The organism is Blastococcus sp. TF02-8 (assembly GCF_003319175.1).
Lineage (GTDB): Bacteria > Actinomycetota > Actinomycetes > Mycobacteriales > Geodermatophilaceae > Blastococcus.
Map to the genome: position 1 here is coordinate 283262 of NZ_QOHK01000002.1, position 111484 is coordinate 394745.

Below are 111484 nucleotides of genomic sequence, written 5' to 3' on the forward strand. Positions count from 1 at the left end.
GCGTGAGTTCGACGCCGAGATCACCGAGCAGCACCCCGAGGAGCGGGTGGCCTGGACCAGCACGAGCGGTGAGGCCAAGCACGCCGGTGTCGTGACCTTCCACCGGCTCGACGACACCAAGACCCGCGTGATGATCCAGATCGACTGGGAGCCCGAGGGGCTGGTCGAGAAGGCCGGGGCCGCGCTCGGCTTCGACGACCGCCAGGTCAAGGCGGACGCGAAGAAGTTCAAGGAGTTCATCGAGAGCCGTGGCACCGAGACCGGTGCCTGGCGCGGCGACGTCTCCCGCCCCGACCAGCAGTAGAAGGACCCCCTCGCCCCCACCCGCCTCGCAGGCCCGGCGGGTGGGGCCCTGCGAGGCGGCCGTTCCAGCACGTCACCCGGCGCCCGTCCCCCGAGTGGGGGCGGGCGCCGTCGTCGTTGGCGGACGTGACCACTCTCACCCGGAGGGGTGAGAAAGCTTCGGCGTGGACTCAAGTCGACAGACGTTTCGTCGGATTAGAGTGGTGAATGCCTACGTTCCTACGGCGTAGCACCCGACTTCGATGAAAGAGGCAGTAGCGATGAGCAGCGTGACGACGATCTGGCGGGAGCGCCGGCAGGTGGCGCGCACCCGGCGGGCGATCGACAAGGCACTCTCGCGCACCAGCAGCCCGGCGATGCGTGACGAGCTCCTGACCATGGCCAGCAACAGCCACTTCCTCGGCCGCTGAGCCCGGGCCGCTGCTCGCGGCCGTGAACACCCCGACCACGGTCTCCTGGCGAGGCCGGGGTCGCGTGCACTCGGGGCCCTGGAGGCCGGTCAGTCCCGCAGCCGCGCGCGCAGCGCCGCCTGCTCGTCGGGACCGAAACCGTGGGCGGTCAGCCAGCCCAGCGGCCCCCCGAAGCGCTCGTCGAGCAGGGTGAGCACCCGGTCCATCGTCTCCGCGCGCGGCGTGTGGCTGGCGACGTCGCGGCTGACCATGTCGTCGGCGTACGTCGGGGAGGCGGCGAGCCGGGCGACGACACCGTCGATCACCTCGGCGGTCAGCGCGTAGTCGGCGACGATCTCCTCGTGCGGGACGCCGGCCACCGCCAGGGACAGCGCGCACACCACGCCGGTGCGGTCCTTCCCGGCCGCGCAGTGCACCACCGAGGCGCCGGGGCCGGCCTGAGCGATCGCCCGGAGCGCGGCCACCACGTTGTCGCCGCGCTGGCCCAGGTACCCGAGGTAGGACCGGACGGCAGGCGGCTCGCCCTCGTCGTGAGCGGCCACCTGGCGGGGGAGGAGGGACTCCATCCACCCGCTGGGGAGGTCGAGCTCCGGGTCGTCCTCCTCGACGGCGAAGACGTCGGTGTGGTGACCGCGCTCGGGGAGCAGCGTGAAGTGCCGGTGCGAGACCTCCGGGACCTCGCGCAGCGGTCCCCGCCCCTCGAGCAGGATCTCCGCCGAGGTGCGCAGGTCGATCACCTGCCGCAGCCCGATCTCGCCCACCAGCCGGCGCACGTCGTCCGGACTCAGGGTCTGCAGGTTGTCGCTGCGCAGGATCCGGCCCGGCAGCGTCCGGCCGCCGTCGGTGGTGGGCAGGCCGCCGAGGTCGCGGGTGTTCGCGGTGCCGTCGAGCCTGATCCAGCGGTCCTCGCTCGGGGAACTCACGGAGTCACCCTAGTGAGCGGGCGCGACGAGCTCTGCCCGCGGGCAGCGGGACGTCGACGTCGCGCCGGGAGGTCACGCCCTCCCGGCCCGCTCTGCGCCCGACCCTCAGCCCAGCAGGACGTCGCAGACGTCGACCAGGCGCTGTCGCAGCACCGCGCCGCGCTCGGTGAACGCGCGCTGGGCGGCCACGTACGCGGCCTTCCCCTCGGGGGTCTCGATCGCGACCGGCTCGTATCCCGCGTCGCGCAGGTCGTAGGGGGAGGCCCGCATGTCCAGCTCGCGGATCTCCGCGGCCAGGTCGAGGCAGTCGACGAGCAGCTCCCCGGGTACAGCCGGACCCAGCTTGCAGGCCCACTTGTAGAGGTCCATCCCGGCGTGCAGGCATCCCGGCTGCTCCAGCGCCGGCTGGCTCTCCCGGGTGGGCTGCAGCCGGTTGCGGGGCACCGCCGCCGGGGTGAAGAAGCGGAAGGCGTCGAAGTGGCTGCAGCGGATGGGGTGGGCCTCGACGACGGCGTCGGTCCCCGCTTGGCCCAGCCGGAGCGGCACCGGGTGCCGCGTGTCGGCGTCGCGGTAGACCATGGCCCACTCGTGCAGCCCGAAGCAGCCGGTGAAGGCCGGGCGGGAGGCGGTGGCGACCAGCAGATCGCGCACGAAGCGGACGGTGTCGCCGCGATCGGCCAGGAAGCCGGCGGTGTCGAGCCGGACCGTGTCACCGTCCGCCGTGTACCAGCGCCAGCCGGCATGCGGCGCGGGGCCGGCCAGCGCGACGCCCACCCCCGGGTGCCATCGGCGCAGCCGGCCGGGGCTCTCGCTGTAGTACGTGAACAGGAAGTCCAGTACCGGGTGCTTCTCGCCGCGGCGCCGACGCTCGCGGTGCGGCCCGACCCAGCGGTCCACGCGCTGCTCGTGCGTGGCCGTCCGGATCGACCACTCCCCGACGTCGAGGACGGTCGCGGTCGAGACGGGTGGCACGGGCCCAGGGTAGGGCCCTGCCGTCCGCGTTCCCCCGTCCGTCAGTCCGGAGCGTTGCCCGGGCGGACGACGCCGTCGTCGGCCTGCGCGTCCTCGTCCGTCGTCAGCGTCGCGCTGCCCTCGGGTCCCTCGGAGTTCTGGTCCGCGCCGACGGGACCGTCCTCGGTGTCGGGGGACTCGCCGTAGCCGGTGGGGTCGCTCATCGTTCTCCTCGGGGTGCGGGGTGCGGGGTGCGGGGTGCTCGGTCACGGAGGCTCATACCTCCCCCGGGCTCGCCGCACGCGTGGCGCGAGCGACATCACCCAGGGAACGGCCGACGGCCGCCTCCCCCGGGGGGAGACGGCCGTCGGCGGCTGGGGTCGAGGCTCAGAAGGCGGCCTCGTCCACCTCCATGAGCGCGTTGTCGGTGTTCTCGACGATGGCCCGCTCGGAGGTCAGCCGGGGCAGCACCTGCGTGGCGAAGAAGCGGGTGGCCGCGAGCTTGCCCTCGTAGAAGTGCTTGTCCTTGTCGCTGACGTCGCCGGCCAGGGCGGCGAGCGCCACCTCGGACTGGCGGATCAGCAGCCACGCGGTGATCAGGTCACCGGTGGCCAGCAGCAGCCGGCTGGTGTTCTGCGCGACCTTGTACAGCGAGGTCATGTCCTCCTGTGCACCGGTCAGGTGGTTGAACATCGCGGCGAGCATGCCCTGGACGTCCTGCAGCGCGGCGCCGAGCAGCGCCCGCTCCTCCTTGAGGCGGCCGTTGCCGGCCTCGCCGTCCACCGTGGCCTGGATCTGCTCGGCCAGCCAGGTCAGCGCGACGCCGCCGTCCTTGACGATCTTCCGGAAGAAGAAGTCCTGGCCCTGGATCGCCGTCGTGCCCTCGTAGAGGGTGTCGATCTTGGAGTCGCGGATGTACTGCTCGATCGGGTAGTCCTGGAGGAAGCCCGAGCCGCCCAGGGTCTGCAGCGACTCGGAGGTGAGCAGCTCGGTGGCGCGCTCGGAGCCGAAGCCCTTCACGATCGGCAGGAGCAGGTCGTTGATCCGCTCGGCGAGCTTGGCCGCCTCGTGGTCACCGGTGGCCTCGGCCTCGACGACCCGGTCGCGGAAGCCCGCGGTGTAGAGGTACAGCGCACGCATGCCCTCGGCGTAGGCCTTCTGCCGCATCAGCGACCGGCGGACGTCGGGGTGGTGGGTGATGGTGACCCGCGGGGCGTCCTTCGACGTCGCCGTCAGGTCCGCGCCCTGGACGCGGGTCTTGGCGTAGTCCAGCGCGACCTGGTAGCCGGCCGACAGGGTGGCGATCGCCTTGGCACCGACGAACATGCGGGCGTGCTCGATGACCTTGAACATCTGGGCGATGCCGTCGTGCACCTCGCCGACGAGCCATCCCTGGGCCGGCACCGGGCCGTCGCCGAAGGTGAGCTCGCAGGTCGTGGAGACCTTGAGGCCCATCTTCTTCTCGACGTTGGTGACGTAGGCGCCGTTGCGCTCGCCCAGCTCGCCGGTCGCCAGGTCCACGTGGAACTTGGGGACGACGAAGAGCGACAGCCCCTTGGTACCGGCCTTCGCGCCCTCCGGGCGGGCCAGCACCAGGTGGATGATGTTCTCGCTCATGTCGTGCTCGGCGGAGGTGATGAACCGCTTCACGCCGGTGATGTGCCACGAGCCGTCGGCCTGCTGCACGGCCTTGGTGGTGCCGGCGCCGACGTCGGAGCCCGCGTCGGGCTCGGTCAGCACCATGGTGGCGCCCCACTTGCGCTCGAGCATCAGCTCGGCCATGCGCTTCTGGTCCGGGGTGCCCAGCTCGTCGAGGATCGCGGCGAAGGCCGCACCCGAGCCGTACATGAAGACCGCGGGGTTGGCGCCCAGGATCATCTCGAAGGCGCCCCAGGTCAGGGCGTGCGGTGCGCCGAAGCCGCCCAGGTGCTCGGGCAGGTCGAGGCGGGACCACTCGCCGTCCTCGACGGCCTTGTAGGACTTCTTGAACGACTCCGGGATCGTCACGGAGTTCGTGGCCGGGTCGAAGACCGGCGGGTTGCGGTCGGCGTCGACGAAGGAGGCCGCGACCGGGCCCTCCGCGAGCTTGCGGATCTCGGCGAGGATCCCGCGCGCGGTGTCGGCGTCCATCTGCTCGAACGGACCGGTGCCGAACTTGTCCTTGGTGTCGAGGAACTCGAAGAGGTTGAACTCGAGGTCCCGCAGGTTCGCGGTGTAGTGGCTCATGTGCGCTGGGCTCCCGTGCTCCATGCCGATGGACGGCGAATTCCTACTCGCCGGTAACAAACGCTATTACCCATCGGTAACAACGGCAAGGGTGGGGTGCTCCGACACGCCACGAGAGGGCCGTCTGCCCCAGGAGGAGGAGACGGCCCTCTCGGGCGGGTGGAGCGAGCGGCGGGCGTCAGCGGTTGCGGCGGCGGGCCCTCCGCACCAGGCCGGCGAGCCAGACCAGCAGGCCACCGAGCGCGGCGGCGATGAGCAGGGCCAGCACGAGCGGGGCGTCGACGTTGCCGAAGACCAGGCTGATGTCGACGGTCTGGGTGTTGAACACGACGAAGAGCACCAGCACCACGGTCGCGAAGACCAGCAGCGCGAGGGCGAGCGAGCGGCCGATCGTGCGACCCGCGTGCCGCTCGCGTGCCGGCGCCGTGGTCGTCGGGGTGGGAGTGGTCGGGGCCGTGGTGGCCGGCGCAGGTGTGGTCGGCCCGGTGGCGCCGGGACCGGTCGTGGACGGCGCAGTCAGGCCGACGCTCAGCGGATCCCCCGCCGGCGGGGGAGTCGGGGCGCTCACTGCGCGTCCGGCTCGGTGCCGGCCGGGGGATAGGCGGGACCGGCGATGCCGTCGGCGGGACCCTCGGTGGCGCCCAGGGACTCGCGGTCCCCGCCGGGGGCCTTCTCGGCGCCCAGCGGTGCCGCCTCGCGGTCGGAGCCGCGGCCGTTCTCGTCAGGCATGGTCATGACCGGGGTCTGCCCGTGGCGGCGCTCTCGGAAACGGCGGTGATCACCCCGGGGCGGGCGGGGTCGCAGCGGGCCGTGAGGGCCCGGCGGACCCGCGGTGATCTCCGCGCCGTCAGTCTGACAGCGCGGGGCCGGCCTCGTGGTTCGGGTGGCCCTTGGTGCGCTCGCCCTGCTTCATCCGCGCCTCGTAGACGTGCCGGTCGCCGTCGGCGAGCTCGTCACGGGCCCGCGCGTCGTAGGCGCGGAAGGTGCCCCAGTAGTTCTCGTCGAAGTCCTCGACGATCTGGAAGGTCCACCGGTCGGCGATGACGTTGCGGCCGACCAGGTCGCGGTCGAGGTCCGCGGCCAGCTCGCCGGCACCGGCCTTCTCGAACAGCGCGACGGACTCCTGCAGCAGGCGGTCGGCCTTGCCGGTCAGCTGGTGGAACGCATACAGGAAGCCCCGGGCCTGGTCGACGGTCTCCAGGGCCTCGGAGAGCTTGCCCAGCGCCTCGACGGTGGTGTCGTCGAGGTCGGGGCGGGTGCGGTCGTTCGTCACCCGCCCACGGTGCTCCGGCAGATGGTGCACTAAACGCCCGGGCGATCAGTGCACTGAACGCCCCGGAGCGGGAGGTCAGGCGCGGGTGATCGCCGCGTCGATGAGCTTCTCGGCGAGCTGCCGGCCGTGCGCGGCCGGGCCGTCGGGGCCGAGCAGGCCTCCGGAGAGGTACATGCCGTCGATGATCAGGTGCAGCTGGGCCGCGAGGTCCTCGCCGCCTCCGGGGACGACCTCCTCCGCGAGCCGCTCCAGCCGGCCGTACAGCTCGAACTTGTAGTCCGCCGCGGCGCTGCGGGCCGGGTGCTGCGGGTCGTCGTACTCGCTGCTCACGTTGTTGAACGGGCAGCCGCGGAAGCCGGTGCGCGTCACGTCCCGCTCGACGGCGTCGACGACGGAGAGCAGCGCCGCGCGCGGGTCGCCCTCGAGCCGGTCGAGCTCGGCGTCGATGAAGGCCAGCACCGTGGCGGCCTTGCGCGAGAGGTAGGCGCCGACGAGGTCGTCCTTGCTCTTGAAGAGCCGGTAGACCGTCATCTTGCCCAGGCCGGTCTCGCGGACGAGCTCGTCCATGCCGACGCTGCGGGAACTGCGGCTGGCGAAGAGGCGCTCGGCGGTGTCGAGCACGATCGTCTGACGCTCGGCGCGGCTCCGGCGGACCGGGGCCGCGGTGTCGTCGTCGGCGGCGGCGGCGCGGTGCAGTACGGCGGTCACGCAGGGAGCATGCACCGGTGCCGTGACGGAGCAGTTCGCGGCACGCCGACGTGGTTGCTCTGGGTGACGAGGGGCGTTCGGGCTGGTCGGGACGCCGGGGATCGGTGGTGTCTTTGTGGTCACCGACCGTGACGAGTCGCTGTTGCGGGCCCTCAGGTGCGGCGGGTGCGACGGGGGTTGGCGAGCATCCGGGCGACGGCGCGGGCTGCCGCCTCGGCGCGCGGCTCCTCGCTCTGCCCGTGCGAGGGGTCCTGGGTGTTCCGGTGCTGCTCGGCGGTGTCCTCCATGTGTCGCAGCGTGCCCGACAGGTGACCCGGTGAAACCGCCGAACCGGCTGATCACCCCCTGGGAGAGGGAGATCCCGCTCACCCGTCGCGCCGGCGACGGCGGCCGGGGTGCCCGCGGGCGCCCCGGCCGGACTGGTCAGGCGTCCGGGGTGTCCGCCCCGCCGTCGCCCGCCTCGGTGCGCCCCTCGGCGGGCTCCTCCGGGTGCGGCGTGCGCCCGCTGCCGGCCTCCTCGCCCGCGGGATCGCCCTCGGCGCGGTCGGCGCTGCGGGGAGTTCGGTGGGACTCGGTCATGTCGGCTCCTCCTCGTCGGTTCGGGTCGCTGGGCCTGTGCCCGCGCCCTCGCGCGGCGAACCCCGGCGCCCGGGACGCGCGAGGGGCCGGGCGGCGTGAGACTGGGCCGGTGACCCGCGCATTCCGGCCCGGAGCGGCCGCCGGATGACCCGCACCGGCCTGCGCCGCAACGACCCGGCGCAGTACGAGGAGCTCGCCGACCAGTGGTGGGAGCCCGGGGGCGGCTTCGCCGCCCTGCACTGGCTGGCGGCCTCGCGCGCCGAGCACATCCCTCCGGCCGTCGCGCCCGGTGCCCTGTTGGTCGACCTCGCCTGCGGGGGCGGGCTCATGGCGCCGCACGCCGCTCGGCTCGGCTACCGGCACGTGGGCGTCGACCTCGGCACGGCCGGACTGCGCCTGGCCCGCGCGCACGGCGTGCTCCCCGTGCGCGGGTCGGTGCTCGCCGTACCGCTGGCCGACGGATGTGCCGACGTCGTGGTCGCGGGGGAGGTGCTCGAGCACGTGGCCGACGACGTCGCGGTGCTCACCGAGTGCGCCCGCCTCCTGCGCCCCGGCGGCACGCTGGTCCTCGACGCGCTGGCCGACACCCGCATCGGGCGGTTCCTCATGGTCACCGTCGCCGAGCGCCTGCCCGGCGGCCCGCCCCCGGGCATCCACGACCCGGCCCTGTTCGTCGACCGTGCGCGGCTCCTGGCCGCCGCCGAGCGGCTGGGGCTCGACCTGCGCCTGGTCGGGTTGCGCCCCTCGCTGCGCGACGCCGTGGCCTGGTGGCTGGGACGCCGGGGCACCGTCCGCATGGCGCCGGTGCGCTCGACCGCCGTCGTCTTCGCCGGCTACGGGCGGAAGCGGTGAGCGAGCGTCGGCCGAGGGCCACACGTACCGTCTGGACCATGATCCGGAGCAGGTCCGTCGTGGAGCGGCGAGCGTGACCGCGGCCGTCGTCACCGGCGCGGGGTCGGCGCTGCCGACCACGCTGGACCAGCGGACCGCGTGGGACGGTTTCTTCGCGAAGCACTACGAGGGCGTGCGCGCCGCCGAGCGCATCTTCATGGGCGCCGGCGTCCGCAGCCGGCACGCGGTCGCCAACCCCCTGGACGAGGACCTCAGCGGCTGGGGCACCGGCGCGCGGATGGCCCGTTACATCCAGGAGGCCCTGCCGCTGGGCAAGCAGGCCGTGGCCGGTGCGCTCGACGCCGCCGGGCTCGCCCCCGGTGACGTCGGGCTGTTCGCCGTCGCGACCTGCACGGGGTACGCCACCCCGGGGCTGGACATCCGGTTGGCCGCCGACCTCGGCATGCCCCCGGGACTGCAGCGCCTGCTGGTCGGGCACATGGGCTGCTACGCGGCGATCCCGGGGCTGGCCGCCGTCGGCGACTTCGTCACCGCGCGCTCCCGCCCCGCCGTGCTGCTCTGCTGCGAGCTGACCAGCCTGCACGTCCAGCCGGCCCAGCGGGATCTCGAGCAGGTGGTGGCCCACGCGCTCTTCTCCGACGCCGCAGCCGCCGTGGTGCTCGAGCCGGGGGCCGGTCGTGGGCGCCGGTTGGCCGGTGTCGTCGCCCGCACCGATGCCTCCACGGCGGACCACATGACGTGGGACGTCACCGACCTCGGGTTCCGCATGGGGCTGTCGCCCAAGGTGCCCGACGTGCTCTCCCGGCACGTCGGTGACGTCGTGGACGAGCTCCTCGGTGGGGCCGGGCTGACCGTGGAGGACGTCGCGGGCTGGGCCGTGCACCCGGGGGGCCCGCGGATCATCGACGTCGTCCGCGACGAGCTCGGGCTGCGGGAGGAGCAGGTTGCCGCCTCGCGGCGGGTGCTGGCCGAGCACGGCAACTGCTCGTCGGCCACCGTGCTGCTGGTGCTGCAGGAGATGGCCGACGTCGACGGCCCCGTGGTGGCCATGGCCTTCGGTCCGGGGCTCACCCTCTACGCGGCCCTGCTGCTGCCCGCCTGACGACGGGCCCTCCGTCCGCGCGGGCCCGAGGCGGTGCCGTGCGGGGCGGCCACGGGATACCGTGTGTGCCGTGGATCACGTCGGAGGCCCGGTCCGCGTCTTCCTGGTCGACGACCACGAGGTGGTCCGCCGCGGTGTGGCCGAGGTGCTGGAGGACGACCCGGGGATCGCCGTCGCGGGCGAGGCCGGGTCCGTGGCCGAGGCGCTCGCCCGCGTGCCGGCCGTGCGCCCCGACGTCGTCGTCGTGGACATGCGTCTTCCCGACGGGGACGGGGCGGAGCTCTGCCGGGACCTCCGGGCACGGGTTCCGGGACTGCGGTGCCTGGTGCTCACCAGCTACGGCGAGCAGGACGCCCGCGACGCGGCGCAGGCCGCCGGCGCGGCCGGGTTCCTCCTCAAGCAGGTCCGCGGGTCGGCGCTGGTGACGGCGGTGCGCACCGTCGCCGCGGGCGGAACGGTCGCCGTCGACGGGGCGCGGACACCCGCGGCGCGCGTGGGCGAGGACCGGCTGGCGCGGCTCACCGACCAGGAACGCAGCGTGCTCCGGTTGATCGGCGAGGGGCTGACCAACCGGCAGATCGGCGAGCGCATGGGCCTGGCCGAGAAGACGGTGAAGAACTACACGAGCCACCTGTTGGCCAAGCTCGGGCTGGAGCGGCGGACGCAGGCGGCGATCCTCGCCACCGAGCTGCGCGACCACCGGACGCCGGGCCGCTGACGGTCAGCCGGGCAGCGGGACCGCCCACACGATCTCGGTGCCCGAGGTCGCGGCCGACACAGTCAGCCGTCCGCCCCGCCGCTCGGCCCGGTCGGCGAGGTTGGCCAGCCCGCTGCGCACCGTCACCGACGGGAGCCCCCGTCCGTCGTCGGTGACGACGACGCGCAGGTCGTCGGTGATCGTCACGCTCACGGTCACCCGAGCCGCGGCTGCGTGCCGGACGACGTTGGTGACCAGCTCCCGCACCACCGCCACCAGATCAGGCACCAGCTCCGCGGGGAGGTCCTCGATCGCGCCGGAGACGCGCAGGGCCGGCCGGACGCCGTGGCCCTCGGTCACCGAGCGCACGACCTCGGTCAGCCGGTGCCGCACGGCGTCGGGGGAGCTGTCCGCTGCCCCGTGCAGCTCGAAGATCGACGTCCGGATGCGGGCGATCGTCCCGTCGAGCTCGTCGACCCGCTCGGCGATGCGCGCCGCCGCTTCGGGCACGCTGTCCTCCAGTGACCGGCCGAGCCGGTCCAGTGCCAGGGCCGTGGCGAAGATGCGCTGGACCACGTGGTCGTGGAGATCGCGGGCGATGCGGTCCCGGTCGGCCTGCAGCTGGAGACGTCGCTCCCGCTCCTGGCTGCGCGCCAGCTCCATCGACACCGTGGCCTGCGTCGCGAAGGCCGACGCCAGGTCCAGGATCCCGGGCTCGAACGCGGCGCGGCCACGCCTCCGCAGCACTGCGAGCGTGCTCAGCGCCGTCGGGGCGCCGAGGGGGATGTAGAGCGCGGGGCCGTACCAGCGGGCGATCCGCCCGATGACCTCGGGCCGTCGGGTGCCCGGCACCGGCGTCGCGGCGTCCGCGACCAGCTCCGGGACGCCCGAGCGGTGCACGGCCTGCAGCCGGGTGTTGCCCAGCGGCAGGCGCACGCCCTCCATCTCCGCGGCCATCGGCCCCACGGCGGCGGTGATCCGCAGGGATTCGTCGTCCCCGGCCTCCGCGACCAGGACGCCGACCGCGTCGGCGTCGGCCAGTTCGGCGATCCTCGCCGCGGCGTCGCGGAGGACCTGGTCGGTCGGGGCGCCCGAGAGCAGGGCGCTGGCGATCTCGGTGCCCGCCAGTGCCCAGCGCCGGCGCCGGCCGGCGTGCTCGAGCAGGCGGGCGTTCTCGATGGCAAGACCGGCGCCGACGGCCAGTGCGCGAGCGGCGGCGCGGTCCGTGGCGGTGAAGGGGGTGTCCCGCGTGAGCGTCAGGGTGGCGAACGGCGCTCCGTCGGCATCGATCTGCAGGGCGAGCACCGTCGGGGAGGTCCCGCCGGGCGCGGGTGCGGACCGGTCCGCCCCGCGGTCCCTCGCGTGCACCGTGAGGGTGGCGTGGCCCGCGCCGACGTGTGCCGCCGCCGCGTCGGCCACCCGGCGCAGCGCGACCGCGAGCGGGCCGTCCGGGGACGACGGCGGGCTGGCGGAGGCGGCGCTCGTCGGAGACCCGGAGGGATCGGGCGGGGGCACGGCCCGAACCGTAGGAGCGCCGGTACCGGCGCGGAAGCACTCCGCTCATGGTGGTGCGCGATCCGGTCGCCTCCCAGGGACCAAGGACCCGGCGGGCGGCAGTGGTCAGGAGGCGGGTGAGCCGACGGGGGCGCGGCGGGGAGCGCGCAGGTACCGGGCACGCAGACGTGGTGGCCGGGGGCCGCGGAGCGGCCGGGTACGCCGGGATCCGGCGAGTGGAGCGGGTGACGAGAATCGAACTCGCACTGTCAGCTTGGGAAGCTGATGTTCTACCATTGAACTACACCCGCGAACGGCGACGAGACTACCTCGTGGCCCCGCCGCCGCGGCATCCGGCCCCGTTCAGCGGCGCATCTCCGCCAGGAAGCCGGTGGCCTCCGAGCGCAGCTTCTCCGCCATCTGCGACAGGCCCGTGACGTCGTCGTAGCCGGTGTTCAGCGATGCCGATCCGTCCACGGCGGCGGCGATGCCGTCGACCAGGCCGTTCATCTCGTCGACGGTGCCACCGACACTGCTCATCACCTCGGCCACGTCCTCCGACGCCTGCCGGATCTGCTCCACCTGCGCGGTGACCCGCTCGGTGGCCCGCCCGGTCTGGTCGGCGAGGTCCTTGACCTCCGAGGCGACGACGGCGAACCCCTTGCCGGCCTCGCCGGCTCGGGCTGCCTCGATGGTCGCGTTGAGCGCCAGCAGGCGGGTCTGCGCTGCGACCGAGTCGATCAGCGCGATGATCTCCTTGATCTCGCTCGAGGACCGGGTGAGGGAGGAGATCGTGTCGCGCGCGGTGCCCACCTCCGTGCTGGCCGCGGTCGCCGCCGCGGTGAGCCCCGACGCCGAGGCGCTCAGCTCGGTGGCCGCCGTCGCGACCTGCTCGGACATGGACAGCACGACCGACTCGAACTCGTCGGCCAGGCGGAGCCGGCTGGTCTGTGCCTCCGCGACCCGCCCGTCGGTCTCCTGCATGGCGTGCCGCGCGGCGTTGATGTCGCTCGCGCTGCGGCGGAACGCGCCGAGCAACCCGGTGGTCAGCAGCTTCCGGTGGAAGCGGCCCTCGGCAGCAGAGCTCAGCGCGGCCGAGGACTCCCGCACGAAGGCGTCGGAGACGTCGAGCACCCGGTTGAGGGCGTGGTGCAGCGCCACGAGCTCGGGAACGCTCTCGGTGGTGGGCGTCAGCCGGCTGCGGATCTCGAGGTCGCCCTTGGCGACCGCCTCGCACGCCCCGGTCAGCTGGCGGACGAACTCGCGATGGACGGCGAGCTCCTCGGCATCGGTCCGGCGAGCGGCGTCGCGCCCGGATCGCTTGGCCATCTCAGCTCTCCTCGCGATTGATGATCGTCCAGACGAACTCCTCGTAGGTCTGCTGCTGCTCGGCGAGCACGTCGGCGAGCAGCCGCGAGGAGGCGTCGACCGCGGCGCGGGCGTTCGGGTGCCGCCGCTCCTCGGCCAGCAACCGCGTGTAGAGCGGCTGGACCCGGGTGATCGCCGCGGCCGAGGGCTTGCGGCGGTTCGAGTGGTAGCCGACGACGCGGCCGTCGGCCCCCCGAGAGGGCGTCACGTGCGCGAGGACCCAGTAGTGGCCGCCGTCGGCAGCGAGGTTGTTGATGTAGGCGAAGATCTCCTGCCCGGTGCCCAGGGTGTCCCAGAGCAGCTTGAAGACCGCCCGGGGCATCTCGGGGTGCCGGATCATGTTGTGCGGCTGCCCCAGCACCTCGTCGAGCTGGTAGCCGCTCACCCGCAGGAAGACGTCGTTGGCGTAGGTGATGATCCCGCGGGGATCGGTCTTGGAGACGATCAGCTCGTCGGGGGAGAAGCTGCGTTCGCGCCCCGTCGGGCGCACGGCGGCACGGCTGCCGCGGGGTGCCGGGGGTGCCGGCCGGGTGTCGAGCACGAACGTCTCCCTGGGAGTCGGGTTGTGCCCTTCTCATCGGCGGGCGGCGAGCCCGGTGGAACCGTGTCGTGGACGACACCGCGCCCCGTCCGCACGGGGAAGTCGGACGGGGCGCGGTGGTTCGGGGGCGCCGTTCGGGCGCGGGAGGTGGGCGTCAGATGGCGACGCCGGTGCAGGCGACCGTGCAGTCCACCGACCAGATCGAGGACAGTGCGCGGAAGCGCTCGGAGCGGACCAGCCGCTCGCCCGAGGGCCCCGTCCGGACCACCTGCACGGCCGGTGGGGTCGCTCCCGCTCCCGGGGAGGCGCCGGGGGACGTGCCGCCGGGCGGCGTGCCCGGCGCCGTGGTGCCGGGGGCGGTGGTGCCGGGGGTGGTGGTGCCGGGGGTGGTGGTGCCGGGCGTGGTGGTCCCCGGGGTCGTGCCGCCCGGTCCGGTCCCGACGACCTCGGCGTAGGTGAGCGCGTTGGTCAGCACGGCGGACCGGCCGTCGGCGGCGTGCACCGACACGTCGTAGCTCCCGGCCACGCGGGCGGGGACCCGGAACACCAGGCGCGTCGTGCTGCTCTGGACGACGGTCGCCGTCGCGCTGGCGCCGATCCGCACCGTCGGGTCCGCGGGGAGCGCCAGCCCGGTGATGGTGACGAGCGTGCCACCCGCAGTCGAGACCACGTCGGGGCTCAGCGAGGTGATGCGGAAGACGCCGGCCTCCGGATAGGTGGTCGTCCCGGGGGTGACCGGAGAGCTCCCGCCGGTCCCGGGCGAGGTCGTCCCCGGGGTGGTGGTGCCGGGGGTGGTGGTGCCCGGCGTCGTGCCGGGAGTGGTGGTCCCCGGGGTGGTGGTGCCGGGGGTGGTGGTCCCCGGCGTCGCGCCGGGAGTGGTCGTCCCCGGGGTGGTGGTGCCCGGCGTGGTGGTGCCCGGCGTCGTCCCCGGAGTGGTCCCGGGCGTCGTCGTCCCCGGGGTGGTCCCGGGCGTGGTCGTCCCCGGAGTGGTCCCGGGCGTCGTCGTCCCCGGGGAGGTGCCGGGCGTGGTGGTCCCCGGGGTCGCGCCGGGGAAGCTGGGCGACGTGCCGCCCGGCGGGGTCGGGGCGGCCCCGGGCGCCGGCACGGTCGTGCCGGGCGTGGTCGTCCCCGGCGACGTCGAGCCGGGCGGGGTCGTGCCCGGTGAGGAGCCGCCCGGCGCCGGCGTGCCCGGGGAGCTGACCAGCAGCGGTGCGGCGTGCATCCGGCCCAGCGGCTCCCCGTCGCGGTAGAGCTGCACGGTGAGCACGTAGCGGCCCTCGGCCAGCTCCATCGACGGCGTCAGCCCGACGCCGTCCAGGTCGGCCGTGCCCAGGTCGAACCGTGCGTCACCGGCGTCGTCGGTGGGCACGGTCGTCCCGTCGAGCGTCACGGCCTTCTCCGCCAGGGCCCAGATCTCGCCCTGGTACTCCATGCCGAGGCCGAGATCGACCGCGTAGGCGCCGGTGCCACCGGGGGTGCTGATGCCGATCGTGGGGCTCACGGTGCCCGGCCGGGCCGTCATCGAGGTGAAGGCGTACTGCACCGCCGCGCCGTCGGCGTCCGCGAGGTGGGCCAGCGAGAGCCGGCCACCGCTGACCGACCGCCCGGTGAAGGCGGGGACGGGGTCGACGTCGGCCAGCAGGGCGGCCTTCAGGTCTGCGGCCGTCGCGGTGGGCATCGCGGCGCGGTAGAGGGCGACCGCGGCGGTCACGTGCGGCGCGGCGATGGACGTGCCGTCGACCAGCCGCATCCCGCCGTCGTTCCAGGTGGTCGCCACCTTGTACCCGGGGGCGAAGAGGTCGACCGAGGCCGCGCCGAAGGCGGAGTGGCCGGCCATGCCGTCGGCGGCCGTGGAGCTGCCCACCGTGACGATGTTGGGGTCGGTCAGGCTGGCCGGGTAGAGCGGGGCGGCGTCGCGGTCGGCCGAGTCGTTGCCCGCGGCGGCCACGACCAGCACGCCGTGCGCGTCGGCGTAGGCGATCGCCGAGCGGAGCGCCGACAGGGCCGAGCCGGTGAACTGGCCGCCCCACGAGGCGTTGACGACGTCGGCGCCGTGGTCGACGGCGTAGCGGATGGCCGTGGCGCAGAGGTAGGCGTCCACGGTGCCGCCACCGCCGGCGACCAGGGGCATGATCTGCACGTCGGGGGCGACGCCGGCCGAGAAGCGGCCGTTGCCCGCCCGTGCCCCGATCACCCCGGCGACGCTGGTGCCGTGCTCGCCCAGCGTGCCGTTGTCGACGTCGGCGCTGTTCGCGTAGAAGTTCCAGCCGTGGCAGTCGCCGGCCAGGCCGTTGCCGTCGGTGTCGACGGAACCGCAGGGCTGATCGGGGTTGGTCCACAGCGAACCGGCCAGGTCGGGGTGGTCGGAGTCGAACCCGGTGTCCACGACGGCGACGACCCGGCCGGTGCCGGTGCCGGTGTCCCAGCCGGTGGTGGCGTCGACGTCGGCGTCGGGCACCGCGCTCTGCAGGTAGGCGTTGCTGCCGGTGTTCTCCAGGTTCCAGCCGTAGGACGCGAAGTAGGGGTCGGTGACGGTGCCGAGCACCGGCAGCGAGGTCGACGTCGCGACGTCGGCGACGCCGGGCACGGCGCGCAGCCGGTCGGCGCCGACGCCGTCGACCGCGACGAGCACCTGGCCGCCCTCCACCCGCTGGGCGCTGTCCACGCCGGGGACGGCGTCGAGCGACGAGAGCAGGGCGTCCGTGGCGGTGCCCGGGTGCGCGGTGAGCACCAGCCGGGTCAGCCCGTCACCGGGACCGAAGCCGGTCGCCTGCTCGATCGGGGGCTGCGCCCAGGCCGAGACGACGGCGGCACCGGCGTAGCCGGCCACCACGGCGGTCGCCAGGACCGCACCCACGACCCGCGTGCTCGTCATCCGTCCGCAGCCCTCCGCACCCGTCCGTCCGGCCGGTCCGGGGACGTTCTGGGTGGCAACGGCGCCGGTGACGAGCGGCTTGAGGGAGCCCGGCCGCATTCACCCGGAGGGAGGGGCCGGCGCGTTCCCTAGACTCCGCGCCATGCTGCTGAGCGACCGCGACATCACGGCCGCGATCGCCGAGGGACGCCTCGGCATCGACCCCTACGACCCGGCCCTGGTGCAGCCCTCGAGCATCGACGTCCGGCTGGACCGCTACTTCCGCGTGTTCAACAACAGCCGGTACACCCACATCGACCCGGCCGAGCAGCAGGACGACCTGACCACGCTGGTCGAGCCCGACGGCGACGAGCCGTTCGTGCTGCACCCGGGTGAGTTCGTGCTGGGCTCGACGCTGGAGGTCATCACCCTCCCCGACGACCTCGCCGCGCGGCTGGAGGGGAAGTCCTCGCTCGGGCGCCTCGGGCTGCTCACCCACTCGACCGCCGGCTTCGTCGACCCCGGGTTCTCCGGCCACATCACCCTGGAGCTGTCGAACGTGGCCAACCTGCCGATCACGCTGTGGCCCGGCATGAAGATCGGCCAGCTGTGCATGTTCCGGCTCACCAGCGCCGCGGAGCACCCGTACGGCTCGGCGGTCTACGGCTCCCGGTACCAGGACCAGCGCGGCCCGACGCCGTCGCGGTCCTACCGGAACTTCACCCGCGCGGAGACCCGCCGTCCCGGCTGACCGGTGAGCTGACCGGTGCCTCGGCGCCGGCCACCTCGATCTGGTCCTCCCGGGGCCCGGTAGCACCCACCGGCAGCAGGCCGGCGATCTCGTCGTCGACGAAGCGGTCCCGGGTGACCACCCGGCCCAGCACCCACAGCGCGGCGACGCCGGCGAGCAGCATCACGAACATGCCGTCGTACCCGCCGGTGGCCCCGCGCAGCACGCCCACGAGCAGCGGCCCGGCGCCGGCGATGAGGTACCCCCAGCCCTGGGTGACGGTGGAGAGCGCCGCCGTCGTCACCGGCGTGCGGGCCCGCAGCCCCAGGAGCGCCAGCACCATCGCGAAGGTCCCCAGCCCCAGGCCCAGCATCGTCATCCAGAGCCACGGCGCGGCCAGGGGCGCCGTCCAGAGGCCCACCCAGCCGATCACGTAGCAGCTCATGAAGAAGCAGAGCAGGGGCCACTGCAGGCGCGCCCGCCCGGTGAGCACCGGGACGACCCCGTTCACCGGGATGGCCACGACGGCGTTGACCCCGAGCAGCAGGCCGGCGGTGGCCGCGCTCAGCCCGGTGTCGCGCAGGTACTGCGCCGACCAGCCCACGATCACGTAGGCCTGCATCGCCTGCAGGCCGAAGAAGACGGTGAGGGCCAGCGCGAGCCTGCTGCGCAGCAGGGTGCGGAGCCGGACGGCGGTGTGCGTGGCACGGGACGCGCCGGGCGAGGGGCGCACCAGCAGCCAGGGGAGAGCCGCGACCAGGGCCAGCGCGGCCCAGACGCCGAGCGCCCAGCGCCACCCGCCCTCGCCGACGGCGTCGGCGATCGGCTGGGTGGCCACCGACGAGACGGCGGCGCCCACGCTCAACGCGGTGCTGTACGCCCCGACGAGCAGGCCGGTCCGGCCGGGGAAGTAGCGCTTCACGATGCCCGGGAGCAGCACGTTGCCCAGGGCGCCGCCGGTCATCGCCATGACGGTGCCGACGACGAACAGCGCGAACGAGCCGGCCACGCTGCGCAGCACCAGCCCGGCGGCCATCGCGAGCAGCGCACCGGCCAGCACGTGCGAGTCGCGGAAGCGAGCCGACAGCGGCGGCCCGGCGAACCCGAGGGCGGCGAAGCAGAGGACGGGGAGCGACGTGAGGAGCCCGGCGAGGCCGCTGGAGAGCCCGAGCCCCTGCTCGATCTCCTCGAGCACGGGGCCGATGCTGTTGACTGCCGTCCGGAGGTTCAGGCCCGTGAGCACGATCGCGACGGCGACGAGCGCCAGACCGCGGCCGGCGGTCCCGGCCGGTGCGGGAACGGAGGGGGCGCTGGAGCTCACCGGTCGATCGTCCTCCATGACCGGCGGCACACCGGCGGCGCCCCGGACCCTCAGGCGCGCACCCGCCGCAGCCGCTCGACCTTCGGGACGGTGCCCGGGATGCGGTGCCACACGGCCCGCTGCACGGCGAGGGTGGCCAGCGCCGCCACGAGGATGCCCGCCAGGTTGATGCCCAGCTGGGTGGCGGCCCGCAGCAGCTCCGGTCCGCCGCCGAGGGCCAGGGAGAGCGCCATGTCCGCCGCGGCGGGAACCGTGGTGACGGAGATGAACACCCCGACCAGGGCGCCGCTCTTGGCCGAGGTCAGGGAGAGCACGCCCGCGATCCCGGCCAGGACGGCCACGACCAACGACCACCGGTCCGGCGCGGTGATGAAGCCGGTCGCCGGCCGCTCGGCGTCGAGCAGCTCGGTGCCGAACCATCCCAGCCCGCGTCCGACCAGCACGACCAGCGTGGTCACGGCGATCGCCACGACGAAGCCGAGGACCAGCGAGATCGCGGCCTGGCGGGCGATGGAGGGGCGTCGGTGCAGGACGGACACCGCGAGCGCGGCCAGCGGCCCGAACTCGGGCCCGAGCACCATTGCGCCGATCACCAGGATCGCCGAGTCGTTGATGATCGCGATGGCGCCCAGCAGGGTGGCGATGGTGAGGAATGCCAGGTAGGACACCGACAGCGCGGAGTCGGCGTCGGTGGTGCGCACCACCTGCTCCCAGACGACGGCATCGGAGCCGTCGCCGGGCGCGCGGTCCTCGGCTCGGCGCGCGGCGGAGGAGACGGCGGCGTCGACGGTGACGAGCGCGATGCCGCCGTCGCGGTCGATGCCGAGGTCCCGCAGCGCGGCCACCAGGCCGTCGGCGGACTCGCGGGCGACGTCGGCCAGGACCAGGTCCCCGGCGGGGGAGAGCGCGGCGCCCGGCAGGACGGCGAGGTGGGCGGTGCCGGGGTCGTCGGTGAACAGGCTGCGCACCTGGGCGGTCCGGTCGGCGGGGACGGTGACCCGCAGCTGCATCAGCACGCGGCTGTTGTATCGCGGAACGACGACGGCGCGCGTCCCCGGGCCGGGGACGCGCGCCGTCGTGGTGCGGTGTATCAGGCGGTGGGGCCGTGCTCCGTGGCCGCGGAGCCCTCGCCGACCGGGTCGGCGTCGGGGGAGGTGCCGACGTCCGGGCCCTGCTCGGCGCCCTGGGCCGAGACCGCCACCGGCTGCATGGAGCGCAGCAGGATCTGGCTGACGTCGAGGACCTCGACGTGCTCGCCGGCCTCGCCGTTCTGCTTCTTGCTGGTGAGGGCGTCGCTCAGCATCGTGATGCAGAACGGGCAGGCGGTGGAGATCACGTCGGGATCGAGCTCGAGGGCCTCCTCGGTGCGCTCCATGTTGATCCGCTTGCCGATCTTCTCCTCCATCCACATGCGGGCACCGCCGGCGCCGCAGCAGAAGCCACGGTCCTTGCAGCGGTGCATCTCCTGCGTGGACAGGCCCTGGACGGAGTCGAGGATCTCCCGCGGGGGCGTGTAGACCTTGTTGTGCCGGCCCAGGAAGCACGGGTCGTGGTAGGTGACCTTGCGGTCGACCGGGGTGACCGGCACGAGCCGGCCCTCCTCCACGAGCTGGCCGAGCAGCTGGGTGTGGTGCACGACCTCGTACTCGCCGCCGACCTGCGGGTACTCCCGGCCGAGCGAGTTGAAGCAGTGCGGGCAGGTCGCCACGATCTTGCGGGTGCCGGGCACGCGGCCCTCGAAGACGCCGTTGAGGGTCTCGACGTTCTCCATGGCCAGCTGCTGGAACAGGAACTCGTTGCCCATGCGGCGGGCCGGGTCGCCGGAGCAGGTCTCGCCGTTGCCGAGGACGGCGAACTCGACGCCCGCGGTGTGCAGCAGCTCGGCGACGGCCTTGGTGACCTTCTTGGCGCGGTCGTCGACGGCGCCGGCGCAGCCGACCCAGAACAGGTACTCGACCTCGGCCGGCAGCGGGCCGTCGGCCATGCGGACCTCGAAGTCGAGCTCCTTGATCCAGTCCTCGCGGACGTTGCCGCCCATGCCCCACGGGTTCCCGCGCTTCTCGAGGTTGGTCATCATGACGCCGGCCTCGGACGGGAAGTTCGACTCGATGAGCACCTGGTAGCGGCGCATGTCGTCGATGTGGTCGATGTGCTCGATGTCCACCGGGCACTGCTCGACGCAGGCACCGCAGTTGGTGCAGCTCCAGAGGACGTCGGGGTCGATGACGCCGCCCTCCTCGAGGGTGCCGACCAGCGGGCGGTGGGCCTGCGCGTCGTTGGTGCCCTCGATGCGCGCGTAGCCGCTGGCCCACACCTGCTCGTCCGACGGCTTGAGCACGTCGTAGTCCGGCATCGTCTCCGAGGCCGTCTTCTCACCGAGGAGGTAGGGAGCCTTCGCGTAGAGGTGATCGCGAAGATCCATGATCACCATCTTCGGGCTGAGCGGCTTGCCCGTGTTCCACGCCGGGCACTGGCTCTGGCACCGACCGCGCTCCGTGCAGGTGGTGAAGTCGAGCATGCCCTTCCAGGTGAAGTCCTCGATCTTGCCGCGACCGAAGACGTCGTCCTCGCCCGGGTCCTCGAAGTCGATCGGCTTGCCGCCGGAGGTCATCGGCAGCAGCGGGCCGAGCGCCGGGGCACCGTCGGCGTTCCGCTTGGCGTAGATGTTCAGGAACGCGCTGAACCGGTGCCAGGCCACACCCATGTTCAGGATCCGGCTGATCACCACGAGCCAGGTGAGGCTGACGACGATCTTCACGAAGGCGACGACGGTCAGCAGGTCGGGGCTGTCGGGGAGCACGGTGGCCAGGGCCCCGGAGATCGGGTGCGACCAGGCCGGCGCGTCGGTGAGGTCCGAGGAGACCTTGAGCGCGCGGATCAGCAGGATGCAGATGCCGACGGTGGCGACGACGAACTCGACGAAGTAGCCGCGGCCCTCGTTCGACCCGGCGAAGCGGCTCTTGCGGCCCTGCCGGCGCGGGTGGTCCTTCTGGCGCCGGTAGATCAGGTACAGGATCCCGAGGATCGTGCCGGTGCCGATGATGTCGGCGAACAGGTTCCACAGGAACCACTCGCCGATCAGCGGCAGGTGGAACGCCGGGTTCCAGACCTCGCCGAAGGCCTCGACCAGCGTGAGGAACAGGCCGTAGAAGCCCATGAAGACGAACCAGTGGGCCGCGCCGATGCTCGACCACTTGAGCATCCGGGTGTGGCCCAGCGACTCGACGAGCGTCGTCTTCAACCGGGTCTTGACCGGTCCCCAACGGGTCCCGTCGGGCTGGCCGGTCCGGATGATGCGGACCATCGCGCGGACGGCCCGGTAGGCCATCACCGAGGCCACGATCAGGAACAGGACGCTGATCGTCCCGAGGACGATCTGCAGCGGGCCCGTCATGTTTTCCCCTCCCGTACGCCAGACGGCGTCGGCTGACTCCCGTCGGCCACGTGGGGCGACGAGGCTGTGTGTGGTGCGCGGGCCGATCGCGCGGCTCGGGAGCCGGGCGTGCGGATCGCGTGCGGGCACCGCTGCCCGCACTGGTGCGCACGATAGCGGGCGCGCCAGGAGGCTACTCGCGGGTAACCACTGCGCGCCGCCGCCGTGCCGCCCGTCCCCGCCGGGCGCCCCGCCGCCGCGGCGCTCAGGCCCTCCTGGTGCGACCTCGCGCACGGGGAGTCGCGGTGGACCGGCGGCCGACGGCGCCGGGGTGGGCCGGACGCGCGCAGCAGTGCCGCCTCGACGGTCGGCCGGCGGCTGCCGAGGTCGGCGTCGGCGATCCGCAGCACGCCGATGCCGAGCGCGCGCAGCTCGTCCTCCCGGCGCTTCTCCTCCCGGAGGCACCCGGCCGGGGTCACGCCACGGATCGGTGTGCTCCACCTCGCCGTCGAGCTCCACCTCGCCGTCGAGCTCCGCGGCGACGGCGGCGTCGCCGAACCACGCGTCGACGACGGCGGCCGGGCGGGCCCCGGTGGAGATCCCCACCCAGGGCGGGAGGAGAAAGTTGAGTCGACCTTGCGCACCCCGGGAACATCGTCGCGGGAGCGGCCGTTACGGTGGACAGGAAAGTTGAGCGAACCCCGCGCAAGGTGGATCCCGAGCGCGGCGGCCGCCCAGCTGCCACGAACCAGCACCACCCCCGCACACGGAAGAGAGGCCACCTCCATGGCTCGAGCGGTCGGTATCGACCTCGGCACCACGAACTCCGTCGTCACCGTCCTCGAGGGCGGTGAGCCGACGGTCATCGCGAACTCCGAGGGCTCGCGCACCACGCCGTCGGTCGTCGCCTTCGCCAAGAACGGCGAGGTCCTCGTCGGCCAGTCGGCCAAGAACCAGGCGGTCACCAACGTCGACCGCACCATCCGGTCGGTGAAGCGCCACATGGGCACGACGTGGACCACCGACGAGATCGACGGCAAGAAGTACACCGCGCAGGAGATCTCCGCCCGCATCCTGCAGAAGCTGAAGCGGGACGCCGAGACCTACCTGGGCGAGCCGGTCACCGACGCCGTCATCACCGTGCCGGCCTACTTCGAGGACGCGCAGCGCCAGGCCACCAAGGAGGCCGGTGAGATCGCGGGCCTCAACGTCCTGCGCATCGTCAACGAGCCGACCGCGGCCGCGCTGGCCTACGGCCTGGACAAGGGCGAGACCGAGCAGACGATCCTCGTGTTCGACCTCGGTGGCGGCACCTTCGACGTCTCCCTGCTGGAGATCGGGGACGGCGTCATCGAGGTGAAGGCCACCGCCGGTGACAACCACCTCGGTGGTGACGACTGGGACCAGAAGGTCATGGACCACCTGGTCAAGACCTTCAACGCATCCAACGGCATCGACCTGTCCAAGGACAAGCTGGCCATGCAGCGCCTCCGCGAGGCCGCCGAGAAGGCCAAGATCGAGCTGTCCGGCGCCCAGTCGACCAACATCAACCTGCCCTACATCACCGCCGGTGCCGAGGGCCCGCTGCACCTCGACGTCACGATCACCCGCGCCGAGTTCCAGCGGATGACGCAGGACCTGCTCGACCGCACCCGCGCACCGTTCAACCAGGCGATCCGCGACGCCGGCATCTCCGTCGGCCAGATCGACCACGTCGTGCTCGTCGGTGGCTCGACCCGCATGCCGGCCGTGTCCGACCTGGTGCGCGAGCTCACCGGGGGCAAGGAGCCCAACAAGGGCGTCAACCCCGACGAGGTCGTGGCCATCGGTGCCGCGCTGCAGGCTGGTGTGCTCCGCGGTGAGGTCAAGGACGTCCTGCTCCTCGACGTCACCCCGCTGTCCCTGGGCATCGAGACCAAGGGCGGGATCATGACCAAGCTCATCGAGCGCAACACCACGATCCCGACCAAGCGCAGCGAGATCTTCACGACGGCCGACGACAACCAGCCGTCCGTGCAGATCCAGGTGTTCCAGGGCGAGCGCGAGATGGCCGCCTACAACAAGAAGCTCGGCATGTTCGAGCTGACCGGTCTGCCCCCGGCGCCCCGCGGCGTCCCGCAGATCGAGGTCGCCTTCGACATCGACGCCAACGGCATCGTGCACGTGTCGGCCAAGGACCTCGGCACGGGCAAGGAGCAGTCGATGACCATCACCGGCGGCTCGGCCCTCCCGAAGGACGACATCGAGCGGATGATGAAGGACGCCGAGGCGCACGCCGAGGAGGACAAGAAGCGTCGCGACGAGGCGGAGACCCGCAACCTGGCGGAGTCGCTGCAGTACCAGACCGAGAAGTTCCTGGCCGAGAACGGCGACAAGATCCCGGCCGAGAAGAAGGACGAGCTCGGCGAGGCGCTGACCGAGCTGCGCAGCGCTCTGGGCGGTTCCGACATCGCCGCCATCAAGGCCGCGCAGGAGAAGGTGGCCCGCGTGTCCCAGGAGGTCGGCGGGGCGCTCTACGCGCAGCAGGCCGAGGCCGCCGGCGCGGGTGCGCCGGGAGCCGAGGGCGGCGACCAGGGTGCGGCGCCGGCCGGTGACGACGACGTCGTCGACGCCGAGATCGTCGACGAGGACACCGACCGCCGATGACGGACCGGGACGAGCAGCCGCGGGTCGTCATCCGCGACAAGCGGCGGATCGACCCGACCAGTGGTGAGGTCCGTGCGCCGGCCGGCGAGCAGCCGGCCGGCGCACGGCCCGGTCCCGACCTCCCAGGGGAGCACATGAGCGAGAACGAGACGCCGGTCGACGAGATGCCGGCGGCCCAGCCCACCAGCGGTGACGGCGGCGACCTGAGCCAGCAGCTGGCCGAGCGCACCGAGGACCTGCAGCGGGTCACCGCCGAGTACGCCAACTACCGGCGGCGGGTCGACCGCGACCGGTCGCTGGTGGTCGACCAGGCGGCCGAGCGGTTCGCCGCGCAGCTGTTCCCGATCGTCGACGACATCGAGCGGGCGCGGGACCACGGCGACCTGACCGGTGCCTTCAAGACCGTGGGCGACCGGATCCTCGGTCTGCTCGACGGGCTCGGCGTGGAGGCCTTCGGCGCGGCGGGTGACGAGTTCGACCCGTCGCTGCACGAGGCGGTCATGCACGACACCTCCGCGGACGTGTCGGTCCCGACGGCGACCACGGTGCTCCGGCAGGGTTTCCGCCGCGGGGACCGCGTCCTGCGCACCGCGATGGTCGCGGTGACCGAGCCGGAGAACCCGGCACCCGCCGCCGCGCAGCCCGCCGGCGACGAGGCCGGCACGCCGGCGTCCGACTGATTCCGGGAGGGGGCGTCGATGAGCACCCGTGACTTCATCGAGAAGGACTACTACGGCGCGCTCGGCGTCCCCCAGGACGCCGACGCCGCCGCGATCAAGAAGGCCTACCGCAAGCTGGCCCAGGAGCTGCACCCGGACAAGAACCCGGGCAACACCGAGGCAGAGGCCCGCTTCAAGGAGGTCTCCGAGGCCTACGACGTGCTCTCCGACCAGAAGCGGCGCGGTGAGTACGACGAGGCGCGACGGCTGTTCGGCGCCGGGGGTGCCGGCGCCCGTGCCGGCTTCCCCGGAGGCTTCCCGGGGGCCGGCGGTCAGGCCTTCGACCTCGGCGACCTCTTCGGCGCCGCCGGGGCCGGCTCCCGCGGTGCGGGGGCCGGCGCCGGTGGGCTGGGGGACATCCTGGGCGGGCTGTTCGGCGGCGCCGGCGGCGGTGCCCGGGCCCGCAGCCAGGCCGCGTCGGGCCCGGCCCGGGGGCAGGACGTCGAGACCGAGGCGACCCTCTCCTTCGAGGAGGCGGTCCTCGGGGTGACGGTGCCCCTGCGCATGCAGAGCCCGGGGAGCTGTCCGACCTGTGCCGGCAGCGGTGCCAAGCCCGGGACCAGCCCGCACACCTGTCCGGTGTGCCAGGGCGCCGGTGTCACCAGCCGCAGCCAGGGGGCGTTCGCCTTCTCCGAGCCGTGCCGCAACTGCCGCGGCAGCGGTCAGGTGGTCGACGACCCCTGCCCGACGTGCTCCGGCAGCGGCATCACCACCCAGACCCGCACGATCACCGTCCGGATCCCCGCCGGGGTCAAGGACGGGCAGCGGATCCGGCTGCCGGGCAAGGGGGCGCCGGGACGTCGCGGTGGGCCGGCCGGTGACCTCTTCGTCGTCGTCCACGTCGCCGAGCACCCGTTGTTCGGGCGCAAGGGCGAGGACCTGCTCCTGACCGTGCCGATCACGTTCGCCGAGGCCGCGCTGGGCACGACGCTGACCGTTCCCACCCTCGACGGCAGCGTCTCCCTCAAGGTGCCGGCCGGCACGTCCGGCGGTCGCACCCTGCGGGTGCGCGGCCGCGGCGTGCCGGGCAAGGGGCGGACGGGTGACCTGCTCGTGACGGTGGAGGTGGCCGTTCCCGTGCGCCTGACGCCGGCCCAGCGCAAGGTCATCGAGTCGCTGGCCGAGGAGATGGACGAGGACCCGCGTCCGGAGATCACCGCGGCGGTGAAGGGCGGGGCCGAGCGGTGAGCCACCCGCTGGACCCGGCCTCCGACGCCTCGCGCGCCGTGGCGGAGGACGCGCCCGTGTTCGTCATCTCGGTGGCCGCCGAGCTGGCCGGGATGCACGCGCAGACGCTGCGTCAGTACGACCGGCTCGGACTGGTGAGCCCGGGGCGGACCGCCGGTGGCGGCCGGCGGTACAGCCCGCGGGACGTCGCTCTGCTGCGTGAGGTGCAGCGCCTCTCGCAGGAGGACGGCGTCAACCTCGCGGGGATCAAGCGGATCATCGACCTCGAGTCGCAGGTCGAGGCGCTGCAGGCGCGCGTGCACGAGCTGCTCGACGAGCTCCAGCACTCGGAGAACCGCCGGATGGCGGCCGAGGCCGCGGTCCCGGCGGCCTACCGCGCAGACCTCGTGCCGCTGCGCCGGTCCAGCCAGGCCCTCGTGGTCTGGCGGCCGGGCGCCGGCCGGTGAATGCTCTGCCGGTGGACGCGCACGACGCATACGTGGCCCTGGAGCGGGAGATCGGCCTCTTGCTCCGCCGCTCCCGGGCGATCTCGACCCGGCTGGCCCGCGAGCTGCACCCCGACCTCGACGGTGCGGCCTACGGGTTGCTGGCCCTGCTCCAGGACGCCGGGCCGCTGCGGGCCAGCGACCTGGTGACCCGGCTGGGTCTGGACAAGAGCACTGTCAGCCGGCAGATCTCGAGCCTGGTGGACCTGGGCCTGGTCGACCGCTCGGCCGATCCCGACGACGGGCGGGCGCAGGTGCTGACCCCCTCGCGCGAGGGCACGGCACGGCTCAGCCGGATCCGGGACGCGCGGCGCGCCCGCTGGGAGGACGACCTCTCCGGGTGGGCCACCGACGACGTCGCCACGCTGGCGGCGCTGCTCGGCCGGCTGAACCGGCTGGGCGAGGCCCGCGAGACCGAGGCCGTGGAGGAGTCCACCGTCTCCTGATCCGAGTGACCGGCGACACGGCGGTCGGCCGTTGCAGACCACAACCATTCAAGAGTATGGTTGCGGTCTGCAAGTTCTTGATCGTCCGTGAGGAACCCGCATGTCACTCAGCCCGGAGACCCGGGAGCGCCTGACGGTGAGCATCGCCCAGCTCGTACGGAGCGGGCGTCACATCAGCTCCCGGGTGGCGAACCAGCTGCACGGCGACCTGCCGTCCTACGGCTGGCCGTTGCTGCTCCCGCTCGAGCACGACGGTGCACTGCGCTGCAGCGCCCTGGCCGTGCGTGCCGGCGTCGACGTCTCGGTCGCCAGCCGCCAGGTGGCCGCGCTCGAGCGCGCCGGGTACCTGCAGCGGCGTCCCGACCCGGCCGACGGGCGGGCCAGCCTGCTCCAGATCACGCCCCGCGGCCACGAGGCCCTCGCCGCGTCCCGCGCACTGCGCTCGGAGTGGACGGGCACGGCCCTGGCGGAGTGGGACGACGAGGACGCGCTCCGCCTGGCCGACCTGATCGACCGCCTGCTCACCGACATCGAGCGCACCGCGCCCACGCCGGCGTCCCCCGAGGCCGGCACGGCCCAGGCGGTGGCCGGATGACCGACCACGCCGCACCCACCTCAGCACCAGCCGTCAGGAGTTCCATGAGCACCGCCACCACGCCCGTCCCCGAGGCGCCCGTCGAGCAACAGGGCAAGATGACGCACCGCCAGGTGCTGGAAGCCCTCTCCGGCATGTTGCTGGCGATGTTCGTCGCGTTCCTGTCCGGGACCGTCGTCTCCAACGCCCTGCCGACGATCATCACCGACCTGCGGGGAACGCAGAACCAGTACACCTGGATCGTCACCGCGACCCTGCTGGCGTCGACCGCGACGACCCCGATCTGGGGCAAGCTCGCCGACCTGTTCAGCAAGAAGCTGCTGATCCAGCTGTCGATCGTCGTCTTCATCGTCGGCTCGATGGCGGCCGGCCTCTCGCAGTCCGTGGAGACGCTGATCGCCTGGCGTGCGGTGCAGGGTCTGGGCCTGGGCGGTCTGCAGGCGCTGGTCCAGATCGCGATCGCCGCGATGATCAGCCCGCGCGAGCGAGGGCGCTACGCCGGTCTGATGGGCGCGGTCATGGCCGTCGCCACCGTGGGCGGCCCGCTGCTCGGCGGGGTCCTGGTCGACACCAGCTGGCTCGGCTGGCGCTGGTGCTTCTACGTGGGTGTGCCGTTCGCCGCGGTCGCGCTGGTGCTGCTGCAGCGCACCCTGCACCTGCCGGTCACCCGCCGCGAGGTCCGCATCGACTACCTCGGCGCCACGTTCCTGACCGCGGGCGTCACCGCTCTGCTGGTCTGGGTCACGCTGGCCGGGTCGAGCTTCGACTGGGCCTCCTCGGAGACGGCGATCTTCCTCACCGGTGCCGCCGTGGCGATCGTGGCCTTCCTGGTCACCGAGACCCGCGCCGCGGAGCCGATCGTCCCGCTCCGGCTGTTCCGCGACCGCACCACCACCCTGGCGGTCATCGCCAGCATCGCCGTCGGCATCGCGATGTTCGGTTCCTCGGTGTTCCTCGGTCAGTACCTGCAGATCTCCCGCGGCTACTCGCCGACCGAGGCCGGCCTGCTCACCATCCCGATGGTCGGTGGCCTGCTCGTCTCCTCGACGGTCTCCGGGCTGCTGATCACCAAGTACGGCCGGTGGAAGGGCTACCTCGTAGGTGGCTCGGTCCTCGTGGTCGCCGGCTTCGCCATGCTGTCGACGATCGACCACGAGACCAACATGGTGCTGCTGTGCGCCTTCCTGTTCGTCCTGGGGGTCGGCATCGGCATGACGATGCAGAACCTCGTGCTCGCGGTGCAGAACACCGTCGCCGCGACCGACCTGGGTGCGGCGAGCTCGGCGGTGGCCTTCTTCCGCAGCCTCGGCGGCACCATCGGCGTCTCGGTGCTCGGGGCCGTGCTGAGCAACCACGTCGCGGACCTGATCCGCGCCGGGCTGGCGAAGATCCCGGGAGCGGCCGAGGCGGCTGCCGCCGGGGGTGGCGACGTCGGGCTGGCGAACCTCGCCGACGCCCCCGCGCCGATCCGCGTGCTGATCGCCGCGTCCTACGGCGATGCGACCGGGCGGATCTTCCTCATCTCCGCCGTGCTCGCCGTCGTCGCTCTCGTGGCGGTCCTCTTCATCCGCGAGGTCGCCCTGCGCACCGACAGCGGGGACGAGCGCGCGGCGGCCGAGCGGTCCGGGCGGCAGCCGGTCGTCGACGCCCAGGCGGGGGCCCCGGTCGTGGCCGAGGGGGCGGTGACCCCGGCCGGGACCGCGGCTCGCTGAGCATCGGTCGCACGGACGCCGGACGGCCCGTCTCCCCGAGGGGAGGCGGGCCGTCGTCGTGCGTGCGCCCCGAGCGGGGCGGGATCGTTCCTCAGGACTCCAGTGCCGCGTCCAGGGTGATCTCGGTGCCGGTGAGGGCCTTGCTCACCGGGCAGCCGACCTTGGCGGCCTGGGCGGCCTGCTCGAAGCCGGCGGCGTCCAGGCCGTCGACCTCGCCGCGGACGGTGAGCCTGATCCCGGTGATGGCCGAGGCGCCGTCCTTCTGGCCCAGCGTGACGTCGGCGGAGACCTCGAGCGACTGAGGAGTGCCGCCGGCCTTGCCGATCTCGTTGGACAGGGCCATCGCGTAGCAGGCCGAGTGGGCCGCCGCGATCAGCTCCTCGGGGCTCGTGGTCCCGTCGGCGTCCTCGGCGGCGCGCTTGGGGAAGGACACCTCGTAGGTGCCCACCTTGGAGCTGGTCAGCTCGACCTGACCGGACCCTTCCTGGAGAGTCCCGTTCCATGCGGTGCGTGCGCTGCGAGTGGGCATGCCGCCCCTTCCGTGGCCGTGGCCGCCCTCCTGCTCGGGCGGCTCGCTGGCCAGCTCCTACTCGGATCGGTTGCGCACTACCGTCCGGACCCGGGTCAGTCGCGCGCCGAGCCGTTGACCCGCTCGGTGAGCAGGCGCAGCCGGCTCTTCAGGTCGTCGAACTCGCCGGTGTCGAAGCCGATGGCGTCGATCATCTCGGCGGAGATCGACAGGGCCTTGTCCTGCAGCGCGCGCCCGGCGTCGGTCAGCTCGATCGCGACCGAGCGCTCGTCCTCGACCCGCCGGTGCCGGGTGACCAGGCCCGCGGCGGTCAGCCGCTTGAGCAGGGGGGAGAGCGTGCCGCTGTCCAGCGCCAGGCGCTGGCCGAGCTGGCCGACGGTCTGGCCGTCGGTCTCCCAGAGCAGGAGCATGACGAGGTACTGCGGGTACGTGAGGCCGATGGCGTCGAGCATCGGGCGGTACCGCGCGGTGACCGCCCGGGAGGCGGCGTAGAGCGCGAAGCACAGCTGGTCGTCGAGCGCCACGCTCGGCGCCGGAACTGCGGTCATTCCCGCAGTCTAGGGCCCTACGGCCCGATGACCAGGACCTGCGGGTTCCTTTCTGACCCCGAGGGGTCGGACGACGAGCGGCGGGGCGGTCGCGCGCCGCCCCGGCACACTGGCAGAGTTGAGCGGAACAGACTCAACTCGATCGTCGTTGGACGGTCCGGACGACGCCGCCCACCCCAGAGGCGGCGACCCGAGCACCACGGAAGGGACGCGCGTTGGAGAGCAAGCTCACGACCCGTTCGCAGGAGGCCGTCGCCGGCGCCCAGCGCCTCGCGGTCGGCCGGGGTCAGGCGGCACTCGAGCCGCTGCACCTGCTGGTCTCCCTGCTGGAGCAGACCGACGGGATCGCCGGTCCGCTGCTGACCGCGGTCGGCGCCGACCCCGCCGACGTGCGCAGCAAGGCCGACGCCGCACTGCGCCGCATGCCCAGCGTCAGCGGCGCCACCGTGTCCGCGCCGGCGCCGTCGCGGGAGTTCCTGCGGGTGATCAACGCCGCCGGCGAGCAGGCGAGCGCGCTGGGCGACGAGTTCGTCTCCACCGAGCACCTGCTCGTGGGGCTGGCCGGCTCCGAGGGGGAGGCGGGCGCGGTGCTCACCAGCTCAGGCGCCACCCGGGACGCCCTCGTGGCCGCCTTCCGCACCGTGCGCGGCAACCGCAAGGTCACCACGGCCGACCCGGAGAGCACGTTCCAGGCGCTCGAGAAGTACGCCGTCGACCTGACCGAGCGGGCCCGCGAGGGGCGCATCGACCCGGTCATCGGCCGCGACACCGAGATCCGCCGCGTCGTCCAGGTGCTCTCCCGGCGCACCAAGAACAACCCCGTCCTCATCGGGGAGCCCGGCGTGGGCAAGACGGCGATCGTCGAAGGCCTGGCCCAGCGCATCGTCGCCGGCGACGTCCCGGAGAGCCTCAAGGGCAAGCGTCTGATGGCGCTCGACCTGGGTGCGATGGTGGCCGGCGCCAAGTACCGCGGCGAGTTCGAGGAGCGGCTCAAGGCGGTCCTGCAGGAGATCACCGAGGCCGAGGGCGAGGTCATCACCTTCATCGACGAGCTGCACACGCTCGTCGGCGCCGGGGCCACCGGTGACTCGGCGATGGACGCCGGCAACATGATCAAGCCGATGCTCGCCCGGGGTGAGCTGCGCATGGTCGGCGCGACGACGCTCGACGAGTACCGCGAGCACATCGAGAAGGACGCCGCGCTGGAGCGCCGCTTCCAGCAGGTCTTCGTCGGGGAGCCCTCGGTCGAGGACACGATCGGCATCCTCCGCGGCCTCAAGGAGCGCTACGAGGTCCACCACGGCGTGCGCATCACCGACGGTGCCATCGTCGCCGCGGCCACCCTCTCCGACCGGTACGTCACCTCGCGGTTCCTGCCGGACAAGGCGATCGACCTGGTCGACGAGGCCGCCAGCCGGCTGCGCATGGAGATCGACAGCCGCCCGGTGGAGGTCGACGAGGTCGAGCGCGCCGTCCGCCGGCTGGAGATCGAGGAGATGGCGCTGGCCAAGGAGGACGACCCGTCGTCCCTCGAACGCCTCGCCGCCCTGCGCGAGGACCTCGCCGACAAGCGCGAGGAGCTCGCGGAGCTGACCGCCCGGTGGCAGCAGGACAAGAGCGCCATCACCCGGATCCAGCAGATCAAGGAGGAGCTGGAGCGCGTGCGCTCCGACGCCGAGCGGGCCGAGCGCGACGGCGACCTCGCGCACGTGGCGGAGCTGCGCTACGGCCGCCTCCCGCAGCTGGAGAAGGCGCTGGGCGAGGCCGAGGCCTCGGTCGAGGAGCAGGCCTCCATGCTCAAGGAGGAGGTCGGCCCGGACGACATCGCCGAGGTCGTCCAGGCGTGGACCGGCATCCCCGCCGGCCGGCTCCTCGAGGGCGAGACCCAGAAGCTGCTGCGCATGGAGGAGGAGCTGGGCCACCGGGTGGTCGGCCAGCCCGACGCCGTGCGGGCCGTGGCCGACGCGGTCCGGCGGGCGCGCTCCGGCGTCGCCGACCCCGACCGGCCCACCGGCTCGTTCCTCTTCCTCGGTCCGACCGGCGTCGGCAAGACCGAGCTGGCCAAGGCGCTGGCGGAGTTCCTGTTCGACGACGAGCGGGCGATGGTCCGGATCGACATGAGCGAGTACTCCGAGAAGCACTCGGTCGCCCGCCTGGTGGGTGCCCCTCCCGGCTACGTCGGCTACGAGGCCGGCGGCCAGCTCACCGAGGCGGTGCGGCGCCGGCCGTACACCGTCGTCCTGCTGGACGAGGTGGAGAAGGCGCACCCCGACGTCTTCGACGTCCTGCTGCAGGTGCTCGACGACGGCCGGCTCACCGACGGCCAGGGGCGGACGGTGGACTTCCGCAACACGATCCTGATCCTGACCTCGAACCTGGGGTCGCAGATCATCGCCGACCAGTCCGTCCCCGAGGAGCGCCGTCGGGACGCGGTGCTCGAGGTCGTCCGGTCGCACTTCAAGCCGGAGTTCCTCAACCGGCTCGACGACGTCGTGGTGTTCCGGGCGCTGGGCAGCGACGAGCTGACCGGCATCGTCGACATCCAGGTCGGCGTGCTGGCCCGCCGCCTGGCCTCCCGCCGGCTGACGCTCACCGTCACCGACGCGGCGCGGGAGTGGTTGGCGCTCAACGGGTTCGACCCGGTGTACGGCGCCCGGCCACTGCGCCGGCTGGTGCAGTCGGCCATCGGCGACCAGCTGGCGAAGGCACTGCTGGCCGGCGACATCCGGGACGGCGACGAGGTCGTCGTGGACTGGCCGGCGGGCGAGGCCGAGGGCCTCAGCGTCACCCGCGCCGGCTGACCGCATACCGTCCCGGACCCGCTCGAGCGCGGGTCCGGGACGGCGCCGTGCGCGTGGCCCGCTGGGCAGCGGGCGCCCGGTCGGACATGATCCGGGCACGGGGATCGACGACTGGAGGCGGAATGACGGCGGGGCAGGGCGACCAGCAGGGCCAGCAGGGACAGCCCGACGAGCAGCAGGGCGGGCAGCCGCCCACCGCACCCCCGCCCTGGCCGCCGGCCGGACCTCCGCCGGGGCAGCCGCCCTACGGTGCTCCGGGCTACGGGCCGCCTCCGGCCGGTCAGCCGCCCTACGGTGCGCCCGGTTACGGCCCGCCCAACCCCTACGGTGCGCCGCCGCCGTATCCGCAGAACCCGTACTCCTATCCCGCCGCGCCCTCCGGTGGGTCGGGCTGGGGAGCCGAGGCGCCGACGCCGATGGACCGCCCGGTGACCGTGCGGGCGGGACTCGGTGCCTTCCTGGCCGCGCTGGTGCTCGGCGTCGTCGCCAACGTGGCGATGCTCTCCCGGTTCGACGAGGTGCTCGACTACATGCGGTCGCAGGGTGGTGGAGCGCTGGACGACCCGGGCCTGGAGGGCGTGGACGCCGACCGGTTCGCCGAGCTCGTCCTGCAGTTCTCGCTCGTCGCCGGGATCGTCGTGGTGGCCCTGCAGCTGCTCTTCCTCTGGTTCGCCTGGCGGGGGCACAACTGGGCCCGGATCATCCTGTGGATCCTCGGCGGCCTGTCGCTGGTCTCCGCCCTGGCGGGGGCGGGGCAGGGGGCCGGTCCGGTGCCCTTCGCGACAGCACTCGGCTGGTTCCAGACGGTCCTGATCCTGGTGGGCGTCGTGCTGCTGGCGATGAAGCCGTCCAACGACTGGTACCGCTTCCGCAAGTGGCAGCGGGCCACCGGCCGGCGCTGACCGCGGAGTGGCTCATCCCCCGGTCGGGCTGAGCCACTCCCGGGTCGTGCGGGCCAGCAGGCTCGCCGCGGCCGCCACCGACAGCACGAGCAGCAGCAGGGAGACGACGGTCAGCCCGCCGGCGGTCAGCATCGTGGACAGCACGAGGACCGCGAGGACGAGCGCGGCCACCAGCCCGGCCCAGCGACCCCACGCCCGTCCACGCGAGAGGCCGACGGCCGATGCGCCGTACAGCAGGCCGAGCACGAGCGGCGCCGTCGTGTTGACCACCAGGAACTGGCGGGCCTCGGCCCGGCTGAGCCCGGCGTCCTGGAGCGCGCGCAGCAGGCCGTCACGGCCCAGCACGGTGAGTGCCACGTAGAGGAGCAGCAGGACGGCGAGCACGGCCACGAGCCCGATCGCCACGCGTACGGACGGCGGGCGGGTGGGCTGGCCGCCGGGCGGTTCGGGACGGGGAGCGGGATCGGCCGACACGTCGCCAGCCTGGCAGACCTCGGTCGACGGCCGGCCCTCCGTGTGCGGCACGGCGGATCCGGACGAAATTCCGGGCGGGGTGAATCCGGATCGGGGTTCCCGCCCGAATGCCTGTCGTGACCGTTTCCGAGCAGGCCCCGCGGGCCACCGCCGACGACGCCGCCCCGCGGGCGGGCGTCCGCCGGTCGCTGGCCGCGCTCGTCGGGCTGCTCGCCGCCGCGGTGGCCCTCGGGGTGGCCGAGCTCGTCGCCGCCGTCGTCGGACCGGCCTCCTCCCCGGTCGTGGCCGTCGGTGATGCCGCGATCACGCTCACTCCTGAGCCGGTCAAGGCCTTCGCCATCCGCACGTTCGGCGAGAACGACAAGATCGCCCTGATCGCCGGCACGTTGCTCGTCATCGCCCTGTACGCCCTGCTCGTCGGCCTGGTCGGACTGCGCAACCGGGTGCTGGGCATCGCCGGGATCGCCCTGTTCGGGGCGGTGGGGGTCGTCGCCGCGGTGACCCGTCCGTCCGCCGGGGTCGGCAACGGCCTGCCCGCGCTCGTCGGCACCCTCGCGGGCGTCATCGCCCTCATGGCGCTGCTCGCCCCGCTGCAGTCCCGAACCGCCGCGTCCCCTGCGCCGGCCGAGGAGGGACCCGCGCCCGTCCCCTCGGAGGGCGGCCTGGCCGGTCGGCTGCGGGACGTGCTCGGCGCCGGGGATCGCAAGGGCGCGGGCATGGACCGGCGGCGGTTCTTCCTGACCAGCGGCGTGGCTGCGGGTGTCGCCGTGGTGGCGGGCGGGGGCGGCCGGCTCCTCCAGCGGCGTTTCGACGTCGCCGGCGACCGGGACGACCTGGTCCTGCCGCGACCGGCCTCGCCCGCGCCCGCGCTGCCGCGGGGCGCCGACCTCGCCCGGGACGTCGAGGGCCTGACGCCGCTGCTCACCCCGAACCGCGACTTCTACCGGGTGGACACCGCCATCGCGGTGCCGCAGATCCGGCCGGCCGACTACCGGCTCACCATGACCGGGAAGTTCGACTCGCCGCGTACGTACACGCTGCAGGACCTCCTCGACCGCGACGACGTCATCGAGCGGGACATCACGCTCACCTGCGTCTCCAACGAGGTCGGCGGGAAGCTGGCGGGCACCGCGCGCTGGCTGGGGGTCCCGCTGGGCGCGTTGCTGCGGGAGAACGGCGTCCGCTCCGACAGCGACCAGCTGGTCTGCACCTCGCAGGACGGCATGACCATCGGCGCCCCGACCCGCTCGGCGCTCGAGGTCGAGGACGCGATGCTGGCCTTCGGCATGAACGGCGAGCCGCTGCCCGTGGAGCACGGCTTCCCGGTGCGCATGCTCATCCCCGGCCTCTACGGCTACGTCTCGGCCTGCAAGTGGCTCACCCGGATCGAGGCGACCACCTTCGACGCCTTCGACCCCTACTGGGTCGAGCGGGACTGGGCTGCTCAGGCGCCGATCAAGGTCTTCAGCCGGATCGACACCCCGGCTCCGCTGCGGGCCTTCCCCGCCGGTCGGCGTCCGATCGCCGGTGTGGCGTGGGCACAGACCCGCGGCATCGCCCGGGTCGAGGTGAAGGTCGACGACGAGGACTGGGTCGAGGCCGAGCTCTCGCCGGAGGTCGACGCCGACCTGTGGCGGCAGTGGGTGCTGACCTACGACTTCCCCGCCGGCCAGCACGCGGTCGCCGTCCGGGCGACGAGTGCCGACGGGGAGACCCAGACCGACGAGCGGGCCCGCCCGTTCCCGAACGGTGCCAGCGGTTGGCACTCGATCCAGGTGATCGCCCGCTGAGACCCCTCCGGTCGCCGTGCCGGACCCCCGAGACCCGTCCCGGCTCCCGCCGACGACGAACCCCCCGGCCGCTCCCGTGGCCGGTGCCCCACCCCGACCGCGACACCGACGTCGCAAGGAACAGGACAGGAGCACCACCCCTCATGAAGCGCACCCTGACCCGCAGCATCCTGGTCACCGCCGCCACCAGCCTGGCCCTCACGATGACCGCCTGCGGCTCCGACGACTCCTCCGACACGTCCGCGTCGAGCTCGTCGAGCACCTCGGCGTCGCAGGAGAGCAGCGCGCCCCCGATGTCCGACGAGCCGTTCGGCTCCGGCTGTGCCGCCGTCCCGACGTCGGGTCCCGGCAGCTTCGAGGGCATGAGCGCCGACCCGGTGGCCACCGCCGCCAGCAACAACCCGGCGCTCTCCACCCTGGTGAAGGCCGTCCAGGCCGCCAACCTGGTCGACACCCTGAACACCACCGACGACATCACCGTGCTCGCCCCGGCGAACCCGGCGTTCGAGGCGGTCCCGGCCGACGCGCTCAACGGCCTCCTGCAGAACACCCCGGCGCTGACCCAGGTGCTCACCCACCACGTGATCCCGGGTCGCCTGACCCCGGAGGAGCTGGCCGGCACGCACAAGACGCTGAACAACGACGAGGTGACCATCACCGGCTCCGGTGAGAACTTCACCATCGGCGCCGACGCCACGGTGGTCGGCTCGACCCAGGCCTCGGTGATCTGCGGCAACGTGCAGACCGCCAACGCCACCGTCTACATCATCGACCAGGTCCTGAAGCCTGCCGGTATGTGATCGGCCGCTCGAAGGGCCGCCGCCGGGTACTCCTGCCCGGTGGCGGCCCTTCGGCATGCCGGGAGAGGTCAGCCGCGACGCTCGTACCCCGCGCCACGCGGGTTGCTGCAGAACACGACGGAGTTCCTGTTCACCCCGACCCACGGTCCGGCGATCGTGCCCGTCGGGCACGCGACGATCACCCGGACCTCGCCCGTCGTACCTGCGTAGCACCGCGCATAGGCGCCGTTGTCGCCCATCGTCGTGATGCAGCTGCTCAAGGTCGCTTGGGCCGAGCCGGCGGTGGCCAGGCCCCCGGCCGTCAGGGCGACGAAGCACCCGAAAACGGATGCGGCCCGCTTGGTGCGGCTGTGCGGCATGGCTTCCTCCAGGACGGCGTGCTGAACGGTGGCGTCACTGAAGCAGCTAGTGATCTGAGTCACAACCTCTTCGCTGATGCCCGTCGTCCCGAAGGCTCCCGTCCTCGGGACGGGGCCGTGACGTGTCTAGGGTCGTCGTCATGACGGCCCCCACCGCGCTGCCCGACCGCGACCGGCTGCTCCAGCTGATCGTCGACCTCGCCGTGGTCCACGGAAAGGTCACGCTCTCCTCGGGCAAGGAGGCGGACTGGTACATCGACATGCGCCGCCTGACCCTCCACCACGAGGGGGCGCCGCTGGTCGGCCGCGTCATGCGGCAGCTGACCGGTGACCTGCGCTACGACGTCGTCGGCGGGCTGACGCTGGGTGCCGACCCGGTGGCGACGGCGATGCTGCACGCGGCCGCCGCGGGGGAGGGCTTCCTCGACGCGTGCGTGGTGCGCAAGGCGGGCAAGGCGCACGGCCTGCAGCGCCGGATCGAGGGCCCCGACGTCGCCGGTCGGTCGGTGCTCGTGGTGGAGGACGTGTCGACCACCGGAGGGAGCCCGCTGACCGCGGCCGAGGCGCTGCAGGAGGCCGGTGCCGAGGTGGTGGGGATCGCGGTGATCGTCGACCGCGGCGGGCGGCAGGCGGTCGAGGAGGCAGGCTTCGAGTACCGCGCCGCCTACACGCTGGCCGACCTCGGCCTCGACTGACTTCGCCAGGATGATCAGGTGACCTGATCGTTCTGGGTCCTCCCTCACCACCGGTGCTGAGGGAGGACCCGGTGTGATCAGGTGACCTGATCATCATCGCGACGCCGTACCGTGTGACCGTGACCACAGTCGCCACCGCGTGGCTCGCCGAACTGACCGACGCGCTGGGCGCCGACGTCGTGCTGACCGACCCCGACGTCACCGCCTCCTACGCGCGCGACCAGGCCATGCTTGCTCCGGCCGGCACGCCCGCAGCGGTGGTCTTCCCGCGCCGCACCGACGACGTCGTCGCCGTGATGCGGGTGGCCGCCCGCCACGGCATCCCGGTGGTACCCCGGGGCGCCGGCTCGGGCCTGGCGGGCGGCAGCAACGCGGTGGACGGCGGGATCACGCTGGTGATGACGCGGATGGACGCCGTCCTGGAGATCTCACCCGCCGACCGGCTCGCGGTGGTCCAGCCCGGCGTGGTCAACAAGCAGCTGCGGGACGCCGTCGCCGGCCACGGGCTGTTCTACCCACCGGACCCCTCCAGCTACGACTGGTGCACGATCGGCGGCAACCTCTCCACGAACTCCGGCGGCCTGTGCTGCGTGAAGTACGGCGTCACCACCGACTACGTGCTGGGTCTGGAGGTCGTGCTCGCCGACGGGCGGGTCCTGCGCACCGGACGGCGGACCGTGAAGGGTGTGGCCGGCTACGACCTGGCCCGCCTCTTCGTGGGGTCCGAGGGCACGCTCGGCGTCATCACCGAGGCCACGCTCGCGCTGCGCCCCGCCCCGAAGGCCCCCGTCACCCTCGCGGCCTCGTTCGCGACGACGGCGCAGGCGGGCCAGGTCGTGGAGCGGGTGGTGACCACGGGCCTGGTGCCCAGCCTGCTGGAGATCATGGACAACACCTGCATCCGCACCGTGGACCAGGTGCTCAGGGCCGGGCTCGACCACGACACCCGGGCGCTGCTGGTCGCCCAGTCCGACAGCGGGGGCGCGGCCGCGGGGGACGAGATCGCGGCGCTCACCGCCCTCTGCGAGGAGGCCGGCGCCCAGTTCGTGCACTCCACCGCCGACCAGGCGGAGGGTGACCTGCTGCTGCAGGCCCGGCGGATGGCGCTGCCGGCGCTCCAGCAGGTGGGCGGCGCGATGCTCATCGACGACGTCGCCGTCCCCCGCTCGCGGATCGCGGAGTTCCTCGACGGCTGTGACGTGATCGCGGCGCACCGACGGCTCACCGTGGGGGTCGTCGGGCACGCCGGCGACGGGAACATGCACCCCACGGTCTGCTTCGACCAGAGCGACGCAGACCAGCGCGAGCGCGCCTACGCGGCCTTCGACGACATCCTGGAGCTCGGCCTCGCGCTCGGCGGGACGATCACCGGGGAACACGGGGTCGGCACCATCAAGCTGGACTGGCTGGAGCGCGAGATCGGCCCGGTGTCCCTCGACGTGCACCGGTCGATCAAGGCCGCGCTCGACCCCGCCGGGCTGCTGAACCCCGGCACCGTGTTCCGCTCCGCGGGGACGACTGCGAACCTGGTGCCGTGAGCGGAGCGCGGGAGCGGTTGGTCGTCATCGGCGGGGACGCCGCCGGGCTCTCGGCGGCCGCGCAGGCGCGCCGGCTCCGCGAGGCGGGCGCGCTCGAGGTGGTGGTCCTGGAACAGGGGCCGGAGATCTCCTACTCGGCCTGCGGCATCCCGTACTGGATCGGGGGTCAGGTCAGCGACCGCGACCGGCTGCTCGCCCGCACGCCCGGACAGTTCGAGGCGCACGGCATCGACGTGCGGATCCACACCCGGGCCGAGGCCATTGACCTCCCGGCGGGCACGGTCACGACGTCGTCCGGCGAGGTCCTGGGCTACGACCGGCTGGTCGTGGCCACCGGCGGCCGGCCCGTGCGCCCGCCGGTTCCCGGTCTCGACGCCGACGGCGTGCACGGGGTCCACCGGCTGGCCGACGGCGCCGACATCCGCGCGGCGATCGCCGCCGGGGCGGAGCGGGCCGTCGTCCTCGGCGGCGGCTACATCGGCCTGGAGATGGCGGAGGTGCTGCACGCCCGCGGGCTGGCGGTGACCGTCGTCCTCGCCGACCCCCTGCCGATGGCGCAGCTGGACCCCGACATGGGGGAGCGGGTCTGCGCGGCCATGGGCGCCATGGGCATCGAGGTCCACCCGGGTGAGCCCGTGCGCGAGATCGAGACCGGACCCGACGGGGTGGTGCGGGCCGTCCGCACCGACGCGGGCAGCTACGACGCCGACCTGGTGGTTCTCGGGCTGGGCATGGGGGCGGAGGTGTCCCTGGCACGGGAGGCGGGACTGCAGCTCGGCCGCACCGGGGCGATCGAGGTGGACCGCTCGCAGCGCTGCGTCGGCCACCCCGAGGTGTTCGCCGCCGGCGACTGCTCCCAGACCTTCTCCCGGATCACCGGCGAGGCGCTGCACATCGCGCTGGGCACGCACGCCAACAAGCAGGGACGGGTGGCCGGCTCGGTGATCGGCGGGCGGCCCGCCCGCTTCGCCGGCGTCCTCGGGACGGCGGTCACCAAGGTGGGGGAGACGGAGATCGGCCTCACCGGGCTGAGCTCCCGGGCGGCGGAGCTGGCGGGGTACGACGCCCGCGCCGAGGTCGTCGAGGGCACCACCCGCGCCGGCTACTACCCGGGTGCGGAGGAGATCGTCGTCAAGCTGATCACCGAGCGCGGCTCCGGGGCGCTGCTGGGCGCCCAGGTCGTGGGTGGCCCGGGCAGCGCCAAGCGGATCGACGTGTTCGCCACCGCCATCTGGGCCGGGCTCACCGCCGAGGAGCTGGCCGGCGTCGACCTCTCCTACGCGCCGCCGTTCTCCCCGACCTACGACCCCGTGCTGGTGGCGGCGCGGGTGTCCAGCCGGATCGAGCAGGGCTGACGAGCGGCCCCGCCACCCCTGTGCGCGGGCAGGCCCCTGCACCGGGGCCCGGGGGTCCGGGATACTGACCGGCGACGTACAGCGCCGTACACGCCGTCCACCCGAGGAGTGCCCGCATGCCCATCGCGACCCCTGAGGTCTACGCCGACATGATCAGCCGGGCCAAGGAGGGCGGTTTCGCCTACCCGGCGATCAACTGCACCTCGTCCGAGACGATCAACGCGGCGCTGCGCGGCTTCGCCGACGCGGGCAGCGACGGCATCATCCAGTTCTCCACCGGCGGCGCGGAGTTCGGCTCCGGCACCAAGGTGAAGGACATGGTCACCGGCGCGGTGGCGCTGGCCGAGTTCGCGCACGTCGTGGCCGAGAAGTACCCGGTCAACGTGGCGCTGCACACCGACCACTGCCCCAAGGACAAGCTCGACTCCTACGTCCGCCCGCTGATCGCGCTGTCGAAGGACCGCGTCGACGCCGGCCAGGCGCCCCTGTTCCAGTCGCACATGTGGGACGGCTCGGCGATCGACCTCGACGAGAACCTCGACATCGCCGAGGAGCTGCTCGAGAAGGCCGCCGCCGCCAAGATCGTGCTCGAGGTCGAGATCGGCGTCGTCGGTGGTGAGGAGGACGGCGTCGCCCACGACATCAACGAGAAGCTCTACACCGCCGAGGGCGACTTCGTGGCCACCGCCCGGAAGCTCGGGCTCGGCGAGCGCGGCGTCTACCTGCTGGCCGCCACCTTCGGCAACGTGCACGGCGTCTACAAGCCGGGCAACGTCAAGCTGCGCCCGGAGATCCTCAAGCAGGGCCAGGACGTCGTCGCCAAGGAGTTCGGCAGCGCCGACCCCAAGCCGTTCAACCTGGTCTTCCACGGCGGCTCGGGTTCCGCGCAGTCGGAGATCCGCGAGGCGCTGTCCTACGGCGTCATCAAGATGAACGTCGACACCGACACCCAGTACGCCTTCACCCGGCCGATCGCGGGCCACATGTTCACCAACTACGACGGTGTCCTGAAGGTCGACGGCGAGGTCGGCAACAAGAAGACCTACGACCCGCGCAGCTACCTCAAGGCTGCCGAGACCGGCATGGCCGCGCGCGTCGTCGAGGCGTGCGAGGACCTGCTGTCGGCCGGTCAGTCCCAGGGCGCCTGAGCATGACGCACTCGCACAACCTGCTGGGCGAGCCGGACCCGACGCTGCTGCCGGGCAACCCCGAGGCCGAGCGCGAGCTGGCCGAGGGCGTGCCCGCGGCGGAGGTCGCCGCGCACCACCCGACGGTGAGCGCGGCCTGGGCGGCGCTGGCGGAGGAGGCGATCGGGCGCCCGGAGCGGCAGCTCGCCGACACGATCGAGGCCTACGCCTACGCCCGGACCGGCTACCACCGCGGGCTGGACGCACTGCGCCGCAACGGCTGGAAGGGCTTCGGCCCGGTGCCGTGGTCGCACGAGCCCAACCGCGGGTTCCTCCGCTGCGTCACGGTGCTGGCGAAGGCGGCCGAGGCGATCGGCGAGCACGACGAGCACCAGCGCTGCCTCACGCTGCTGCGCGACTGTGACCCGACGCTCGCCGCCTGACCTGCGACTACTTGTGACGCAGAGTTACGAGGATCTCCGGTCCGGGGCCGTGTCACCCATCTGAGCAGTGCCTTTCCGGCGCCGTGTTTCGCAGATGATCTAGAAGAGCATCACTGTCCGTGCACGGCGCCGACCGGGCGCCCGCAGGAAAGAGGATGAGCAATGGTGACCCTGTTGTGGATCCTTGCCGTGATCCTGGTCGTCTCCGGGATCGTCTCGATCTTCCGCGGCCAGCTGCTGTGGGGGATCGTGCTGATCGTCGTGGGGCTGCTCGTGGGCCCGGGTGGCGTCAGCGTCTTCAACTGACCCCCGCCCTGCGCCCGGGCTCAGCGTTCGCCGAGCTCCGGGTGCAGGGCGGTCAGTGCGTCGGTGAGGGTGGTCAGCGACTCGCCGCCGGCCATCAGCGCGGTGAGCTCGTCGGCGTCGATGTCCTCCCGGGTGAGGTTCCCGGCGACGTGGCCGTGGGCCAGCAGCAGGAACCGGTCGCCGATGACGTGGGCGTAGCGCGGGTTGTTCGTGACGACGACGACGGCCAGGCCCTGCGCACGGGCGGCCAGGATCGCCTGCCCGAACAGCGTCTGCCGCGCCACCGTCATGGGGGTCGCGGGCTCGTCGATGACCAGGGCGCGGGCGCCGAAGTGCAGGGCGCGGGCGACCGCGAGGCTCTGCCGCTCACCTGCCTGCAGGGCGCTCGCCGGCTGATCGGGGTCCAGCCCGGTCACCCCGACGCGGGCCATGGCGCGGGCCGTCGTCCGGCGTGCGCCGTCGACGTCCAGGCGCCGCAGCGGCCAGACGCCGCGGGTCGGCTCGGCGCCGAGGAAGAAGTTCCGCCAGACCGACAGCAGCGGCGCGACGGCGAGGTCCTGCCACACCGTGGCGATGCCCAGGGCGCGCGCCTGCCGGGCGGAACGGAAGCGCACCGGCGTCCCGTCGACCAGCAGCTCGCCCTCGTCGTGCCGGCGGAGCCCGGAGAGCACCGAGACCAGCGTCGACTTGCCCGAGCCGTTCTCGCCGAGCACGCAGGTGATCTCACCGGGCCGGAGGGCCGCGGAGACCCGGCTGAGTGCCGGGACGTTGCCGTGCCGCACGGTGACCGCGCGCAGCTCGATCGCCGCACCGTCGTCGGTCCGCTCCGGGGTGCTCACGACCGCGGCCTCGCCTTCAGCCGTCGGCGCACGACCCCGTTGGCGACCAGCGCCACGAGCAGCAGCGCGCCGAGCAACGTCTGGAACCAGCGGGGGTCCCAGCCGGCCAGCGTGATGCCCTGCCGGGCGACCGCGTAGAGCAGGGCGGCCACGGCCGCGCCGATCGCCGACCCGTAGCCGCCGGTGAGCAGGCATCCGCCGATGACCGCGACGACGACGAAGTCGATGGCCGTGCCGAGCGAGGCGTTGCCCAGCTGCACGCCCTCCACGCGGAAGAGCCCGAGCGTGCCGATCAGCCAGCCCGCGGTGGCGGTGAGGCAGAACAGCGCCACCGTCGTCCGGCGGACGGGCACTCCCAGTTCGCGGGCTGCCCGACGGGCGCCACCTCCGGCGAACACCGCGTTGCCGAACTTCGTGCGCCACAGCGCCCACGTCGCCAGCGCCGTGGCCACCAGCCACCAGACGACGGCCACGTGGAAGCGGGCGTCGCCGATCACCGCCGACGATCCGAACACGGCGGCCGCCGAGGGCCAGCCTGGGGCGTCGTCGAGCCCCCCGATCTGCGTGGAGCCCGAGACGCTCTGGAAACCGGCCAGGGAGACCCCCTGCAGCACCAGGAACGTCGCGAGGGTGACCAGGAAGCTGGGCAGCCCGGTGTTGACGACCAGGACGCCGTTGACGACGCCGACCAGGAGGGCGGCCAGCAGCGAGACCAGGAGCGCCGGCCACGCGGGCCATCCCGCCGGGCCGACGAGCACCGCGGTGAGCAGGGAGCTCGCCAGCGCGACCGCGCCCGCGGAGAGGTCGAACTGTCCGGCGACGAGCAGCAGGGCCACGGCGACCGCCCCGATGCCCAGGGGCGCGGCGACGTCGAGGACGCCGGCGAGGCCGACGTCGGAGCGCAGGCCCGGCGCCTGGACGCCGAAGAAGACGACCACGACCACGAGGGCCACCACGGCCGGCAGGCTGGGCCGGGCCAGCGCGCGAGCGAGCAGCCGGCGTCCGGCCGATGCCGGGGGCGGGCCGTAGGAGGGCAGCCGTTCGCCGATCACCGTCGGTCGGCTCCGGCGGTGGAGGGACAGTGCGTCGGCAGCGGGTCCTCCTCGGGCGTGCGCGTGCACCCCAGTGTCCACGACCCCGGAACGCGCTGGGACGGCGCCGCCCGGAGCGTGGTGACGGGCTGGCACGGCCATCCGTCAGGGACCCGCGGCGAGCGGGGCGAGTCGTGGGGGGAAGGGTGGTCCTCTCAGGGCTGCAGGCGCCAGCGCACGCGGTCGTCGGCGTACCAGGTCCAGCGGGTCACCGGCCGCGGGTAGGGGACGCCGTCGCGGACGATCCGCGCCGGGTCGCTGGCCACCTGCAGCGCACGGCCGCTGGTGTGCCGGGTGGGGCGCAGGGGCAGCGTCATGACGGTGACGCCGATGGTGTCGACGGCGCTCCAGTCGGGGCGGACGTCGATGCGGGTGATCTCGCCGTCGGCCACCCGGATGTCGTCGTGGTGGGCCTGCAGCCCCAGCCGGCGGGAGAGCGACCGCCGGCCACCGGCGGCCTCGATCCGGCCGTGGTGCAGGAGGACTCCGCCGTGGTCGTCCCGGACCAGGGTGAGGTCGCGCGGGTCGCCGGTACCGATGCCGAGCGCGCGGGCGAGCGCGTCGGAGGACTTGTCGGGGCCCGGTTCCCACGCCACCGGTACCTCGGCGGTGCGACCGGCCTTGAGCAGCGCGGCGAGCACCGCGGACAGTGCCGGGACCGGCCCGCGGACCACGACGGCGGTGGCGGTGCCGACGGGCTCGAGCTGGGTCGGGCGGGGCGCTTCGCCGGGCTCCAGGCGACGGAGGTCCAGCTCGACGGAGGGCATGCGGATACCCTGCCATCTGCCGGCCGGGATCCCCTCGGCCGCCGATGAAGGAGATCCAGGAGCCGATGCCCGCTGTCGTGCTGATCGGTGCCCAGTGGGGCGACGAAGGCAAGGGCAAGGCCACCGACCTGCTCGGCGGCCGCGTGCCCTACGTCGTCCGGTACCAGGGCGGCAACAACGCCGGCCACACGGTGATCACCCCGGACGGCGAGAAGTACGCCCTCCACCTGATCCCGTCGGGCATCCTCACGCCCGGGTGCACCCCGGTCATCGGCAACGGCGTGGTGATCGACCCCGAGGTGCTCATCAAGGAGCTGGCGGGTCTGGAGGAGCGGGGGGTGGACACCTCGCGCCTGGTGATCTCCTCCGACGCGCACTTGATCATGCCGCACCACCGGGCCCTCGACAAGGTCACCGAGCGGTTCCTGGGCAAGCGCAAGATCGGGACGACGGGGCGCGGGATCGGTCCCGCCTACGGCGACAAGGTGGCCCGCACCGGCATCCGCGTGCAGGACCTGCTGGACCTCTCGATCCTCCGGCAGAAGCTCGAGGGGACTCTGCAGGAGAAGAACCAGATCCTGGTCAAGGTCTACAACCGCAAGGCCATCGACGTCGACGAGGTCGTCGAGGAGTACACGCAGTACGCCGAGGCGCTGAAGCACCGCATCGTCGACACCCGGCTGCTGCTGGGCAAGGCGCTCGACGCCGGTGAGTGGGTGCTGCTGGAGGGCTCGCAGGGCACGCTGCTCGACGTCGACCACGGCACGTATCCGTTCGTCACGTCCTCCAACCCGACCGCCGGTGGCGCTGCCGTCGGTGCCGGTGTGGGCCCGACCCGCATCGAGCGGGTGGTGGGCATCCTGAAGGCCTACACGACCCGCGTCGGCTCCGGTCCGTTCCCGACCGAGCTCCACGACCAGTGGGGCGAGTACCTGCGCAAGCACGGCGGCGAGGTCGGCGTCACCACCGGTCGCGACCGGCGCTGCGGCTGGTTCGACGCCGTCGTCGCCCGCTACGCCAGCCGGGTCAACGGCATCACCGACTACTTCCTCACCAAGCTCGACGTGCTGTCGGGCCTGGAGACCGTCCCGATCTGCGTCGCCTACGAGATCGACGGCGTCCGGCACGACGAGATGCCCATGACGCAGACCGACTTCCACCACGCGAAGCCCGTCTACGAGGAGATGCCCGGCTGGTTCGAGGACATCCGGCACTGCCGGACGTTCGACGAGCTGCCGGCGGCGGCGCAGGCCTACGTGCGCCGTCTCGAGGAGCTCTCCGGTGCGCGGATCAGCGTGGTCGGCGTCGGCCCCGGCCGGGACGAGAACGTGGTCGTCCACGACCTGATCGGGTAGGGAGCCCGCCCCCGGTCGGGGACGAAAAGCACGCGACAGGGAGCGGGCGGCCGAGCACCATCCCCGGCGTGGATCTCACCGCTCTGGGCTGGACGGCCGACCGCGTAGCCGAGCTACCGTCCGGTTGCGAGCCCGCACGGGTGCTGCGGGTCGACCGGGGCCGGCTCACGGTCCAGGCTGCCGACGGCGAGCTGCGGGTGCGCGTGGCGGGCGTCCGATCCGTGGACGGGACCGGCCCCGCGGTCGGTGACTGGGTGGCGCTGCGCGGCGACCTGGCCGTGGCCGTGCTCCCCCGCCGCAGTGCCTTCAGCCGCGCGGCAGCCGGTCGTACGTCGACGCTCCAGGTCGTGGCCGCCAACCTCGACGTCGTCCTCGTCGTGGACGCGCTGGTCGGTGGTGCGCGGCTGCGCCGGATCGAGCGGTACCTCGCCGTCGCGTGGAGCAGCGGCGCCGCTCCCGTGGTGGTGCTGACGAAGGCGGATCTCTGCGCCGACGTGACCGCGGCCGTCGAGCTGGTCGCGGAGGACGCCCCCGGGGTCCCGGTCCTGGCGGTGAGCTCGTCAACCGGGGACGGGCTGGGGGCGGTGCGCGACCTCCTCGGCCCGGGCCGGACGGCGGCGATGGTCGGGCACTCCGGCGTCGGGAAGTCCAGTCTGGCCAATGCGCTGTGCGGCAGGGCGGTCGCCGGCACGCAGGGGATCCGGGACGACGGGCGCGGGCGGCACACCACGACCGCCCGCCAGCTGCACCTGCTGCCCGGTGGGGGCCTGCTCGTGGACACCCCGGGCATGCGGGAGCTGGGGCTGCCCGACGATGGCGGTGGGCTCGTGCAGGCCTACGCCGACGTCGTGGAGTTCGCCACGTCGTGCCACTTCCAGGACTGCGAGCACCGCACCGAGCCCGGCTGCGGGGTCGCGGCCGCGATCGACGACGGCCGGCTCGACCCGGCCCGGCTCACGGCGTGGCGCAAGCTGCAGGGGGAGCTGCACCGCCAGCGGGTGCGCGTCGACGCCCGAACCCGCTCCGAGGAGCGGAACCGGCTCCGGGCCGCGCGCCGTGCGGGCCGGGAGCGGTCCGCGCGGTCGCGCTGAGCGTCAGACCAGCTGGGCGGTCATCGCCGTTCGTGCCCGCACGGCGTGGTCCGGCGAGTCGGTGATCAGCCCGTCGATGCCGAGGGCCAGCAGCTCCTTGGCGTCGCCGACGGCGTCGCCGAGCCCCTCGGGGGCATCCCCGCGGCGCAGGTGCTGGGGCAGGAAGGCGTTCTCGGCGCGCAGCGTCCAGACGAAGACCGACAGCTGGGCGGCGTGGGCCTGACCCACCAGGTGTGCCCGGCCGGGGGCGGCGGCAGCGGCGCTGGCCAGGACCCGCTCCCGGCTGGGAGCGATGGCCTGGGCGTAGGTCGAGATCTCCCGCAGCCCGGCCGGTGTCACCATGGCGTCGCCCGCGGGCACGTCGTCGACGAGCTGTGCCATCTGCGGGCCGCCGTCGCCGAGCCGGGCGCGCAGGTCGCGCAGCAGAGCCGGGTCGAAGGACTGGATCAGCACGGTGCCGTCCGCGCGGTCGGCGCCGAGGCGACGCAGCTCCTCGGCGACCAGGGCGGCCATCGCGGGCTGCGCCGACTCGTCGGACGAGTCGTGCTTGAGCTCGGCGAGCACACGGATCTGCCGGTCGGCCGTGGAGCGGCAGCGGGCCAGCTCGACGACCTCGCCCAGGGTGAGGATCCCGAACCGGCCGTCGTAGGCGGTGTTGAGCGGCCGCATGGCCGGCATCCGCTCGACGGCGCGCAGCGTGCGCAGCTCCGCGTGCGTGAAGTCCTCGGTGAACCAGCCCGTGCACAGCTCGCCGTCGACCACCCGGGAGGTGTGGCGGTCGGCGAACTCGGGACGCTCGGCCACGTCGGTGGAGAGCGAGAGCTCGTTCTCGTGCCGGACGATCAGCACGCCGTCGCGGCTGACCACCACGTCGGGCTCGATCAGATCGGCTCCGAGGTCGATGGCCAGCTCGAAGCTCGCCGCGGTGTGCTCCGGCCGGTAGGCCGGGGCACCGCGGTGTCCGATGACGACGGGCCGGGGAAGGCGTGTCGCCGGCCTCGTGGCCAGCGACTCGGTCGCGCGCATGGCATCCACAACACAGGAATCGGGTGAATCGCGGGGGAACTGAAGAAGACGGATTGCGCACAATCGAGAACACAGTGCGCTGACCAGCGGCTGCGGACCGTGATTGTGACCCAGATCACGTGGTGTGTCTGGGGTTTCTGGGGTTTGGACCGTCGCTGCAACGGTCAGCAGCCGTGCGCTCGGCCTCCCTCGGAGGGGTCGGTAGGGTCGCCAGTCGTGCGCGTGCTGGTGATCGGCTCCGGTGCCCGGGAGCACGCCCTGTGCGTGGCTCTCCAGTCCGACCCCGCGGTGAGCGCGCTCGCCTGCGCGCCCGGCAATGCCGGCACGCGGCGGATCGCCCCGCCGCCGTCGGACGGCCTGACCGTGACCGATCCGGTCGCCGTTGCCGGGATGGCGCAGGAATGGCAGGCCGACCTCGTGGTCATCGGACCGGAGGTGCCCCTGGTCGCCGGAGCCGCCGACGCCGTGCGCGAGGCCGGCATCCCCTGCTTCGGCCCGTCGGCCCAGGCCGCGCAGCTGGAGGGGAGCAAGTCCTTCGCCAAGCACGTGATGACGGCGGCCGGCGTCCCGACAGCTCGGGCGTGGGCCGTCGGTGGCCCCGCAGAGCTGGAGACCGCCCTCGACGAGGTGGCCGCGCTGACCGGCGGCGCCCCCTACGTGGTCAAGGACGACGGGCTCGCCGCGGGCAAGGGCGTCGTGGTGACCTCCGACCGGGCAACCGCCGCCGCGCACGGCCGAGCCGTGCTGGACGCGGGCGGCTCGGTCCTGGTCGAGGAGTACCTCGACGGTCCGGAGGTCTCGCTCTTCGCCGTGACCGACGGGACGACCGTGCTGCCGCTCGTGCCCGCGCAGGACCACAAGCGTCGCGACGACGGCGACGCCGGCCCCAACACCGGCGGGATGGGGGCCTACGCGCCGCTGCCCTGGGCGCCGGCCGGGCTGGTCGACGAGGTGCTCGCGGGAGTGCTGCAGCCGACCGTCGACGAGATGGCGCGGCGCGGGGAGGCCTTCTCCGGGCTGCTCTACGCCGGCCTCGCCCTGACCTCCCGCGGTGTGCGGGTGGTGGAGTTCAACGCCCGTTTCGGCGACCCGGAGACCCAGGTCGTCCTGCCGCTGCTCGAGACGCCGCTCGCCGGTCTGCTGCACGCCGCGGCGACCGGGACCCTGGCCGAGCACCCGCCGCTGCGCTGGCGCGACGGCGCGGCCGTGACCGTGGTCGTCGCCGCTGCCGGCTATCCCGAGGCGCCGCGCACCGGTGACCCGATCACCGGCGCCGACGGCGACGGGGTGCTGCACGCCGGCACGACGGCGAGCCCCGACGGTGCTGTCGTCTCCGCCGGTGGTCGCGTCCTCGCGGTGACGGCGGTGGGCGCGGACCTGGCCGCCGCGCGGCAGGCCGCCTACGAGCGGGTGGCCGGCGTGCGGCTGGCCGACGCGCACTGGCGCACCGACATCGCGCTGGCGGCCGTCGAGGGCCGGATCAGCGTGAGCTGATCACCGGCTTCGCGCGTTCGGGGCGGGGTTCGGGCGGTCGCGGCCCTTCGTGGCGCCGGCTCAGGTACGTGCCGGCGACGTTCACGCAGGCGACCGTCGGGACGGCGATCAGCGCGCCGAAGACGCCACCGACCAGCAGGCCGGCGGCGATGGCGAGGACCACCGCCAACGGGTGCACGTGCACGGCCCGGCCGAGCAGCAGGGGCTGCAGCACGTGCCCCTCGAGCTGCATGACCGCGATGACGACCGCCAGCGCGATCAGCGCCTTGATCGGACCGACCGCGACGAGGGCCACCAGCACGGCCACCGACCCGGCGAGGAACGAGCCGATGATCGGGATGAAGGCGCCGAGGAAGACCAGCGCGGCCAGCGGGATCACGAGAGGGACCCCGAGGATGGCCAGCCCGATGCCGATGCCGATCGCGTCGACGAGTGCGACCGCCACCGTGGCCCGGACGTAGGAGATCAGCGTCCGCCAGGCCCGTCGGGCGGCCTCGTCGAGGAAGGCCTGGGACTCGCGGGGGAACAGGCCCACGAGCCACAGCCAGATCGAGCGGCCGTCCTTGAGGAAGAAGAACAGGGTGAACAGGGCGAGGACGATCCCGGTGAACACCTCGCCGACGGTGGCGGCGGTGGTGATGGCGCCCGACGCGATGGTGTCCTGGTGGTCGACCAGGGTCTCCTGCGCCTGGGCGACGGCGTCCTCCAGCTCCCCGCGGGTGATCGGGAACGTCCGGACGACGAAGTTCTGCACCTGCCCGATGCCCTCGCTGACCTGGCCGGCCAGATCGCTGAAGCCGGTGCTGATCTGCTGGACGACCAGCGTGATGATCCCGGAGACGACCCCCAGGCCGACGACGAGCATGGTGACGGCGGCCAGCGAGCGTGGCCATCCGCGGTGCACCAGCGCGGCGGCCCCCGGCTGCAGCAGCGCTGCGAGCAGCAACGCCACGATGACCGGGACGACCACGACGGCGACGTAGGCCATCGCCACCAGCAGCGCGTAGAGCCCGGCGAGCACCACCAGCAGCCGCCAGGACCATGCGGCCGCCGTGCGCAGCGTCGTCGGCACGAACTCCTCGGCGTGGATGCGCCCGCCCGGGGGGTCGGTCAGGAGCGGGCGCCGGCGGTCCTCACGACGCTGCGGACGGCCGCCCTCGGGTGGGCCGCTCACGCCGCCCGGACCGAGCGCGCCGTCGAGGTCGGGGGCGCCGGGCTCCGGGCTGCCCAGCGGCGGCTCGCCCTCCTCGAACCCCTCCTCGGCGGTCCCGTCGTCGATGGCCGCCGGCTCGTCGACGTCGTCCCGCGGGGCGTGTTCGGGCCAGCCGTGGGGGTCGTGCTCGCGGGCGGCGCGGATGCGCTCGCGGGCCCGGCCGACGACCTGGCCGGCGCGTCCCAGCATCGCTCTCCTCCACGGGCAGTAGGGGGCCTTCGTGATCACGCTAGCCCTGCGGGAGACTGTCCCCGTGCTGCGACGAGCTGACCGGTGGCGGGCGGTACCCGCATGATCGAGCGCTACACCCTCCCCGAGATGGGCCGGGTCTGGAGCGACGCCCACAAGTACGAGCTGTGGTGCCGCGTGGAGACCCTGGTGCTCGAGGCGCACGCCGCGGCCGGGCGGGTCCCCGCCGAGGTGGTGGAGCCGGTGCGCAACGCGCCCCCGCCGACCGCCGAGCGGGTCGCCGAGATCGAGGAGACGACGCAGCACGACGTCATCGCCTTCCTCACCGCGTGGGCCGACAACACGTCGCCGCGATCGGCCGCCGCCTTCGTGCACCACGGCATGACGTCGTCGGACCTGCTGGACACCGCGCTCGCCGTCCAGCTCACCGACGCCACCGACGTGCTCCTGGCCAAGGCCGACCGGCTGGTGGCGGCGCTGCGCGACCACGGGCTGGCGCACCGGAACACGATCAGGGTCGGTCGTACGCACGGCGTGCACGCCGAGCCCGTCGTCTGGGGGCACCGGGTCGCCGACCTCGCCTTCGCCGCGGCCCGATCCCGTGACCGGCTGCGCGCCGCGCGCGACGCCGTGGGTGTCGTCGCCATCTCCGGCGCCGTCGGCACGTACTCGCTGATCGACCCCTCGGTCGAGCGGACGGTCGCCGACGCCCTGGGGCTGCGCCCGGCCGACGCGTCGACGCAGGTGGTGCTGCGTGATGGCATCAGCGAGTGGGTCTCCGCCCTGGCGATCATCGCCACGGTCTGCGAGGCCGTCGCGCTGGAGGTCCGGCACGGCCAGCGCACCGAGGTGCGGGAGCTGTCGGAGGCGTTCGGCTCGGGCCAGAAGGGCTCGAGCGCGATGCCGCACAAGAAGAACCCGATCCGCTCCGAGCGCATCGCCGGCCTCGCCCGCGTGGTCCGCGCGGCGATCGTGCCGGTGATGGAGGGCATCCCGCTGTGGCACGAGCGCGACATCTCGCACTCCTCCACCGAGCGGGTGTTCCTGCCCGACGCCGCCATCACCACCGACTACCTGCTGAACCTGACGGCGGGCCTGGTCGAGAACCTCGTGGTCGACGCCGACCGGATGCGGGCGAACCTGGAGTCCACCGGCGGGCTGATCTACACCTCCTCGGTGCTGCTGGAGCTGGTGGAGAGCGGGCTCTCGCGCGAGGACGCCTACGCGCTGGTCCAGTCCGCGGCCATGGAGACCTGGAACTCCGGGACGCCGTTCCGGTCGACGCTGCGGGATCGCGCGGCCACCTCGGGCGTGACCCTGGACGAGGCGCGGCTGGACGAGATCTGCCGCCCGGAGCAGTACGTGGCCAACCTGGGGCCGCTGTTCGACCGGCTCGCGGCGCTGTCGTGAGCCTCGATCTCCCGCTGATCGCCCGCGGCAAGGTGCGGGAGATCTACGACGCCTCGTCTCCGGCCGTCTCCGACCGCTTGCTCCTGGTCGCCTCCGACCGCATCTCGGCCTACGACTGGGTGCTGCCCACACCCATCCCCGACAAGGGGCGCGTGCTGACGCAGCTCTCGGTGTGGTGGTTCGAGCAGCTCACGCCGGTGCTGGAGTCCTTCGGGGCGACCCACCACCTGGTGTCGGCGGTCGACGTGCCGGCGTCGGTGGCGGGGCGCTCCATGCTCGTGCGGCGGCTGGAGATGCTGCCGGTGGAGTGCGTGGCCCGCGGCTACCTGTCCGGGGGTGGCACCAAGGAGTACGAGCGCACCGGTTCGATCCGCGACGTCGCCCTGCCCGCCGGGCTGGTCGAGGGCTCACGGCTGCCGGACTCGGTGTTCACGCCGTCGACCAAGGCGGAGCTCGGCGAGCACGACGAGCCGATCGACTTCCCACGGGTCGTGGCGCTGGTCGGTCCCCAGCGCGCCGAGGAGCTGCGCGAGCTGACGCTGGCGTTGTACCGGCGCGGTGCGGAGATCGCCCGCGACGCCGGCATCGTGCTGGCCGACACCAAGTTCGAGTTCGGGGTCTCGGCCGACGGCGGCCTCGTGCTCGGCGACGAGGTGCTCACCCCGGACTCGTCGCGCTTCTGGCCGGCGTCGTCCTGGTCGCCCGGGTCGGTGCAGCCGTCCTACGACAAGCAGTTCGTGCGCGACTGGCTGACGTCGTCGGGCTGGGACCGCGTCTCGGAGCCGCCCGAGCTGCCCGAGGACGTCGTCGCCGCCACCCGCGAGCGCTACGTCACCGCCTACGAGCAGCTGACTGGCCACCCCTTCGCCTGACGTCCGGTCCGGGCCGGACGTCGGGCGAAGCCGGTCAGCGGACGGTGACCCGCCCGGTGCGCTGGTCGAGCGTGATGTAGCCGCCCTGGAAGTTCTGCCGCACGACCCCGCCGAAGACCATCTCGTCGGTGGTCGGGTAGCCGAGGCGGCCGTTCTCCCAGCCGGCGCGGCCCCAGGCGTCGCGGATGGCGCCGAAGGTGGGGTGCGCGCCCGCGGCGGGGGACCAGTGGATGGTGCCGCCCTGGAAGCCCTGCCAGCAGCCGCCGCCGCGCAGCCCGCAGACGGCGTTGCCGGTGGGATAGCCCAGGCGGCCGGTCTCCCAGCCGGCGCGGCCCCAGGCGTCGCGGATGGCGCCGTCGGTGATCCGGGCACCGGTGCCTGGGGTCCAGTGGATGGTGCCGCCTTGGAAGCCCTGCCAGCAGCCGCCGCCACGGAGCCCGCAGGTCACATCGGTCGTGGGATAGCCGAGTCGGCCGTTCTCCCAGCCGCTGCGGCCCCAGGCGTCGCGGATGGCGCCGTCGGTGGCGTGCGCTCCGGTGGCGGGGGACCAGTGGATCGTGCCGCCCTGGAAGCCCTGCCAGCAGCCGCCGCCGCGCAGCCCGCAGACCGCGCCGCCGGTCGGGTAGCCCAGGCGGCCGTTCTCCCAGCCGGCCCAGCCCCACGCGTCGCGGATCGCGCCGTCGGTGATCTGCGCGCCCGTGGCGGCGGTCCAGTGGATGGTGCCGCCCTGGAAGCCCTGCCAGCAGCCGCCGTTGCGCAGCCCGCAGACGGCGTCGGTCACCGGGTAGCCCAGGCGGCCGTTCTCCCAGCCGGACCGGCCCCAGACGTCGCGGATCGCGCCGTCGGTGACGTGCGCCCCGGTGGTCGGGGTCCAGTGCATGGTGCCGCCCTGGAAGCCCTGCCAGCAGCCGTCCGCACGCAGCCCGCAGTTGTCGCCGGTGGTGGGGAAGCCCAGGCGACCGGCCGGGCCGCCCCAGGCGGTGTACGTGTCGTGGTTCTCCCCGCTCACCCCGTGCGATCCGGTGCCGGCGCTCCAGTACACGGCGCCGTCCTCGAACGGCTGCGAGAGGCCGCGGGCGAGCGCCACCTGGCTCCCGGCGGGGTAGCCCAGCGGGCCCTCCTCCCAGCCGGCCTCGGCCCAGCCGTCCTCGATGAGCTGGGGCACGACCACGGCCCAGTTGGCCGGCGAGCCCCAGATGCTGCCCGACTCGAAGAACTGGGCGCAGCCGGACTCACGGAACCCGCAGTCCTGCGGGTCGAGCGGGAAGCCCATCGTGCCGACCCCGCCCGCCGCGTCGAACGCGTCGGCAAAGGCCCTCCACATGTGCACGGGGCTCCACGCGCCCTCCTGCAGGATGATCCCGTTCTCGTGGTCCTGCCGGAGGCCTCCCGGGATGGCGCGCTCGTCGACGGTGACCGGACCCAGCCCGCCCCGTGCGCCACCGAGCTCCAGGAACAGGCGGTCGATGAGGGTGAGCACGCCCGCCGTCGCGGTGACGGGGCTCGTCAGGCGGCTCGGGGGGTACACGATGGTGGGGCTGGCCGGGTAGGTCGCCTGCACCTGATAGCTGTACGCGCGGCCGGTCGTGAGGCCGGTGTCCTCGAACTCGGTGGCGGTGGTGCTCGTCAGCAGGCTGCCGTCGCGGTACACGTTCCAGGGGCCGGAGCCGGAGGCCTCCCAGTCCAGCGCCAGGGCGGTCGGGTCGGCCGTGACGTCGACCGTCAGGTCGCGCGGGGGATCGACCGGGTACGAGCGGGAGACCATGTTCGACCACGAGCTCTCGAAGCCGCCGCCGTTCAGCGCACCCACATGCCAGCTGTAGGAGTTGAGCTCGTCGAACCCCGAGTCCGAGAAGGACAGGGCCGTCGTGGTGACGTCGTCCCGGCCGCCGCGGTGGATCCGGTACTGGGTGGCGCCCGGGACGGCGGGCCAGGAGATCGTCACGGCGTCCGGGCCGGTCTCGCGGATGGTGACGCCGGCGGGGGCGGCGACGTCGTCCCAGAGCGTGACCGTCACGGTCGCGGTCGCGGTGTTCCCGTTGCCGTCGGACACCGTGTAGGTGAAGGAGTCAGTGCCCGCCGTGGCACCGGGGAGCGGGCGGTACCGCAGCCACGTCGGGTAGGTGCCGTCGATCGACACCGTGCCCTTCGCCCCCGAGGTGACCGCGGTGTACGTCAGCCGGTCCGCCTCGGGGTCGCTGTCGTTGTCCAGCGGGTACACCGCCTGTGCGGAGACCGTGTTCCGGACCTTGGCGGTGTCGTCCACCGCCACGGGGGCCTGGTTCACCGGCGCGGCCGCGGCCGGGCTCGCGGACAGGACGATCAGGGCAGCGGCTCCGGCCACCTTCAGCGAACGCACATCGTCTCCTCGACAGGCCCCGGGGATGAAAGTCCAGCTCAGCGCAGGTTCCGGAAACGGGGCGGCTCAGTGTGCACACTGCCGCGGTGAAAGGGAAGAAAGTCTTCCCGGGTACCCTCGTCGGCGTGTCCCGGGTGGTCGTCGACGTCGTCCTGAAGCCGGAGATCTCCGACCCCCAGGGTCAGGCGGTCCTGGGAGCGCTCGGCCGGCTCGGCCACGACTCCGTCAGGAGCGTCCGCCAGGGGAAGCACTTCGTGCTCGAGGTCGACGGCACGCCCGACGAGGCGGAGCTGAAGCAGATCGCCGAGACGCTGCTCGCGAACCCGGTGATCGAGGACGTCGAGCTGCACCTCGCGTCCGAGTAAGCAAGCCCACCGACCGAGAGAGGCGCCAGTGCGCATCGGTGTCATCACCTTCCCGGGTTCCCTGGACGACGTCGACGCCGCACGCGCGGTGCGCCTGGCCGGCGGTGAGCCGGTCATGCTGTGGCACGGCGACCACGACCTGAAGGACGTCGACGCCGTCGTCCTCCCCGGTGGCTTCTCCTACGGCGACTACCTGCGCGCCGGTGCCATCGCCGCCCGCTCGCCGCTGATGCAGGACGTCGTCGCGGCCGCGGAGCAGGGGCTGCCGGTGCTGGGCATCTGCAACGGCTTCCAGGTGCTGTGCGAGGCCGGCCTGCTCCCGGGCGCGTTGACCCGCAACAGCCACCTGCACTTCCGCAACCGCGACCAGGTGCTGGTCGTCGAGCGGGCCGACACCACCTGGACGCAGGACTTCACCGAGGGCCAGCGGATCCTCGTCCCGGTCAAGAACGGGGAGGGCCGCTACGTGGGCTCCGACGCCGACCTCGACCGCCTCGAGGGCGAGGGCCGGGTGGTGTTCCGCTACGCCGACGGCAACCCCAACGGCTCCAGCCGCGACATCGCCGGCGTCGCGAGCGAGAACGGGCGTGTGGTGGGTCTGATGCCGCACCCCGAGCACGCGATCGAGGACCTCACCGGGCCGTCGACCGACGGGCTGGGCTTCTTCACCAGCGTCCTGAAGGCGGTCGTCAGCGCATGACCGAGTCAGCCACCGCAGGCCTCTCCGACCTCGACACCGGCCCGGGTCGACTGCAGAACCGGCTCGACACGGTCGACCTCGCCGCCCGCACGCCGGACGACGAGCAGCCCTGGGCCGAGCTCGGCCTCAAGGCCGACGAGTACGCCCGGATCAAGCAGATCCTCGGCCGTCGTCCCACCACCGCCGAGCTGGCGATGTACTCGGTCATGTGGAGCGAGCACTGCTCCTACAAGAGCTCCAAGGTGCACCTGCGCCGGTTCGGCGACCTGCCGGAGAGCGACGCCCTGCTGGTCGGCATCGGCGAGAACGCCGGTGTCGTGGACGTCGGCGAGGGCTACGCGGTCACCTTCAAGGTCGAGTCGCACAACCACCCGAGCTACGTCGAGCCCTACCAGGGGGCCGCCACCGGCGTGGGCGGCATCGTCCGCGACATCCTGACGATGGGCGCCCGCCCGGTCGCCGTCATGGACTCGCTGCGCTTCGGCCGGGCCGATGCCCCCGACACCGCGCGCGTGCTCCCCGGCGTGGTGGCCGGCGTCGGCGGCTACGGCAACTGCCTCGGCCTGCCCAACATCGGCGGCGAGATCCTGTTCGACGACTGCTACGCCGGCAACCCGCTGGTCAACGCCCTCTGCGTCGGCGTCATGAAGCACGAGGACGTCCGGCTGGCCAAGGCCGAGGGCGTCGGCAACAAGGTCATCCTCTTCGGCGCCCGCACCGGCGGCGACGGCATCGGCGGCGTGAGCGTGCTGGCCAGCGAGACCTTCGACGCCGAGGGTCCGGCGAAGCGGCCGGCCGTCCAGGTGGGCGACCCGTTCACCGAGAAGCTGCTCATCGAGGCCTGCCTGGAGATCTTCGCCCAGGACCTGGTGACCGGGATCCAGGACCTCGGTGGCGCTGGGCTCTCCTGCGCCACGAGCGAGCTGGCCAGCGCCGGCACCGGCGGCATGCACGTCGACCTGGACACCGTCCCACTGCGCGACAGCACCCTGACGCCGGCCGAGATCCTGATGAGCGAGTCGCAGGAGCGCATGTGCGCGATCGTCGAGCCGGACAAGGTCGAGGCGTTCCTCGCCGTCTGCCGCAAGTGGGACGTCCGTGCCGCGGTCATCGGTGAGGTCACCGACGGCGACCGGCTCACCGTCGACTGGCACGGTGAGCGCATCGTCGACGTCCCTCCGCGCACGGTCGCCCACGAGGGCCCGGTCTACGAGCGGCCGATGCAGCGCCCCGCAGACCTCGACGCCCTCCAGGCCGACGACGCCGCGCGGCTGCCCCGGCCGACCACCCCGGCCGAGTTGCAGGCGCACTGGCTGGCCGTCGTCAGCAGCCCGGACGGCGCCGACAAGACGTGGGTCACCGAGCAGTACGACCGCTACGTGCGCGGCAACACGGTGCTCGCGCAGCCCGACGACGCCGGCGTCGTCCGGATCGACGAGGAGTCGCACCGCGGCATCGCGCTGTCGCTGGACGGCAACGGCCGCTACGCCCGCCTCGACCCGTACACCGGCGCCCAGCTGAACCTGGCCGAGGCCTACCGCAACGTGGCGGTGAGCGGCGCCCGGCCGCTGGCCGTCACCAACTGCCTGAACTTCGGCTCCCCGGAGAACCCCGAGGTCATGTGGCAGTTCGCCGAGGCCGTCCGCGGCCTGGCCGACGGCTGCCGCGCGCTCGGCCTGCCGGTCACCGGCGGCAACGTGAGCCTCTACAACCAGACCGGCGAGGTCGCGATCAACCCGACCCCGGTCATCGGCGTGCTCGGCGTGCACGAGGACGTCCGGAAGCGGGTGCCCACCGGCTGGCGGACGGCCGGGGAGACGGTGCTGCTGCTGGGCGAGACGAAGCCCGAGTTCGGCGGTTCCGCCTGGGCGAGCGTCGTGCACGGGCACCTCGGCGGCAAGCCTCCGGCGGTCGACCTGGCGGCCGAGCAGGCGCTGGGGCGCCTCCTCGCGGCGCTCGCCGACCAGGGGCTCGTCGGCTCCGCGCACGACCTGGCCGACGGCGGCCTCGCGCAGGGGCTGGCCGAGTCGGCGCTGCGGTACGGCCTCGGCGCGACCCTGGCGCTCGGCGGTGACCCGTTCACCGCGCTGTTCAGCGAGTCCGCGGCTCGCGTCGTCATCACGACCTCGGACCCGGGCGGGGTGAAGACGACGGCGCAGTGGGCCGGTGTCCCGGTGACCGAGCTCGGCACGACCGGGGGCGACGCGCTGGTCCTCGACGGGCTGATGGAGCTGCCGCTGGCCGAGCTGCGGGCCGCCTGGACTGCGACGCTCCCGGCGCTGTTCGGCGGGCCCGAGCACACGCCGCCGTTCACCGTGCCGACGGGCGCCGTCCCCACCGCCTGATGCCGGCACCCATCCCGGCCGAGGAGTTGCGGGCCGCCGTCGACCCGGTGCGGGCCTGGCTCGCGGGGGAGGCCGAGCAGCCGCCGCGGGCGGTCGTCGGCGCCGCGGTGAGGACCAGCGCCCGCTGGCTGGCCCAGCAGGTCCCGGGCCGGTCCGTGGAGCTGCGGGTGCCGCCGCACGTCGCGGTGCAGTTCGTGGAGGGGCCGCGGCACACGCGGGGCACCCCGCCGAACGTGGTCGAGACCGACGCCGCCACCTGGCTGCGGCTGGCCACCGGGGCGCTCTCCTGGGCCGAGGCCGTCGCCACGGGTGTCGTCAGTGCCAGCGGCAACCGCGCCGACCTGAGCAGGCACCTCCCGCTGAGCCCCCTGAGACAGCACTGAGCCCCGCCCGCTGGGCAGCGGACGGGGCTCAGTGGTGTGACGGGTGGATCAGCCGCCGAAGAGCGTGCTGGCGGTCTTCACGGTCTGGTAGAGGCCGTAGACCAGGGGGACACCGACCAGGGCCCAGGCGAAGGCGATGAAGCCCACCGGGGTGTGCGTCGGCTGCTGGTTGGGAGAGCTCATCGGACGGCGCTCGCTTCCTGGGTGGAGGGGACGGGGGAACCGGCCTTCGGCTCGTGCCACTTGGCGGCCACGGGCTTGACCAGCAGGTTGGCGATGAAGCCGACGGCGAGCAGCCCGACCATGATGAACAGCGCGGGCCGGTAGTCGCCGGCGACCAGCTCACCCGGGGTGCCGCGGGTGTCGAGGACACCGTTGACGATCAGCGGGCCGGCCACACCGGCCGCCGCCCACGCGGTGAGCAGCCGGCCGTGGATCGCGCCGACCTGGTAGGTGCCGAAGAGGTCGCGCAGGTAGGCCGGGACGGTCGCGAAACCACCGCCGTAGAAGCTGATGATGATCGCGGCCAGGACGACGAAGACCCAGGTCGCGGTGCTGCCGACGGTGGCCAGCAGGACGTAGAGGACCAGCCCGACGCCCAGGTAGACCATGTAGATCGGCTTGCGGCCGATGAAGTCCGACGTGGTCGACCACAGGAACCGGCCGCCCATGTTGAACAGCGACAGCAGGCCGACGAAGCCGGCGGCGGAGGTCACGGCCACGGCGGACGCGGACCCGCGGAAGAAGTCCTGGATCATCGGGCTGGCCTGCTCGAGGATGCCGATGCCGGCGGTCACGTTGCAGAACAGCACGATCCACAGCAGCCAGAACTGCGGGGTCTTGATGGCGTTGGCGGCCGAGACGCTCTCGGTCGTGACGAGGGCCTTCTGCTTGATGCTCGCCGGGTCGAAGCCGGCGGGCTTCCAGTCGGCGGCGGGCACGCGGACCGGACGGCCACAACCGGGACGCGCCCTGTGATCTGGGTCGCGATCGGGTGGCACGGTACGTCGTAGTCCGGAACTTGGCGCGCACAACTCGCCAGCGTGAGCAAGCAGTGACTCGATGTGATGGAACCGTAGCGACCGGGCCGCCCGCGACCGTCGACCCTAGGCTCGGGACATGGCGTACGAGGTGCGGGGAGTCGTGTCCCGGGGCAAGGGGCAGCCGGTCGGAGTGGAGACGATCGTGGTGCCCGATCCCGGGCCGGGCGAGGCAGTCGTCGACGTGCAGGCCTGCGGGGTCTGCCACACCGACCTGCACTACCGCGAGGGCGGCATCAACGACGCATTCCCCTTCCTCCTCGGCCACGAGGCGGCCGGCGTGGTGAGCGCCGTCGGCGAGGGCGTGACGAACGTGGCGGTCGGCGACTTCGTCGTCCTCAACTGGCGTGCGGTCTGCGGCCAGTGCCGGGCCTGCCTCAAGGGTGAGCCGCAGTACTGCTTCGACACGCACAACGCGGCGCAGAAGATGACCCTGACCGACGGCACCGAGCTCACGCCCGCGCTGGGCATCGGCGCCTTCGCGGAGAAGACCCTCGTGCACTCCGGCCAGTGCACCAAGGTCGACCCGGCCGCACCGGCCACCGCTGCCGGCCTGCTCGGCTGCGGCGTGATGGCCGGCGTCGGCGCGGCGATCAACACCGGGGGCGTGCGGCGCGGCGAGAGCGTCGCCGTCTTCGGCTGCGGGGGAGTGGGGGACGCCGCCGTCGCGGGGGCGACGCTCGCCAGCGCCACCACGATCATCGCCGTCGACATCGACGACCGGAAGCTCGACTGGGCGAAGAGGTTCGGCGCCACCCACACGGTCAACTCCAAGGAGACCGACCCGGTCGAGGCGATCCGGGCGCTCACCGGCGGCCACGGCTGCGACGTCGCGATCGACGCCGTCGGGCACCCGGCGGTCTTCGAGCAGGCCTTCTACGCGCGCGACCTCGCCGGCCGTGTGGTCATGGTGGGCGTCCCCACCCCGGACATGCAGATCACCCTGCCGGCGATCGAGATCTTCGGCCGCGGCGGGGCGGTCAAGTCCTCCTGGTACGGCGACTGCCTGCCCAGCCGCGACTTCCCGATGCTGGTCGACCTGTACCTGCAGGGCCGGTTCCCGCTCGATGAGTTCGTCAGCGAGACCATCGGTCTGGACGACGTCGAGGCGGCGTTCTCCAAGATGCACGCGGGCGAGGTCCTCCGCAGCGTCGTGGTGTTCGAGAAGTGAGCGCCCGCATCGACAAGGTCGTCGTACCCGGGGTCTTCTCCCTCGACGGGCAGGACTTCGACGTCGAGAACAACGTGTGGCTGGTGGGCGACGACGACGAGGTGCTCGTCATCGACGCCCCGCACGACGCCGCCCCGATCGTCGAGGCGGTCGGCGGGCGGAAGGTCACCGCGATCGTGCTCACCCACGGGCACAACGACCACATCACCGCCGCACCCGCCCTGCGGGAGGCCACCGGTGCGCCGATCTGGTTCCACGGCGCCGACCGGATGCTCTGGGACATGACGCACCCGGACGTCGAGCCCGACCGCGAGCTGGCGGCAGGGCTGCGGTTCCGGGTCGCGGGCACCGGGCTCATCGCGTTGCACACCCCCGGGCACTCGCCGGGCAGCACGTGCCTGCACTCCGCCGACCTGAACACCGTCTTCACCGGCGACACGCTGTTCTGCGGCGGGCCGGGCGCGACCGGGCGCTCGTTCAGCGACCACCCGACGATCCTGAACTCGATCCGCTCGCAGCTGTTCAGCCTGCACGGCGACACGGTCGTGCGGACCGGACACGGCGAGGACACCACGATCGCCGCGGAGTTCCGGGGGCTGCAGGGTTAGACGGCTGCCCGGGCGGTCGCGGAGGCGAAGCCGAGCCAGGTGTGCCGGTTGCCCGCCCAGCACCAGCCGACCTTGGGTGCACCGCGCCGCTCCCGGCCGTCCCGCCCGGTGCCGTTGCTGATCCACAGCGCCGGCGTGCGGGAGTCCAGGCGTCCGTCGCCCTTGCGCAGCCGGGACCCGATGGTCATGAAGCAGACGTTGCGGGCCAGGACGTCCGGGCACTGCAGGAGCCAGTGGATCCCCTCGGCCAGGGTCAGCGGTGTGCGGCCGGCCGCGGTGATCGCGGGGAGGGCCTCGTCGGGGCTCCAGTTCAGCATCTCGTCGCCGCGCTCCACGCCGCGCACCGCGTAGACGGGAGCGGCGGGCAGCTCGACCGCCTCGATCGGCTCGAACGCGTCGACGTCGGTCATGTCGGCGACGACGAAGCCGGGCTTCCCGCCCAGCTCCAGCAGCGGGGCCAGCGCGGATGCCGGCGCGCGGTCGGGGTGCACCACCAGCAGGGCGCCCGTGGGCAGGCGGTCCGCCGCCTCGCAGAGCCCGCGCGCCGTCAGGCCGGCGATGCGGTGGGCGCCGAGGGCGATGAGCCGCTCGGCCTGGACGGCCGCCGGGGGGAGAGGGGTGGGCGCGGGAGCGGTGGACGTCATGGGCACAGGTGGACCTCCGTGGCCGGGCGGGACCGACCGACAACGAGCGCCCGGGTCGACGCGTTCCCGGCCCCGGTCATGCCGGCACGGTTGACCGGGCCGACGCGGCACGAAGGAGGAAGCGAGCGAACGTCCGTCCCAGGGGCGCCCCGGTCAGGGCCTCGACGAAGAGGAACTGCCCCTGGGGGTTGACCTCCAGCCAGACGACCTCCCCGTCGTCGGTGACCTTCAGGTCGAAGACGCCCATCGTGAGGCCGAGCCGCTGCAGGCACTGCTGGAGCAGCGACTCGAGCGCGTCGTCGAGGCCGACGACGCGGATCCCGGTCCGGAGGTCGGCCCGCCAGTCGAGCAGAGGGCTGTCGATCTGCGCGCAGACGACGGTGTCGCCGAACACGTGCACACGCAGGTGCCGGGATCCCGGCACCAGCTCCTGGTAGATGGTCGGGCAGGACATGATCGAGCCGTCGCTGAGCGAGCCGTCGACCGTGCCGGCCAGCAGACCGGCGCGGTGCGTGCCGCGCACCGGTTTGGCGATGACGCCCGCGCGCTGCTCGGCGATGAACGCCCGGACCTCCCCCGGGTCCTGGCTGACCAGGGTGGCCGGTATCCGGAGCCCGAGATCCCGCGCGACCGACAGCTGCACGAGCTTGTTCTCCGCCGCCCGCACGGCGTCGGGGTGATCGATCCACCGTCCCCGGAAGTCGGTCGCCAGCGCGCCGTGCAGCGCCGCGGACTGGTCGTTGTTGATCAGGTCCGCCGCGGGCGCGCCCTCCATGCCCCGCGTGGCCACCTGCGGGTAGTTGACCCGGCGCCACCACAGCACGTCCAGCGCGCCGACGTCGATGCGCCGGGCTCCCGCGCGCACGGAGGCGCGGGGCGGGCCGTCCCCGCACCGCCACGTGAGCCCGGGGGTCGTCGACAGGGTGTCCGCCTCGATGATCTGCGGCGTCACCCCGTGCTCCAGGGCCAGGTGATGGGCGACCACGTGCGCGTGCAGGTCGTCCTTCACCGTCACGATGCCGATCCGGGGCGACCGCCCCGCACCCTCCTCGCCGGTCAGCACGACGCGCGTGCTCAGATGGCGTCGCAGTAGTCGAAATCGCCGTCCGGCCGGTGGCACCAGCCGTAGGTCGGCGTCGCCGCCATGCGGGATGCGCGGGCGGCCTCGGAGGAGATGCCCACCATCTCCTGCATCGCCCGGTCCCAGTTCTCCACCTGGTCGCTCGGCACCGGCGCGAAGTGCGTGGGGCGGTTCGCGAAGACCGTCGGCACGTCGCGGGAGACCGGGAGCTCGGTGTCCGACTCGCCGGCGACGAGGTCGCAGTCGTCCCAGCCGTACGGGCCTCCGGTGACCGACCAGGAGCCGCTCTCCCCGGGCATCATCGTCGCGACGGGAAGACCGACGGTCCTGCGCATCGTGTCCTCCCACAACCCGAGCAGCTCGGGCGCCACCGGCACGTACTTCTCGGGCCGGAACGTGAAGACGACGGGCTGCTCGATCGGCCGCCGCTCGTCGGTGAACTGTTCCTGGGAAACTGCCACGGCACTCGCCTCCGAAGTGCGTGTTGTCGGATGAGGGTGCGCAGTGAACTCCCCGACCGGTGGGTTCCGGAAGCTCGATCGGCACGAGTTGTCCGCCTCGCGTCGTGCCGTCACGGCGGGTGTGCCGACACGACCGTGGGTGACGCGGCCCACTCTCCCGGCTCAGGACTGGGCAGGAGCGACCGCGCCGGTACCCTCGACCCGTGCCTCGCGGTGATGGACGGCTGACGCACGACCTCGACCCCCAGTCCCCCGGACCTCAGGACGCCTGTGGCGTCTTCGGTGTGTGGGCGCCGGGGGAGGAGGTCGCGAAGCTGACCTATTTCGGTCTGTACGCCCTCCAGCACCGTGGTCAGGAGGCGGCCGGGATCGCCGTGTCCGACGGCGCCTCGGTCGTGGTCTACAAGGACCTCGGGCTGGTCAGCCAGGTCTTCGACGAGGCGACCCTCGGCAGCCTGCGCGGTCACCTGGCCGTCGGCCACACCCGGTACTCCACGACCGGCGCCTCCACCTGGGAGAACGCGCAGCCGACGTTCCGCACCACGGAGGCCGGGACCGGGCTGGCGCTCTGCCACAACGGGAACCTGGTGAACACCGCCGAGCTGGCCAGCAAGGCCGCCGACGCCGGGGTGCGGGGCGCCTTCGCCGCGACCACCGACTCCGACCTCGTGACCTCGCTGATCGCCTCGTACCAGGACCTCTCGGTGGAGGCGGCGGCGATGGAGGTGCTGCCGCAGCTGCGCGGCGCCTTCTCCATCACGTTCATGGACGAGGACACCCTGTACGCCGCCCGCGACCCGCAGGGCGTGCGCCCGCTGGTGCTGGGCCGGCTGGAGCGCGGCTGGGTCGTGGCCAGCGAGACGGCAGCGCTGGACATCGTCGGCGCCTCGGTGGTGCGGGAGGTCGAGCCCGGCGAGCTCATCGCCATCGACGAGAACGGCCTGCGCAGCCAGCACTTCGCGCCCGCCGAGCCCAAGGGCTGCGTCTTCGAGTACGTCTACCTCGCTCGTCCCGACACCACCATCTCCGGCCGCGGCGTGCACGCCGCGCGCGTGGAGATCGGGCGCCGGTTGGCCAAGGAGCACCCGGCCGACGCCGACCTGGTCATCCCGGTGCCGGAGTCGGGCACCCCGGCCGCCGTCGGGTACGCCGAGGCCAGCGGGATCCCCTACGGCCTGGGCCTGGTCAAGAACTCCTACGTCGGCCGCACGTTCATCCAGCCGTCGCAGACGATCCGCCAGCTGGGCATCCGGCTGAAGCTCAACCCGCTGCGCGACGTCATCCGTGGCAAGCGCCTGGTCGTCGTCGACGACTCGATCGTGCGCGGCAACACCCAGCGGGCGCTGATCCGGATGCTGCGGGAGGCCGGCGCCCTCGAGGTGCACGTGCGGATCTCCTCGCCGCCGGTGAAGTGGCCGTGCTTCTACGGCATCGACTTCGCCAGCCGGGCCGAGCTGATCGCCAACGGCCTGGACATCGACGGCATCCGCGCCTCGATCAATGCCGACTCCCTGGCCTACGTCTCCGAGCAGGGGCTGATCGCGGCCACCGAGCAGCCGGTGAACCGGCTCTGCACCGCCTGCTTCACCGGCGAGTACCCGATCGACCTCGGCGCCCCGGAGGTGCTGGGCAAGCACGTCCTCGAGGGGATCGGTCAGCGGGCGGTCAGCGGCTGGACCGGCCAGCAGGCCGGCAGTGCCTCGGTGCCCGGTGGCGCGGAAGAGGCGCTGAGGCGGCCGTGAGCGACCAGCAGTTCACCTACGCCGCGGCCGGCGTCGACATCGACGCCGGCGAGCGCGCCGTCACGCTGATGAAGGCCGCCGTCGAGCGGACGAACCGCCCCGAGGTCGTCGGGGGGCTCGGCGGGTTCGCCGGCCTGTTCGCCCTCGACGTGCAGAAGTACCGCAAGCCCCTGCTCGCCTCCTCCACCGACGGCGTCGGCACGAAGATCGCCCTGGCGCGTCTGCTGGACCGGCACGACACCGTCGGCATCGACCTCGTCGCGATGGTCGTCGACGACCTGGTCGCCTGCGGCGCGGAGCCGCTGTTCCTCCAGGACTACGTCGCCTGCGGCAAGGTCGTGCCGGAGCGGATCGCTGCGATCGTCACCGGCATCGCCGCGGGCTGCACGCAGGCGGGCGCCGCGCTGGTGGGCGGTGAGACGGCCGAGCACGGCGACCTCATGGACGCCGACGAGTACGACCTCGCCGCGACCGCCGTCGGCGTCGTCGAGGCAGACGCCGTCCTCGGGCCCGAGCGGGTCCGCGACGGCGACGTCGTGGTCGCGATGGCGTCCTCCGGCTTCCACTCCAACGGCTACTCGCTGGTCCGCCGGGTGGTCTCCGCCGCCGGGCTCGACCTGCACGCGACGCCGACCGGTCTGGACCGGCCGCTCGGCGAGGAGCTCCTGGAGCCCACGCGCATCTACGCCCGCGACTGCCTGGCGCTGGTCGAGGAGCTGGGCGTGGGCACGGTCCACGCGTTCGCGCACATCACCGGCGGCGGGCTCGCGGGCAACACCGCCCGGGTCGTGCCCGAGGGCCTCCGGGCCGTCCTCGACCGGTCGACCTGGGCGCTGCCGGCTGCCGTCCGGCTGATGGAGGAGCACGGCGTGCCGCGCTCGGAGACGGAGCGCGCCTTCAACTGCGGCGTCGGCATGGTCGCCGCCGTCGCTCCGGAGCACGCCGACGACGCGGTCCGGCTGCTCACCGGCCGCGGAGTGCCGGCCTGGGTCGCCGGCACCGTGAGCACCCGCGGCGACGACGACGCCGCACCGGCCGCGGAGCTCACCGGCACCTACCGCTGAGCCGCCCGCGCCGGGCGCCGGTGCGGACGCGACCACGACACGACACCGCCACCCCGCGGGGAGCGGTGTCGTGTCGTGCGACGGATCAGGTCAGGGCACCGCGGTCAGCGGCTGGGAGCCCAGTCGTCGTCGGTGTCGTCGTCCGCCCAGCGGTCGGCGTAGGCGTCGTCGTCGTCCTCGTCGTCGTCCACCGCGCTGGGCGGCGCGGAGTACGACGACGGAGAACCCGCCAGCTCGCGCTGAAGCGCGGAGAGGTCGGTGTTCGGTGAGCTGTACTTGAGCTCACGGGCCACGCGTGTCTGCTTGGCCTTCGCTCGGCCGCGCCCCATCGGCTCGACCCCCTCGTTACCGGAGTGCGGCGGCCCAGCCCGCGGCTGGACGGCCCGCGTGGCGACCCCGACTGAGTGACTATGTCTTGAGCAACCTTACGACACGGATCGGCAACGGGCACACGTCCCTCCCCGAGGCGGGTCCAGGTCGCCCGTCCGAGCGACCCCGGCCCTCCCCGGAGAGGTCAGCGCGGCAGCCGGATCGTGGCCAGCCGGCCGACCGAGCGCATGCGCTCCTCGGCCAGCCGGTCGGCGGCCACGGCGGGGGAGAGGCCCTCGGCGTCGGCCAGCGCGAACACCCGCAGGGCGACGTCGAAGATGCCCGAGGCCTTCGCCTGCGCCCGGGGGAACGAGAAGCCGTGCCGCTCGTCCTCCACCTGGATCACGCCACCGGCGTTCACCAGGAAGTCGGGGGCGTAGAGGATCCCGCGCTCGCGCAGCCGGTCGGCCATGCCGGGGGCGGCCAGCTGGTTGTTGGCGCCGCCGCAGACGATCCGCCCCGGCAGGACCGCGACGGTCTCCTCGTCCAGCGCACCGCCCAGCGCGCAGGGTGCGTAGACGTCGTGCGGGGTCCGGACGAGCGCCGCGGTGTCCTCGACGGCACGCACCTGCGGGTGCCGGGCCTGCAGCCGCTCGACGGCCGCGGGGTCGACGTCGGTGACGACGACGTCCGCGCCGTCCTCCACCAGGTGGCCGGCCAGCCACGAGCCGACCTTGCCGACGCCGGCGATGGCCACGGTGCGCCCGGTCAGCGACGGCGCACCCCAGCAGTGCTGTGCGGCGGCCCGCATGCCCTGGAAGACGCCGTAGGCGGTGAGCACCGAGGAGTCCCCGCACCCGCCGTAGGCCTCCGAGCGACCGTGCGCGAAGCGGGTCTCCCGCCCGACGACGTCGAGGTCGGCGTTGTAGGTGCCGACGTCGCAGGCGGTCAGGTACCGGCCGCCGAGAGACTCGACGAACCGGCCGTAGGCGCGCAACAGGGCCTCGGTCTTGTCGGTGCGCGGGTCACCGATGATGACGGCCTTGCCGCCGCCGAGGTCCAGGCCGGCGAGGCTGTTCTTGTAGGACATGGCGCGGGAGAGCCGCAGCGCGTCGGCGACGGCGGCGTCCTCGTCGGCGTAGGGGTAGAAGCGTGTACCGCCGAGCGCGGGGCCGAGCGCCGTCGAGTGGATCGCGATGATCGCCCGCAGCCCCGACCCGGGATCGCTGCAGAACACGACCTGCTCGTGACCGGAGGAGAGGACGTCCACGACGAGGAGCCTAGAACGCCCGCGCCCTCCCCCGGTCGGAGGAGAACTGCGCCGCGTCGGCCCCTCCTGACCGGCCTCCGGTCGCCGGGTGGAGCATGATCCGTGGTCGGACCGATCCCCGGTCCGGACGCGCGGGCCCCGCCCGTGACCACAGGAGGACTTCTGCGATGCCCGCACCGAAGCGACTGGTGGCGCTCGCCGTGGCCGCGCCCCTGCTCCTCTCGGCCTGCACCACCGACAGCGCCGGCGACCCGGGCGGCTCGAGCTCCGGCGGCGGAGGTGGCGGGAAGGACCTCACCTTCTCCGTGATCACCCACGGGTCGGCCGGTGACGCGTTCTGGGACGTCGTGCAGAACGGTGCGGAGCAGGCCGGCGAGGACCTCGGGATCGACGTCGACTACCAGAGCGACGGCGACCCGCAGCGGCAGGCGCAGCTCATCGACGCGGCGGTCAACTCCGAGGTCGACGGCATCGTGGTCTCCATGGCCAACCCCGACGCCCTCCAGGACTCGATCGAGGCGGCGGTCGAGGCCGGGATCCCGGTCGTGACCATCAACTCCGGCGGTGAGCGGTCGGCCGGGCTCGGCGCGATCGGTCACGTCGGGCAGGACGAGCAGATCGCCGGACGCGGAGCCGGCCAGGAGCTCGCGGGCCGCGGCGCGAAGAACGTGCTGTGCGTGGTGCACGAGGCCGGCAACATCGGGCTCGAGCAGCGCTGCGCCGGTGCCTCCGAGGGGCTCGGGGCCCAGGTCACCCCGTTGCAGGTCGACGTCAACGACCTGCCCGGCGCACAGTCGGCGATCGCCTCGCAGCTGCAGGGCGACAGCAGCATCGACGCCGTCCTCACCCTGAACTCCGCGGTCGCCGCGGTCGCCGTCGAGGCGGCGGCGGACGCCGGGTCCGACGCGCAGGTGGCGACGTTCGACCTGAACGAGGACGTCATCAGCGGGATCCAGGACGGCGACATCGCCTTCGCCGTCGACCAGCAGCAGTACGAGCAGGGCTACCTGCCCATCGTGATGCTCAAGCTCTACGCGCAGAACCTGAACACCGTCGGCGGCGGGCAGCCGGTGCTCACCGGCCCCGGCATCGTCGACGCGGACAACGTCGACGAGGTCGCCGACCTGGCCACGGCCGGCACGCGCTGAGCGCCCCGGGGGCCACGGCCCCGGCCGAGCGCCGGGCCGACGAGCGGCTGGCGGCCCCCGGGCCGCTGCGCCGCCTGCTCGTCAAGCCCGAGCTCGGCGCGCTGGTGGGGGCGGTCGCGGTCTTCCTCTTCTTCGCGGTGCAGTCGGAGACGTTCCGCTCGCCCCGGGGGATCGCTAACTGGCTGGACCCGGCCTCGACCCTCGGGATCATGGCGGTGGCGGTCGCGCTGCTGATGATCGGCGGGCACTTCGACCTCTCCGCGGGCGTCCTGACCGGCACGACCGCGCTCACCGTCGGGGTCGTCGCGACCGAGTTCGGGCAGAACCTGTGGGTCGCCATCGCGGTGTCGCTGGTGCTCGCCCTGGCGATCGGTTTCGTCAACGGCTGGCTGGTGACCAGGACCGGGCTGCCTAGCTTCATCATCACGCTGGGCACGTTCCTGATGCTCCAGGGCCTGAACCTGGGGCTGACGAAGCTGTTCACCGGCACCGTGACCGTCGGCGGCATCGACGACGTGCCGGGGTATGCGGCCGCCGAGTGGGTGTTCGCCTCGAAGGTGGAGGTCCTCGGGGCGGAGGTGCGCGTCGCCGTCCTGTGGTGGCTGCTGTTCACCGCCCTGGCCACCTGGGTGCTGCTGCGCACCCGCTTCGGCAACTGGGTGTTCGCCACCGGTGGGGACGACGTCGCCTCGCGCAACGTCGGCGTGCCCGCGCGCCGCACGACGATCACGCTGTTCATGACCACGGCAGGGGCGGCCTGGTTCGTGGGGACGACGCTCGCCGTGCGGCTGACCTCGGTGCAGGCCAACACCGGCATCGGGCAGGAGCTCATCTACATCGTGGCCGCCGTCATCGGTGGGTGCCTGCTCACCGGCGGGTTCGGGTCGGCCATCGGCGCCTCGCTCGGCGCGCTGATCTTCGGCATGACCCAGCTGGGCATCCCGTACCTGCGGTGGGACGCCGACTGGTTCTACTTCTTCCTCGGCGCGATGCTGCTGCTCGCGGTGCTGGCCAACCGGCTGGTCCGGCGCTACGCAGAGGCGGCCCGGCGATGAGCGGCGTGGGCGGGGAGCCGGCGCTGCTCGAGCTGCGCGACCTCGGCAAGGACTACGGCTCGGTCATCGCGCTCGACGGCATCAGCGCCTCGGTCCGCGCCGGCGAGGTCACCTGCGTGCTGGGCGACAACGGCGCCGGCAAGTCCACGCTGATCAAGATCCTGTCCGGCGTGCACCGGGCCGATCGCGGGGAGCTCCTGCTGGACGGGGCTCCGGCCTCCTTCGGCGCGCCCCGGGAGGCGCTCGACGCCGGGATCGCGACGGTCTACCAGGACCTCGCGATGATCCCGCTCATGGCGATCTGGCGGAACTTCTTCCTGGGCGCCGAGCCGACGAAGGGCTGGGGCCCGTTCCGCCGCTTCGACGTCGCGGAGGCCAAGGAGACCACCCGCCGCGAACTGGCTGCGATGGGCATCGACATCCGCGATCCCGACCAGCCGGTGGGCACGCTCTCCGGTGGCGAGCGGCAGTCCGTCGCGATCGCGCGGGCGGTGCACTTCGGGGCGCGGGTGCTGATCCTCGACGAGCCGACCTCGGCCCTGGGCGTCAAGCAGGCCGGCGTGGTGCTGCGCTACGTGGCCCAGGCCCGGGACCGGGGTGTGGGGGTCGTGCTGATCACGCACAACCCGCACCACGCCTATCCGGTCGGCGACCGCTTCCTGCTGCTCAACCGCGGTCGGAGCCTGGGTGAGTACGCCAAGGCCGACATCTCGCGCGAGGAGCTCACCCGGTTGATGGCGGGGGGAGCGGAGCTCGAGGCGCTGGCGCACGAGCTGGAGCGCCCGGTCGACTGACCGACATGTCGACATGCCGACAGTGCTGAGACGGTCACTGACCGTTCTGGTTGCGGCGCGTCAACTGTTCCGCGTGTTGCCTTTGTGACAACTGGTGACGGTGCGACTCTCACTGGGCGCCGAGCTGCTTTCGGCGCCCACCCTCTTCCCCAGGGAGCGAGTCATGTCCCAGCGCCGTCCGTCCGGACCGGCGACCCCACGGGCCGGCAGCCGCCGTCCGTCCGTGGGCCGTACCGCCCGCCCGCTGCGCGCCGCCGTCCTCGGTGTCGTGGCCGGCGCAGCGCTGTTGGGGACCGCCACCCCCGCCGTCGCCGTTCCCCCGCCCCCGCCCAACCCGACCGACAGCCAGCTCGGTGCGGCGAAGGGCGCCCAGGACGCGGCCGCCGCGGAGGTCGGGCGGCTCGCGGGCCTGGTGGCCGGCGCCGAGGCCGAGCTGGAGCGCTACGGGGTCCAGGCCGAGGCTGCCGGCGTCGCCTACGAGGCAGCCCTGGAGGCCCTCCAGCTGGCCCAGGCCGCGGCCGACCAGGCGGCCGCGGAGCTGCAGCGCGCCGCCGACGCCGTGGCCGCCGCCGAGGCCCGCATCGCCACGTTCTCGCGCGACAGCTACATGAAGGGCTCCACCCTCACCAGCTCTGCGGCCCTCTTCGACGCCGAGGGCCCCGGGGAGCTCATCCAGAAGGCGGCGATGCTCGACTACGTCGCCGACAACCAGATCGACGTCCTGGGCGCACTGGAGGTCGCCCGCGTGCGGCAGGCCAACGCCGACGCCACCGCGCGAGCCGCTCGCGACGAGCGCGCCTCCGCGGAGGACGCCGCCGAGGCCGCGAAGGCCACCGCCGATGCCCAGCTCGCGGCGCAGCAGTCCGCCTACGACCAGGTGATGACGCAGAAGGCGCAGTACGAGCAGCAGCTGCAGGCCGCGCAGATCCACCTCCTGGAGCTCCAGGGCGCCCGCAACGCCTACGCGCAGTGGGAGGCGCAGAAGCGCGCCGAGGAGGCGGCCGCGGCGGCCGCCGCCGAGCGGGCGGCCCGCGCCGCTGCCGCCGCCCGCGGGAACTCCGGCGGGGGCAGCAGCAGCGGTGGCGGCGGGAGCATCGGGCCGGTCTCCGACGGCCACGCGAAGCCGGCCTCCGGCCGGGTCTCCAGCTGCTTCGGCTGGCGCTGGGGCGCCCTGCACGGCGGCGTCGACATCGCCGCGCCGATCGGCACGCCGATCTACGCCGCGTCCTCCGGGGTGGTCCGCCGCGCCGGTTCGGCCACCGGTTTCGGCCTCGCCGTCTACATCGAGGGCGACGACGGCGAGGTCACCGTGTACGGCCACGTGAACCGCTACTTCGTCGAGACCGGTGAGCGCGTCTCGGCCGGCGAGCAGATCGCCGAGGTCGGCAACCGCGGTCAGTCCACCGGACCGCACCTGCACTTCGAGGTGCACCCCAGCGGCGCGATGTACGGCGGCCAGGTCGACCCGGTCCCGTGGCTCAACGCCCGCGGCATCTTCCTGGGTGGCTGCGGAGGCTGAGCCGGGGGAGGCGCCGGCTCAGCTCGTGGGCGAGCTCGTCTCCGTCGGGACGTCGATCCCGCACTCGTCCCGCAGGTAGTTGCTCACGTTCGTCGAGGCCGAGTCGAGCTGCTGCTGCAGCGGCGCGAGCTTCTGCTCCAGGGTCGCCAGCGCGTTGGGGTCGTTGAAGTCGATCCCGGCGATGGCCCCGGAGAACTGCTGGACGCCGTCGGCCAGGGCCGACCAGTCCGCGGCGATCTCGTCGGGCGCCTCGATGCCCCGGATCTCGGTCGCGGCCTCGTCGAGCAGTGCGGGCAGCTGCGTCGGGTCCGACTGGTCGGAGACGCTGGCCTCCAGCCGCTCCTGGATGCTCGCGGCCTCGGTGCAGAACGCCGAGTCGGCGGAGGCGCTGGTCTCGGCGGCGCTGGAGGAGGACGACGTCGAGCCGGAGGCGGAGCTGTCGTCGTCGGAGCCCCCGCACGCGGTGAGCAGGACGAGGGCCGCGGCGACGGGGATCCCGGTGCGGCAGGCGGAGAGGGAACGGCGCATGGGCGGCAGGCTAGCGGCCGGGAGGGTGGCGCGGGAGCTCCGGCGATAGCGTGCGCTGCGTGCCCGCCCCGACCGATCCCCGCGCCGGCTGGGACCTGCCCGCCTTCGGCTCGCTGCCCAGGACCAGCGACCTCGAGCCGCTGGTCACCCGCGTGCTGGCGCCGAACCCGTCGCCGATGACCCTGGACGGCACGAACACCTACGTGGTGGGCGCCCCGGGCAGCGGGCAGGCGGTGGTGGTCGACCCGGGGCCCGACGACGCGGCGCACCTGGCTGCCGTGGAGGCTGCGCTGGCCGCGCGCGGTGCGCGCTGCGTCGCCGTCCTCGTCACCCACCACCACGGTGACCACGCCGAGGCGGCGCTCCCCTGGGGGGAGCACTTCACCGCCCCCGTGGCCGCGGCCTCCGGTGCGGTCGCCGGCCCCGGTGGGTGGCTGCTCGCGGCGGGGGACCGCGTGGACCTGGCCGGCACCACCGTCGAGGTCGTCGCCACGCCGGGGCACACCGCCGACCACCTGGCCTTCCGGCTGGAGTCCGGCGCCGTCCTGGTCGGCGACCACGTGCTGGGCCGGGGCACCTCGGTCGTGACGCATCCCGAGGGCGACGTCGTCGCCTACCTGGAGTCGCTGCGGCGCGTCCACGATCTCGGGCCGAGCGCGCTGTACTGCGGGCACGGGCCGGAGCTGACCGAGGACCCCGGCGCGGTCCTCGAGTACTACCTGGCCCACCGGGCGTTCCGGGAACGGCAGCTGCTCGATGCACTGGCCGAGGGGGCCGGCAGCGTCGACGACCTGGTGGCGCTGGTGTACGCCGAGGTCCCGCGGGAGGTGTGGCCCGCCGCGGCCCAGTCGACCCGCGCCACCCTGGCCAAGCTCGCCGCCGAGGGGCAGGTCGTGCTCGGCACGGCGGGGGAGGTGCGGCCCGCATGAGCACGGTCGGGTGGGAGACCCGCATCGTGACGAGCGCCGGCAGCGAGCGCGACCAGCGGCGGGCCGCCGCCTCGCTGGCCGCCGCGGGCCTGCGGGCCGGGGACCGCCTGCTGGTGTCGGCCGCGGCGTCGCCCGAGCTGCTGGCCGTGGTGCTCGGCGCGCTGCGCACCGGCATCGTCCCGGTGGTGCTCGACCCGGCCCTGTCCGCGGCAGAGCGCGCCGTGCTGGCCGAGGACGGCGACCCGGCCCTGGACGCGGGGGACGACCCGGGCCGGCTGCTCGGCGACGCCGAGGCCGACCTGGCCGACGTCCCGCTGGCCCGGCCCATGCACTACACGTCCGGGACCACCGGGCGCCGCAAGGGCGTGTGGTCGGGGGTGCTCGCCGGGGAGGACGCCCGGGCGCTGGCCGCCGAGGAGATCGAGCTCTGGGGGTTCGGTCCCGGCGACCGGCACCTGGTGCTCTCGCCGCTGCACCACAGCGCCCCGCTCCGGTTCGCGATCCACACGCTGCTGGCCGGCGGCGAGGTGCTGCTGCCCGGCCCGTTCGACGTCGGGCGGGCGGCCGAGGCGATCAGCACGCTCCGGCCCACCACCACCTTCTGCGTGCCGACGCACCTGCAGCGGCTGCTGGCCCCGGGCGGCGCTGGTCGGGATGCGGTCGACTGGTCCTCCTTCCGCCGCCTCGTGCACGCCGGTGCCCCCTGCCCCGAACCGCTCAAGCGGGCGGTGCTGGCCGCGTTGCCGGAGGGGAGCGTCTGGGAGTTCTACGGCTCCACCGAGGCGCAGTTCACCGTCTGCTCGCCCGAGGACTGGCTGGCGCACCCGGGGAGCGTCGGCCGTGCCCGCCCCGGTCGGCGGCTGGAGGTCGACGAGCGCGGTCAGCTGTGGTGCGCCGTCCCGCGGTGGGCGCGCTTCGAGTACTGGCGGGCGCCGGACAAGACGGCGGCCGCCTGGCGCGGGGACCGGGTGACGGTGGGGGACCTCGGCCGGGTCGACGCGGACGGCGTGGTGTGGCTCGACGGCCGCCGTGAGGACCTGGTCATCTCCGGTGGGGTCAACGTCTACCCCGCCGAGGTCGAGGCCGTCCTGGACGCGCACCCCGGGGTCGTGGAGAGCGCCGTCTTCGGCGTGCCCGATCCCGACTGGGGGCAGCGGGTGGTCGCCGCGTTCGTGGGCGACGCCGACCCCGCCGAGCTGGCCGACTGGGCCCGCGCCCGGCTGGCCCCCGCCAAGCGCCCGAAGAGCCTGCACCCGCTCGCCGACCTGCCGCGCACCTCCACCGGCAAGGTGCGGCGGCTGGACCTGCCCGGGGTGCTGGGCCTCAGGGATGGCTGACCGGCCCGGCGACTGGGACGTCGTCGTCGTCGGTGCGGGCACCGCGGGGTGCGCGCTCGCGGCCGGCCTGGTCGATGCCGGGCGCCGCGTGCTGGTGCTGGAGGCCGGGGAGGACTCGGTGGCCCCCGAGCTGCTCGACGCCTCGACCCTGCGGGCCGCCGTGCCCGGCCACCCGGCGAACTGGGACCTGCCCGGGCTGCTCCCCGGCGGTCGCACGGTCCGGGTTCCGCGCGGCCGCGTCGTCGGGGGCTCCAGCGCGGTCAACGCCGGGTACTTCATCCGGCCCACGGCCACCGATGCCGCGGACTGGGCCGGGGCCGGCAACGACCTGTGGTCCTGGGACCGCCTGCTCCCGGTGCTCCGGCGGCTGGAGAGCGACCACGACTACGGCGACCGGCCCGAGCACGGGGCCGACGGTCCGGTGCCCGTCGTCCGCCCCACCGCCGGTCCTCCGCTGGCCGGTGCCTTCGCCGAGGCGGCCGAGGAGCTGCGGCTGCCCGGCGAGCCGGACAAGAACGCGGGGAGCGCGCCCGGTTACGGCCCGGTCCCGCGCAACGTCGTGGGCGGCCGGCGGATCAGCGCGGCGGAGGCGTACCTGGCCCCGCGCCGGCGCGACCCGCTCCTGACCGTGCGCGGCGGCGTCCGGGTGCTGCGCGTGCTCGTGGAGGGAGGTCGGGCCGTGGGCGTGGCCACGACCAGCGGCGAGGTCCGCGCGGGTGAGGTCGTGCTGAGCGCCGGCGCGGTCGGCTCACCGCACCTGCTCCTGCTCTCGGGGATCGGCCCGGCGGCGCGACTGCGGGCGGCGGGGATCGAGGTGCTCGTCGACGCCCCCGGCGTGGGCGAGGACTGCACGGACCACCCGATCGTCTACCTGCCGTTCCGCGCGCGGGAGGGCGTCACGGCCGCACCCGGGGAGTCGCCGCTGCACGGGGTGCTGCACACCGGGCCCGACGCCGTCGTCCCGGACCTGGAGGTGCTGCCGTGGACGGCCCCGTTCGCCCAGGTGATGACCGGGCGCCCGGCCGGCGGCGAGCAGGTCGAGGTCGGCGTGGCGCTCCAGCGCACGGAGGGGCGCGGCCGGTTGTCCCTGGTCGACGCCGACCCCGGGCGGCCGCCGCTGGTGGAGTACCGGCACCTCGTCGAGGCCGCCGACGCCCGGCGCATGCGGCAGGGCGTGCGGCTGGCCGCCGAGCTGCTGGAGAGCCGGGCGCTGCGGCGGATGGGGGAGCCGGTCGCCCTGCCCCCGGACGACGCCGGGCTCGACCGCTGGATCGGCGAGCGGCTGACCACCGCGGTGCACCTCTCGGGCACCGCCCGCATGGGTCCCGAGGGGGACGTGGGCGCGGTGGTCGACCAGCGACTCCGGGTGCGCGGCATCGACGGGCTGCGCGTGGCCGACACCTCGGTGCTGCCCCGGGTACCGCGTCGCGGTCCGGCCGCGACTGCGGTCCTGGTGGGCGAGCTGGCCGCGGATCTGGTCACCGGCCCCTGAGGAGGGAGCCGGTGCGTCCCGGCGGCGCGGCCAGAGCAGCCGCCGGGACGCCGGTCGGGGTCAGCGGACGGCGGGCATCTCGCTGGTGCTCGTCGAGCTGAAGGGCGCCCAGGCGTCCGGGTGGGGGCGGCCGGCGTCGGCCGCCCACGCGGGAGCGCGCACCCCGGTCGAGGGGCGGGTGGTGGTCGCCGGGCGCGCGCTGAGGCTCACGATCAGGGCCAGCAGCACGCAGAGACCGACCAGCACACCGCCGATGACCAGGAGTGTCGAGAGCATGTTCTGACCGTAGGACCGGGACCGATCCGTGTCACGGGGCAGATGTCTCCGAAAGATCAGCCGCTCCTGGCGCAGTGTTGCCGCCCCGTCGTCGTTCTGACCTCACCCGTCACAGCAGCTCTCGACAAGACTCGACGAGAGCCGGATCGGCGCCCCCCGGGCCGGCCGCATACCGCGCCCCGACCTGCGGGTAGGCGTCCCTCCCGACGACAGGAGCGTGCAGTGCCCGATCTGGCGGAGCTGGCCGGCAAGGTGGTGGCCGTACCCCTCGGGGCGGTCGCCCGGTACCGCCGCGGGCGGGCCATGCATCCCCGCGGTGCGGTGTTCGACGCCGTGCTGGAGCGCACCGGCGCAAGCCCCGCGACCGGCGTGCCGTGGCTGGACGAAGCCCGCACCGACCGGGTCGTCGTCCGCCTCTCCCGGGGTGCGGGACTGCCGACCCCGCTGCCCGACGTCCTCGGGCTGGCGATCCGCCTCGACCGGGACGGCGACCGCCCGATCGACATCCTGCTGTCGAGCACCGGGCAGGGATCGTGGAGCCGACTGGTCCCGGTGCCCCGGGTCGACGCCGACGGCGTCTACGGCTCGATCATGGCCTACCGGTCCGCGGCCGGAGCGCTGCGGGTCGCGGCCCTGCCGGTTGGGTCGCGGGTCCCCTCCGACCCGGTTCCGGTGTCCGCGGCCGCGGCGCGGGGCGCGCTGGACTTCACCCTCGCGGTCGCGGCCGGGCGTGAACCGTGGCGACCCTTCGCCCGGCTGCGCAGCACGGGCGCGCGGGAGCCCCTGGACGTCGCGATCCGGTTCGACGCCGTCCGCAACCCGCCGCCGGGTCTCCACCCGGACGGCCCGATGGCCCGCTTCCGGGAGCCCGCGTACGCGACCGCACGGGCACAGGGGCCGCAGGGGCGGTGACCGTTCCGACACGCCGGCTCACCCGATGGAGTCGGTCACGGGTTGGGCGCCGGACGACGGGGGTAGGCCGTACCGAACCCCGCTCCAGCAGCGAGCCCGGGTCCACCGACCGTCGAGCGGCACCCTGTGCTGTCGGAGTGCTCGACCGCACGAGGAGACGCACCGCCGCGTGACCCATGCACAACCCCCGGCCCCCGGGCTTCCCGAGCAACCCCTGGGCACCGGCCTCCGGGTGGTCACCATCCCGCCGCGCGACCCGTACGTGGACGCCGTGCTCCCCGCCGGCGTCACGCGCGTCGGCGACGTCGCGGAACCCAGCGCGTGGCTCGACCTCGGTCACCTCGCCGCGCACGCCGACGGCGTCGACGTGGTCCACCTGCACATGGGCTACGGACGGCTGGAGCCCGTGGCGGCCGAGGCGTGGGCCGAGGAGCTCCAGCGACTGGGCGTGCCGCTCGTCGTCACCGTCCACCAGCTGCACGCCACGGGAGGACCGGCGAGCGGCGAGGACGCCCATCTGGCGGCCGTCCTCGCCACGGCGGAGGTCGTGCTGACGCTCACGCCCGGGGCCGCCGACGACATCGCGGAGCGGTTCGGCCGCACCGCGATCGTGGTCGCCCATCCGTCGGTCGCCGTCGCCGACCCCGAGCTGGGAGCCGAGCGCGGCCTGGTCGGGGTACGCGTGGGCGCTGCCGTTCCGCACCCCGCGGCCCTGGTGCGGGCGGCCCTGTCCGGCGCGGTCTCCGGCGGGGGGCGGTTGCGGGTCCTGGTCGAGGAGGCGGAGCTGCCGGCGCTGGAGCCGGCGGTCGTGGAGCTCGCTGGGGCCGGTCAGGTGGAGCTGACCGTCGTCCGGGCCGGGGAGTGGGCGGCGCAGCTGCAGCAGGTGCACGTCGCCGTCCTGCCGGAGCGGTGCGGCACCCACTCCCGCGATGTGGAGGTCTGCCGCGACGTGGGCACCCGCCCCGTCGCGCCCAGCTGTGGCTGGGCCGCCGACCAGTGGTCGGAGGTCGTGCCCTACAGCCACGACGACCAGGGCGGGGTCGACCCGGTCTCGCTCGCGGCGGCGATCGGGGCCGCCCTCGCCCGCCCCATGCCGCGACCGGCCGACCGGGTGTGGCGGGACGGGCAGCGGGACGCCGTGCGGCAGGTGCACGCGGAGGTCTACACCCAGGTCGCGGCGGACCGCAGCTGGACCTGAGACGCGAACGGGCCCGGCGCGCTGCGCCGGGCCCGGATCGAAGTGTGGTGTGGGCAGGGGCGGGGTCGAACCGCCGACCTCTCGCTTTTCAGGCGAGCGCTCGTACCGACTGAGCTACCTGCCCCTCCCGGTGTTCCCACCGGAGAGCGACCCTGACGGGACTCGAACCCGCGACCTCCGCCGTGACAGGGCGGCGCGCTAACCAACTGCGCTACAGGGCCTTGCTGTGATGCTGTCGTGCCAGTGCCCCCAACGGGGTTCGAACCCGTGCTACCGCCTTGAAAGGGCGGCGTCCTGGACCGCTAGACGATGAGGGCTCTCGTTCGCCGGGGGCAGCGAGAACAATACATGGCCCTCGCGCCTGCCCTGAGCGGGGGTCCCGGAGTGCGAGGCTGGCACCGTGCGCAGAGTCCACCCTGCCGTGGTCGCAGCCCTCGCCGTCGTGCTGGCGGCCCTCCCGGGCTGCGCGGCGACGGGAGCCGCGGGACGCGCGCCGTCGACCGCCGGGACGAGCGCGTCGGGGGACGCCGTCCCCACCGACGGCTCGGACCCGCAGACGGTCGAGGCCTCGCCGGACGCCCGACTCACCGTCACCGACGTCCGCCTCTCGGCCGAGGAGGGCGCCGACCGCGTCGTCCTCGAGCTCGGCGGCACCGGCACCCCCGGCTGGGACGTCCGGTACGTCGACGCCGTGACCGCCCCGGGGAGCGGCGAGCCGGTCCGGGTCGGCGGCGACGCCGTGCTGCTGGTGGCCCTGACGGGCACGGCCTACCCCTTCGACACCGGCGTGGACGAGTTCGCACCGACGGGGAAGCTGACGGCGGCGGGTACCCGGAGCGTCACCGAGGTCCACTTCCTGGCGACCTACGAGGGCACGACCACCGCGGCCGTGGGAACGCGCGCGGAGCTGCCCTTCCGGGTGCAGTTGCTGCAGGACCCGGTCCGGGTGGTGGTGGAGGTCGTGCACGCCCCCTGAGCGGCTCAGCCCAGTCGGGCGGTCAGCTCCACCGAGTCCTCCGTGACGCCGGAGCAGGAGAGCTCCAGCGGTCCGGCGTTCACCTTCTCGCCCTCCGCGCAGGACACGCTGGCCCCGCCCACGCTCAGCGACGCGCGCCCGTCCTCGATGCCCCCGAAGGTCAGCGTCTGGCCCAGGACCTCCGCCTTCGCGTCGTCGGTGCTCAGCGTGGCGGTGCACGACGTCCCGGAGCAGGAGACGTTCTCGGAGCTGAAGGAGCAACCGCCGAGCAGGACGCCGGCGGCGAGCAGGCCTCCGGCGATCCGGGCGGCGCGGGTCGTCGACATGCCCGCAGCGTAGGGCGGGCCGCTCACCGCGGCGGGGAGGCCGGGGCCGCCGGGGCGTCCGGTGCGGGCTCCGGTGATCGGGGCACGACCGTGCGCTGCACCGTCACCTCGGTCTCGCCGAGCCCGCCGAGGGTGATCTCGTCGTAGGCGCGCAGCTCGCCGCTGTCCCGGTCCACGTACAGGACCGTGCACGTGAGCGGCTCGGGGTACTCACCCTCGAGCGCCCGCAGGCCCGCCCCGCCGGTGGACCCCTCGACCATGAGCCGGGTGCCGTCGGCGAGCTCGGAGACCTTGCGGCTGTGCGTGTGCCCGGCGAGGACCAGCGGGACCTCGCCGTCGAGCGGCGGCGCCTGCTTCGGGTCGTGCACGAGCGCGATGGCCGGCGGTTCCGGCAGGTCGGCGATGGCGTCGGCGAGCTCCTCACCGGACTCCTCCAGCACCTCGTCGCCCGCGTCGTCGTCGCCGGTGCTCTTGTCGGGTGTGAACCGGGGGTCGGGCGCGCCGGCGATCCGGATGCCGGCCACGGTGACCGCCGAGTCGTCGAGCACCGTCACGTTGGGCTGCGCGGCCAGCAGCCCGGCCGTCGTCGACGAGTCGTGGTTGCCCCGGATGTAGACGTAGGGGACGTCGAGGTCGCCCACGGCGGTGATGAGCCGGTTCTCCGGCTCGCTGCCCCAGTCGGTGATGTCGCCGGTGTCGAGGATCGCCTCGACGCCGAACTTCTGGCTCACCTGCCGCACCAGGTCGAAACCGGCGGGGTTGAGATGGATGTCGGAGACGTGCAGCAGCGCGACCGTGTCGTCGCCGGCGGCCGGTGCGGGCAGCGCGGAGAGTGCCGAGTACAGCGTGCCGACGTTGGCGACGAGGTCCTCCAGGGACGCCCGGTAGGCGTCGAAGCGGGCCACGATGTCCTCGGCGCTGCCGATCAGGCTGGAGGCGTTGGTCAGCAGTCCGGTGTACGTCGGCTGGGAGAGGGCCTCCGGGCGCCAGGTGCCGGCGGCGAGACCGCCGGTGGCGGCGAGCACCGCGCTCGTGAGGCCCAGCGCGATCAGCGGCTCGCGGCGGCGGCGCAGCACCGCCCACGAGGTGAGCGCACCCCCGGCGAGGGCGACGACGGCGGTCAGCCAGATCAGCCTGACGACGGCCGATCGCAGGTCCTCGGTCACCTGGTCGACCACGCCCGCCAGGCGGACCGGGTCCGTCGCGAGTGCCCGTGCCCGGTCCTGGTCCACCCGTTGCAGGTCGACGTCCAGCCGCAGCGGGCCGTCGTACACGTCGACGGCCAGCTCGCCCAGGGGGGCGACGGACACCTGGGCACCGCCGCCGGCCGGGCGGAAGGCCAGTGTGGCGTCGAACGGCCCGATGGGAGCCGACACCCGCGCGAACAGCAGGACGGCGATCAGCGCGCCGCCCAGGGCGAGGGCCACTCTCGCTGCCCAGGTCGCGGCCCGGCGGGCGCGACGCGGCCACGGGGACGCACTGGCGGTCGGCTCGCTCACCTCGTCGAGGCTAGCCACGGACCCGTCGCGGCTCAGCGCGAGCGGACGTTCAGGAGAGCGCAGGCTCCGGCCGGAAGATCCAGCGCAGCGCCAGGAATCGCATGGCCCCGATGAACGCGGTGACGGCGGCGACGGTGGCGATCTGCAGGACCGGGTGGTCGCCCTCGGTCACCGCGTCCAGCCAGCCGAGGGCGGTGCTGGTCGCGAGCAGGCCGAGGATCGTGACGCCGCCGGCCTCCCACTGCGCGGTGAACCAGTGCACCCGCTCGCCGGCGCGGAACGTCCGGCGACGGTGCAGCTCGTTGGCCAGGACGGTCGAGACCGCCGTGGCGACCAGGTGCGCGGGGAGGTAGCCCCAGCTCCGCAGTGCCACGAAGAAGGCCGCGTACAGGGCGGTCGTGACCGAGCCGACGAGGACGAACCGCAGGAACTGGGCGAGCGTGTCGTCGCGCTGGAGCCGGGCGGTCAGCGGGGCCGCGGCGCCCTTCGCCCACTGCGTCGTCGTCCGTGCCAGGTCACCGAGCGCTTCGGCGGCGTGGCCCCGGCGGAGCAGGGACGGGCAGGTCACGGAGGGTCCTTCGGCAGGGGAACAGGTCAGCGGAACGGTGAGCAGGGTCAAGGCTCCTCTTCGGCATAACCGTTGTCACCTCTGAACATGCCGGCGGGAACCGTGACCCACCCGTGTCCTTGATCACGGCTGCCTGTGAGTCGTGCGCGATCGGGTGCGTCGCCCCGCCGTGGCGCGGGTAGGGGCCGCCCATGAGCCTGATGGGGATCCTGGACCGGGTCGCGGACGTCTCCGCCTTCGACAAGGCGATCGAGCCGGCGCGCAAGGCGGTGCAGGGGGCGCTCAAGCCGGGGGCGTTCAAGGACTTCCTCCACGGCACCTGGCTCGGGCACCCGTTGCACCCGGTGATGGTGCAGGTCCCCGTGGGGAGCTGGGTCTCCGCGGGGTTGCTGGACGCGATCCCGCGGATGCGTCCCGCCGCGACGCTGCTGATCGGCACCGGCGTGGCCGCCGCCGTGCCAGCGGCGCTCTCCGGGGCGGCCGACTGGTCGGAGCAGGAGGTCGGGGTCCGCCGTCTCGGCGCGCTGCACGCCGTGCTGAACACGGCGGCCCTCGGGCTGTACGTGGGTTCCCTGGCGGCTCGCGGCCGGGGTCGCGACGGGTGGGGCCGGGTGCTGTCCTACGCCGGGCTCGGGCTCGCCGGCGGCTCGGCCGCCATCGGCGGCCACATGTCCTACGCGCAGTCCTCGGGGGCGTCCCACGCGGCGACGGCGGTCCGGGGGCTGAGCACGGACTGGATCGACCTCGGCCCGCTCGACGACCTGCCCGAGGGCCGACCGACGATGCGCTCCGGAAAGGGCGGGAGCATGGCGGTCCCGCTGGCCGTCGTCCGGCGCGGTGCCCGGGTCGACGTCTTCGTCGCCGCCTGCTCGCACCTCTCCGGGCCCCTGGACGAGGGCACGGTCGAGACCGTGCGCGGGTCGGACTGCCTGGTGTGCCCGTGGCACGGCTCGGCGTTCGACCTGGACAACGGCGAGCCGCGGCGCGGCCCGGCGGCCAACCCGCAGGAGAAGCTCGAGGTGCGCATGGACGCCGGCCACGTGCTCGCCCGGGTGCCCAGCCGCCACCGCTGACGCGGGGCCCGTCGGGCGGCGAAGAAGCCGGCCCGGCTGCCCCGGGGGGAACGGGTCAGCCGGGCCGGGGTCGTACCCGCCGGCGCCGGAGCGCGGGGCGGACGAGTGCGGCGGACGAGGGCAGGACGACGCGCCCCCGACCGGAACGTGATGACCGTACGTAACCGCGGTCGTCACTCGCGATCCCCTGAACGGGTGGTCCGCGGCGCGGCCGGGTGACTCGGCGCACACGGCGTGTGGGAGATGGGCCGGCCCGGGCACCCGGGCGGGGTGTTCTTCCTCTTCTCCAGCCGGCTCGGCTGCCTGGGTTCACTGCTCGTGTCGGCGCTGCTGACGCTCGTCCTGCTGCTGGTCCTCGACGTGCTGTGACGCGCGGAGGGGCCGGTCCCGTGACGGGACCGGCCCCTCCGGGCCTCGGCGGAACGGCGAGTCAGCCGTTGAGCTCCAGCGTCTGCATGGTCTCGGTGCGGACCTGCTCCAGCAGGGTCGTGTCCGTGGCCAGCGAACGGCCGTAGGACGGGATGGCCTGCTGCAGCAGGGGGCGCCAGGCGTCGATGCGGTCGGGGAAGGAACGCTCGAGCAGCGTGAGCATGGCCGAGACCGCGGTCGAGGCGCCGGGGGAGGCGCCCAGCAGGCCGGCGATCGTGCCGTCGGCGCCGACGATGAGCTCGGTGCCGAACTGCAGCACGCCCTTGCCGCTGGTGGGGTCCTGCTTGATGACCTGGACGCGCTGACCGGCGGTCACCATGTCCCAGTCGTCCTGCTCGGCGGTCGGCACGAAGGCGGTGAGCGTCTTGTGCCGGGCCGAGCGGCTCTGCAGGAGCTCCCCGATCAGGTACTTGGTCAGGGCCAGCTCCGTGCGGGCGACACCCAGCATGGAGCCGAGGTTGTTGGGCTTGACGCTCAGCGGCAGGTCGAACATCGAACCGGCCTTGAGGAACTTCGGCGAGAAGCCGGCGTAGGGGCCGAAGAGCAGCGAGTACTCGCCGTCGATCAGGCGCAGGTCCAGGTGCGGCACCGACATCGGGGGCGCGCCGACGGCCGCCTGGCCGTAGACCTTGGCCTGGTGCCGGCTGACCAGTTCCGGCGAGCGGGTGCGGAGGAACAGGCCGCTGACGGGGAAGCCGCCGAAGCCGCGGATCTCCGGAATCGCCGCCTTCTGCAGCAGGGGCAGCGCGCCGCCGCCCGCGCCGACGAACACGAAGCGGGTGCGCACCGTCAGGTGCTCACCGGTGTGGTTGTCGCGGACGGTGACCTTCCACCGGCCGTCGGACTCCTTCTCCAGCTCCTGGACGCGCTGGTCGAGGTAGACGTTCACGCCGCGGTCGGCCACGTCGTCGAGCATGAGCCGGGTCAGCGCGCCGAAGTTGACGTCGGTACCGGCGGCCGAACGGGTCGCGGCGACGATCTCCTCGCGGTCGCGGCCGTCCATCATCAGCGGCACCCACTGCGCCAGCTCGGCCGGGTCCTCGGTGTACTCGAGGCCCTCGAACAGCGGCTGGGAGGCCAGCGCGGAGTAGCGGGCGCGCATGTAGCTGCGGCCCTTCTCGCCGGTGACGAAGCTGAGGTGCGGGACAGGGGAGATGAAGTCCTTCGGCGAGCCGGTCATTCCACCGCGCACCAGGTGCGACCAGAACTGGCGCGAGACCTGGAACTGCTCGTTGATGGTGTTGGCCTTGGTGGGGTCCACGGAGCCGTCCGGGCCGGCGGGCGTGTAGTTGAGCTCGCAGAGGGCGGAGTGCCCGGTGCCGGCGTTGTTCCACGGGCCGGAGCTCTCCCCGGCGACGGCGCTGCCGGACTCGAAGACGGCGACGCTCCAGTCGGGGGCGACGACCTTGAGCAGCTGGGCCAGCGTGGCGCTCATGATGCCGGCCCCGACGAGTACGACGTCGGGGTTCGCGCTGTCCGGAACTGCGCTGCGCTCGGAAGTCACGGCTGCCTCTCTGGCTGTCCTCGATGAGGCGCCGTCGGCGCCCTGCCCTTCGATGGTCGGCTCGCGCCCGCCGGAACATGAGCCATGAGCTATGTCACCAGCGGTGGCGTGCGCGACACCTCAAGGATGCACCGAGGTCGACGGCGTGTCCGCTGCGGGCGGTTGTGAGATGCACCTTCCTGAGCTGCGGTTCGCTGACGCAGGCGGTACGACGCCGGATCTCCGGCTTCCCGGGCGGTAGCCTCGCGGCGCGTGCCGGCGCATCACATCCGGCGCTGGGCCTCTAGCTCAACTGGCAGAGCAGCGGACTTTTAATCCGCGGGTTGTGGGTTCGATCCCCACGGGGCCCACCGCAGTACCGCGCTGACCAGCATGTTCATCGGATTTGGGACGACCGGACGGGAGTCCCCAGGGTCCGATCCCCCGGAAACCCCCCACTTTGCCTTCGCGAACGGGGTCAAAGAACGCTCGTCACGTCACGCATGTCTGTTGCCATCGGTATCCCGACAAGGTCGCCAACGAGACACTGGCCGCGAGTCCGGTCATTCCGAGAGGGGCACAGTGTCGGAGGAGAAGTGGCTGCGCGACGTGGTTCTGCCCGAGCTGGGCGAGGTCGACCAGCGCGATGACTGGGCCGAGTGGCTGCATCAGCTGTACGTGGCGCGGGGAGCCGTCGACAGGGAGGAACTCCGGCGTTTGGCGTCCGAGGCGCAGCGCCAGGCCGCCGAGACGGCGAGTCAGCTGGTGGTGGCCGACGTCGCGCGGACCTCTGGACAGGCCGTGGCTGTCGGGCCGCTGGTGCGTGAACACAGCATGCGTATCGCGTGCGATGGGGAGCTAAGCAACGACGACAGTGGTGGCTTCTTCGCCATCGGCGCTCTAGAGGCCGCGTGCGAGGTGGCGGACACCGTTCAGGACATCTTGCAGGAGAGATGGTGGAAGGTCTGGCCGTCGTGTAGTCAGCACGATTCCGGGATGCACGTGGACCTCATCGGCGACGAGGCCGTGTGGTTGTGTCGGCGCGGCAGGCACTACACGCCCATCGGGGAGCTTGCTGAGGAGTTCGGCAGTCCCTGAGTGGCGGCTCAGGGACTGCCGGACTGTATTGCGCGAATGGCCCGTAGGACCGTCTCAGAGGACCAAAGCCGCCCTCTCGGTCACTGCTCGGCGGCTCATGTAGTGATCCATCGTCATGCTCGGCTTCGCGTGGCCGAGCTGGTTGGCCACCTCGCGTCCGGAGACGCCGTCCTCGTCCAGCCAGGTCGCGGCGGTCTTGCGGAAGGTGTGCCCCACGGCCCACTCGAAACCAGCGGCATCCAGCAGGGCACGCACGTGCTTGCTGGTGTTCGACGTGTCGCGCAGCTTCCCGAGCGCGGAGCAGAAGACCACGTCACACTCATTCGGTACGGCGTCGACCTTGCGCTCCATGAGGCGGGACACCAGCCACGGGGGCAAGACAACGGTTCGGGTGCTCCCCTTCGTCTTCCCATGGGGCTGGAGGACCAGGCCGGCGCTCGGCACCCGGACCGGCAGGGAGCCCAGCTGGGCGGTTCCCAGGTCCAGGTCGAGGTCCGACCAGCGGACGCCGCAGGCTTCTCCGATCCGCGCGCCCGTGCCCGCCATGAAGGCCAGTAGGTCGGGCAGGTCCCGGCGTCGTGCTGTCGGGTCTGCGTCAGCAAAGGTCAGCAGGGCTTCCCGTTCATCGCGCGTGTAGGCCCTCTGTCGGTCCCGGCCGTTGTCCCGGGCGGCAACCGATACGTGGCCGACGTCGCGCACCGGGTTGTGGGGGATGGCCTCGTGCTTCACGGCCAGCCCGAGGACGCCGCTCAGGACCGATCGGGCCGTCTTCATGGCATCCGGACCGCTGGCCTTGCCGATGCCCCGTAGCCACGTTCGATGTTGACCACCTTGACCTCGCGAACGGTCAGGTTCGCCAGCGAGGACGGGTTGTCCCTGGTACCGATCACGTGACGGTTGAGCGAGGACGTATAGACCTTGCGCGTGCTGATGCTGAGCCGGGCGTTCTCTTGCATCTCGCTCAGCGGAATCCTCACGTGGATCTCCGGCAACGCGTCGCCTTCCTGGCGATGGGCACGCACAAGGCGAACGGGCACGCGCCGTTCCTCAACGCCCAGGAGATCGCCAGCCGTGTTGGGCTTGTCGGCAAGCCTCCGCCGGAAGACTCCGAGATTAGGCGCGGGGTCCGGGTGGCGAAAACACGTGGGTGGTTAAGCAGCGCGTCCAGCACGAAGTGCCTCGTCGTTCCGCCCCATTGGGTTACCGGAGGTCTTCTGGGAAGCCCGTACGCGAGGTGCCTCCGCCATGGGGCGGACTCCGCAAGCCCTCTATGAACCGGGGTGCATGCGGTCAGTGCGGACACTGGGGGGTCGGTAAACGGACTCGTGGACTCCGCCGTGGGCCCACCATAGCCAGGCCTAGAGGACATGCCCTCTTAGATCTTCTTCGGCCGCCAGTGATGGGGGTCTACGTGTCAGCGGTCTGTGGGCCACTTCGTGGCCCCCTAGAGCAATGATTAGCGAATGACTCAGCCGTCGCCGCCTGGCCCACGTCGGGAGGGTCGGGCGTGGGCGAGAAACGGAGTGGCGGGGCGGCGTCCGGTAGGTTGCCTCTTGCGTTGCCGAGCGATGGTCGGCTTACGGGCGTGAGGTCACGCGTTGGACCGTGAGAGGAGCCCCATGCCCCACTACGAGGCGCCCACCCTGGACGACCTGATGCGCCGGGTTATGACTGACGTGTTTGAGTCTGGGGAGCGGCTCAATCCCAGCAAGGGTGAAACGTTAGACCTCCACGCGTGCTCCCTGGAGTTGACGAATCCGCTGGCTCGCCTGAGCCGCTCCGCAACTCGCGGTCATGTCTTTAGTCCGCTAGGGGAGCTCTGCTGGTACCTGTCCGGCTCCGACGATTTAGGCTTCATTCAGCACTATCTCCCGCATTACGGTGACTACGCCGAGGATGACGGTTCAGTCATGGGTGCCTACGGGCCAAGACTCGTGAACTTTGATGGCGTCAATCAGATCGACTACGTCATCGCGCAGCTTTCTAGGAAGCCAGCGTCGCGTCGCGCTGTCATCCAGCTTTTCGATCATTCAGATGTGCAGGGCGAGTACCGCGACGTTCCATGCACTTGCACGATGCAGTTCCTGGTCCGGCACGGACGCCTTCAGATGGTCGTAAACATGCGCTCGAACGACATCTACAAAGGTCTTCCGCACGATGTCTTCAGCTTTACGATGCTCCAAGAGCTTGTAGCGCGATCGTTGGGCTTGGAACTGGGCTCCTACGTTCACTTCGTCGGCAGCCTGCATCTCTATACCTCTGACGAGGCCAATGTGACTAGGTTTCTTGACGAGGGCTGGCTCTCATCCGAAGCAATCATGCCCCCCATGCCTCCCGGTGATCCGTGGGCGGATGTGCGGGCGCTCCTCCGAGCGGAGTATCAGATTCGGACTGCCGCCGAGGAAGTCACTTACCCGGGCTCCCCATACTGGGACGATCTAGCGAGACTACTGGAGGCCTTTGAGAAGCGCCACCAATCAGATGCCTTGCAAGGGCTGCGGTCGAAATTCGCGTACGATTCCTTCTGGATTTACCTCCGCAACCGCCTCGATAGGCTTGAGGTTCAACAGCAACCCGACGACCTTTCGGAGTCATAGTGCGACCTGGCGACGCCACCGAGGCAGAGCGGCTTGCGGCCTGCCTGGCTTCCTATGCACAACAGCACGGCGATCTTCCCGGGCTGATTCAACAGCCAGGCGCCGATGATGTGCTAATCGAGCAAATCGTCGAAAGTCAGCGACGGAACAGGTACGTCGCCTACCTCACCGGGATCCAGCTCAGTCCTGGCCGCGCCGACCCTCACTCTGGAATGTTCGATCCCATACGGGCGGCGATTCTCCACCGTCGTTCGGGACAGCTCGATGAGGCCTTCTGGATGATCTTTCTCTACACCCACTTCGGCAAGCATCGAGCGTCGCAGTACGGCTACGCGACGGATGTGTACGGCAGTCTGGGCGCCACTCCGTATTGGACCTGGGATCGGGTGAGTGCGCACCTCAACGACTTTCGCACCTGGCTCGATGCCAACAAGGCGACGATCAAGGCCAATCACAAGCCGGGCGGGTTCGGCAACCATCGGAAGTACGAGAGCTTGGATGGTTGGAGCTACTCGGGCACAGGTGCCGTCGTCGAGTCGTACGTGGACTGGGTCGGCGACAATGGGCACGTTGCCAAAATCAACAGCGTCGCAGGTAACTCAACAGGGCAGAACGGCTTTGATCTTCTTTATGAGTCGCTGGATACAGTCCACCGCTTCGGGCGCACCGCGCGTTTTGATTACCTCATGATGGCCAACAAGGTCGGCCTGCTGAGCGGCCCGCCGGGACATGCGCATCTCCGCTCGGCCACGGGGCCTCAGCGCGGTGTGAGGTTGCTCGGTACAGGAGATGTCAAGGGATCCATGTCGCCACAAGAACAGGACTCGCTCCTGGCCAAGCTTGAGGCGCATCTGCAGGTGGGCTTTGACGTTCTAGAGGACGCTCTCTGCAATTGGCAGAAGAGTCCGACAACCTTCAAGCCGTTTCGAGGCTAGGGCCGTTCCAGTTGTAGCGCCGCTTCAGCTTGTTTAGCTGGCTCGGAGAAACCAATCCCGCGTGCTGTAGCTGCCCTACGACCAGGCCGGGAGCGACTCCCGATGCGTATGCGATCCGCAGCACGGCCTTATGTGTCAAACGCACACTGCGACATTCCTGCAGTAGTTGCGGGGAGAGCACCATGGATGCCGCCCATTCATTTGCTTCGCGCTCTCGGTCATCCTCTGTCTCGTCCGCCTGCGCTGGATCGAGTTCGTCGACGAATGTAACGCCGTGGTGCAGCAGTACATGGGCGGCCTCGTGGAAAAATGTGAACCAGAGGTGATCGTCCGACAGGTAGCGACCGCTGAGCACGATCAGAGGAGCGCCCTCCTCTGTCGTATAGGTCGCACCACTTGCCGGGCATCCTTTTGGGGCGCGTACGACGACAAGCGCGACACCAGCCGCGGCGCAGGCAGCAACGAGGGTCGGAAGAAAGTCGTTGGGGTCCTTGCGCCACGTCAGCCGCCGCGCCTCCGCGACACTGGTTTCGAAGCGTGCTGGATCCCATGCCCCGAGCCTCAAAGAGCGAGACTCAAGTTGAGCTCGGCGCAGCCATGCCGCAACAGCAAGTTCGTCGGCCTCGAAAGTCTCCGACTTCCGATAGTGTGCGCTAACGAGCGCCGGAGCATAGCGAGCCCGCCACGTCGGCAAGTCTGGCACGTCAAAGAAGTCGAAGAGATCGCTTATGCGACTCAGCCAGGAATCAGACTTCTGAACCCAGCCAAACCTTGAAAGATCCGCGGGTGCCGACCTAGCCCAACGGTCAGCTTGAACGCGGAGAAGATCTTCTCGGTACTGTTCGTAGCGGGTCATCCAGAACTGCGGGCTCGACCCTAGTGTTTTAGAAAGCTTGCCGGCGAGCTCAGGAGAGAGCGCGAAATCTTCATTGAGCAGTGCCGCAGCCGTGCGTGAGTCGACGTCTAGCAGTTCGCTCAGATCGTCGGGCGTTCGGCCAATCTGGCTCAGTATCGCTTGGATGGTTCGTCCGGGTGGCGAGGCCCATCGTGGAGTAAGTTGTGTGACTGTCGAAGTCATGCGGTCACCTCGATAGCAATCAGCTTCAGTCGCCAAACTCGATGCAAGTCTACCGTGCCAGTCGCATCGCGCGGAATGGGCCAGCTCGAAATTGAACAGGTCAATTCCGCCTTGGCGCCGAGGGTCAACGCGAAACTAGAATCCCCAGGGCTTAGGGAGGCGGGGCGACCCACGACAACATCTGCCAAAGATTCAGCAGCCCTTAGGTCGGCCAGGCGGTCGATCAGTGCCTGGGCGGACTCGACACCCAGCTTGGATGCCGCTATGTCGGGGTCCTCGCACATGCTTCGGAGCTGCAGTGTCTCGAACGAGAGCTCCACAGCGTCCGACGCTCCTGCGCGTTGATCGACGACTGACTTCCGGAACCTACCCGAGTCGGCCGACATCGGCCGGTTTGTGCGGTCGAGCCGCTCGGCGGCCCGCAAACCGTGGCAGCTGCCGGGCTGCTAAGACGTGGCGATGGGGCGTGTTGGGTCGAGGGGGTCATACCCCCACCCCTAGGGCTCAGGGGTATGGCCAGGACCCGGTCGTAAGCATGAGGGGTAGTTTGGGTCGCCTGCTGGCCCACGACCGGCTCCACGAGGTCCGCAGTCGTCTGAGCGAGGCCGTGTGGGCTTGCTGGCCTCACGCTCTGGGCTCGTCGTACTCCGTGGCGGTTCCGCCTGCCAACCAGTCGGACCCCCCGCAAACCCCTCGCTTTCCGCGTGAGTCGACGTGGTCCTCGTCTGCCGTCTTGTGCCGCTGACCTGTGCATTTTGCTACCGGCGTGAGGCCCTGTTACCCCCGCCAACTAATCCGCGGGGGTGTGGGTCCGATCCCCACGGGGCCCACAGCCGATGTCTTCACCCGGGCCGTGATGCCCCTGCCCGGACCGTGTCCGTCTCGTAAGCTGCCGCGCGACGCGTCGTCCTCGATACTGTGCAGGCCGAGGGCCGGGCGAGCGGGTCCTGACCGATGCGGAGGGCGGCCACGTGAGCGACCTGAAGGTCGACTTCGACACGCTGCGCAGCAGCGCCCAGACCGCGCGGACGATCAAGTCCGCGTTCGACGACCTCTCCTCACGCGTCGGGGACACCAAGGACTGCTGGGGGCACTCCGGGATCGCCGACGCCATGCACACCTTCGGCACGAACTGGGGCTACCACCGCCAGATCCTCAGCGAGGAGATCCAGGCGACCGGCGACAAGCTGGACAAGTGCCTGGAGGTCTTCCAGGAGGCGGACCAGAAGCTGGCCGACAGCATCCAGAGCAGTGGCAGCGGACAGCAGGGGCCCCGATGAGCGCGCACCCCGGGAACTGGCAGCTCCTGCACCTCGACGGCGACCCGCTGCCCGGCGACCCGCAGGAAGTGGCGTCCGAGGCGAGGCACTACCGGGACTTCGCCGAGGAGATCCGCGCCCAGGTCTCCCGGCTCCGGCAGCTCGCCTCCGGCACCAATGCGCTCGTCGGGAAGTACGCCCCCGAGCTGCGGGACAGCGCCGAGGAGCTCGCCGAGCACCTGGGCCAGGCGCAGGGCCGGTTCGACACCGTGGCCGAGGAGCTCGACCGCTGGCACCCGGAGCTCGAGCACGGGCGGATCGAGACGGGCAGCCTGCTGCGCCAGGCCGAGGACGCAGACCACGAGGCCGCGGCGAACAAGCCGCCGACCACGCCGGTGGACCCGGCCGACCCTGCCGCGGTAGCGGCCGACCAGGCCCGCCACACCCGGCTCCAGCAGGCCACCTCGGACCTGAACTCGCTCGTCACCCGCTGCGCGACGCTGCTGGAGGAGGTCAAGCGCGTCGGCGACGGCGTCGCCCGCCGGATCGAGGACGCCTCCTCCGACCAGCTCGAGGACAGCTGGTGGGACCGCAACGTCCGGTCCTTCATCCACGAGCACGCGGACTTCCTGAAATTCATCGCCGACGTGCTCACCTGGGTGGCGACCGGCCTGGCGATCGCGGTCCTGCTGCTCAGCAATCCCGCGGGGTGGATCGTCCTGGCGGCCGCGCTGCTCACCGCGGGGGCGCTGCTCATCCACACCGCACTGGCGGCGAACGGCGACGGCTCCTGGGTCGACGTCGGCGCGGACGTGTTCGCCCTTCTGACCCTCGGTGCGGGCAAGCTGCTCACCTCCGGCGCGCGCACGGCCCTGGCCGCCCGGGAGGGCCTGGCCGCGTTCCGCGGGACCTCGGCGGCGGCGCGGCAGGCCTTCGCCAGCGCCAGCGGCCTGTTCAGCAAGGCCGGTGTGTGGGTGACCAGGAGCAACGTCGTGGCGCGCAACGCGCGGGCGGCCGCCGCCGGCCTCGCGCGCTACCGCGCGGTGCTCGCCAAGGAGCTGACCGGTCAGGTCCCGCTGCTGGCCCGGCTCTCCTTCGGCGAGAAGGAGGGGGCGCTGCTGCACCAGGCGATCCAGACGTCGATCCGCCAGCACGGTCCCGGGTTCCTGCTCAACAGCGCGCTGGCGATGTCCAACGGCGCACGCACCGCCTTCCTCGCCGGCACTGCGGTCGACGTCGCGGGCAAGATCATCAACCCGGCCTTCCCGGGCGCCCGGTCGGACGGCTCGCCGCTCTACTCGGGAGTGCCGGTGGTGGACCAGTGGCTCGGGGAGCACACCGTCCACGGCGTGCCGGTGTTCCGCTAGATGCTGGACCTGACCCGGTTCGCGCGCGCGCTCGGCTTCGTCTTCCTCGGCTACTTCCTCGGCTGGCCCGTGCTCGCGGTGCTGGGGGCGGTGCTCAGCGGGGCGCTGGACCTCACCTGGTCCGACCAGGTCCTCACCTGGTGGACGTGGCCGGTTCCGGTGACCTTCCCGGTGCTCTCCGCAGCGCTCCTGGCCGACTTCCTCGGCCGGCTGCGCAGGCGCCGGCTGACGACGTCCCAGGTCGGCGGCTATCGCTTCGTCGCCTTTCTCCTGGCCTGCGGAGCCGGCTTCGCGGTGAGCCGCCACTGGGAGCCGCTCCTGATCAGCGGCCTGTGTCTGCTGGCGATGATGTTCCCGGCCAAGAAGCGCGCAGCCGGCCCCGAAGGGAGACGACCGATGAGGCCGTCCCGCGGCAGGCGGGCACCTGTCACGACCGCGCGGGCGGCTCTCAAGGACTCGATCTTCGCCTGCTCCACCCCGGGCGTGGCCGCCGTCCACGTCGACTACGACCCCGCCGTCTGGGTGCGCGCCCCGAAGCCGGGCCAGGACCGCACCGACTGGGTCGAGGCCCACCTCGCTGCCTTCGCCAGCGACCTGGACCTCGATGCCTCCGACGATCTCTACCAGCACGCCCGCATCGCCCTCGACCTCGTCGCCGACGACGCCGCGGGTCACACCTGCGACTTCGTCTCCCTCCAGGGCCAGGGGCAGGAGACGGGCGTCGTCGCCTACGTCAACGTCGTCGACGAGCAGCTCGGCCTGCTCGAGCACGGCGAGCCGGAGGCGTTCGTCACCATGGCGGACCTCGCGGCCCAGGGTGGGACACCCCAGCGGCCGCAGTACTTCCCGACCCGCCGTCAGCCGCGCAGCTGGCGGGTGTCGGACGTGCAGAGTCTGGCCCCTGGGTCGCTGGCCACGACGTGGCTCCGGCGCGCGTACCGCTGCATCGAGCCGGACGGCGTCCGCTCAGCCGTCCACCTGTACGCCGGCGGATTCCACTCCCAGCCCGAGTCGGGGGCGGCGATGCTCCACCTGTTCACGCGGGTCGACGTGCAGCTCGAGGACCCTCGTGGCTGACGACGTGGGGAAGCCGGGTCCGGCCGACGTGGCCGTCGCCGTCGACTTCGACCCCGGCGCTTGGCTGGCGGGCCCGACCGACGGCGACGTGGAGGGGTGGACCGCCGGGGCCCTCGCCGCGGTCTGCGCGGACTTCGGGATCGCCGACGACAGCGCGGAGCAGCGCGCCTTGCGCGAGGTGCTGCACGCCTTCGCCGCCGCGGACCTCGGCTCGGACTTCCGCTTCCTGCGCCTGCGCAGCCTGGCCGAGGCCCCCGTCATCGCGATGCTGCACGTCTGGCCGGTGGACCCGGCCGACGCCGAGGCGGCGCAGCGGGGCGCCGCGGTGCTCTCCGACTTCGAGCCGGGGACCCGGTGGTACGACGCCGAGCCACAGCCGGTGGTGCTGGACGAGGAGTCGGGTCTGCGGCGGGTGGTGCGCTACGCCGTCGGGAACGACGGCCGGCTCAGCAGCGTGGTCCGCTACCACCGGCGGGTTGCCGACCCGGCGGCCGACGTGGTCCTCGCCAGCGCCGGCGCCGACCCGCGCACCACCGCCCTGGCGCTGGGCGACCTCGACGAGCTCGCCGCCGCCGTCCGGCTGGTCGACCGGCAGGGGGCGCAGCGATGAGCCCCATCCGCTCCTACCGGATCGTCCTGCCGCCGCCGTGGGTGCGGGTCCCGCTCGGCGCGGGCGCGCGGGACCGGGTGCACGAGATCGTCGAGCAGGCGGCCACGCAGGCGCCGAAGGAGATGTCGCCGGACCAGCTGGGCCCCTTCAAGCGGGAGCTCGAGCGGCGCATCCTCACGCAGCTGGCAGCGGCCGCCGACCACGGCGGCCTGGACCACTACTTCCCCTTCGGCCCGATGCACGGCATCCACCTGGGTGCCTCCTTCTTCGTGGCCGCCGTGACGCCGCCCGGCGGCAGCGCCGACGTCGCACCCGACGAGCTCGCCGGCGGAGTGCTGACCGAGCTGGTCGCCACGACCCCGGGCGCGACCGCGGTGGACGTGGCGGGCACGGTGTGGGTCCGTACCGAGGACGTGGCGGCGCCGGATCCGGGCCGTGCCCAAGGCCTCGACGTCCCCACTCGGCGCGTCAGCTACCTCACTGCGGTGCCCGACGACCCCCAGCAGTGGATCCTCGTCAGCTTCAGCACCATCGGCGACGGCGATCCCGACAGCGAGCACACGCTGCTCACCGTCGAGCTGTTCGACGCCATCATGGGCACCTGGCGATGGGCCACCGGTCCCGACGGCTGGGACTGAGCTCGCGCGGCTCTGCCCATGCGTCGCATCCAGCTCTCGGCGCGCAGCCGAGACGCGAGCCCCTCCGTCCACGGCCACCCCTCGCGCCGGTACCGGCCGCCCTCCGGGGTGCCGATGGAACGAGGGACGGCGGAGCGACGCTCCGTCGGCCCCGACACGCCGGAGTGTCACGCCGCCGACGGGGACGACCGACACCCGGATCCCGGCCTCCACGCTCGAAATCCAGGCACTTGTCGACAAGGCGCCGGGTCGGGAGCCAGGTCACCGACCGCCCGCGGTGCGTTCTGCAACGAATGCGACACGGGCTGCTCGCGGAGTGTCCGGGGACAGCATCCGGAACCGATCCGCTCCCTAGCCTTCGATCTGTCCGCGGCGCCTTCCCCAGCCGCGGAGCACGACCCGAAGGAGCTCCACGTGAACGCGCCCGGTCTTCCGCTTCACGCCCCCGTCCCCGCCGCGGGACGTCCCGACGACGGATTGGCACTGGTCCTGGACCTCATGGCACACGAGGCACCCGCTCCGGCCGGCCCCGGCTGGACCGAACGGGCGCAGGACTGGGCGCAGCGGGCCGCGGCCTGGGGCGAGGGACCGCGAGGAGCCTGGCGTGCCTGGTGAGCTGATCTGGCTGGGGGTCTCCCTCCTCAGCAGCGTGGGCCTCGTCGCCCTGGGCACGAGCTCGACCGCGCGCTACGAGTTCGAGCGCAACGGTGTGCAGCACCAGCGGCAGAAGGCGGCGGCCACCGCCCCCGCGCCGGTGGCCGCGGCCGTGCCGGCCCCGACGCAGGGGCAGGCGAGCGCGTCATCGGTCGTGGGCACCCGGGCCACCGCCCGGCTCGCGACGGTCACCCCGCAGGCCACCGGCTGGTGGCTGGTCGACGGCCCCGGTGCGCCGCTCGCCGGCCCGTTCGACGACGCCGTCGACGCGGACTGGGCGGCCTTCTCCCTCGGCCTGCCCGAGAGCGCCCGCACCGTCTACGGCGCCCAGCGCGAGGACGGCGGCGTCGCGCGGCGGCAATCACCGGCCGAGCGCGCCTGGCTGGCGGAGCTGGGCGACCAGCTGGACCGGCTGCCGGAGGAGTGGACCGAGCTGATCAGCGACGACGACCCGCTGACGACGCTGGCCGTGGACGTGACCGCGGCGCTGCTGGAGGCCGGTCTGCCCCTGCACGACGGCGACGGCGAGGCATGCATGTCCGGTGGGGCCTGCCTCAGCCCGCGCCCGGAGCTCGGCGGCCTCGTGGTCGCCTGGCGGCAGCACGACCGGATGAGCGTGCAGCAGGTGCGCGGTGCCGACGCGGACGAGGCGGTGCAGCGGGCGATGACGACCGCCGTCGGCACGGTGCTGCAGCAGCTGGGGTTCGCCGTCGAGCCGTACGGGTCGACGGGCGGCCTCCTCGTCACCGGGAGCGGCCACTGACGCCCGGAGTGCGGCGAGCCGCCGTCAGCCGGTGAGGACGGTCGGCTCCGGAGCCCGGGGTCGTCCGGCCGCCAGGTCCAGGAGGGTGAGGTCGTCGAGGACCGCGCCCACGTTGGCCCGCACCGCCATCCACAACGCGCCGAGGGGCTCGGCCGCGTCGGGGTAGCGCAGCTCGCCGGGGTCCACCCCGTGGACGCAGACCAGCGGTCCGTCCAAGGCCCGCACCACGTCGGCGACCGTCACCCTGTCGGCGGGGACGGCGAGCCGGTAGCCGCCGCCGGCGCGGCTGTTGGCCCGTACGAAGCCGGCGCGGCGCAGGTCGCCCAGGATGTTCTGCAGGAACGAGTGGGGGATGTCCTGAGCCGCGGAGATGGCCTCGGACGACGTGGCCTGCCCGCCGGCGCGGACCAGCTCGATGCACGCGCGCAGCGCATAGTCCGCCCGGGCGGAGACCTTCACCGGCGGTTCCCCCGCGGGGCGGTGCCCCGCCGGGCGCCGTGCGTCATACGGCGATCCGGTGGGCGACGGCCGCGGCCCGCAGGTGCACCGTGTCGCCAGGGACCGTCCCCAGCCGGCGCGCCTGCTCGCGAGTGATCTGCGCCCAGGTCGGTTCGCCACCGACCAGCAGGTCGACGCGGACCTCGAAGCCCAGCCGCACGACCCGCTGCACGGTCGCGGGGAGCGTGCCGGCTTCGGGGTGTGACAGGAGCTCGACGTCGTGCGGGCGGACCAGCTCGCCACCGACGCGGGTCGTGGGGCCGAGGAAGCCCATGACGAAATCGCTCGCGGGGCGCTCGTAGAGGTCGTCCGGGCTGCCGACCTGCTGGACCTCGCCGCCGGCCATGACCACGATCTCGTCGGCGACCTCCATGGCCTCCTCCTGGTCGTGCGTGACGAAGACGGTGGTCACGTGCACCTCGTCGTGCAGCCGGCGCAGCCAGGCGCGCAGCTCCTTGCGCACCTGCGCGTCGAGGGCGCCGAACGGCTCGTCGAGCAGGAGCACCTTCGGCTCGACCGCCAGGGCGCGGGCCAGGGCCATGCGCTGCCGCTGGCCGCCGGAGAGCTGGGCGGGGTAGCGGTGGGCGAACTGCTCGAGGTGCACCAGCTCCAGCAGCTCCTGCACCCGCGCCGTGATCTCCGCCTTGGGGCGCTTGCGGATCTCGAGCCCGAAGGCCACGTTGCCGAACACCGTCATGTGCTTGAACGCGGCGTAGTGCTGGAAGACGAACCCCACTCCGCGGTGCTGCGGCGACAGGTGGGTGGAGTCCTCGCCCTCGATCTCCACCGTCCCCGTGTCGGGGTCCTCGAGGCCGGCGATGATCCGCAGCAGGGTGCTCTTGCCACCGCCGCTGGGGCCGAGCAGGGCCGTGAGCGAGCCGCTCGGGATGTCCACCGAGACGTCGCGCAGGGCGGCGAACTCGCCGAAGTTCTTGGACACGTTGCTGACGCGGATCATCGGGCGTCCTCTCGGGGTCGCAGGAGGGTCGTGACCAGCAGGGTCAGGATCGCGATCGCCGCCATGGCGAAGGCGGCCGCGTAGGCGGACTGCTGGTCGAAGTTCTGGAAGCGCTCCTCGACGAAGAGCGTGAGCGTCTGGGTCTGGTCCTTGATCCGGCCGGAGACGACGGCGACGGCGCCGTACTCGCCCAGCGAACGGGCCAGGGCGAGCACCATCCCGTACGCCAGCGCCCACCGGACGGCGGGCAGGGTGATGCGCCGGAAGGTCTGCCACGGCCCCGCCCCGAGGGTCCGTGCCGCCTGTTCCTGCTCGGTCCCGATCTCCTCGAGCACCGGCGTCACCGCGCGCACCACGAGCGGAAGGGAGACGAAGACCGTGGCCAGGACCATGCCCGGCAGGGAGAAGATGACGTCGATCCCGCGGTCGGCGAGCCAGCCGCCGAACGGCGCGAAGCGCCCGTAGACCAGGATCAGCGCCAGGCCGACGACCACCGGTGACACGGCGATCGGCAGGTCCACCAGCATGTTGAGCACCCGCTTGCCCGGGAAGCTGTGGCGCACCAGCAGCAGCGCGGCGCCGACCCCGAACAGCGTGTTGGCGACGACCGAGAGCACCGCCACCTGGGCGGTGACCGCGAAGGCGTGCAGGGCCGACGGCGTGGTCAGCGCGTCCACCACGGGGCCGATCCCGTCGGCGAACGTCGTCCAGCAGATGAGGCCGACCGGTAGCACGAGCAGGAACAGCAGGTAGACCAGCGCGATCGAGCGCAGCGCGTACCTAGTCACGCCGGGCCCCCCATCGCTGGAGGAGGTCCATGGCCACGAGCATCAGCAGGGCGACCAGCAGCAGGACCGTGGAGACGGCGGCGGCGCCGGTGACGTTGTCGCTCTCGATCTGACCGAAGATCGACACGGCCGCTACCTGCGTGTCGAACGGGATGTTGCCGGAGATCAGGACGGTCGACCCGAACTCGCTGATCGAGCGCGCGAAGGCCAGGGCCGTGCCCGAGAGCATGGCCGGGAGCAGGCTCGGCAGGATGATGCGCCGGAAGATCGTGCCGCGACCGGCGCCGAGGGAGGCCGCGGCCTCCTCCATGTCCCGGTCGAGCTCCAGCAGCACCGGCTGCACGGTGCGGACGACGAAGGGCAGCGTCACGAACAGCAGCGCCACGACGACGCCGCTGCGTGCGTAGGCCAGGTCCACGCCCAGCGGGCTGGAGGGGCCGTAGAGGGCGAGCAGCACCAGGCCGGCGACGATCGTCGGCAGCGCGAAGGGCAGGTCGATGAGCACCTCGACGACGCGCTTGCCGGGGAAGTCGTCGCGGACCAGGACCCAGGCGATCAGCGTGCCCATCACCAGGTTGACCAGCGCCACGAGCAGCGAGGCACCGATGGTCAGCCGCAGGGCGGATGCGGACTCCGGCGTGGTGACCTGCGCCCAGAAGCCGGCCAGGCCGTCCTCCGTGGAGCGCCACACGACCGCCGCGAGGGGGATGAGCACGACCAGGCTCAGGTAGAGCGTCGCCGTCCCGAGACCCAGGCCGAGGCCGACGCGTCGCCGGAGCCGCGGCGACCGCGGCGACCGGGACCGCTCCGGGGAGCCGGCCGGGGGAGCCGCCGGCCGACCGTCCCGCACGAGGGCGGGACGGTCGGCGGCGGCCACCGGGCCGTCAGTTCTCGACGGCGACACCGATGCTCCGCTCGACATCGACCATGAGGCCGCTGTCGGTGTCGAAGAAGCGGGAGGTGACGTCAGCCCAGCCGCCCAGGTCGGCGATGGTGAACAGGCCGCTGGGCTGCGGGAAGTCGGCCTTCGCGGCGAGGTCCTCGTCGACCGGGCGGTAGCCGTTGTCCACGAAGATCTGCTGGGCCTCCTCCGAGCGCAGGAAGTCCAGGAACGCCTGCGCCTCCTCCGGGTGCTTGCTGGACTTCGTGACCGCGACCGGGTTCTCGATGAGGAGGGTCTCGTCGGGAACGGTGTAGTCGATCTTCTGGCCGTTCTGCTGCGCGAAGATCGCCTCGTTCTCGTAGGCGAGCATCGCGTCGCCCTTGCCCCCGGCGAAGGTCTGCAGCGCCTTGCGTGCGCTGTCGTCCTGCACCGGGACGTTCGCGAACAGGTCGTTCAGGTAGGCCACGCCGGCCTGCTCGTCCTTGCCGACGTCGCTCGCCGCGCCGTAGGCGGCCAGCACGTTCCAGCGCGCTCCACCGGAGGTGAACGGGTTGGGGGTGATGACCTCGACGCCGGAGCCGGTCAGGTCGGCCCAGTCGGTGAGGTCCTCGGGGTTGCCCTCGCGCGTGGCGATGACGACGACGGAGTCGGTGACCATTCCGGCGTGCTCGTCGCTGTTCCAGTCCGCGGCCACGAGGTCGGCCTTGACCAGACGGGTCATGTCCGGCTCGAGCGAGAAGGCCACGACGTCGGCGGGCTGGCCGGCCTCGACCGCTCGGCTCTGGTCGCCGGAGCCGCCGAAGGAGGTCGTGAACTCGACGTTCCTGCCGGCGTCGGTCTTCTGGAACGCCGTGATGATCTGCTCGTAGGCCTCCTGCGGCGTGGAGTACGCCACCAGGGCGAGGGTCACCGTGTCCTCGGAGGACGAGCCGCCGTCACCGCCGCAGGCGGTCAGGCCGAGGAGAGCGATGGTGCCGGCCGCCATGAGCCCGAGGGGGCGTCTCGTACGCAATGTCTATCTCCTTGGTCGACTTAGTGGGCAGGAGAGTAGTACGACGTCCCGAGCAGGTGTACGGGGGGCCTCGCGGCATGTGCGAGGGGCAGGACGCAGGACCGAGTGCGCCCTTCTACGGCCGCTCGACGGCCTCGTGCGCCGAGCTGACGGCGCTGCTCACTCGTCGAGGAAGCGCTCGATGACCGGGGCCAGCTCCGCGGCCTCGGTGATGAGCGCGATGTGCCCGCCGCGGTAGACGTGCAGCCGGCCCTGGGGGAGGAGCCGTGCCATCACCCGGGCGTTGACCACGGGGATGATCGGGTCGTCGTCGCCGGCGACCACCAGCGTGGGCTGCCGGATCAGCCGCAGGAAGGGCAGGGAGCTCCAGCCCGCGCTGGAGGCGAGCTGGTAGTAGTAGCCGCGCCTGGGGCCGACCCGGGTGTTGGCGTGCAGGGCCGCAGCCGCACGTTCGGGCTCGGTGCGCATGGTGCCGCCATAGATGTCACCGGCGATGCGCCGGGCGTAGTCGGGGTCCCGGTGGCGCCGGGGGGTGAGCATGCGGGCGAGCACCCGCGGATGCGCCGGCACCATGAGCGACCCGGTCGCGGTCGCGGCGAGCACGAGCTTCCGGCAACGCCGGCGGTGCTGGACGGCGAAGTGCTGGGCCAGCCCGCCGCCCCAGGAGAGCCCGAGCACGTCGACCGGGTCGTCGTACCCGAGTTTGCTCAGCAGGCCCGCGACCACCGGGCTCAGCGTGGACAGCACGTAGGGGACGACGGGGCGGGGGGAGCCGCCGACGCCGGGGACGTCGAAGCGGACGACGGTCCGCCGCGGGTCCAGGGCGTCGACCAGCGGCTGGAGCACCTCGAGGCTGGCGCCGATGCCGTTCATCAGCAGCAGCGGCGGCACGTCGTCGTCGGTGCCCCGGCGGACGGCGGTGCGGATCGTCCGACCCTGGACCGTCAGGCTCCGGACGACCTCCGGGCTACTTGTCGAAGACATAGGTCCCCGGCGCCTCGGCGAGCACCTCCAGCCCGTTGCCCCCGAGCTCGGTCGGAGCGTCGATCTCCTCACCGGAGCGCTCGCCCAGCCAGGTCATGAAGTCCGGCCACCAGGAGCCCTTGACTGTCTCGGCGGCCTTGGCCCACTGCTTCGGGTCCGGGGGCGTGGAGCCAGCCACCTGGAACGTGGACTTCGGGTTGCCGGGTGGGTTCACCAGCGAGGCGATGTGGCCGCTGGTCGAGAGCACGAACCGGCTCTCGCCGCCGAGCAGCTGCGTCGTCCGGTAGCAGGCCTCCCAGGGGCACAGGTGGTCGGCGACGCCGGCGGTGGCGTAGGTGTCCACGGTGACCGCCGAGAGATCCACCGGGGAGCCGAGCATCGACACCGCACCGGGCTCGGTGAGCGCGTTGCGGACGGCGACGTCGATGAAGTCGCGGTGCAGCCCGGCCGACATCCGGGTGGTGTCGGCGTTCCAGAACAGGATGTCGAAGTTCGGCGGGGGCTTGCCCTGCAGGTAGTTGTTGACCCAGTAGTTCCAGATCAGGTCGTTGGGCCGCAGCCAGGCGAAGACCTCGGCGAGCTGGGCGCCGTCGAGGTAGCCCTTCTTCCGCGACCGCTCGGTGGCTGCCTCGACGGCCTCCGGGTCCATGAGCGCCGACACCGTGCCCGCTCGCGACCAGTCCAGGACGGTGACGGCGAAGCTCGCGGCGCGGACCCGCTCCTGCCGTCCGGTGGCGGCCAGGTGGGCCAGCACCATCGCCGTGATGATCCCGCCGGAGCAGAAGGCCTGGAGGGCGACCTGCTCCTGGCCGGTGATCCGCTCCACGACGTCCATCGCGTCGATCAGCGCCTGGCCGTAGGTGTCGAGATCCCAGTCGGCGTGCCGCTCGTCGGGGTTGCGCCAGGAGATCATGAACACCTGCTGGCCGGAGGCCACGTAGTGCTCGACGATGCTGCGGCCCGGCGCGAGGTCGGTGATGTAGTACTTGTTGATCGTCGGCGGCACCATCACCAGCGGCAGCGAGCGGACCTGCTCCGTCGCCGGCCGGTACTGGATCAGCTCGAACACCGGCGACCGGAAGACGACGGCGCCGGGCGTGATGGCGAGGTCCTCCCCGACGGTGAACGCGTCGGGCTCGACCATCGAGGGCACCCGCGGCGGTGAGGTGAGGTCGGAGACCATCCGGCGCACGCCCTCGACGACGTTGCGGCCGCCGGTGTCGATCGTGGCCTTGAGCGCCAGCGGGTTGAGGAACGGCACGTTGCTCGGAGCCAGCGCGTCGACGAGGTTGGTCGCGGTGAAGCGGATCCGCTCGTCGTCCTGCCAGTCGAGGTCGGCGTCCTCGATCAGCTCCCACGCGGTGCGCGCGGTGGCCAGGTGCAGCTGCATCGCCCGCTTCAGCAGCGGGTTGCCCTGCCACGCCGGGTCGGCGAACCGCTTGTCCTTCTTGCCGGGCGCGAGCTCCGACCGGCCGACGGCGATCCGGCCCAGCTCGCCGACCAGCTCACCCGCGCGGGCTGCGACGGTCCGGGGCCTGCGAGCAAGGGACGAGCCGAAGCGCAGGGCCGTCCCGGCCGGCGGGACGAGCCGGCGCAGCGGGCCGCGGGCGGCGTCGACCAGCACCATGTCCAGCCCCGTGGCGGCCTCCGCCGCCGCCTCCGGGGTGCCCGTCTCCGGAACGGCCTCGGGGCGCTCGCGCGGTGGTGCGGAGGCGTTGCGGGCGGGCTCGGTGGCGGGCTGGGCCATGGCGGTCTCCTTCGCGCGCACCGCCTGCGGGAGAGCCGGCTGCCGTCCCCCGAGACGCTGATGTGACCTGACCCACTCAACCACAGCGGGTCGCACCCGGCAGGGCGTCGACGGCGCCAGGGCCGTCGGCGCCCTCACCTCAGGGCGGTCGTCCCGTCAGACGATCGCGCTGGCGCCGGTGACACCGCGGCCCACGATCAGGGTGTTCACCTCGCGGGTGCCCTCGTAGCTGTAGATCGCCTCCGCGTCCGCGACGTACCGGCCCACGTGGTTCTCCAGCAGGATCCCGTTGCCGCCCATCAGCTCGCGCGCCCAGCCGACGGTCTCGCGCATCCGCATCGTGCAGAACGCCTTGGCCAGCGACGCCTGCTCGTCGGTCATCTCGCCGGCGCCCTGCAGGTGGGAGAGCCGTGCGCACATGGCCGCCGAGGCGGTGATGTTGCCGAGCATGCGCACGAGCAGGTCCTGCACGAGCTGGAACTCCACGATCGGCTGCCCGAACTGCTTGCGGTCCATGGCGTAGCGCAGCGCGTGCTCGTAGGCGCCGCGGGAGCAGCCGACGGCCGACCACGCCACGCCGGCGCGGGTCATGCGCAGCACGTTCGCCGTCTCCCGGAAGCTGTGCGCCTCCTGCAGCCGGTTCTCCTCCGGCACCCGGACGCCGGAGAGCGTGATGTGCGCGTTCTGCACCACCCGCAGGGCGATCTTGTCCTCGAGGTCGACGGTGGTGAACCCCGGCGTCCCCTTCTCGACGACGAAGCCGAGCACCCGGTCGGTGTCGACGTCGCGCGCCCAGATGATGGTGAGGTCGGCGAAGCTCGCGTTGCCGATCCACTTCTTCTCGCCGTCGAGGACCCAGGAGTCGCCGTCGCGCCGGCACGTCGTCTGCAGCCCCTTGGCGACATCGGAGCCGTGCTCGGGCTCGGTGAGGCCGAAGGCGCCGATCAGCTCCATGCGGGCCATCGCCGGGAGCCAGCGCTCCTTCTGCTCCTCGGAGCCGCAGAGGTAGATCGAGCCCATGGCCAGGCCGCCGTGCACGCCCATGAACGTGGAGATCGAGGGGTCGCCCATGGACAGCTCCATGGCGACCATGCCGTCGAGCAGCTGCGAGCGGCCCGGGCAGCCGTAGCCGACGTAGGGGTTCCCGGCGATCCCCAGCTCGGCCATCGCCGGGATGAGCTGGCGGGGGAACTCCCCGCGGGTCCAGTACTCGTTGATCACCGGCTCGACCTGCTCGTCCATGAAGGTGCGGACCCGGTACAGCAGGGCGCGCTCCTCGTCGTAGAGGAGGGCCTCGAGGTCGTAGAAGTCGGAGGTGATCGTCGAGCGGTCGGTCATCGCTGCCACCTACCCGTGAGGCCTCACCACAACCGGCGCTTGCGCGAACGGGTGAGCGGGCACGGCACAGCCGAACCCCGAGACCCAGGAGGCGTTCCGTGACCCGATCCATCGCCGACCAGACCGTCGAGGAGCTCGGCGGCACCGGCAGCGTCCTGGTCCGCCAGCGCAAGGACCACATCGAGCTCGACCGGCTGCTGCAGGAGCTCGACGGCAGCACCGGCACCGCGCAGGAGGAGGTGCTCAACCGCATCGACCGGCTGGTGTTCAGCCACGCCTTCGCCGAGGAGACGGTGCTGTGGCCGGTCATCCGCCGGGTCCTACCGGACGGCGACGCGCTCACCCTGCAGGTGGAGAAGGAGCACCAGGAGGTCAACGAGCTCGTCACCGCCCTGGAGCGCGACGGGGTGGATCACCCCGAGCGCCCGGCCCGGCTGCGCCGCCTGGTGGAGGTCCTGCGCGAGGACGTCCGCGACGAGGAGGACGTGCTCTTCCCGCGCCTGCAGGAAGCGATGAGCCACGAGGAGCTCCGGGCGCTCGGTCGGCGCTGGGCGCTCATGGCCCGGATCTCACCCACCCGGCCGCACCCCACGGTGTCGCGCCGCCCGCCGGGCAACGCGCTCTCCGGGCTGCCGCTCTCGCTCGTCGACCGCACCCGTGACCTGGTCGACGCCGGGGTCCGCCGGGTGCCGGAGCGGTTCGTCCCGGCCGGGCGCGCGCTGAGCCGGGGGCTGGCCGGGGTCGCCGCCGTCATCGAGCGGTTGCCGCTGTCCCGGACAGGTGACGGACCGCCGACGAGTCGCTGACGACACGGCAGTGGCCCTCTCCCGGGAAGGGAGAGGGCCACTGCCGTGCGTGGGGCGGGACGGCCTCTCTCAGGTCGTCTGCTTGTCCTTGGGGGTCTCGCGGGCGTCGAGCTGGATCTCCTTCTCGGCCCGCGGCACGCCCTCCTTGAGCTCCTTGCCCCGCTCGATCTCGGCGTCTAGCTCGATGCCGAAGAGCAGCGCCACGTTGGTCAACCAGAACCAGATCAGGAAGATGACCACGCCGGCGAGGGTGCCGTAGGTCTTGTTGTAGCTGCCGAAGTTGCCCACGTAGAAGGCGAACAGGGCCGAGGCGACGGCCCAGACGAGCAGCGCGACGCCGGCACCGGGGCTGACCCACTTGAACCCGCGCAGCTTCACGTTCGGCGTCGAGTAGTAGAGGACGGCGATCATCAGGGCGACCAGCACCACGATCACCGGCCACTTGGCGACGTTCCAGACGGTGAGCGCGGTGTCACCCAGGCCGATGCCACGACCGACGGCCTCCACGATCGGGCCGCTGAGCACGACCATGGCCACGATCACGGCGGCGAACAGGACGCCGATCAGGGTGACCAGCAGCTGGAGCGGCTTGAGCTTCCAGACCTTCCGGCCTTCCGGCGTCTCGTAGACGATGTTGGCCGCGCGGGTGAAGGCGCCGACGTAGCCGGACGCGGACCAGATGGCGCCGGCGAGACCGAGCACGAGACCGAAACCGGCGGCCTGGTTGCTGGCCAGCTGGTCGATGACCGGACCGACGGTGTTCGCGGCACCCTGGGGGAGCACCGCCGTCAGCGCGTCGGTCATCTCCTTCGGGTCCATCATCAGGCCGACGATCGACAGCAGGGCGACGATGGCGGGGAAGAGTGCCAGCACGCCGTAGTAGGTGAGTGCGGCGGCCCAGTCGGTGAGGTTGTCCTCGCTGAACTCCTTCAGCGTCCGCTTCAGCGTGCCCCCGACCTTGGGTGAGGGGTCGGCGCCGGTGGGCGCGAAGTCCGACCGGGTGCCGCTGACGTTGTCGTCGTCGGGGGCCGGGTCGGCGGCGGCGTGGTTGCCGTGGAAACGGGTGTCCGCCGCGGTGCGGCTGGAGCCGGTGGATCGGGCCATGGAAGGTCCTCCGGGGAACGAGGGCGGTCCTCCCCCCGATGCCCCGGACGATCCGGTTCCATGCCGGACACGCGGGTGTCGGTTCGGTATCGATGTGCCGTGGCTCAGCGCAACCCGGAGACCGGGGACCACTCCCCGGCACCGGCGGTGGCCTCCTCGACGTCGGCGAGCGCGTCCTCGCGGTGGCCGGTCCCGGTCCGCAGACCGACGACCGCCACGACCACGACGACGGCCGAGGCGACCACGCCCACCAGGGCGACGAGGGTGAAGGCCAGCGCCCGCGGCAGCCCCGTCGCCGGGTCGACGGCGGCCGCGATGAGGGTCACCGCGATCGTGCTGCCGAGCGCCTGGCCGACGGACCGGGCGATGGAGTTCACCGCGTTCGCCACGCCCGTCTCGTCCTCGTGCACCGCCTGCACGACCAGGGCCGGCAGGGCGGCGTAGGCCACCGTGACCGACAGCTGCGTGAGGAGGCCGGCGACGATCACCTGCCACGGCTCACCGCGGAGCCCGGCCAGCAGCCCGAAGCCGACGACGCCGCAACCCGCGCCGGCGATCAGCGTGGGCAGCGCCCCGAGACGGCTCACCACCCGCCCGGCGAACGGCGCGACCAGGATCCCGAGGACGCCGCCGGGCAGCAGGTAGACGACGGCGGCCTCCAGCACGCCGGCCCCGAACCCGTAGCCGGTGACCTCCGGCGGGGACTGCACGTACTGGAGGACGGCCAGGAACGAGGCGAACAGGGCGATGCCCGTCATGAGGCCGGCGAGGTTGGGGACGACGGTGCGCCGGTCGGTCAGCATCGCCGGCCGCACCAGCGGTTCGGCCGTGCGCCGCTGCAGCACCACCCAGCCGGCGAGGACGACGACGGCCCCTCCGAGGCAGCCGAGGGTGCCGGGGGAGGCCCAGCCCCAGGTCGGTCCCTGGGAGAGCGGCAGCAGGAGGAGCACCAGCCCTGCCCCGAGGACCAGCGCCCCCCACCAGTCGATGCGGCCGGTCGCTGCGCCCGGGTGGCGGGGGAGCAGCCAGGCGACGAGGGCGAGCGACACCAGCCCGGCGCCGAGGCCGACCCAGAAGGCGTGCCGGTAGTCGCCGTCGTCGCCGGTCAGGAGCCCGGTGGCGACGAGCCCCACCACGCCGCCCACCGCCAGCGTGCTGCTGACCACCGACATGGCCACGCCGAGGCGCCCTTCGGGCAGCTCCCGGCGGAGCGCGCTGATGGACAGCGGGAAGAGCCCGTACGAGGCGCCCTGCAGGATGCGGGCCACCAGCAGCAGCGGCAGCGACTCGGTGACGATCGCCAGGAGGGTGCCGAACGAGATCGTCGCCAGGATGCCCAGGATCACCGGCCGCTCGCCCCGCAGGTCGCCCAGCCGGCCGAGAACCGGCGTCAGCACGGCAGCGGCGAGCAGGTTGGCGGTGAGCACCCAGCCGGCGGCGCTCGCGGAGATGCCGAGCTGCTCCTGGATCCGGCCGAGCGACGGGACGACGAGGCTCTGCAGCACCGACAGCGTCGTCACCCCGAGCGACAGCGCGAGAACCAGCACCGCGGGCCGGGTGGCAGGCGCTGTGGGGTCGGACACGTGTCGATCAGACCACGACCCTCCGACGGCCCTGACGGCGCCGTTCTCGCACCCATCCGTGTGGTTCCGATCACACCCCGTCAGGTGAAGTACACGATCCGACGATTACCGAG

The 111484-nt window shown here is 72.9% G+C and carries 112 protein-coding genes and 5 tRNA genes (1 of these 117 only partly in view); 60 read left to right on the forward strand and 57 right to left on the reverse strand.

Annotated features, from left to right (window positions below; translation table 11 throughout):
• Positions 1 to 304, forward strand: partial view of an SRPBCC family protein gene (locus DQ237_RS05465; RefSeq protein ID WP_113797956.1) — the 3' portion only. It extends 164 nt beyond the left edge of the window; 304 of the gene's 468 nt are visible here — the last part of the coding sequence; its start codon lies off the left edge, out of view; its stop codon occupies positions 302 to 304.
• Positions 305 to 563: 259 nt separating this feature from the next.
• Positions 564 to 713, forward strand: coding sequence for a hypothetical protein (locus DQ237_RS19630; protein WP_166509507.1), 150 nt, complete (start codon positions 564 to 566; stop codon positions 711 to 713).
• 89 nt (positions 714 to 802) lie between these two features.
• On the opposite strand, the gene DQ237_RS05470 is transcribed toward DQ237_RS19630, so the two are convergent.
• The 10 genes from DQ237_RS05470 to DQ237_RS19645 all read right to left on the reverse strand — a co-directional run bounded on the left by DQ237_RS05470 (position 803) and on the right by DQ237_RS19645 (position 7373).
• Positions 803 to 1636 (reverse strand): tyrosine-protein phosphatase, encoded by an 834-nt coding sequence (locus tag DQ237_RS05470; protein ID WP_113797958.1) that lies wholly within the window; start codon positions 1634 to 1636, stop codon positions 803 to 805.
• Between the two features lie 105 nt (positions 1637 to 1741).
• Entirely contained in the window at positions 1742 to 2608 is an 867-nt protein-coding gene (locus tag DQ237_RS05475; RefSeq protein WP_113797960.1) for a 3-methyladenine DNA glycosylase, read from the reverse strand.
• A gap of 41 nt (positions 2609 to 2649) precedes the next feature.
• Positions 2650 to 2811, reverse strand: a complete 162-nt coding sequence (locus DQ237_RS19635; RefSeq protein ID WP_166509508.1) for a hypothetical protein — start codon at positions 2809 to 2811, stop codon at positions 2650 to 2652.
• Positions 2812 to 2974: 163 nt separating this feature from the next.
• Positions 2975 to 4813 carry an acyl-CoA dehydrogenase gene (locus tag DQ237_RS05480; RefSeq protein ID WP_113797962.1) on the reverse strand — a complete coding sequence of 613 codons (1839 nt, stop codon included), beginning with the start codon at positions 4811 to 4813 and terminating at the stop codon, positions 2975 to 2977.
• A gap of 178 nt (positions 4814 to 4991) precedes the next feature.
• Positions 4992 to 5381: a lipopolysaccharide assembly protein LapA domain-containing protein gene (locus tag DQ237_RS05485; protein ID WP_240619430.1), complete on the reverse strand. Its 390-nt coding sequence runs from the start codon at positions 5379 to 5381 to the stop codon at positions 4992 to 4994.
• Positions 5378 to 5548, reverse strand: coding sequence for a hypothetical protein (locus DQ237_RS19640; protein ID WP_166509509.1), 171 nt, complete (start codon positions 5546 to 5548; stop codon positions 5378 to 5380). The genes DQ237_RS05485 and DQ237_RS19640 overlap by 4 nt, the downstream gene beginning before the upstream one ends.
• 112 nt (positions 5549 to 5660) lie before the next feature.
• The gene (locus DQ237_RS05490) at positions 5661 to 6086 is read right to left on the reverse strand and encodes a hypothetical protein (RefSeq protein WP_113797964.1); all 426 of its coding nucleotides are present in this window, start codon (positions 6084 to 6086) and stop codon (positions 5661 to 5663) included.
• A gap of 75 nt (positions 6087 to 6161) precedes the next feature.
• Complete coding sequence (locus DQ237_RS05495) at positions 6162 to 6794, reverse strand: TetR/AcrR family transcriptional regulator (RefSeq protein ID WP_113797966.1); 633 nt, start codon at positions 6792 to 6794, stop codon at positions 6162 to 6164.
• 152 nt (positions 6795 to 6946) lie between these two features.
• Positions 6947 to 7081, reverse strand: a complete 135-nt coding sequence (locus DQ237_RS20395) for a hypothetical protein (protein ID WP_255411525.1) — start codon at positions 7079 to 7081, stop codon at positions 6947 to 6949.
• A 136-nt stretch (positions 7082 to 7217) separates the two neighbouring features.
• Positions 7218 to 7373, reverse strand: a complete 156-nt coding sequence (locus DQ237_RS19645; protein WP_166509510.1) for a hypothetical protein — start codon at positions 7371 to 7373, stop codon at positions 7218 to 7220.
• 144 nt (positions 7374 to 7517) lie between these two features.
• Between DQ237_RS19645 and DQ237_RS05500 the strand changes: the two genes are divergently transcribed.
• The 3 genes from DQ237_RS05500 to DQ237_RS05510 all read left to right on the forward strand — a co-directional run bounded on the left by DQ237_RS05500 (position 7518) and on the right by DQ237_RS05510 (position 10045).
• Positions 7518 to 8225, forward strand: a complete 708-nt coding sequence (locus DQ237_RS05500) for a methyltransferase domain-containing protein (protein ID WP_113797968.1) — start codon at positions 7518 to 7520, stop codon at positions 8223 to 8225.
• A 73-nt stretch (positions 8226 to 8298) separates the two neighbouring features.
• The gene (locus DQ237_RS05505; RefSeq protein WP_113797970.1) at positions 8299 to 9327 is read left to right on the forward strand and encodes a type III polyketide synthase; all 1029 of its coding nucleotides are present in this window, start codon (positions 8299 to 8301) and stop codon (positions 9325 to 9327) included.
• 70 nt (positions 9328 to 9397) lie between these two features.
• Positions 9398 to 10045 carry a response regulator transcription factor gene (locus DQ237_RS05510; protein WP_113797972.1) on the forward strand — a complete coding sequence of 216 codons (648 nt, stop codon included), beginning with the start codon at positions 9398 to 9400 and terminating at the stop codon, positions 10043 to 10045.
• Between the two features lie 3 nt (positions 10046 to 10048).
• Here DQ237_RS05510 and DQ237_RS05515 read toward each other — a convergent pair whose 3' ends face one another.
• From DQ237_RS05515 to DQ237_RS05535, 5 genes are all read right to left on the reverse strand, one after another.
• Positions 10049 to 11539 (reverse strand): ATP-binding protein, encoded by a 1491-nt coding sequence (locus DQ237_RS05515; protein WP_240619431.1) that lies wholly within the window; start codon positions 11537 to 11539, stop codon positions 10049 to 10051.
• Positions 11540 to 11755: 216 nt separating this feature from the next.
• Positions 11756 to 11829, reverse strand: a tRNA-Gly gene (locus DQ237_RS05520).
• Between the two features lie 52 nt (positions 11830 to 11881).
• Positions 11882 to 12847, reverse strand: coding sequence for a methyl-accepting chemotaxis protein (locus DQ237_RS05525; RefSeq protein WP_113797974.1), 966 nt, complete (start codon positions 12845 to 12847; stop codon positions 11882 to 11884).
• Position 12848: 1 nt separating this feature from the next.
• Positions 12849 to 13427 carry a PAS domain-containing protein gene (locus DQ237_RS05530; RefSeq protein ID WP_113797976.1) on the reverse strand — a complete coding sequence of 193 codons (579 nt, stop codon included), beginning with the start codon at positions 13425 to 13427 and terminating at the stop codon, positions 12849 to 12851.
• 154 nt (positions 13428 to 13581) lie between these two features.
• Complete coding sequence (locus DQ237_RS05535; protein ID WP_166509512.1) at positions 13582 to 16302, reverse strand: S8 family serine peptidase; 2721 nt, start codon at positions 16300 to 16302, stop codon at positions 13582 to 13584.
• A gap of 142 nt (positions 16303 to 16444) precedes the next feature.
• On the opposite strand from DQ237_RS05535, the gene dcd reads away from it, so the two are divergent.
• Positions 16445 to 17032: a dCTP deaminase gene (gene dcd / locus DQ237_RS05540; RefSeq protein WP_113797980.1), complete on the forward strand. Its 588-nt coding sequence runs from the start codon at positions 16445 to 16447 to the stop codon at positions 17030 to 17032.
• On the opposite strand, the gene DQ237_RS05545 is transcribed toward dcd, so the two are convergent.
• From DQ237_RS05545 to DQ237_RS05555, 3 genes are all read right to left on the reverse strand, one after another.
• Positions 17001 to 18332, reverse strand: coding sequence for an MFS transporter (locus DQ237_RS05545; RefSeq protein ID WP_240619432.1), 1332 nt, complete (start codon positions 18330 to 18332; stop codon positions 17001 to 17003). The genes dcd and DQ237_RS05545 overlap by 32 nt on opposite strands.
• Positions 18333 to 18382: 50 nt before the next feature.
• Positions 18383 to 19342, reverse strand: a complete 960-nt coding sequence (locus DQ237_RS05550; protein WP_240619461.1) for a DUF389 domain-containing protein — start codon at positions 19340 to 19342, stop codon at positions 18383 to 18385.
• An 80-nt stretch (positions 19343 to 19422) separates the two neighbouring features.
• Entirely contained in the window at positions 19423 to 21726 is a 2304-nt protein-coding gene (locus DQ237_RS05555) for a (Fe-S)-binding protein (protein WP_113797984.1), read from the reverse strand.
• A 765-nt stretch (positions 21727 to 22491) separates the two neighbouring features.
• Here DQ237_RS05555 and dnaK point away from each other — a divergent pair.
• From dnaK to DQ237_RS05595, 7 genes are all read left to right on the forward strand, one after another.
• Positions 22492 to 24351 carry a molecular chaperone DnaK gene (gene dnaK, locus DQ237_RS05565; protein WP_113797987.1) on the forward strand — a complete coding sequence of 620 codons (1860 nt, stop codon included), beginning with the start codon at positions 22492 to 22494 and terminating at the stop codon, positions 24349 to 24351.
• Entirely contained in the window at positions 24348 to 25031 is a 684-nt protein-coding gene (grpE, locus tag DQ237_RS05570; protein ID WP_113797989.1) for a nucleotide exchange factor GrpE, read from the forward strand. Before dnaK ends, grpE begins: the two co-directional genes overlap by 4 nt.
• 18 nt (positions 25032 to 25049) lie before the next feature.
• Positions 25050 to 26258 carry a molecular chaperone DnaJ gene (dnaJ, locus tag DQ237_RS05575; RefSeq protein ID WP_113797991.1) on the forward strand — a complete coding sequence of 403 codons (1209 nt, stop codon included), beginning with the start codon at positions 25050 to 25052 and terminating at the stop codon, positions 26256 to 26258.
• Positions 26259 to 26350: 92 nt separating this feature from the next.
• On the forward strand, positions 26351 to 26704 hold the full coding sequence (locus tag DQ237_RS05580) for a heat shock protein transcriptional repressor HspR (protein ID WP_369832200.1): 354 nt from the start codon (positions 26351 to 26353) through the stop codon (positions 26702 to 26704).
• 11 nt (positions 26705 to 26715) lie between these two features.
• On the forward strand, positions 26716 to 27189 hold the full coding sequence (locus tag DQ237_RS05585; RefSeq protein ID WP_113797993.1) for a MarR family winged helix-turn-helix transcriptional regulator: 474 nt from the start codon (positions 26716 to 26718) through the stop codon (positions 27187 to 27189).
• A gap of 100 nt (positions 27190 to 27289) precedes the next feature.
• Positions 27290 to 27784, forward strand: a complete 495-nt coding sequence (locus tag DQ237_RS05590; RefSeq protein WP_113797995.1) for a MarR family winged helix-turn-helix transcriptional regulator — start codon at positions 27290 to 27292, stop codon at positions 27782 to 27784.
• A 44-nt stretch (positions 27785 to 27828) separates the two neighbouring features.
• Entirely contained in the window at positions 27829 to 29496 is a 1668-nt protein-coding gene (locus tag DQ237_RS05595) for a DHA2 family efflux MFS transporter permease subunit (protein WP_240619433.1), read from the forward strand.
• Positions 29497 to 29587: 91 nt separating this feature from the next.
• Here DQ237_RS05595 and DQ237_RS05600 read toward each other — a convergent pair whose 3' ends face one another.
• Positions 29588 to 30025, reverse strand: coding sequence for an OsmC family peroxiredoxin (locus tag DQ237_RS05600; RefSeq protein ID WP_113797997.1), 438 nt, complete (start codon positions 30023 to 30025; stop codon positions 29588 to 29590).
• 95 nt (positions 30026 to 30120) lie between these two features.
• Positions 30121 to 30573: a MarR family winged helix-turn-helix transcriptional regulator gene (locus tag DQ237_RS05605; RefSeq protein WP_113797999.1), complete on the reverse strand. Its 453-nt coding sequence runs from the start codon at positions 30571 to 30573 to the stop codon at positions 30121 to 30123.
• A 215-nt stretch (positions 30574 to 30788) separates the two neighbouring features.
• Here DQ237_RS05605 and clpB point away from each other — a divergent pair, with 215 nt between their 5' ends.
• Entirely contained in the window at positions 30789 to 33374 is a 2586-nt protein-coding gene (gene clpB / locus DQ237_RS05610) for an ATP-dependent chaperone ClpB (RefSeq protein ID WP_113798001.1), read from the forward strand.
• A 122-nt stretch (positions 33375 to 33496) separates the two neighbouring features.
• Positions 33497 to 34276: a hypothetical protein gene (locus DQ237_RS05615; RefSeq protein WP_113798002.1), complete on the forward strand. Its 780-nt coding sequence runs from the start codon at positions 33497 to 33499 to the stop codon at positions 34274 to 34276.
• A 12-nt stretch (positions 34277 to 34288) separates the two neighbouring features.
• Here the strand turns inward: DQ237_RS05615 and DQ237_RS05620 are convergent, their stop codons facing one another.
• On the reverse strand, positions 34289 to 34750 hold the full coding sequence (locus DQ237_RS05620; RefSeq protein ID WP_147251748.1) for a hypothetical protein: 462 nt from the start codon (positions 34748 to 34750) through the stop codon (positions 34289 to 34291).
• 116 nt (positions 34751 to 34866) lie between these two features.
• Here DQ237_RS05620 and DQ237_RS05625 point away from each other — a divergent pair, with 116 nt between their 5' ends.
• Complete coding sequence (locus DQ237_RS05625) at positions 34867 to 36540, forward strand: molybdopterin-dependent oxidoreductase (protein WP_205730086.1); 1674 nt, start codon at positions 34867 to 34869, stop codon at positions 36538 to 36540.
• 143 nt (positions 36541 to 36683) lie between these two features.
• The gene (locus tag DQ237_RS05630) at positions 36684 to 37340 is read left to right on the forward strand and encodes a fasciclin domain-containing protein (RefSeq protein WP_113798008.1); all 657 of its coding nucleotides are present in this window, start codon (positions 36684 to 36686) and stop codon (positions 37338 to 37340) included.
• Between the two features lie 68 nt (positions 37341 to 37408).
• Here DQ237_RS05630 and DQ237_RS05635 read toward each other — a convergent pair whose 3' ends face one another.
• The gene (locus DQ237_RS05635; protein ID WP_147251749.1) at positions 37409 to 37699 is read right to left on the reverse strand and encodes a hypothetical protein; all 291 of its coding nucleotides are present in this window, start codon (positions 37697 to 37699) and stop codon (positions 37409 to 37411) included.
• Positions 37700 to 37839: 140 nt separating this feature from the next.
• Between DQ237_RS05635 and pyrE the strand changes: the two genes are divergently transcribed.
• From pyrE to DQ237_RS19650, 6 genes are all read left to right on the forward strand, one after another.
• Complete coding sequence (pyrE, locus tag DQ237_RS05640) at positions 37840 to 38394, forward strand: orotate phosphoribosyltransferase (RefSeq protein ID WP_205730087.1); 555 nt, start codon at positions 37840 to 37842, stop codon at positions 38392 to 38394.
• A gap of 119 nt (positions 38395 to 38513) precedes the next feature.
• The gene (locus DQ237_RS05645; RefSeq protein ID WP_205730088.1) at positions 38514 to 39932 is read left to right on the forward strand and encodes an FAD-binding oxidoreductase; all 1419 of its coding nucleotides are present in this window, start codon (positions 38514 to 38516) and stop codon (positions 39930 to 39932) included.
• On the forward strand, positions 39929 to 41287 hold the full coding sequence (locus tag DQ237_RS05650; protein WP_113798013.1) for an FAD-dependent oxidoreductase: 1359 nt from the start codon (positions 39929 to 39931) through the stop codon (positions 41285 to 41287). Before DQ237_RS05645 ends, DQ237_RS05650 begins: the two co-directional genes overlap by 4 nt.
• A 116-nt stretch (positions 41288 to 41403) precedes the next feature.
• Positions 41404 to 42435: a class II fructose-bisphosphate aldolase gene (gene fbaA, locus DQ237_RS05655; RefSeq protein ID WP_113798015.1), complete on the forward strand. Its 1032-nt coding sequence runs from the start codon at positions 41404 to 41406 to the stop codon at positions 42433 to 42435.
• A 2-nt stretch (positions 42436 to 42437) separates the two neighbouring features.
• The gene (locus DQ237_RS05660) at positions 42438 to 42857 is read left to right on the forward strand and encodes a DUF3151 domain-containing protein (RefSeq protein WP_113798017.1); all 420 of its coding nucleotides are present in this window, start codon (positions 42438 to 42440) and stop codon (positions 42855 to 42857) included.
• A 162-nt stretch (positions 42858 to 43019) separates the two neighbouring features.
• Positions 43020 to 43163, forward strand: a complete 144-nt coding sequence (locus DQ237_RS19650; RefSeq protein ID WP_166509513.1) for a GPGG-motif small membrane protein — start codon at positions 43020 to 43022, stop codon at positions 43161 to 43163.
• A gap of 20 nt (positions 43164 to 43183) precedes the next feature.
• On the opposite strand, the gene DQ237_RS05665 is transcribed toward DQ237_RS19650, so the two are convergent.
• From DQ237_RS05665 to DQ237_RS05675, 3 genes are all read right to left on the reverse strand, one after another.
• Positions 43184 to 44002, reverse strand: a complete 819-nt coding sequence (locus DQ237_RS05665) for an ATP-binding cassette domain-containing protein (protein ID WP_113798019.1) — start codon at positions 44000 to 44002, stop codon at positions 43184 to 43186.
• Complete coding sequence (locus DQ237_RS05670) at positions 43999 to 45054, reverse strand: ABC transporter permease (RefSeq protein WP_240619434.1); 1056 nt, start codon at positions 45052 to 45054, stop codon at positions 43999 to 44001. The genes DQ237_RS05665 and DQ237_RS05670 overlap by 4 nt, the downstream gene beginning before the upstream one ends.
• A 194-nt stretch (positions 45055 to 45248) precedes the next feature.
• On the reverse strand, positions 45249 to 45860 hold the full coding sequence (locus DQ237_RS05675; protein ID WP_113798023.1) for a hypothetical protein: 612 nt from the start codon (positions 45858 to 45860) through the stop codon (positions 45249 to 45251).
• Positions 45861 to 45925: 65 nt separating this feature from the next.
• On the opposite strand from DQ237_RS05675, the gene DQ237_RS05680 reads away from it, so the two are divergent.
• Positions 45926 to 47215, forward strand: coding sequence for an adenylosuccinate synthase (locus tag DQ237_RS05680; RefSeq protein ID WP_113798549.1), 1290 nt, complete (start codon positions 45926 to 45928; stop codon positions 47213 to 47215).
• Between the two features lie 68 nt (positions 47216 to 47283).
• The gene (gene rsgA / locus DQ237_RS05685) at positions 47284 to 48306 is read left to right on the forward strand and encodes a ribosome small subunit-dependent GTPase A (protein WP_205730089.1); all 1023 of its coding nucleotides are present in this window, start codon (positions 47284 to 47286) and stop codon (positions 48304 to 48306) included.
• Positions 48307 to 48309: 3 nt separating this feature from the next.
• Here rsgA and DQ237_RS05690 read toward each other — a convergent pair whose 3' ends face one another.
• A complete protein-coding gene (locus tag DQ237_RS05690) occupies positions 48310 to 49332 on the reverse strand; it encodes a glycerophosphodiester phosphodiesterase family protein (protein WP_113798025.1) in 1023 nt (340 codons plus the stop codon).
• Positions 49333 to 49548: 216 nt separating this feature from the next.
• Between DQ237_RS05690 and purD the strand changes: the two genes are divergently transcribed.
• Positions 49549 to 50826 carry a phosphoribosylamine--glycine ligase gene (gene purD / locus DQ237_RS05695; RefSeq protein ID WP_113798027.1) on the forward strand — a complete coding sequence of 426 codons (1278 nt, stop codon included), beginning with the start codon at positions 49549 to 49551 and terminating at the stop codon, positions 50824 to 50826.
• Here purD and DQ237_RS05700 read toward each other — a convergent pair.
• Positions 50813 to 52228, reverse strand: a complete 1416-nt coding sequence (locus DQ237_RS05700; RefSeq protein WP_113798029.1) for an AI-2E family transporter — start codon at positions 52226 to 52228, stop codon at positions 50813 to 50815. The genes purD and DQ237_RS05700 overlap by 14 nt on opposite strands.
• Before the next feature lie 102 nt (positions 52229 to 52330).
• Here DQ237_RS05700 and purB point away from each other — a divergent pair, with 102 nt between their 5' ends.
• Complete coding sequence (purB, locus tag DQ237_RS05705) at positions 52331 to 53638, forward strand: adenylosuccinate lyase (RefSeq protein ID WP_113798553.1); 1308 nt, start codon at positions 52331 to 52333, stop codon at positions 53636 to 53638.
• Positions 53635 to 54510 carry a phosphoribosylaminoimidazolesuccinocarboxamide synthase gene (locus tag DQ237_RS05710; protein WP_113798031.1) on the forward strand — a complete coding sequence of 292 codons (876 nt, stop codon included), beginning with the start codon at positions 53635 to 53637 and terminating at the stop codon, positions 54508 to 54510. Before purB ends, DQ237_RS05710 begins: the two co-directional genes overlap by 4 nt.
• A 34-nt stretch (positions 54511 to 54544) precedes the next feature.
• Here the strand turns inward: DQ237_RS05710 and DQ237_RS05715 are convergent, their stop codons facing one another.
• On the reverse strand, positions 54545 to 56869 hold the full coding sequence (locus DQ237_RS05715; RefSeq protein ID WP_113798033.1) for an Ig-like domain-containing protein: 2325 nt from the start codon (positions 56867 to 56869) through the stop codon (positions 54545 to 54547).
• A 125-nt stretch (positions 56870 to 56994) separates the two neighbouring features.
• On the opposite strand from DQ237_RS05715, the gene purS reads away from it, so the two are divergent.
• From purS to DQ237_RS05735, 4 genes are read left to right on the forward strand one after another with little or no spacing between them, the layout of a single operon-like run.
• Positions 56995 to 57234, forward strand: coding sequence for a phosphoribosylformylglycinamidine synthase subunit PurS (purS, locus tag DQ237_RS05720; protein ID WP_113798035.1), 240 nt, complete (start codon positions 56995 to 56997; stop codon positions 57232 to 57234).
• Between the two features lie 28 nt (positions 57235 to 57262).
• Complete coding sequence (gene purQ, locus DQ237_RS05725; protein WP_113798037.1) at positions 57263 to 57934, forward strand: phosphoribosylformylglycinamidine synthase subunit PurQ; 672 nt, start codon at positions 57263 to 57265, stop codon at positions 57932 to 57934.
• Entirely contained in the window at positions 57931 to 60279 is a 2349-nt protein-coding gene (gene purL / locus DQ237_RS05730; RefSeq protein WP_240619436.1) for a phosphoribosylformylglycinamidine synthase subunit PurL, read from the forward strand. The genes purQ and purL overlap by 4 nt, the downstream gene beginning before the upstream one ends.
• The gene (locus DQ237_RS05735) at positions 60279 to 60662 is read left to right on the forward strand and encodes a sterol carrier family protein (RefSeq protein ID WP_113798039.1); all 384 of its coding nucleotides are present in this window, start codon (positions 60279 to 60281) and stop codon (positions 60660 to 60662) included. The genes purL and DQ237_RS05735 overlap by 1 nt, the downstream gene beginning before the upstream one ends.
• Before the next feature lie 48 nt (positions 60663 to 60710).
• On the opposite strand, the gene DQ237_RS20400 is transcribed toward DQ237_RS05735, so the two are convergent.
• Positions 60711 to 60845: a hypothetical protein gene (locus DQ237_RS20400; RefSeq protein ID WP_255411528.1), complete on the reverse strand. Its 135-nt coding sequence runs from the start codon at positions 60843 to 60845 to the stop codon at positions 60711 to 60713.
• Positions 60842 to 61603, reverse strand: a complete 762-nt coding sequence (locus DQ237_RS05740) for an MFS transporter (RefSeq protein WP_240619437.1) — start codon at positions 61601 to 61603, stop codon at positions 60842 to 60844. The genes DQ237_RS20400 and DQ237_RS05740 overlap by 4 nt, the downstream gene beginning before the upstream one ends.
• A 178-nt stretch (positions 61604 to 61781) precedes the next feature.
• Between DQ237_RS05740 and DQ237_RS05745 the strand changes: the two genes are divergently transcribed.
• Entirely contained in the window at positions 61782 to 62873 is a 1092-nt protein-coding gene (locus DQ237_RS05745) for an S-(hydroxymethyl)mycothiol dehydrogenase (RefSeq protein ID WP_113798041.1), read from the forward strand.
• Complete coding sequence (locus tag DQ237_RS05750) at positions 62870 to 63481, forward strand: MBL fold metallo-hydrolase (RefSeq protein ID WP_113798043.1); 612 nt, start codon at positions 62870 to 62872, stop codon at positions 63479 to 63481. The genes DQ237_RS05745 and DQ237_RS05750 overlap by 4 nt, the downstream gene beginning before the upstream one ends.
• Here the strand turns inward: DQ237_RS05750 and DQ237_RS05755 are convergent.
• The 3 genes from DQ237_RS05755 to DQ237_RS05765 form a co-directional block, all read right to left on the reverse strand.
• Entirely contained in the window at positions 63478 to 64125 is a 648-nt protein-coding gene (locus tag DQ237_RS05755) for a DUF5701 family protein (RefSeq protein WP_113798045.1), read from the reverse strand. The two genes, DQ237_RS05750 and DQ237_RS05755, sit on opposite strands and share 4 nt — an antisense overlap.
• Before the next feature lie 76 nt (positions 64126 to 64201).
• Positions 64202 to 65188, reverse strand: coding sequence for a RimK family alpha-L-glutamate ligase (locus DQ237_RS05760; RefSeq protein ID WP_113798047.1), 987 nt, complete (start codon positions 65186 to 65188; stop codon positions 64202 to 64204).
• An 11-nt stretch (positions 65189 to 65199) separates the two neighbouring features.
• On the reverse strand, positions 65200 to 65667 hold the full coding sequence (locus DQ237_RS05765; RefSeq protein WP_113798049.1) for a hypothetical protein: 468 nt from the start codon (positions 65665 to 65667) through the stop codon (positions 65200 to 65202).
• A 203-nt stretch (positions 65668 to 65870) separates the two neighbouring features.
• Between DQ237_RS05765 and purF the strand changes: the two genes are divergently transcribed.
• A complete protein-coding gene (purF, locus tag DQ237_RS05770) occupies positions 65871 to 67409 on the forward strand; it encodes an amidophosphoribosyltransferase (protein ID WP_113798050.1) in 1539 nt (512 codons plus the stop codon).
• Positions 67406 to 68473 (forward strand): phosphoribosylformylglycinamidine cyclo-ligase, encoded by a 1068-nt coding sequence (gene purM / locus DQ237_RS05775; protein WP_113798052.1) that lies wholly within the window; start codon positions 67406 to 67408, stop codon positions 68471 to 68473. The genes purF and purM overlap by 4 nt, the downstream gene beginning before the upstream one ends.
• A gap of 104 nt (positions 68474 to 68577) precedes the next feature.
• On the opposite strand, the gene DQ237_RS05780 is transcribed toward purM, so the two are convergent.
• Together DQ237_RS05780 and DQ237_RS05785 are read right to left on the reverse strand one after the other, a co-directional pair.
• Entirely contained in the window at positions 68578 to 68802 is a 225-nt protein-coding gene (locus DQ237_RS05780) for a DUF3073 domain-containing protein (protein ID WP_113798054.1), read from the reverse strand.
• Between the two features lie 185 nt (positions 68803 to 68987).
• On the reverse strand, positions 68988 to 70052 hold the full coding sequence (locus tag DQ237_RS05785) for a Glu/Leu/Phe/Val dehydrogenase dimerization domain-containing protein (RefSeq protein ID WP_113798056.1): 1065 nt from the start codon (positions 70050 to 70052) through the stop codon (positions 68988 to 68990).
• 167 nt (positions 70053 to 70219) lie between these two features.
• Here DQ237_RS05785 and DQ237_RS05790 point away from each other — a divergent pair, with 167 nt between their 5' ends.
• From DQ237_RS05790 to DQ237_RS05805, 4 genes are all read left to right on the forward strand, one after another.
• Positions 70220 to 71200: a sugar ABC transporter substrate-binding protein gene (locus DQ237_RS05790; protein ID WP_113798058.1), complete on the forward strand. Its 981-nt coding sequence runs from the start codon at positions 70220 to 70222 to the stop codon at positions 71198 to 71200.
• A gap of 104 nt (positions 71201 to 71304) precedes the next feature.
• Positions 71305 to 72255 (forward strand): ABC transporter permease, encoded by a 951-nt coding sequence (locus DQ237_RS05795; protein ID WP_240619438.1) that lies wholly within the window; start codon positions 71305 to 71307, stop codon positions 72253 to 72255.
• Positions 72252 to 73049, forward strand: a complete 798-nt coding sequence (locus tag DQ237_RS05800) for an ATP-binding cassette domain-containing protein (RefSeq protein ID WP_113798059.1) — start codon at positions 72252 to 72254, stop codon at positions 73047 to 73049. The genes DQ237_RS05795 and DQ237_RS05800 overlap by 4 nt, the downstream gene beginning before the upstream one ends.
• A gap of 163 nt (positions 73050 to 73212) precedes the next feature.
• Positions 73213 to 74568 (forward strand): M23 family metallopeptidase, encoded by a 1356-nt coding sequence (locus DQ237_RS05805; RefSeq protein WP_113798061.1) that lies wholly within the window; start codon positions 73213 to 73215, stop codon positions 74566 to 74568.
• A gap of 18 nt (positions 74569 to 74586) precedes the next feature.
• Here the strand turns inward: DQ237_RS05805 and DQ237_RS05810 are convergent, their stop codons facing one another.
• Positions 74587 to 75096 carry a hypothetical protein gene (locus tag DQ237_RS05810; protein ID WP_113798063.1) on the reverse strand — a complete coding sequence of 170 codons (510 nt, stop codon included), beginning with the start codon at positions 75094 to 75096 and terminating at the stop codon, positions 74587 to 74589.
• Positions 75097 to 75155: 59 nt separating this feature from the next.
• On the opposite strand from DQ237_RS05810, the gene DQ237_RS05815 reads away from it, so the two are divergent.
• Genes DQ237_RS05815 through mftG form a run of 3 tightly spaced genes read left to right on the forward strand, consistent with a single transcriptional unit; the run spans position 75156 to position 78854 of the window.
• Entirely contained in the window at positions 75156 to 76025 is an 870-nt protein-coding gene (locus DQ237_RS05815; RefSeq protein ID WP_113798065.1) for an MBL fold metallo-hydrolase, read from the forward strand.
• The gene (locus DQ237_RS05820) at positions 76022 to 77362 is read left to right on the forward strand and encodes a class I adenylate-forming enzyme family protein (protein ID WP_113798067.1); all 1341 of its coding nucleotides are present in this window, start codon (positions 76022 to 76024) and stop codon (positions 77360 to 77362) included. The genes DQ237_RS05815 and DQ237_RS05820 overlap by 4 nt, the downstream gene beginning before the upstream one ends.
• Positions 77355 to 78854 carry a mycofactocin system GMC family oxidoreductase MftG gene (gene mftG / locus DQ237_RS05825; protein ID WP_113798069.1) on the forward strand — a complete coding sequence of 500 codons (1500 nt, stop codon included), beginning with the start codon at positions 77355 to 77357 and terminating at the stop codon, positions 78852 to 78854. Before DQ237_RS05820 ends, mftG begins: the two co-directional genes overlap by 8 nt.
• Before the next feature lie 60 nt (positions 78855 to 78914).
• On the opposite strand, the gene DQ237_RS05830 is transcribed toward mftG, so the two are convergent.
• Positions 78915 to 79130 carry a hypothetical protein gene (locus tag DQ237_RS05830; protein ID WP_113798071.1) on the reverse strand — a complete coding sequence of 72 codons (216 nt, stop codon included), beginning with the start codon at positions 79128 to 79130 and terminating at the stop codon, positions 78915 to 78917.
• 222 nt (positions 79131 to 79352) lie between these two features.
• Here DQ237_RS05830 and DQ237_RS05835 point away from each other — a divergent pair, with 222 nt between their 5' ends.
• Together DQ237_RS05835 and DQ237_RS05840 are read left to right on the forward strand one after the other, a co-directional pair.
• Positions 79353 to 80042: a phosphodiesterase gene (locus tag DQ237_RS05835; RefSeq protein WP_205730090.1), complete on the forward strand. Its 690-nt coding sequence runs from the start codon at positions 79353 to 79355 to the stop codon at positions 80040 to 80042.
• 169 nt (positions 80043 to 80211) lie between these two features.
• Positions 80212 to 81240 (forward strand): glycosyltransferase, encoded by a 1029-nt coding sequence (locus tag DQ237_RS05840; RefSeq protein WP_240619439.1) that lies wholly within the window; start codon positions 80212 to 80214, stop codon positions 81238 to 81240.
• Positions 81241 to 81290: 50 nt separating this feature from the next.
• Here the strand turns inward: DQ237_RS05840 and DQ237_RS05845 are convergent.
• The 3 genes from DQ237_RS05845 to DQ237_RS05855 form a co-directional block, all read right to left on the reverse strand.
• A tRNA-Phe gene (locus DQ237_RS05845) sits at positions 81291 to 81364 on the reverse strand.
• 23 nt (positions 81365 to 81387) lie between these two features.
• A tRNA-Asp gene (locus tag DQ237_RS05850) sits at positions 81388 to 81461 on the reverse strand.
• 23 nt (positions 81462 to 81484) lie between these two features.
• Positions 81485 to 81557: transfer RNA gene (locus tag DQ237_RS05855), tRNA-Glu, on the reverse strand.
• 104 nt (positions 81558 to 81661) lie between these two features.
• On the opposite strand from DQ237_RS05855, the gene DQ237_RS05860 reads away from it, so the two are divergent.
• Positions 81662 to 82216, forward strand: coding sequence for a hypothetical protein (locus DQ237_RS05860; protein ID WP_113798075.1), 555 nt, complete (start codon positions 81662 to 81664; stop codon positions 82214 to 82216).
• Between the two features lie 5 nt (positions 82217 to 82221).
• On the opposite strand, the gene DQ237_RS05865 is transcribed toward DQ237_RS05860, so the two are convergent.
• From DQ237_RS05865 to DQ237_RS05875, 3 genes are read right to left on the reverse strand one after another with little or no spacing between them, the layout of a single operon-like run.
• Positions 82222 to 82542, reverse strand: coding sequence for a hypothetical protein (locus DQ237_RS05865; RefSeq protein ID WP_113798561.1), 321 nt, complete (start codon positions 82540 to 82542; stop codon positions 82222 to 82224).
• A 23-nt stretch (positions 82543 to 82565) separates the two neighbouring features.
• Positions 82566 to 84041 (reverse strand): metallophosphoesterase, encoded by a 1476-nt coding sequence (locus DQ237_RS05870; RefSeq protein ID WP_113798077.1) that lies wholly within the window; start codon positions 84039 to 84041, stop codon positions 82566 to 82568.
• Positions 84042 to 84090: 49 nt separating this feature from the next.
• On the reverse strand, positions 84091 to 84609 hold the full coding sequence (locus DQ237_RS05875) for a GtrA family protein (protein WP_240619440.1): 519 nt from the start codon (positions 84607 to 84609) through the stop codon (positions 84091 to 84093).
• A 191-nt stretch (positions 84610 to 84800) separates the two neighbouring features.
• Between DQ237_RS05875 and DQ237_RS05880 the strand changes: the two genes are divergently transcribed.
• Positions 84801 to 85682, forward strand: a complete 882-nt coding sequence (locus DQ237_RS05880; protein WP_113798079.1) for a Rieske (2Fe-2S) protein — start codon at positions 84801 to 84803, stop codon at positions 85680 to 85682.
• 234 nt (positions 85683 to 85916) lie between these two features.
• Positions 85917 to 86051 (forward strand): hypothetical protein, encoded by a 135-nt coding sequence (locus tag DQ237_RS20405; protein ID WP_255411529.1) that lies wholly within the window; start codon positions 85917 to 85919, stop codon positions 86049 to 86051.
• 61 nt (positions 86052 to 86112) lie between these two features.
• On the opposite strand, the gene mqo is transcribed toward DQ237_RS20405, so the two are convergent.
• Entirely contained in the window at positions 86113 to 87615 is a 1503-nt protein-coding gene (mqo, locus tag DQ237_RS05885) for a malate dehydrogenase (quinone) (protein WP_113798082.1), read from the reverse strand.
• 277 nt (positions 87616 to 87892) lie between these two features.
• Here mqo and DQ237_RS05890 point away from each other — a divergent pair.
• Positions 87893 to 87965: transfer RNA gene (locus DQ237_RS05890), tRNA-Lys, on the forward strand.
• A gap of 211 nt (positions 87966 to 88176) precedes the next feature.
• Positions 88177 to 88692: a hypothetical protein gene (locus tag DQ237_RS05895; protein ID WP_113798084.1), complete on the forward strand. Its 516-nt coding sequence runs from the start codon at positions 88177 to 88179 to the stop codon at positions 88690 to 88692.
• A gap of 54 nt (positions 88693 to 88746) precedes the next feature.
• On the opposite strand, the gene DQ237_RS05900 is transcribed toward DQ237_RS05895, so the two are convergent.
• Complete coding sequence (locus DQ237_RS05900) at positions 88747 to 89466, reverse strand: site-specific integrase (protein ID WP_113798086.1); 720 nt, start codon at positions 89464 to 89466, stop codon at positions 88747 to 88749.
• Positions 89463 to 89729, reverse strand: a complete 267-nt coding sequence (locus DQ237_RS05905) for a hypothetical protein (RefSeq protein WP_113798088.1) — start codon at positions 89727 to 89729, stop codon at positions 89463 to 89465. Before DQ237_RS05905 ends, DQ237_RS05900 begins: the two co-directional genes overlap by 4 nt.
• 582 nt (positions 89730 to 90311) lie before the next feature.
• Here DQ237_RS05905 and DQ237_RS05910 point away from each other — a divergent pair.
• Entirely contained in the window at positions 90312 to 91289 is a 978-nt protein-coding gene (locus tag DQ237_RS05910; protein ID WP_113798090.1) for a thymidylate synthase, read from the forward strand.
• Complete coding sequence (locus tag DQ237_RS05915) at positions 91289 to 92224, forward strand: hypothetical protein (RefSeq protein ID WP_113798092.1); 936 nt, start codon at positions 91289 to 91291, stop codon at positions 92222 to 92224. The genes DQ237_RS05910 and DQ237_RS05915 overlap by 1 nt, the downstream gene beginning before the upstream one ends.
• Here DQ237_RS05915 and DQ237_RS05920 read toward each other — a convergent pair.
• The gene (locus DQ237_RS05920; protein WP_113798094.1) at positions 92205 to 93302 is read right to left on the reverse strand and encodes an ImmA/IrrE family metallo-endopeptidase; all 1098 of its coding nucleotides are present in this window, start codon (positions 93300 to 93302) and stop codon (positions 92205 to 92207) included. The genes DQ237_RS05915 and DQ237_RS05920 overlap by 20 nt on opposite strands.
• Before the next feature lie 971 nt (positions 93303 to 94273).
• Between DQ237_RS05920 and DQ237_RS05925 the strand changes: the two genes are divergently transcribed.
• The 7 genes from DQ237_RS05925 to DQ237_RS05950 all read left to right on the forward strand — a co-directional run bounded on the left by DQ237_RS05925 (position 94274) and on the right by DQ237_RS05950 (position 99670).
• A complete protein-coding gene (locus DQ237_RS05925) occupies positions 94274 to 94582 on the forward strand; it encodes a WXG100 family type VII secretion target (RefSeq protein WP_113798096.1) in 309 nt (102 codons plus the stop codon).
• Positions 94579 to 95928: a hypothetical protein gene (locus DQ237_RS05930; protein ID WP_113798098.1), complete on the forward strand. Its 1350-nt coding sequence runs from the start codon at positions 94579 to 94581 to the stop codon at positions 95926 to 95928. The genes DQ237_RS05925 and DQ237_RS05930 overlap by 4 nt, the downstream gene beginning before the upstream one ends.
• Complete coding sequence (locus tag DQ237_RS05935) at positions 95929 to 97005, forward strand: hypothetical protein (protein WP_113798100.1); 1077 nt, start codon at positions 95929 to 95931, stop codon at positions 97003 to 97005.
• The gene (locus DQ237_RS05940; RefSeq protein ID WP_113798102.1) at positions 96998 to 97615 is read left to right on the forward strand and encodes a hypothetical protein; all 618 of its coding nucleotides are present in this window, start codon (positions 96998 to 97000) and stop codon (positions 97613 to 97615) included. The genes DQ237_RS05935 and DQ237_RS05940 overlap by 8 nt, the downstream gene beginning before the upstream one ends.
• On the forward strand, positions 97612 to 98253 hold the full coding sequence (locus DQ237_RS05945; protein WP_113798104.1) for a hypothetical protein: 642 nt from the start codon (positions 97612 to 97614) through the stop codon (positions 98251 to 98253). Before DQ237_RS05940 ends, DQ237_RS05945 begins: the two co-directional genes overlap by 4 nt.
• Before the next feature lie 414 nt (positions 98254 to 98667).
• A complete protein-coding gene (locus tag DQ237_RS19410) occupies positions 98668 to 98868 on the forward strand; it encodes a hypothetical protein (RefSeq protein WP_147251751.1) in 201 nt (66 codons plus the stop codon).
• Positions 98858 to 99670 (forward strand): hypothetical protein, encoded by an 813-nt coding sequence (locus tag DQ237_RS05950; protein WP_240619441.1) that lies wholly within the window; start codon positions 98858 to 98860, stop codon positions 99668 to 99670. Before DQ237_RS19410 ends, DQ237_RS05950 begins: the two co-directional genes overlap by 11 nt.
• Positions 99671 to 99694: 24 nt before the next feature.
• Here DQ237_RS05950 and DQ237_RS05955 read toward each other — a convergent pair whose 3' ends face one another.
• The 8 genes from DQ237_RS05955 to DQ237_RS05990 all read right to left on the reverse strand — a co-directional run bounded on the left by DQ237_RS05955 (position 99695) and on the right by DQ237_RS05990 (position 107878).
• On the reverse strand, positions 99695 to 100129 hold the full coding sequence (locus DQ237_RS05955; protein ID WP_113798106.1) for an Rrf2 family transcriptional regulator: 435 nt from the start codon (positions 100127 to 100129) through the stop codon (positions 99695 to 99697).
• 43 nt (positions 100130 to 100172) lie between these two features.
• Entirely contained in the window at positions 100173 to 101126 is a 954-nt protein-coding gene (locus DQ237_RS05960) for a sulfate/molybdate ABC transporter ATP-binding protein (RefSeq protein ID WP_113798108.1), read from the reverse strand.
• Positions 101123 to 101914: a sulfate ABC transporter permease subunit gene (locus DQ237_RS05965; RefSeq protein WP_113798110.1), complete on the reverse strand. Its 792-nt coding sequence runs from the start codon at positions 101912 to 101914 to the stop codon at positions 101123 to 101125. The genes DQ237_RS05960 and DQ237_RS05965 overlap by 4 nt, the downstream gene beginning before the upstream one ends.
• Positions 101907 to 102791 (reverse strand): sulfate ABC transporter permease subunit CysT, encoded by an 885-nt coding sequence (gene cysT / locus DQ237_RS05970; protein ID WP_205730091.1) that lies wholly within the window; start codon positions 102789 to 102791, stop codon positions 101907 to 101909. Before cysT ends, DQ237_RS05965 begins: the two co-directional genes overlap by 8 nt.
• A 7-nt stretch (positions 102792 to 102798) precedes the next feature.
• On the reverse strand, positions 102799 to 103782 hold the full coding sequence (locus tag DQ237_RS05975) for a sulfate ABC transporter substrate-binding protein (RefSeq protein ID WP_113798114.1): 984 nt from the start codon (positions 103780 to 103782) through the stop codon (positions 102799 to 102801).
• Positions 103783 to 103968: 186 nt separating this feature from the next.
• A complete protein-coding gene (phaZ, locus tag DQ237_RS05980) occupies positions 103969 to 104793 on the reverse strand; it encodes a poly(3-hydroxyalkanoate) depolymerase (protein WP_113798116.1) in 825 nt (274 codons plus the stop codon).
• A complete protein-coding gene (locus DQ237_RS05985) occupies positions 104777 to 106540 on the reverse strand; it encodes an alpha/beta hydrolase (RefSeq protein ID WP_113798118.1) in 1764 nt (587 codons plus the stop codon). The genes phaZ and DQ237_RS05985 overlap by 17 nt, the downstream gene beginning before the upstream one ends.
• Before the next feature lie 156 nt (positions 106541 to 106696).
• Positions 106697 to 107878, reverse strand: coding sequence for an acyl-CoA dehydrogenase family protein (locus DQ237_RS05990; protein WP_113798120.1), 1182 nt, complete (start codon positions 107876 to 107878; stop codon positions 106697 to 106699).
• A 98-nt stretch (positions 107879 to 107976) separates the two neighbouring features.
• On the opposite strand from DQ237_RS05990, the gene DQ237_RS05995 reads away from it, so the two are divergent.
• Complete coding sequence (locus DQ237_RS05995; protein ID WP_113798122.1) at positions 107977 to 108684, forward strand: hemerythrin domain-containing protein; 708 nt, start codon at positions 107977 to 107979, stop codon at positions 108682 to 108684.
• Positions 108685 to 108753: 69 nt separating this feature from the next.
• Here DQ237_RS05995 and DQ237_RS06000 read toward each other — a convergent pair whose 3' ends face one another.
• Both DQ237_RS06000 and DQ237_RS06005 read right to left on the reverse strand, forming a co-directional pair.
• A complete protein-coding gene (locus DQ237_RS06000; protein WP_113798125.1) occupies positions 108754 to 109788 on the reverse strand; it encodes a YihY/virulence factor BrkB family protein in 1035 nt (344 codons plus the stop codon).
• A gap of 104 nt (positions 109789 to 109892) precedes the next feature.
• Positions 109893 to 111371 carry an MFS transporter gene (locus DQ237_RS06005; protein ID WP_113798127.1) on the reverse strand — a complete coding sequence of 493 codons (1479 nt, stop codon included), beginning with the start codon at positions 111369 to 111371 and terminating at the stop codon, positions 109893 to 109895.
• Positions 111372 to 111484 lie beyond the last annotated feature (113 nt).

Bases quoted from the DNA above. Each gene is read 5' to 3' on its own strand.
- DQ237_RS05500 (WP_113797968.1), top strand. From the start codon at position 7,518: ATGACCCGCACCGGCCTGCGCCGCAACGACCCGGCGCAGTACGAGGAG.
- DQ237_RS05660 (WP_113798017.1), top strand. From the start codon at position 42,438: ATGACGCACTCGCACAACCTGCTGGGCGAGCCGGACCCGACGCTGCTG.
- DQ237_RS19645 (WP_166509510.1), bottom strand. From the start codon at position 7,373: ATGACCGAGTCCCACCGAACTCCCCGCAGCGCCGACCGCGCCGAGGGC.
- DQ237_RS05690 (WP_113798025.1), bottom strand. From the start codon at position 49,332: ATGCGCGCGACCGAGTCGCTGGCCACGAGGCCGGCGACACGCCTTCCC.
- purL (WP_240619436.1), top strand. From the start codon at position 57,931: ATGACCGAGTCAGCCACCGCAGGCCTCTCCGACCTCGACACCGGCCCG.
- phaZ (WP_113798116.1), bottom strand. From the start codon at position 104,793: ATGTCTTCGACAAGTAGCCCGGAGGTCGTCCGGAGCCTGACGGTCCAG.
- DQ237_RS05590 (WP_113797995.1), top strand. From the start codon at position 27,290: ATGTCACTCAGCCCGGAGACCCGGGAGCGCCTGACGGTGAGCATCGCC.
- DQ237_RS05975 (WP_113798114.1), bottom strand. From the start codon at position 103,782: ATGGCGGCCGGCACCATCGCTCTCCTCGGCCTGACCGCCTGCGGCGGT.
- DQ237_RS05675 (WP_113798023.1), bottom strand. From the start codon at position 45,860: ATGCCCTCCGTCGAGCTGGACCTCCGTCGCCTGGAGCCCGGCGAAGCG.
- purB (WP_113798553.1), top strand. From the start codon at position 52,331: ATGATCGAGCGCTACACCCTCCCCGAGATGGGCCGGGTCTGGAGCGAC.
- DQ237_RS05830 (WP_113798071.1), bottom strand. From the start codon at position 79,130: ATGCTCTCGACACTCCTGGTCATCGGCGGTGTGCTGGTCGGTCTCTGC.
- DQ237_RS05805 (WP_113798061.1), top strand. From the start codon at position 73,213: ATGTCCCAGCGCCGTCCGTCCGGACCGGCGACCCCACGGGCCGGCAGC.
- mftG (WP_113798069.1), top strand. From the start codon at position 77,355: ATGGCTGACCGGCCCGGCGACTGGGACGTCGTCGTCGTCGGTGCGGGC.
- DQ237_RS05480 (WP_113797962.1), bottom strand. From the start codon at position 4,813: ATGAGCCACTACACCGCGAACCTGCGGGACCTCGAGTTCAACCTCTTC.
- dcd (WP_113797980.1), top strand. From the start codon at position 16,445: ATGCTGCTGAGCGACCGCGACATCACGGCCGCGATCGCCGAGGGACGC.
- DQ237_RS20395 (WP_255411525.1), bottom strand. From the start codon at position 7,081: ATGGAGGACACCGCCGAGCAGCACCGGAACACCCAGGACCCCTCGCAC.
- DQ237_RS05790 (WP_113798058.1), top strand. From the start codon at position 70,220: ATGCCCGCACCGAAGCGACTGGTGGCGCTCGCCGTGGCCGCGCCCCTG.
- DQ237_RS05615 (WP_113798002.1), top strand. From the start codon at position 33,497: ATGACGGCGGGGCAGGGCGACCAGCAGGGCCAGCAGGGACAGCCCGAC.
- DQ237_RS05800 (WP_113798059.1), top strand. From the start codon at position 72,252: ATGAGCGGCGTGGGCGGGGAGCCGGCGCTGCTCGAGCTGCGCGACCTC.
- DQ237_RS05555 (WP_113797984.1), bottom strand. From the start codon at position 21,726: ATGACGGGCCCGCTGCAGATCGTCCTCGGGACGATCAGCGTCCTGTTC.
- fbaA (WP_113798015.1), top strand. From the start codon at position 41,404: ATGCCCATCGCGACCCCTGAGGTCTACGCCGACATGATCAGCCGGGCC.
- DQ237_RS05525 (WP_113797974.1), bottom strand. From the start codon at position 12,847: ATGGCCAAGCGATCCGGGCGCGACGCCGCTCGCCGGACCGATGCCGAG.
- DQ237_RS19635 (WP_166509508.1), bottom strand. From the start codon at position 2,811: ATGAGCGACCCCACCGGCTACGGCGAGTCCCCCGACACCGAGGACGGT.
- DQ237_RS05600 (WP_113797997.1), bottom strand. From the start codon at position 30,025: ATGCCCACTCGCAGCGCACGCACCGCATGGAACGGGACTCTCCAGGAA.
- DQ237_RS05900 (WP_113798086.1), bottom strand. From the start codon at position 89,466: ATGAAGACGGCCCGATCGGTCCTGAGCGGCGTCCTCGGGCTGGCCGTG.
- DQ237_RS05580 (WP_369832200.1), top strand. From the start codon at position 26,351: ATGCACGCGCAGACGCTGCGTCAGTACGACCGGCTCGGACTGGTGAGC.
- DQ237_RS05935 (WP_113798100.1), top strand. From the start codon at position 95,929: ATGCTGGACCTGACCCGGTTCGCGCGCGCGCTCGGCTTCGTCTTCCTC.
- DQ237_RS05920 (WP_113798094.1), bottom strand. From the start codon at position 93,302: ATGACTTCGACAGTCACACAACTTACTCCACGATGGGCCTCGCCACCC.
- dnaK (WP_113797987.1), top strand. From the start codon at position 22,492: ATGGCTCGAGCGGTCGGTATCGACCTCGGCACCACGAACTCCGTCGTC.
- DQ237_RS05910 (WP_113798090.1), top strand. From the start codon at position 90,312: ATGCCCCACTACGAGGCGCCCACCCTGGACGACCTGATGCGCCGGGTT.
- DQ237_RS05780 (WP_113798054.1), bottom strand. From the start codon at position 68,802: ATGGGGCGCGGCCGAGCGAAGGCCAAGCAGACACGCGTGGCCCGTGAG.
- DQ237_RS05880 (WP_113798079.1), top strand. From the start codon at position 84,801: ATGAGCCTGATGGGGATCCTGGACCGGGTCGCGGACGTCTCCGCCTTC.
- DQ237_RS05755 (WP_113798045.1), bottom strand. From the start codon at position 64,125: ATGACGTCCACCGCTCCCGCGCCCACCCCTCTCCCCCCGGCGGCCGTC.
- DQ237_RS19630 (WP_166509507.1), top strand. From the start codon at position 564: ATGAGCAGCGTGACGACGATCTGGCGGGAGCGCCGGCAGGTGGCGCGC.
- DQ237_RS05810 (WP_113798063.1), bottom strand. From the start codon at position 75,096: ATGCGCCGTTCCCTCTCCGCCTGCCGCACCGGGATCCCCGTCGCCGCG.
- DQ237_RS05595 (WP_240619433.1), top strand. From the start codon at position 27,829: ATGAGCACCGCCACCACGCCCGTCCCCGAGGCGCCCGTCGAGCAACAG.
- DQ237_RS05820 (WP_113798067.1), top strand. From the start codon at position 76,022: ATGAGCACGGTCGGGTGGGAGACCCGCATCGTGACGAGCGCCGGCAGC.
- DQ237_RS05605 (WP_113797999.1), bottom strand. From the start codon at position 30,573: ATGACCGCAGTTCCGGCGCCGAGCGTGGCGCTCGACGACCAGCTGTGC.
- DQ237_RS05680 (WP_113798549.1), top strand. From the start codon at position 45,926: ATGCCCGCTGTCGTGCTGATCGGTGCCCAGTGGGGCGACGAAGGCAAG.
- DQ237_RS05865 (WP_113798561.1), bottom strand. From the start codon at position 82,542: ATGTCGACGACCCGCGCCGCCCGGATCGCCGGAGGCCTGCTCGCCGCC.
- grpE (WP_113797989.1), top strand. From the start codon at position 24,348: ATGACGGACCGGGACGAGCAGCCGCGGGTCGTCATCCGCGACAAGCGG.
- DQ237_RS19640 (WP_166509509.1), bottom strand. From the start codon at position 5,548: ATGACCATGCCTGACGAGAACGGCCGCGGCTCCGACCGCGAGGCGGCA.
- DQ237_RS05985 (WP_113798118.1), bottom strand. From the start codon at position 106,540: ATGGCCCAGCCCGCCACCGAGCCCGCCCGCAACGCCTCCGCACCACCG.
- DQ237_RS05735 (WP_113798039.1), top strand. From the start codon at position 60,279: ATGCCGGCACCCATCCCGGCCGAGGAGTTGCGGGCCGCCGTCGACCCG.
- DQ237_RS05930 (WP_113798098.1), top strand. From the start codon at position 94,579: ATGAGCGCGCACCCCGGGAACTGGCAGCTCCTGCACCTCGACGGCGAC.
- DQ237_RS05635 (WP_147251749.1), bottom strand. From the start codon at position 37,699: ATGCCGCACAGCCGCACCAAGCGGGCCGCATCCGTTTTCGGGTGCTTC.
- DQ237_RS06000 (WP_113798125.1), bottom strand. From the start codon at position 109,788: ATGGCCCGATCCACCGGCTCCAGCCGCACCGCGGCGGACACCCGTTTC.
- DQ237_RS19650 (WP_166509513.1), top strand. From the start codon at position 43,020: ATGGTGACCCTGTTGTGGATCCTTGCCGTGATCCTGGTCGTCTCCGGG.
- DQ237_RS05945 (WP_113798104.1), top strand. From the start codon at position 97,612: ATGAGCCCCATCCGCTCCTACCGGATCGTCCTGCCGCCGCCGTGGGTG.
- dnaJ (WP_113797991.1), top strand. From the start codon at position 25,050: ATGAGCACCCGTGACTTCATCGAGAAGGACTACTACGGCGCGCTCGGC.
- DQ237_RS05550 (WP_240619461.1), bottom strand. From the start codon at position 19,342: ATGCAGCTGCGGGTCACCGTCCCCGCCGACCGGACCGCCCAGGTGCGC.
- DQ237_RS05700 (WP_113798029.1), bottom strand. From the start codon at position 52,228: ATGCTGGGACGCGCCGGCCAGGTCGTCGGCCGGGCCCGCGAGCGCATC.
- DQ237_RS05745 (WP_113798041.1), top strand. From the start codon at position 61,782: ATGGCGTACGAGGTGCGGGGAGTCGTGTCCCGGGGCAAGGGGCAGCCG.
- DQ237_RS20400 (WP_255411528.1), bottom strand. From the start codon at position 60,845: ATGAGCTCTCCCAACCAGCAGCCGACGCACACCCCGGTGGGCTTCATC.
- pyrE (WP_205730087.1), top strand. From the start codon at position 37,840: ATGACGGCCCCCACCGCGCTGCCCGACCGCGACCGGCTGCTCCAGCTG.
- DQ237_RS05630 (WP_113798008.1), top strand. From the start codon at position 36,684: ATGAAGCGCACCCTGACCCGCAGCATCCTGGTCACCGCCGCCACCAGC.
- DQ237_RS05535 (WP_166509512.1), bottom strand. From the start codon at position 16,302: ATGACGAGCACGCGGGTCGTGGGTGCGGTCCTGGCGACCGCCGTGGTG.
- DQ237_RS05990 (WP_113798120.1), bottom strand. From the start codon at position 107,878: ATGACCGACCGCTCGACGATCACCTCCGACTTCTACGACCTCGAGGCC.
- DQ237_RS05960 (WP_113798108.1), bottom strand. From the start codon at position 101,126: ATGATCCGCGTCAGCAACGTGTCCAAGAACTTCGGCGAGTTCGCCGCC.